General features: G+C 34.8%; 68 protein-coding genes (1 of these 68 only partly in view). 55 read left to right on the top strand and 13 right to left on the bottom strand.

The features are described from left to right. Positions 1-240: 240 nt before the first annotated feature. The gene (locus LB465_RS12205) at positions 241-1,077 is read left to right on the top strand and encodes a CvfB family protein (protein ID WP_224470147.1); all 837 of its coding nucleotides are present in this window, start codon (positions 241-243) and stop codon (positions 1,075-1,077) included. On the opposite strand, the gene LB465_RS12200 is transcribed toward LB465_RS12205, so the two are convergent. Beyond that, positions 1,074-1,565: a hypothetical protein gene (locus LB465_RS12200; RefSeq protein ID WP_224470146.1), complete on the bottom strand. Its 492-nt coding sequence runs from the start codon at positions 1,563-1,565 to the stop codon at positions 1,074-1,076. The two genes, LB465_RS12205 and LB465_RS12200, sit on opposite strands and share 4 nt — an antisense overlap. A 106-nt stretch (positions 1,566-1,671) precedes the next feature. Between LB465_RS12200 and LB465_RS12195 the strand changes: the two genes are divergently transcribed. From LB465_RS12195 to LB465_RS12185, 3 genes are read left to right on the top strand one after another with little or no spacing between them, the layout of a single operon-like run. Further along, on the top strand, positions 1,672-2,511 hold the full coding sequence (locus tag LB465_RS12195; RefSeq protein ID WP_224470145.1) for a 1,4-dihydroxy-2-naphthoyl-CoA synthase: 840 nt from the start codon (positions 1,672-1,674) through the stop codon (positions 2,509-2,511). After that, positions 2,499-3,026, top strand: a complete 528-nt coding sequence (locus LB465_RS12190; RefSeq protein ID WP_224470144.1) for a PH domain-containing protein — start codon at positions 2,499-2,501, stop codon at positions 3,024-3,026. The genes LB465_RS12195 and LB465_RS12190 overlap by 13 nt, the downstream gene beginning before the upstream one ends. Beyond that, on the top strand, positions 3,013-4,539 hold the full coding sequence (locus LB465_RS12185) for a PH domain-containing protein (RefSeq protein ID WP_224470143.1): 1,527 nt from the start codon (positions 3,013-3,015) through the stop codon (positions 4,537-4,539). Before LB465_RS12190 ends, LB465_RS12185 begins: the two co-directional genes overlap by 14 nt. 70 nt (positions 4,540-4,609) lie before the next feature. On the opposite strand, the gene LB465_RS12180 is transcribed toward LB465_RS12185, so the two are convergent. The 4 genes from LB465_RS12180 to uvrA all read right to left on the bottom strand — a co-directional run bounded on the left by LB465_RS12180 (position 4,610) and on the right by uvrA (position 13,640). After that, positions 4,610-7,012: an alpha-ketoacid dehydrogenase subunit alpha/beta gene (locus tag LB465_RS12180; RefSeq protein ID WP_224470142.1), complete on the bottom strand. Its 2,403-nt coding sequence runs from the start codon at positions 7,010-7,012 to the stop codon at positions 4,610-4,612. Between the two features lie 203 nt (positions 7,013-7,215). Then, positions 7,216-9,996: a gluzincin family metallopeptidase gene (locus LB465_RS12175; protein ID WP_224470141.1), complete on the bottom strand. Its 2,781-nt coding sequence runs from the start codon at positions 9,994-9,996 to the stop codon at positions 7,216-7,218. A 106-nt stretch (positions 9,997-10,102) separates the two neighbouring features. Beyond that, positions 10,103-10,792: an LOG family protein gene (locus LB465_RS12170; protein WP_224470140.1), complete on the bottom strand. Its 690-nt coding sequence runs from the start codon at positions 10,790-10,792 to the stop codon at positions 10,103-10,105. A 16-nt stretch (positions 10,793-10,808) separates the two neighbouring features. Continuing rightward, positions 10,809-13,640, bottom strand: a complete 2,832-nt coding sequence (gene uvrA, locus LB465_RS12165) for an excinuclease ABC subunit UvrA (protein WP_224470139.1) — start codon at positions 13,638-13,640, stop codon at positions 10,809-10,811. Between the two features lie 1,056 nt (positions 13,641-14,696). On the opposite strand from uvrA, the gene LB465_RS12160 reads away from it, so the two are divergent. From LB465_RS12160 to LB465_RS12130, 7 genes are all read left to right on the top strand, one after another. Next, a complete protein-coding gene (locus LB465_RS12160) occupies positions 14,697-15,713 on the top strand; it encodes a LuxR C-terminal-related transcriptional regulator (RefSeq protein ID WP_224470138.1) in 1,017 nt (338 codons plus the stop codon). Between the two features lie 234 nt (positions 15,714-15,947). Further along, positions 15,948-17,297: a hypothetical protein gene (locus LB465_RS12155; RefSeq protein WP_224470137.1), complete on the top strand. Its 1,350-nt coding sequence runs from the start codon at positions 15,948-15,950 to the stop codon at positions 17,295-17,297. Between the two features lie 61 nt (positions 17,298-17,358). Beyond that, positions 17,359-19,032, top strand: coding sequence for a thrombospondin type 3 repeat-containing protein (locus LB465_RS12150; RefSeq protein WP_224470136.1), 1,674 nt, complete (start codon positions 17,359-17,361; stop codon positions 19,030-19,032). Between the two features lie 83 nt (positions 19,033-19,115). Next, entirely contained in the window at positions 19,116-20,687 is a 1,572-nt protein-coding gene (locus LB465_RS12145) for a thrombospondin type 3 repeat-containing protein (RefSeq protein WP_224470135.1), read from the top strand. 426 nt (positions 20,688-21,113) lie between these two features. Further along, positions 21,114-22,136, top strand: a complete 1,023-nt coding sequence (locus tag LB465_RS12140) for a M12 family metallopeptidase (protein ID WP_224470134.1) — start codon at positions 21,114-21,116, stop codon at positions 22,134-22,136. Between the two features lie 574 nt (positions 22,137-22,710). Further along, positions 22,711-24,165, top strand: coding sequence for a hypothetical protein (locus tag LB465_RS12135; protein ID WP_224470133.1), 1,455 nt, complete (start codon positions 22,711-22,713; stop codon positions 24,163-24,165). Between the two features lie 112 nt (positions 24,166-24,277). Further along, positions 24,278-25,930, top strand: a complete 1,653-nt coding sequence (locus tag LB465_RS12130) for a hypothetical protein (RefSeq protein ID WP_224470132.1) — start codon at positions 24,278-24,280, stop codon at positions 25,928-25,930. Positions 25,931-25,980: 50 nt separating this feature from the next. Here the strand turns inward: LB465_RS12130 and LB465_RS12125 are convergent, their stop codons facing one another. Then, positions 25,981-26,562 (bottom strand): acyl carrier protein phosphodiesterase, encoded by a 582-nt coding sequence (locus tag LB465_RS12125; protein ID WP_224470131.1) that lies wholly within the window; start codon positions 26,560-26,562, stop codon positions 25,981-25,983. 186 nt (positions 26,563-26,748) lie between these two features. Here LB465_RS12125 and glmM point away from each other — a divergent pair, with 186 nt between their 5' ends. Then, positions 26,749-28,134: a phosphoglucosamine mutase gene (gene glmM, locus LB465_RS12120; protein WP_224470130.1), complete on the top strand. Its 1,386-nt coding sequence runs from the start codon at positions 26,749-26,751 to the stop codon at positions 28,132-28,134. Here the strand turns inward: glmM and LB465_RS12115 are convergent. Further along, complete coding sequence (locus LB465_RS12115) at positions 28,131-29,033, bottom strand: lysophospholipid acyltransferase family protein (protein ID WP_224470129.1); 903 nt, start codon at positions 29,031-29,033, stop codon at positions 28,131-28,133. The two genes, glmM and LB465_RS12115, sit on opposite strands and share 4 nt — an antisense overlap. A gap of 52 nt (positions 29,034-29,085) precedes the next feature. Here LB465_RS12115 and LB465_RS12110 point away from each other — a divergent pair, with 52 nt between their 5' ends. Both LB465_RS12110 and LB465_RS12105 read left to right on the top strand, forming a co-directional pair. Then, positions 29,086-29,733, top strand: a complete 648-nt coding sequence (locus LB465_RS12110; RefSeq protein ID WP_224470128.1) for a rhomboid family intramembrane serine protease — start codon at positions 29,086-29,088, stop codon at positions 29,731-29,733. Between the two features lie 47 nt (positions 29,734-29,780). Next, positions 29,781-30,473 carry an SIMPL domain-containing protein gene (locus LB465_RS12105; RefSeq protein ID WP_224470127.1) on the top strand — a complete coding sequence of 231 codons (693 nt, stop codon included), beginning with the start codon at positions 29,781-29,783 and terminating at the stop codon, positions 30,471-30,473. Between the two features lie 73 nt (positions 30,474-30,546). Here LB465_RS12105 and LB465_RS12100 read toward each other — a convergent pair whose 3' ends face one another. Beyond that, the gene (locus LB465_RS12100) at positions 30,547-31,668 is read right to left on the bottom strand and encodes a TlpA disulfide reductase family protein (protein WP_224470126.1); all 1,122 of its coding nucleotides are present in this window, start codon (positions 31,666-31,668) and stop codon (positions 30,547-30,549) included. A 138-nt stretch (positions 31,669-31,806) separates the two neighbouring features. Between LB465_RS12100 and LB465_RS12095 the strand changes: the two genes are divergently transcribed. Continuing rightward, a complete protein-coding gene (locus LB465_RS12095) occupies positions 31,807-34,176 on the top strand; it encodes a GAF domain-containing protein (RefSeq protein WP_224470125.1) in 2,370 nt (789 codons plus the stop codon). On the opposite strand, the gene LB465_RS12090 is transcribed toward LB465_RS12095, so the two are convergent. Beyond that, on the bottom strand, positions 34,168-35,352 hold the full coding sequence (locus LB465_RS12090) for a Pycsar system effector family protein (RefSeq protein WP_224470124.1): 1,185 nt from the start codon (positions 35,350-35,352) through the stop codon (positions 34,168-34,170). The two genes, LB465_RS12095 and LB465_RS12090, sit on opposite strands and share 9 nt — an antisense overlap. A 53-nt stretch (positions 35,353-35,405) precedes the next feature. Here LB465_RS12090 and LB465_RS12085 point away from each other — a divergent pair, with 53 nt between their 5' ends. Beyond that, entirely contained in the window at positions 35,406-39,125 is a 3,720-nt protein-coding gene (locus LB465_RS12085) for a metallophosphoesterase (RefSeq protein ID WP_224470123.1), read from the top strand. Positions 39,126-39,616: 491 nt separating this feature from the next. On the opposite strand, the gene LB465_RS12080 is transcribed toward LB465_RS12085, so the two are convergent. The 4 genes from LB465_RS12080 to LB465_RS12065 form a co-directional block, all read right to left on the bottom strand. After that, the gene (locus LB465_RS12080; RefSeq protein WP_394370934.1) at positions 39,617-40,435 is read right to left on the bottom strand and encodes a mechanosensitive ion channel family protein; all 819 of its coding nucleotides are present in this window, start codon (positions 40,433-40,435) and stop codon (positions 39,617-39,619) included. A 69-nt stretch (positions 40,436-40,504) separates the two neighbouring features. Continuing rightward, positions 40,505-40,999, bottom strand: coding sequence for a Dps family protein (locus LB465_RS12075; protein WP_224470121.1), 495 nt, complete (start codon positions 40,997-40,999; stop codon positions 40,505-40,507). Positions 41,000-41,097: 98 nt separating this feature from the next. Beyond that, on the bottom strand, positions 41,098-41,418 hold the full coding sequence (locus LB465_RS12070) for a phosphoribosylpyrophosphate synthetase (RefSeq protein WP_224470120.1): 321 nt from the start codon (positions 41,416-41,418) through the stop codon (positions 41,098-41,100). A gap of 158 nt (positions 41,419-41,576) precedes the next feature. Beyond that, on the bottom strand, positions 41,577-41,726 hold the full coding sequence (locus tag LB465_RS12065) for a hypothetical protein (protein WP_224470119.1): 150 nt from the start codon (positions 41,724-41,726) through the stop codon (positions 41,577-41,579). A 195-nt stretch (positions 41,727-41,921) separates the two neighbouring features. On the opposite strand from LB465_RS12065, the gene LB465_RS12060 reads away from it, so the two are divergent. The 39 genes from LB465_RS12060 to LB465_RS11870 all read left to right on the top strand — a co-directional run. After that, positions 41,922-42,929, top strand: coding sequence for a LacI family DNA-binding transcriptional regulator (locus tag LB465_RS12060; RefSeq protein WP_224470118.1), 1,008 nt, complete (start codon positions 41,922-41,924; stop codon positions 42,927-42,929). 85 nt (positions 42,930-43,014) lie between these two features. Then, positions 43,015-44,073, top strand: coding sequence for a dTDP-glucose 4,6-dehydratase (rfbB, locus tag LB465_RS12055; protein WP_224470117.1), 1,059 nt, complete (start codon positions 43,015-43,017; stop codon positions 44,071-44,073). A gap of 1 nt (position 44,074) precedes the next feature. Next, complete coding sequence (locus LB465_RS12050; protein ID WP_224470116.1) at positions 44,075-44,809, top strand: hypothetical protein; 735 nt, start codon at positions 44,075-44,077, stop codon at positions 44,807-44,809. Beyond that, positions 44,806-45,678, top strand: coding sequence for a glucose-1-phosphate thymidylyltransferase RfbA (gene rfbA / locus LB465_RS12045; protein WP_224470115.1), 873 nt, complete (start codon positions 44,806-44,808; stop codon positions 45,676-45,678). The genes LB465_RS12050 and rfbA overlap by 4 nt, the downstream gene beginning before the upstream one ends. Positions 45,679-45,998: 320 nt before the next feature. Further along, a complete protein-coding gene (locus tag LB465_RS12040; protein WP_224470114.1) occupies positions 45,999-47,450 on the top strand; it encodes an MBOAT family O-acyltransferase in 1,452 nt (483 codons plus the stop codon). A 3-nt stretch (positions 47,451-47,453) separates the two neighbouring features. Beyond that, positions 47,454-48,374, top strand: coding sequence for a DUF1574 domain-containing protein (locus tag LB465_RS12035; protein ID WP_224470113.1), 921 nt, complete (start codon positions 47,454-47,456; stop codon positions 48,372-48,374). A gap of 239 nt (positions 48,375-48,613) precedes the next feature. Continuing rightward, positions 48,614-49,438, top strand: coding sequence for a 3'(2'),5'-bisphosphate nucleotidase CysQ (cysQ, locus tag LB465_RS12030; RefSeq protein WP_224470112.1), 825 nt, complete (start codon positions 48,614-48,616; stop codon positions 49,436-49,438). An 83-nt stretch (positions 49,439-49,521) separates the two neighbouring features. Beyond that, entirely contained in the window at positions 49,522-49,617 is a 96-nt protein-coding gene (locus LB465_RS18500) for a DUF2061 domain-containing protein (protein ID WP_224470111.1), read from the top strand. Positions 49,618-49,662: 45 nt separating this feature from the next. Next, on the top strand, positions 49,663-50,256 hold the full coding sequence (cysC, locus tag LB465_RS12020) for an adenylyl-sulfate kinase (RefSeq protein ID WP_224470110.1): 594 nt from the start codon (positions 49,663-49,665) through the stop codon (positions 50,254-50,256). 1 nt (position 50,257) lies between these two features. Beyond that, complete coding sequence (gene cysD, locus LB465_RS12015; protein ID WP_224470109.1) at positions 50,258-51,163, top strand: sulfate adenylyltransferase subunit CysD; 906 nt, start codon at positions 50,258-50,260, stop codon at positions 51,161-51,163. 59 nt (positions 51,164-51,222) lie between these two features. Beyond that, positions 51,223-52,479, top strand: coding sequence for a sulfate adenylyltransferase subunit 1 (locus tag LB465_RS12010; RefSeq protein ID WP_224470108.1), 1,257 nt, complete (start codon positions 51,223-51,225; stop codon positions 52,477-52,479). A 402-nt stretch (positions 52,480-52,881) separates the two neighbouring features. Continuing rightward, positions 52,882-53,874: an SDR family oxidoreductase gene (locus tag LB465_RS12005; RefSeq protein ID WP_224470107.1), complete on the top strand. Its 993-nt coding sequence runs from the start codon at positions 52,882-52,884 to the stop codon at positions 53,872-53,874. 25 nt (positions 53,875-53,899) lie between these two features. Continuing rightward, the gene (locus LB465_RS12000; protein WP_224470106.1) at positions 53,900-54,607 is read left to right on the top strand and encodes a GNAT family N-acetyltransferase; all 708 of its coding nucleotides are present in this window, start codon (positions 53,900-53,902) and stop codon (positions 54,605-54,607) included. A gap of 6 nt (positions 54,608-54,613) precedes the next feature. Further along, positions 54,614-55,759, top strand: a complete 1,146-nt coding sequence (gene rffA, locus LB465_RS11995; protein WP_224470105.1) for a dTDP-4-amino-4,6-dideoxygalactose transaminase — start codon at positions 54,614-54,616, stop codon at positions 55,757-55,759. A gap of 51 nt (positions 55,760-55,810) precedes the next feature. Continuing rightward, positions 55,811-57,097 carry a nucleotide sugar dehydrogenase gene (locus tag LB465_RS11990; protein ID WP_224470104.1) on the top strand — a complete coding sequence of 429 codons (1,287 nt, stop codon included), beginning with the start codon at positions 55,811-55,813 and terminating at the stop codon, positions 57,095-57,097. Positions 57,098-57,204: 107 nt separating this feature from the next. Then, complete coding sequence (locus LB465_RS11985) at positions 57,205-57,369, top strand: four helix bundle protein (RefSeq protein ID WP_224470103.1); 165 nt, start codon at positions 57,205-57,207, stop codon at positions 57,367-57,369. Between the two features lie 13 nt (positions 57,370-57,382). Then, the gene (locus LB465_RS11980) at positions 57,383-57,649 is read left to right on the top strand and encodes a GIY-YIG nuclease family protein (protein WP_224470102.1); all 267 of its coding nucleotides are present in this window, start codon (positions 57,383-57,385) and stop codon (positions 57,647-57,649) included. Positions 57,650-57,680: 31 nt separating this feature from the next. Next, positions 57,681-57,842 carry a four helix bundle protein gene (locus LB465_RS11975; protein WP_224470149.1) on the top strand — a complete coding sequence of 54 codons (162 nt, stop codon included), beginning with the start codon at positions 57,681-57,683 and terminating at the stop codon, positions 57,840-57,842. Between the two features lie 145 nt (positions 57,843-57,987). Beyond that, positions 57,988-59,385 carry a UDP-glucose 6-dehydrogenase gene (locus LB465_RS11970; protein ID WP_224470101.1) on the top strand — a complete coding sequence of 466 codons (1,398 nt, stop codon included), beginning with the start codon at positions 57,988-57,990 and terminating at the stop codon, positions 59,383-59,385. A 182-nt stretch (positions 59,386-59,567) separates the two neighbouring features. Further along, on the top strand, positions 59,568-61,319 hold the full coding sequence (locus LB465_RS11965) for an ABC transporter ATP-binding protein (protein WP_224470148.1): 1,752 nt from the start codon (positions 59,568-59,570) through the stop codon (positions 61,317-61,319). A gap of 167 nt (positions 61,320-61,486) precedes the next feature. Then, on the top strand, positions 61,487-62,593 hold the full coding sequence (locus tag LB465_RS11960) for a glycosyltransferase family 4 protein (protein ID WP_224470100.1): 1,107 nt from the start codon (positions 61,487-61,489) through the stop codon (positions 62,591-62,593). 22 nt (positions 62,594-62,615) lie between these two features. Then, the gene (gene pseB / locus LB465_RS11955) at positions 62,616-63,629 is read left to right on the top strand and encodes a UDP-N-acetylglucosamine 4,6-dehydratase (inverting) (protein WP_224470099.1); all 1,014 of its coding nucleotides are present in this window, start codon (positions 62,616-62,618) and stop codon (positions 63,627-63,629) included. Positions 63,630-63,632: 3 nt separating this feature from the next. Then, positions 63,633-64,844 (top strand): UDP-4-amino-4,6-dideoxy-N-acetyl-beta-L-altrosamine transaminase, encoded by a 1,212-nt coding sequence (gene pseC / locus LB465_RS11950; protein ID WP_224470098.1) that lies wholly within the window; start codon positions 63,633-63,635, stop codon positions 64,842-64,844. After that, the gene (gene pseF / locus LB465_RS11945) at positions 64,837-65,529 is read left to right on the top strand and encodes a pseudaminic acid cytidylyltransferase (protein ID WP_224470097.1); all 693 of its coding nucleotides are present in this window, start codon (positions 64,837-64,839) and stop codon (positions 65,527-65,529) included. Before pseC ends, pseF begins: the two co-directional genes overlap by 8 nt. After that, positions 65,507-66,496 carry a GNAT family N-acetyltransferase gene (locus LB465_RS11940; RefSeq protein ID WP_224470096.1) on the top strand — a complete coding sequence of 330 codons (990 nt, stop codon included), beginning with the start codon at positions 65,507-65,509 and terminating at the stop codon, positions 66,494-66,496. Before pseF ends, LB465_RS11940 begins: the two co-directional genes overlap by 23 nt. After that, on the top strand, positions 66,489-67,178 hold the full coding sequence (locus LB465_RS11935) for a formyltransferase family protein (RefSeq protein ID WP_224470095.1): 690 nt from the start codon (positions 66,489-66,491) through the stop codon (positions 67,176-67,178). Before LB465_RS11940 ends, LB465_RS11935 begins: the two co-directional genes overlap by 8 nt. Next, positions 67,156-67,866, top strand: coding sequence for a PIG-L deacetylase family protein (locus tag LB465_RS11930; RefSeq protein WP_224470094.1), 711 nt, complete (start codon positions 67,156-67,158; stop codon positions 67,864-67,866). The genes LB465_RS11935 and LB465_RS11930 overlap by 23 nt, the downstream gene beginning before the upstream one ends. A gap of 55 nt (positions 67,867-67,921) precedes the next feature. Beyond that, positions 67,922-68,980: a pseudaminic acid synthase gene (pseI, locus tag LB465_RS11925; RefSeq protein ID WP_224470093.1), complete on the top strand. Its 1,059-nt coding sequence runs from the start codon at positions 67,922-67,924 to the stop codon at positions 68,978-68,980. Positions 68,981-69,039: 59 nt separating this feature from the next. Beyond that, positions 69,040-70,263, top strand: coding sequence for a hypothetical protein (locus LB465_RS11920; RefSeq protein WP_224470092.1), 1,224 nt, complete (start codon positions 69,040-69,042; stop codon positions 70,261-70,263). A 455-nt stretch (positions 70,264-70,718) separates the two neighbouring features. Further along, positions 70,719-71,906 carry a polysialyltransferase family glycosyltransferase gene (locus LB465_RS11915; RefSeq protein WP_224470091.1) on the top strand — a complete coding sequence of 396 codons (1,188 nt, stop codon included), beginning with the start codon at positions 70,719-70,721 and terminating at the stop codon, positions 71,904-71,906. Positions 71,907-72,247: 341 nt separating this feature from the next. Further along, entirely contained in the window at positions 72,248-73,399 is a 1,152-nt protein-coding gene (locus tag LB465_RS11910) for a glycosyltransferase family 4 protein (protein WP_224470090.1), read from the top strand. Positions 73,400-73,460: 61 nt separating this feature from the next. Next, positions 73,461-75,008, top strand: coding sequence for a glucosamine inositolphosphorylceramide transferase family protein (locus tag LB465_RS11905; RefSeq protein WP_224470089.1), 1,548 nt, complete (start codon positions 73,461-73,463; stop codon positions 75,006-75,008). Next, positions 75,009-76,085: a glycosyltransferase gene (locus tag LB465_RS11900; protein WP_224470088.1), complete on the top strand. Its 1,077-nt coding sequence runs from the start codon at positions 75,009-75,011 to the stop codon at positions 76,083-76,085. A 257-nt stretch (positions 76,086-76,342) separates the two neighbouring features. Beyond that, positions 76,343-76,849 (top strand): hypothetical protein, encoded by a 507-nt coding sequence (locus LB465_RS11895; RefSeq protein WP_224470087.1) that lies wholly within the window; start codon positions 76,343-76,345, stop codon positions 76,847-76,849. Positions 76,850-76,866: 17 nt separating this feature from the next. Further along, entirely contained in the window at positions 76,867-77,976 is a 1,110-nt protein-coding gene (locus LB465_RS11890) for a glycosyltransferase (RefSeq protein WP_224470086.1), read from the top strand. Between the two features lie 187 nt (positions 77,977-78,163). Further along, positions 78,164-79,003, top strand: a complete 840-nt coding sequence (locus LB465_RS11885; protein WP_224470085.1) for a glycosyltransferase family 2 protein — start codon at positions 78,164-78,166, stop codon at positions 79,001-79,003. A 209-nt stretch (positions 79,004-79,212) separates the two neighbouring features. Beyond that, a complete protein-coding gene (locus LB465_RS11880; RefSeq protein WP_224470084.1) occupies positions 79,213-80,148 on the top strand; it encodes a GNAT family N-acetyltransferase in 936 nt (311 codons plus the stop codon). A 99-nt stretch (positions 80,149-80,247) separates the two neighbouring features. Next, positions 80,248-81,366 carry a hypothetical protein gene (locus LB465_RS11875; protein WP_224470083.1) on the top strand — a complete coding sequence of 373 codons (1,119 nt, stop codon included), beginning with the start codon at positions 80,248-80,250 and terminating at the stop codon, positions 81,364-81,366. A 349-nt stretch (positions 81,367-81,715) separates the two neighbouring features. After that, positions 81,716-82,091, top strand: partial view of a polysaccharide deacetylase family protein gene (locus LB465_RS11870; protein ID WP_224470082.1) — the beginning only. Its footprint extends 593 nt past the window's final position; only the first 376 of its 969 coding nucleotides appear in the window; the start codon lies at positions 81,716-81,718; its stop codon lies beyond the right edge, outside the window.

Raw genomic sequence — 82,091 nt, 5'->3', positions numbered from 1 at the left:
CCAGATAAACAATTAACCCTATTTTGAAGCACACCCCCCTTGCTATAGGGTTTAAAAGAAAAATAACGTTTGTATTGGGGCCAATGGCTACTTTTATTAAAAATCGTGTTTTAACCGGACACTAATGTAATTAAAAATAGAAATATTATAAAAATTCGTTTTTCTAGCAGAGAAGCGGATTTTTTTGTTTTGTGGAAAAGCCGCAAAATATAAAGTATCTTTGCACTCAAAATAAAGATTATGCTTAGAATTGGCGAAAATCATACGCTTAATATTGTAAGGGAAACCGAACCCGGACTTTTCTTGACAGATACTGAAGGAAATGAAGTTTTACTTCCGAATAAATATATACCCGAAACTTTTGAAATAGGGGAAGAGATTGAGGTTTTTGTTTACCTGGATCACGAAGAAAGACCGGTTGCGACTACTTTAGAGCCGCTGGTAAAACTCGATGAATTCGCCTTTTTAAAATGTGCAGAGGTAACTGAATTTGGTGCTTTTTTAGACTGGGGATTGGAGAAACATCTATTTGTTCCGTTTAAGGAACAGGCTTATCCAATGAAAAAAGGCGGACGATATCTTATTTTTTGCTATTTAGACGAAGAAACCGATCGTTTGGTGGCTTCCAGCAAGGTTCACGCTTTTCTAGATAATTCTGAACTTACCATAGAGCCTTTTGAAGAGGTGGATCTTATAATTAGCAATAAAAGTGATTTGGGTTACAATGTGATTATAAATCAATTGCATTTGGGCTTGATCTATCACGACGATGTTTTTCAGGAAATAAATGTAGGCGATGAAATGCGTGGGTTTATCACTAAAACGCGTCCCGATGGGAAAATTGATGTGAGTTTACAAAGGCCCGGTTACAGAAGTATTGAACCAAATGCCGAACTAATTCTTGATAAATTAAAGAAAAACGAAGGTTACTTGAACCTTACCGATAATTCTTCTCCTGAAGCAATTCACAGTCAGTTAGGAATTAGCAAAAAGAGTTTTAAGCGTGCTGCCGGAAATCTTTATAAGCAAAGAAAAATTGATATTAAAGACGACGGAATTTACCTTAAAGAAGATTAGTAAAAGTAACGACCTCTAGGTGAGTAATATTGAGAGCCGTAATACATTCTTCGCTGGGTTTGCCTGTGAAGGGCGTTTTGATAAATTCTTTGATTCTGATAGTAAGGATTGGAATTTAGGGCATCGTTATACACCTCGTCATTATCCCTAAGTCTGTAATTATTAGAAATTTCAAAAGCTTTTTTCTTTTGCGTAGTTGTTGGTAAAGGAGTGCCAATATCTACCGTACGTTTTTTCATATTACGCTGCTGTTCCAAAATTCCCACCATATCAACACTGGAGCGTTTATTTTCATCTACATTTATAAATGCACCATTGGGAAGGTCGAAACTCCCTTTAAAGAATTGTTGTCCAAAACTAAGGTCGCTCCATTCTGGTTCTATACTGTAATTACTGATCTCAAAATCGGCGATATCCCAATATTCCTGGGCAGAAACAGAAGTTATACTTAATAAAAACAGGCTTAGAAAGAGGAAGCGAAATTTCATTTTTCGGGCTTTTGTCTTTAATATAGCAAAAACAATGCAAATCTAATTGCGCTGCAAAGATATTAAGATAAATTGAAAAGCTTATTTTTGAATAAAATAAAGACCTATGAGTGAAATCAACTGGAAAACTGTAAAAGAATACGAAGATATAACTTATAAAAAATCGGGCGGCGTTGCGCGAATTGCCTTTAACCGACCTGATGTTCGCAATGCTTTCAGGCCTAAAACGACTTCAGAACTTTTAGAAGCCTTTCAGGATGCACACGAAGATACTTCCATTGGTTGTGTTTTACTTTCTGCAGAAGGACCATCTTCCAAAGATGGGAAATGGGCATTTTGCAGCGGAGGCGATCAAAAAGCACGTGGCCACCAGGGCTACGTGGGCGAAGATGGCTATCATAGATTAAATATACTGGAAGTTCAGCGTTTAATTCGGTTTATGCCTAAGGCTGTGATTTGTGTGGTTCCAGGTTGGGCTGTAGGCGGCGGGCATAGTTTGCACGTGGTTTGCGACCTAACGCTTGCCAGCAAGGAAAACGCGATTTTTAAACAAACCGATGCCGATGTGACGAGTTTTGATGCCGGTTATGGCTCAGCTTATTTAGCTAAAATGGTAGGGCAGAAGAGAGCCAGGGAAATCTTTTTCCTCGGAAGAAATTATTCTGCTCAGGAAGCTTATGAAATGGGAATGGTGAATGCGGTAATTCCACACGATGAACTGGAAAATACTGCTTATGAATGGGCGCAGGAAATTATGGAAAAATCGCCAACTTCCATAAAAATGCTGAAATTCGCAATGAACATGACCGACGACGGAATGGTGGGGCAGCAGGTTTTTGCGGGAGAAGTTACCCGTCTTGCTTATATGACCGATGAAGCCAAAGAAGGCCGTGATGCATTTCTAGAAAAAAGAAAACCAAATTTTGATAAAAAATGGATCCCATAGCCAAAGGTTTTAGCAATGAACAAATAGATTTAGCTTCCCTGCCCAAATATGAGTCGGTAGCTTTTTCTTCAGTTTCGCCTAATTATCTTATAAAAATGAATATTCAGACGGGTATCTTTATGCTCGTCTTGTTAATTGGGCTCGGTGTATTTTGGTTTTTTCAACTAAATCATCTGCAGTCAGGGATTATTTTTGCGGTTTTGTTGATTGCTTTTGTATTCAGGTTCTGGAATAATTATAAACTGCTTCAAATTCTGGGTTATGCCATAAGGGAGAGAGATGTTATTTATAAAAGAGGTTATATTTTTAGTAAAGCTACGGTAATCCCATATAACAGGGTGCAGCATGCGTCTATTTCAAGAGGGGTTTGGGATAAGGTTTTAGGTATTTCCAGCCTTAATATTTTTACTGCCGGTGGAAGTGGTAGTGATATCACGATTCCAGGATTAGAACCGGAAATGGCAGTAAGGTTAAAGGAAGCCATCGCAGTTAAGATTTCTAATGATGAATCCTAAGGCATACAATGCACCTCAGCGTCAATCAATAGCCGGGGTGCTTCTCATCTTCTTCTCCAGTCTTTATAAACTATTCAGAATGTTTTGGGCCCTGGGAGCCTATTTGTTAATAAGCGGCCCCAGTAACAACACATTAATTTATACTGGCTTAGGTTTACTAATAGTAGGTATTTTAACTTTAATCTATAGCTATCTCTACTACCGTAAATTTATTTTTTATATAGATTACAATCGGGAGGAATTTGTTCTGGAAAAAGGTATTTTTTCTACAGAAAATGCGGCGATTCCTTTTGATAAAATCCAACAGGTTTATTTTAAGCGATCGATATTGCAACGAATAATAAAGGTTTACAGTCTTGTAATAGATACCGCCGGGAGTAATCAAAAAGAAGTAGAAATAAAAGCAATTTCTGAAGATGATGCCAACAATCTTTCAAAAATACTTGTAAAAGCAAAAGCTGAGAAAACTGAATCAGTAGAATTAGAAGGGGGATCATCAGAATCTGAAGGAAATAACGAGGTTTTCTGGACACATAAAGTAGGAATTCTAACACTTCTTAAAATTGGGATAAGCACCAATTATTTACGCGGACTCTCTTTGGTTTTCGCTTTTGTGATGACTATTTACAATAGGATAAACACCTATTTTAAAGACCGGATGGAAGATGTTGAAGTCTATTTTGATCAATTTTCTGGGGTTTTGCAGTCTATTGGATATTTAGCAATACTTTTTATACTGCTTTTACTTTTAAGTATAAGCATTACCATTATTGAAGTTTTTATCAAATATTATGGCTTAAAAATTCAGCAGAATAAAGATAAAATGGAAGTTGAAATGGGCTTAAAAACCAATACCAAGGTTTCCCTGCAACCCAGAAGGCTTCAGTTAATGAGAATTAAAACCAACCCGGTTCAGAAACGTTTTAACCTTTATGAAGCCCAAATATCCTTATCAAGTAGTGAGAATGAGCTTCAGAAAAATAAAATAAAGATCCAGGGCTTAGGAAAAGAGATTGTAAAAAAGATAAAATACTTTTTATATCCGGAATCTTCTAAATCTAGTTTCAGTACTACTTTTAGACCAGATAAATTATTGTTATTTCGAAAAATTTCATTGGCAATGTTACCGGTATTAATGTTTCTTTTACTCTGGTATCTTACAGATTTTATAAACCTTCAATTATGGGTTGTGTTAGCCATTGCAGGTTTATATATTATTGCAGCTTTAACTTTACAAATACTAGCATTCCAAGCTCGAAAACTAATAATTACCGAGGAATTTTTACATAAGAAAACAGGCTTCTGGAATAGGACGGAAGAAACCCTGGAATTATTCAAAATACAGTCTATAAGTGTGAAGCAACCCATCTGGTATCACAGAAAAAATCTTGTAAATGTAGTTTTCCATACCGCAGGGGGCGATCTAAGATTTTATGCGGTCAATACTGATATTTTGCAATACGTAAATTATGTATTGTATAAAGCTGAAGTTAGTTCTAAGAACTGGATGTAACCTCTAACAAAAAAATCCCCGGTCTAAAAATATTAGATCGAGGATTTGTACTTTTAACAATTAACAAGATTTATCGTATTGCCGGATATTCTTTAGGATTTACTTCGTTGAAGATCGCATAAACTTTTTCAAAAATATCTTCTGCTGAAGGTTTACTAAAATAGTCCCCGTCGGTTCCATAAGCTGGACGGTGCTCTTTAGCTGTGAGCGTTTGTGGTTTGCTGTCCAGATATCTCCAGGCATTTTGCTCGTTTAAAACCTTATCTAAAATAAACGCAGAAGCTCCTCCCGGAACATCTTCGTCTATAACCAGAAGTCGGTTGGTTTTTTCTACGCTTTTTACAATGTCGTGATCCAGATCAAATGGAAGTAGAGACTGGACATCGATTACCTCGGCGTTAATCCCGAATTCATTTAATTCCTCTGCGGTTTGAGCCACAATTCTTAAAGTAGAACCATAAGAAATTAAAGTGATATCGCTTCCTTCTCTAACTGTTTCAACTTTACCAATTGGTGTTCTAAGTTCAGAAAGGTTGCTCGGTTTTTTCTCTTTTAAACGGTAACCATTTAAGCATTCTACCAAAAGAGCAGGAGTGTCCTGTTCCAGTAGCGTGTTATAGAAACCAGCTGCTTTGGTCATATTTCTGGGTACAAGAACAAACATTCCGCGCACCAGGTTTAAGATTCCGCCCATTTGTGAACCACTATGCCAAATACCTTCTAAACGGTGACCACGGGTTCTTATAATAAGCGGGGCTTTTTGCTTTCCTTTAGTTCGATATTGTAGGGTAGCAAGATCGTCACTCATTCCCTGCAATGCATACATTACATAATCCAAGTATTGAATTTCGGCTATTGGTCTTAGGCCTCTCATTGCCATCCCAATTCCCTGGCCAAGAATGGTGGCTTCACGAATACCAACATCGGCAACGCGTAATTTTCCGTATTTATTTTGAAGTCCTTCAAGGCCCTGATTTACATCACCAATTTCTCCGGCATCTTCTCCAAAAATTAAGGTTTCAGGTTTGTTGCCGAAAATTTGATCGAAGTTATCACGCAGAATAATTCTTCCATCTACATCTGATGAATCTTCATTATATTCGGGTAAGACTTCAGTTTGAAGACCGTTTGATTCAATATATAAATGACTGTTATAATCGTCAGCCATATCTTTTTCAAAATCAGATAGCCAGTCAAGAAGCCTTGATTTTTCTTCAGAATTTTCGTTTCGAATAACTCTTAAAGTCTTTCTGGCTGCAACGGCAAGATCTTTTTTGAGGGGTTCTTTATTTCCGTTTAATTCTTTAGCCAGTTTAATCACCGCTTCTTTTTCGTCGGTGTTTTTTGCTAACTTAGAAAGTACAGAAAGCAGTTCTTTTTGTCTGGCTTTGGTAGGTTCTGCATAATTATTCCACGCAGTTCGTTTGCCTTCTCTAACTTTGGTTCTTATTTCTTTCTCAATACCCTGTAATTCTTCGTCTGTACTAATATTATTTTCAATAATCCATTCCCTAAGCTTTACGTTGCAATCGTACTCGCGCTCCCAGGATAAACGCTGTTCATTTTTGTAACGTTCGTGAGAACCAGAAGTAGAATGACCTTGCGGTTGAGTAAGTTCTACCACATGAATAAGAACCGGGCAATGCTCATTTCTGGCTATCTTTTCAGCTTTTTCATAGGCTTCAATAAGTGCTACATAATCCCAGCCATTAACTACAATAATTTCGTAGCCTTTATTATCTTCATCTCTCTGAAAACCTTTAAGGATTTCAGAAATATTTTCTTTGGTGGTTTGGTGTTTTGCGTGAACTGAAATTCCATATTCATCGTCCCATACGCTCATAATCATAGGAACCTGTAAAACACCGGCGGCATTTATGGTTTCCCAAAAATGGCCTTCACTGGTACTTGCATTTCCAATGGTTCCCCAGGCGATTTCATTTCCGTTTTCTGAAAAGTTTTCGGGAGATAGTCCTTCTACGTTTCTATATATTTTTGAAGCCTGTGCAAGGCCTAAAAGTCTCGGCATTTGGCCGGCAGTAGGGGAAATATCAGCACTGGAGTTTTTCTGCTCCATCAGGTTTTTCCAGCTCCCATCTTCATTAAGACTGTGGGTGGTAAAGTGACCTCCCATTTGTCTTCCGCCAGACATTGGCTCGTTTTCCAGGTTAGAATCGGCATACAAACCGGAAAAGAATTGTTCTATGCTAAATTGATTAATGGCCATCATAAAAGTTTGATCACGATAATAACCAGACCTAAAATCGCCATTTTTAAAAGCTTTTGCCATAGCAAGCTGTGGCACTTCTTTTCCATCGCCAAAAATTCCGAATTTAGCCTTTCCAGTAAGCACTTCGCGTCTTCCCAGAAGGCTGCATTCACGGCTGGTAACGGCAATTTTATAATCTGCCAGCACCTCGGCCTTGAAATCTTCAAATGAAATTGAATCTTTAGTTTTTGTTTCGCTTTGCATGAACGTTATTTTGAATAATAACAAATATAACGAAAACTTAGATTGTACACAATTCATTAAAATCAAAATATTTTAAGAAAAGTTTATTTTAATGGATTTTTATTGTGTTTAGTGGAATAAAATAATCGAAATCACATAAAATAATGATTTTTATGTAATTGAAATGCAGAATGCTAAGAATTACCTAAGCCTTTAAATCTTTGTTAATACCAGCGTCGGGTAAACAGCTTGATCAAAGTGTTAATATCTAAGGATACAATAAATCTTATTTTTTGATCATAATTTTCCTGGGCAATTTCCCAACCTAAATTAGAATAAACAGGAAAGAAAACTTCAAAATAATCGTCAACTAAACTTAGCCGAACTCCAGAATCGTATAAAAACTTTGCATTTTCGTGCTGGTTTTTCACCAAACCTACATCACCATATACAAAAAACCATTTATATAGGTTTGTACTGGCATTTAATGTTGTTAGCCATTGGTTGGCATATTCGGGTTGTAATTGTGATTTAAAACCACCTTCAGCAACAATAATTTGCTGGCTAAATAAACCAGAGCCCTGGCTTCTTCCGTAATAATTATAATCGAAAAGATAATCTGTAGGCCTATCTAAGGCAAAACTAAAATAATTTGATTCCATATCATCACTGTATAGAAAAGTTCCCGTAAAAAAGCGTAGATTGATTTGACGGTTATTCTTAAACAGTTTTCTATACTCCAGGCTCATAGATATTTTACTGAACTTTTCTGCCAGTTGAAAATCGAAAGAAGCTCTATAATAATCTACCAAATGAGGCTTGCTATACCTATAATTAATGTTGAAAACATTATAATTAGGTTCATCCAAAGTTTTATTAGGATCGCTATCCCTTCTCACATTTACATTCCTTATCATTAAATTTTGACGCTCATTATCCCGCAAATATTTATCTCTGAAAGAAAAATTTAAAAACGGTGTATATTTTTCATAGAAAAGATTATAACCATAGGAATAACGCGTTCCCCCAAGTCCGTATGTAATCGCGTATAGTTCTTTATTTTCAAACTGATGGGTATTACTGAAGGAAGCCGAGCCTACTATGGTTTTACTATTAAAACCGTATTTGGGAGAAATATTAAAGTTGAATGTTTTTGAAAGAACTGTTTTGTTATACAATTTAGGACCAATAGAAATACCATCGTAAAGGTTATAACTGAATTCTGGCATAAAAAATAGCTGTGAATACCTCGGGTCTTCTATATCTTGAAATAACCTAAGTTGAAGCGGTTTATTAAAAAGTTTGGTAACCGCTTTGTAATTATCCCGTTGATTAAATTCAGGGATTTTTTGCTCATAATTTAATGCAAGCCTATCTACATCCTGCCGGGCAATTTCTATTGTTTTGGTTTTATCTATATTTTCTACCCATTTTTTAAAGACTATTTTTCCATCTTTTAAACCATACAGAGAAACCGGAAAGTCGGTTTTTCTCTTGTTCTTTATGGTAACCCGCAGAGAATCTTTTGTTTTATATAAGCTTTGAATGGTGAAATCTATTTTTTTATTTGAGTTTACATAATCCTGAAAAAACCAGGAAATATCTTTAGTGGCATATCTTTTTAAAGTTTGCTCAAAATCTTCAGCAGTGGTGGGACGCATATTATGTTCCTCATAAAAATCTTTAACTGCATCTTTAACCTTTCCGTTTCCAAGGTAATCTTCAATATATTTAAGGCCAACTCCTGCTTTATAGGAATTAGCGATATTTTTATTGAATTTAACCAGGGAATCCTGAGCTGCACTTAGGGGTTGGTCTAGATTCATGCGCGCCATATTCATATAAAGAAACTGGTACTGATCGTTAAATTCTAAATCTGCAGCGTGAAACCATCTTACACCTATAATACTGCTAAGGTTACCTAAGAGTTTCATATTTGGGTAATACTCATTCACATAATCTATCATTAAAGAAACCAGAATAGCATCGTGTATCCACTGTTCTTTGCGCGGATTAATATGCACCGAGTTCTCTAACAAATAATTGGTAATGGTTTTGAATTGCTTAATATCATATTGAAAACCATCAGGAAACGGACGGATGAAACCTGGTAATTGATTTAAACCGTAAATAGGACTGTTTAAATAATCGTCCCGGGTTACAAAAATGTTTTTATGAGGATATTCGCCAAGTCGGTCGTTGTAGTATTTTATAATACGATCTAACAGAATCCTTTTAATTTCTGGCTGAAGTTCATCATCATCTACATTAGTAAGTACTTCGTGAGCATCAGTCCTAATAGATTCAAAAATAAAAGAATTGGTAAGGTATAATTTGGTGTCTAATTGATTTTCCCCTGAAAGTTTAACTGTTTTTGTACCATTTGTGGTGTGCACACTTTCAAAATCCAGAGCTGAACCCACGTAGTATTCAGGTGGTGTGGTAAGGCTGATTTCAATATCATGCATTGCATTATATTGATCACCTAAATTTTTGTGGCTATAAACTTCCCATTCACCATTTTTGTAGACTCCAGGCGTAATATACCAATACCTAAGTTTGTAGTTATTATCTGAATCTACCCCGTAGCGTGTAAATTTATCAATCGGAATTTTAACCCGATAATCGAGATTTATGGTAAAGCTTTCCCCGGGAAGTAATGGTTTGTAAAGTTTAAGATTTATAAGATCCTGTGCTCCTTCAGGACGCTCCCAAATAAGGGTGTCATTTTCAGAATTTGTTATAATTCCTATATTGGTAGCACCACGTTCATCATTTTTAGCAAACCTGAAACGCCTTGCAAATTCCTCGGCAAAACGTTTGGCGAGGGGTGTGTTCTTTGCACTAAAAGCATTTGCCCAATCATTTAAGTAAAGTTGGGTAAGAGTATCCTTGCTGGAGTTGGTATACACCAATTCCTGTTCTATAGTAAAGGTATGCGTACTATCGTTTAAGTGAGCATTTAAAGAGATGGAGTTTTGAGTAAAACCCCATCCAATTCCCACAAAAAAAAATAAAAAAAACAGATAAAATCTCAAGGGGAATATATTTAGCGTATCACAGAATTTGAGCTAAATATAATCAAAGTTTTTTTCCCTCCTCAAGAATTAATTAAAAGTTAGGACTAAGGTTGTACTCACCATAAAATTCGTTTAGAATTTCAATAACTTCATCTTCGGTATCTACTACCTGAACAAGGTCCATATCTGGTGCACTTATGTTTTGAAAGGTGTCTAAAAGTGTACTTTGTATCCAGTCTACCAGTCCGCCCCAAAAATCTCTTCCCACCAAAATAATAGGGAATTTATCGATTTTATGGGTTTGAATTAGTGTGATTGCTTCAAAGAGTTCATCTAAAGTTCCAAAACCGCCCGGCATGACTACAAAACCCTGGGAGTATTTTACGAACATTACTTTTCTAACAAAAAAGTAATCAAAATCCAGGCTTTTATCGTTGTCAATATATGGGTTGTCGTGTTGCTCGAATGGAAGGTCAATGTTTAATCCTACAGAGGTTCCACCACCAAGATGAGCACCTTTATTACCAGCTTCCATAATTCCAGGACCACCGCCGGTTATTACTCCATATCCATTTTCAACAATTTTTTTGGAAATCTTTTCGGCCAGTTTATAATATTTCTGATCGGGTTTGGTTCGTGCAGAACCGAAAATGGAAACACAGGGACCAATTTGACTTAGCTTTTCGTAGCCATTTACAAATTCGCCCATTATTTTAAAGATCGCCCAGGAATCGTTTGTTTTAATTTCGTTCCACGCTTTATTTTTAAGATTGTTGTTCATATTATAATTAGTATTGTTAGTGTAATTCTTTTTTAAGGAAACCGGCAGTATAACTTTTCTTCGATTTGGCAACTTCTTCGGGGGTACCTTTAGCGATTACTTTACCGCCATTTTTACCACCTTCAGGACCAATATCAATTATGTAATCGGCCATTTTTATTACGTCCATATTATGTTCTATAATAAGGACGGTATTTCCTTTATTGGTTAATTCGTTTAAAACGTCCATTAACACCCGAATATCTTCAAAGTGTAAACCGGTGGTAGGCTCGTCTAAGATATAAAAAGTATTTCCGGTATCCCGTTTTGAAAGTTCTGTAGCCAGTTTAATTCGCTGGGCTTCCCCACCCGAAAGCGTGGTACTTTGCTGTCCTAAAGTGATATACCCCAAACCGACATCTTTTATAGTCTTTAATTTTCTATAGATCTTCGGAATAGGCTCGAAAAAGGTAGTAGCTTCATTAATCGTCATCTCCAAAACATCAGCTATAGATTTTCCTTTATATCGAATTTCTAAAGTTTCTCTATTAAAGCGTTTCCCCTGGCAGGTTTCGCATTCAACGTAAACGTCTGGGAGAAAATTCATTTCAATAACCCTTAATCCGGCACCTCTGCAGGTTTCACATCTTCCACCTTTAACATTAAAACTGAATCTTCCGGGTTTGTATCCACGAATAAGAGCTTCGGGCGTTTTGGCAAATAAGCTTCTAATTTCTGAAAATACGCCGGTATAAGTAGCCGGGTTAGATCTTGGAGTTCTGCCAATGGGCGTTTGATTAATGTCTATAACCTTATCGGCATTATCCAGTCCCTTGATTGTTTTATAAGGTTTTGGCACTTTTACGCCATTAAAATAATAGGCGTTCATGATAGGATACAAAGTCTCGTTGATTAGGGTAGATTTCCCACTTCCAGAAACACCGGTAACCGCTATCATTTGTCCTAAAGGAATTTTTATCGAAACATTTTTAAGGTTGTTTCCCGTTGCTCCTTTTAGTTCTATATGCTTTCCGTTTCCTTTTCTTCTTTCTTTAGGAATCGCAATTTCTTTACTTCCGTTTAAATATGAAGCAGTAAGTGTGTCGTGTTTTAATAATTCTGAAGGGGGACCTTCACTTATTATTTCGCCACCGTGTTTCCCTGCTCTTGGGCCGATGTCTATAACATAATCGGCGCGTTCTATCATATCTTTATCGTGCTCTACCACAATAACCGAATTGCCAATATCACGAAGAGCAATTAAAGAATTAATGAGCTTTTCGTTATCACGCTGATGCAAACCAATGCTGGGTTCATCTAAAATATAGAGAACACCAACCAACTGTGAACCAATTTGTGTGGCCAATCTTATTCGTTGTGCTTCCCCGCCTGAAAGTGATTTTGAACCACGGTTAAGCGAAAGATAGGTGAGACCAACATCTACCAGAAAACCAATTCTTGTTCTAATTTCTTTAATCACTTCAGAAGCAATCTGGTTTTGCTTTTTGCTTAGTTTATTTTCTAATCCAGTAAACCATTTAGCCAAATCTTCAATATCCATTAAAGAAAGTTCAGCTATATTCTTATCGTTTATTCTGAAATAAAGTGATTCTTTTTTAAGTCGGCTGCCTTCGCAATCGGGACATTCAACTTTATCCATATATTCTTTGGCCCAGCGCCTTAAAGAAGTAGAATCGTTATTATTAAATGTAGTTTCAATAAAAGTAGCTACGCCTTCGAAATTGATCTTAAACTCACGGGTTATCCCAAGGCTTTTCGATTCTTTACTAAAAGTTTCTTTACCGCCGTGAAGTATAAACTTCATCGCGGCATCTGGAATTTTAGAAACGGGATCGGTTAATTTAAAGTCCCAGCGTTCAGCAATTAATTCTAATTGAGAAAATACCCAGTTTTTCTTTTGCGGACCGTGAGGAGCCAAAGCCCCATTTTTAATTGATTTAGAATTATCTGGGATAATTTTATCAATATTCACCTGGTATAAAGTACCAATGCCGTTACAACTTGGGCAGGCACCTTTTGGTGAATTAAATGAAAAGGTATTTGGTTCAGGGTTTGGATAGGAAATCCCGGTAGTGGGACACATTAAATTTCTACTGAAATAACGAACTTTTTCGGTTTCCTGATCCAGGATCATAAGAGTGTCACTACCGTGATACATTGCAGTTTTGATGCTTTCATCTAAACGTTTTTGCGCATCGGTCTTATCGTCAATTTTTAAGCGATCAATTACAATTTCTATATCGTGCATTTTGTATCGATCGAGCTTCATCCCTTTTACAAGATCCCGAACTTCACCGTCTACACGTGCTTTTAAAAATCCCTGTTTGGCTATTTGTTCAAATAATTCACGATAATGCCCTTTTCTGGATTTAATAACCGGAGCGAGCACACTCACTTTTTGCCCCTGAAAATCTTTTAAAATAAGGTCTTTTATCTGGCTATCTGTATAACTAACCATTTTCTCACCGGTCTTATAACTATAAGCATCCCCGGCGCGGGCATAAAGTAATCGTAAGAAATCGTAAATCTCGGTAATAGTCCCAACCGTACTTCTAGGATTTTTACTAGTGGTTTTTTGTTCTATAGCAATAACAGGAGAGAGCCCTTCAATTTTATCTACATCGGGACGCTCCAGGCCGCCTAAAAACTGCCGTGCATAAGCCGAAAAAGTTTCTATGTAACGACGTTGTCCTTCAGCATAAATAGTATCAAAAGCCAGGGATGATTTCCCGGAACCCGAGAGACCGGTAATCACTACCAGTTTTTCTCTTGGAATATTAACATCTATATTTTTAAGATTATGAACGCGAGCCCCTAATACTTCTATAAATTCGTCGGTTTTTGCCATATTTTTTATCAAGGGGGCAAAGGTACTTAAAGTGGTGCTAACTAAAAAGAAAGGATGTTTCTGCTAGTGTTAATTATGGTTTAAAGTTTAAATGTGAATAGTTCAGCTTATAAAAATTAGAAAATTATCAATATTTATAATCATTAGTAATAAAAAGATAGGTTTGCCAGTTAAATACGAGTTAATTTATTATCTGTGGTCATAATCTCTGTTAGTCGGCTTACATTTCATTATTATTAACCAACCAAAATATTTAATACTTGATTTACATTAGCTTTTACCTCCGAAACCTCCCGCTTTCCATATCAAACACAAAATTTTCAGAAATTTATTCATCCCTTTTTGCAGGTTTGAAGAAACAGGTTAGACTTTTAAAAAAATTAAAGTCACAATCTGAATAGCTTTTTGATTGAAGATTTTTGACTGGCCGTTTACGATGGGGCATTATACGATGGGCATTAACCGTAGGTTAAAACCCCCGAAGATATCTTAGTTTTTTTTTAAAATCTTGTTCTGTGAATTCTTAAACTCAAAACTATACAATTATTTTTCTGTCAGTATTATTTGAAATTTAAGATGACGGAATATGTGATTTGAAGGATAAAAAGATTTTACTTACTTAATCTGGTGATCGTTTATATTCACATCTGTTTAATGGGGAATTAGTGTTACAAAAATCAGAATGATAAATTTACAGGCTTTCCTACGAGCTATAAATATATATTTATCGGATTTGTAATCACTTTCATCTTTGGTTTATTTTATTGATTGTCAGTATAATATTACTTTATTTTTTTGCATAAAATAAGGTTAATCCCCTATATTTGAAATACCAAATCTTCTTATTTTTTTTCCACCCCCCGGAAAACTTTAAACCTATTATGTAGGTAAATTTTAAAGCCCTATCAATTTTGCCCCTTTATTTTTTGCACCCCAAGTGAGATTTAAAACATCCAGATCCTTACATCTAAATGTTTTGAGTCTGTCAAATTAATGTCTTGTGGACTTTCCACGGTTTTTAACTAACTGGCTAAACAGCCGCAAAATTGATGTAGTATGATAACGGATAAAAAGCAATTACTGCTTATTACCAACAAACAAAGTATGGTAGACTGTGTTCAGGAGGGGGTTAGTATGCAATTTGAAGTAGCCCACGCAAATTCTTTACATACAGGTTTTAACATTGCATTAAACTTGTTACCCGATGTAATTCTATTAGATTATTCTTCTTTTAGATCGGGAAGGAATTTTAAAAATATCGCCAATTTTAAATCCAATCATTTTCTTACCAAGGCCTGGCTCGTAGTTTATGCTGAAGAACGTTACAGGGCGGAGGCCGAGAGCCGATTTAGAAAAGTTGTAGATGAATTTGTTTATTCTCCAACTATAGAAGCGCTATGTGGAAAAATCATAAAATTGGTATACAGCAATCGTTCTCTTTCTAACTTTTGGAAAGATGCCTTTATGGGTATGTTTAATATAATTTCTCAACCGGTAGTGTTACTGGACCAGAACGAAATTGTGGCAATGAACGATGCTTTTAAACAAAGTTTTGATGTGAAAGAGAAAAATGGTTTAAAACTCACCGACTTTGTAAATTGCCAAAACGTACAAAAGGTAAAAGATAGTTTAAGGAATTTTGCCAGAGGTAAACACATAAAAGCGGCAACAAAGACTGCCTTATTATTAAGGAATGATAAGGTAAGAAATGCCCGAATAAATTTTTCTAAATTAAATAGAAATTTCGGCCATCAGTTTGTAATGTTTATAGATTTCGTAGAAGAAAACGATGTTATTAATGAAGGAATAGGGACAGCATCTGAAGAGGTAGAAAATTGTTTTAAACAGAATAGTCAACTTACCGATTTTAAATTCACCAATAGAGAAAAGGAAATTATTGAACTACTTATAAAAGGATACAAAACCAAAGATATATCTGAAGCTTTGTTTATATCTCCTAAAACGATAGAGAAACATCGCTCCAATATTATAAAGAGAACAAACTCTGATACTATCCTGGAAAGTATTATTTATGCGATTAATCATAAGCTTATAGATTATCAAAAAGTGTAAAAATTAGTCCTTTCGGCGAAATAGGGGAGAAAACCCCTATAGCATGAAAGGAAAGAATTAGACTACATTTATCATATGAATTACTAGTCACCCCACTTCACTAGTTTTTGCGATCAACCTATTTATTTACCGCCCCCTAATTAATATTGATATATCAAGATGCTCTTAACAGAGTCGTATTATATATATTGTTTTAACCATTCTAAATATTTATTAACCAAAAACTTTAGTGTTATGAAAAACCTAAAAAATTACTTTACCGGCCTCGCAATCATTGCGATGTTATTTACATCTTGTAGTAAAGATGAATCCACAAATAATGTGGGAACCGATGGAGAAATGGCAAGCATTTCCCTGGGCGCAGTTTTAAACGATCTGGATAGACAGGGTTTATTGAAACAGGCGATTCCTGAGTGTTCTGAAGATGCTCCTATGTATGTGAGAGTCGTACTTACCCATGATTTGGGAGAAGAAGATGTAGTTGTTCCTGTTAACTTTGATGGAACTACTTATTTTACTGATTATGATGATGAGCTGGAAATTCCAATTCCTGCGGGGGAAACAACTACTTCAATTAGTGTAACCGATTTCTGGGTGTATTCCGAAGAACCAGGGGACACAACCTTGCCAATTTGGGTAGCACCAAAAGAAGGAAGTGATTATGAAAACTTTGTAAACGATCCTCTTCCAATTAATTTTGATCTTAGAGCTGGCTCAAAGAAATACGTAGATGTAGAAGTATTATGTTTTGATGATAGAGATGTAAACTTATACGGATATCAATTCTTTGATCTTGTACCAATCCCGCTGATTAAATTTTGTTTATTCGGAAACTTCTGTCCTTCAGAAGATGGAAGACACTATGTAGCCGGTTATACAGTAAATGTATGGATGGGCTCAGAAGCAGTTGGAGATCCAATTTACACAGAATCTAATGTTGTAGATGAAGACGATGTTACAGGAGATTACTATTCAGATCCATTATGTTTCTGGTTACCTGATACAGCCGAAACTGATACTTACTATTTCCAGATTACTCTGAATAATACCGACGAGTATAGTTCAGATGATGCCGGAGAAGTTATTCTTGCAGGTCCAATAACTGATGATGAAATCAAAATGTTCTATAGTGAGGACGATGATTCAACAATGGATTACTACCACTTTAACTATGGATGTGGAAATGATAACCCTCCACCATTTGATGATCCTAGAACCGAAGCTAAACGTTATAAGGCTTGTTTAAAGAATTTAGGTGATTCAAATGCTGTAGGATTTGCATATCTGAAGTTACAAGGTAATCAATTAACTGCTACTACTGCAGCTACTGAACTTACTCCAGGAGATGTGCCACAACACATTCATGAAAATGCAACCTGTGCAGATTATGGTTCGCCAATTTGGGACCTTGATTACACAGGAGATGTTTGGCCAGAAGCAGACGCAGCTGGAAACTTATTCTATACCAGGACTTTTACTTTAACTCCTGCTCAGGTAGCAGCTGCTAATTTAGATCTAAGAACTGCAGTTTTGCATGAAGCAAATATGACACCACTTGCTTGTGGTGAGTTTGAAGAATATTAAAACACCCTAAAGGTGTCCCATCCTGGGACACCTTTTTTAATCATTTTAAAACCAAGAAATAATGAAGAATTTAAAATTAATTCTGGCCATTTTCGTGGCTACGGGGATGCTATTTTCTTCCTGTAGTAAAGATGAGGCTAATGAGCCCTCTGGAAATGAGGAAATGGGTAGTATCTCAATAGGTGCTATTCTAAATGATCTCGTGGATAATAATCGTCAGGCGATTTCAGATGAAATCCCGGTATGTTCTGATGATACACCAATGTATGCCTGGGTTGTACTTACCCACGAATTGGGAACTGAAGATGTAGTTGTACCTATTCTTTTTGATGGAGAGACCTATTTCACAGATTATGAGGATGATTTGGAGATCCCTATTCCTGCGAATGAGACAACAACTGCAGTAAGCCTCACCACATTTATGGTGTACGCTGAAGAACCAGGAGAAGGTGTTTCACCTATATGGGTAGCACCAACAGATGAAGGAGAATATAAGAACTTCGTGAACGATGCCTTACCTATCAATTTTGATTTAAGAGCAGGCTCTAAAAAATATTTAGATGTTGAAGTCTTATGTTTTGATGATCGGGATGTAAACCTTTATGGTTACCAGTTCTTTGATCTTATTCCTATAGAACTTTATGAGTTCTGTGTATTTGCTAATTATTGTACAGATAATGGTAGACATTATACAGCGAATTACAATCTAGATATTGATTATATAAGAGAAGGGGAAGAGGATATTAATTTATACACCAATAAGTCTCCTGAAACCGGAAATACCGAAGATGATAATTCAGGTGACTGGTATGCAGAGCCACTATGTTTAGCAATCCCTGCTCCTATGTATGACGAGTTAGACACTGACGTTTACCTACGAGTTACCGTTACTTTAGCTGATTGGGATGATAATTACGGAACCCCTGGTGCTGAGGAGCCTGAGGTTATTTACTTAAGCTGGAACGATGTTCAGTCGTACTTTGGTGATAATGACACTATAGACTATGAGCATATTTTCTTTAACTGTGGAGATGACCCAATACAAGATTGTCCAATAACCGAGGAAGATACCGACGGTGATTGTGTGCCTGATAATGAGGATGAATGTCCTGGTTATGATGATAGAGATGACATGGATGGAGATGGCGTTCCAGATGGATGTGACTCATGTCCTGAAGATTTCGGTGATCCTCTAGATGGTGGTTGTCCTATTGATGAATGTGCCGGCGATGCAGACGGAGATGGACTTAATGATTGTATAGATGAGTGTCCCTACCAGGCTGGTCCGGAATCTAATAACGGATGTCCTGAAGAAGAAGGTGATTACTGTGAAACCGCTTATATGAAAGGTGATACAGGGTTAAATACACTTGCAAATGCTAATCGTTGGGGCTGGGCAGAACACTATCAAACCAGTGAAGATGGAGATAGTAAAACATTTAGTATTTGGGCAGGAGCAGGCCAAAATGACACCTCTAAAGGAGAACTTGTAGGTACTGCTGAAATCTCAATAGATGATGATGATATCACATTGGAGATCACGCTAGAACCTGGAGTAAGTTTAAATGAGCTTCACATTAATTTAAGTGAAGAGGTACCATCGGGAAATAACGTTTTTGCACCTGGTCAATATAACCTGAATGATGAGGTTAACGCAGGTACTTTAACTTATACCTGGGAGAGAGACTATAGTGATGACTTTTATATTATTGTTCACGCTGTAGCTTGTTACTAAAATCAGAAATAAACTATCAGGAGCTTTAATCTCCTGGTAGTTTTTATTAACCATTCTAAATATTTAATCCAAAAACTTTAATTATGAAACTTTTAAAAAAATATCTGGCCCTTGTGGCCGTTCTTTCCCTCTTTGTTACCTCGTGTACTAAAGATGAGGACGGAACTTTAAATAATGACCCAGGTTCAGAGAGTTTTGCTGAATTAAGTCTGGGAGCAACCCTTAATGACTTTGTAAATCGGGCAGCGGTTAAACAAAGCATTCCAGACTGTTCCTCTGAAGCTCCGGCCTATGCGCATATCGAGCTAACACATAATTCAGGGACAGACCTTGAAGGTGTTATTAACGTAAACGTTCCTATTTTAAGCGAAAATGGAAGCTTTTACACTGATTATGATGAGGATTTAAAAATTCCTGTAGCAAATGCCGATGATAAAACAGCTACTGTATCTGTTACTACGTTTTTAGTTTATGATGGAGATCCAGATGATGTAGGTTCTACAGTAATTTGGGCGGCTCCCGCAACAACTAGTAATTATGGAGCTTTTGTAAATCAGGGGTTACCATACAATTTTACGATAAGAGCAGGATCTAAAAAATATGTTGATATAGAAGTTTTATGTTTTGATAATCGAGATGTAGATTTATATGGTTATCAGTTCTTTAATCTGGTTCCTGAAGTACTGCACGAAGTGTGTATTTTTGCAAACTACTGCAATGAAGATGGAAGACATTTCGCTGCTAATTACAGCCTGGAAATAATATATACTGGTGGAAGCGAAGATATGGTTTTACATGAAAGCATGGATCTTCCAGAAGATAGTTATGGATTTGATGAGGATACCGGTGATTATTATGCTGATCCTTTTTGCTTTGCAGTTCCTGCGCCTATGTACAATGAGACCAGTACTACAAATTATATAAGAATAATCGCAACCTTATCAAATTGGACAGGGAATTATCCAGATCCAGCTGATGAAGAAATTATTCTTGATTTGTCGTGGGGAGATATAATGAATAGTGTACAAGAAGATGGTACAATTGATTATTTCCACTTACTCTTCTGTGATCAAGATGATCCTGGAAATGGAAATGGTGAAGAATGTGACCCAGAAGATCCTGCTGCCGATTGTGATAACGACACGATACCTAATGGACAGGATAATTGTCCAGGTATTGCGAATACAGATCAGGCAGATTTAGATGAAGATGGTGTTGGTGACGTTTGCGATCCAGATATTGATGGGGATGATATCTTAAATGAAAATGAAAATCCCGGCTGTGTAAGAGATCCTTCTCCAGATTGCGGTATAACAGTAGTTCCTTGTTTAACAGCAGCTGCTAATGGATGTGTGTCCACAGAAAGTACAGATATTAATTTCAATAGTATCTCTAGTCCTGTGGTGACCAATGTTTATTATGGAGATTGGTCGGCAGTACTTGTAGAAGGTGGCCTGTTTGTTGGAATTACCCCTATTATACCTTATGAAATATCAGCTATAGAGGTGATTGTACTTGAAACGGCAAACTGTACAGAGATATCTGTGCCAAATGAAGGAGGATCTATAACCATTCCTGAGATTACAGCAGATGATTTACCTATAGATATCAGTGTTAGAGCGAATATCTGTGATGTTTCTGGTGAACCACAATAAATAAACACTCAGCTAATTTAAACCGGGGGGTGACTAAGAAGCTGAGTAGTTTTTATTTCTCTCCATTTTTGGTAGTGAGATAAAAGAGGCTGTGCGAGATTTTCGCACAGCTTTTTTTGTTAAAAAAATTAACAAACTAAAAATTAGTCTGTATGTTGGCAGCAAGTTTCTGGGTATTTTCAGTTCATTTTTTATTAAAAACTATTGAAATAGTAGCAAAGACAGTCATCAAGAAATAGATGAAGAAATATTCTTATTAAGTTTTAAGAATTCCCAAATTGTTTTAAAACTTAAAATCAATCATCCTTGTAGGAATCTGACTATTAATTTTTTAGATCTATTTGAGTGCGTTTTTTTTTGGAATGACCTTTGTAAATCCAGAATCAAATTTTTATTAATTAAATCATAAAAAGTAAAACCCTACTTATGAAAAAAAGCAAATTTTTGTTACTACCTGTTCTGGCGATTCTGGCATGTAGTAAAGATCCAATTTCCGAAAATGTGGAATCAGAAACGCAATTAAAGCCTGAGGAAATTTCTGAGCAACAGACTGAAGTTGCTTATCCTGACCAAACAGGCCCCGTCTCAGAGATTTATTATGGTGGTCAAAGGATGCCAGTAGAATCACAAGACGGTAATTATGTCTATCAGGGAGATATCCTAATCCCAGCAAATCAAACTAGTAAATCCCCACAAAATCTAATTTTGGATAAGGACGAGACTCCCCAAAAGAGTACTGGTAGAACCAGAGGTATGTGGCCCGAAAATACTGTGTATTACTCTATAAACAACAGTCTACCTGATAAAAACAGGGTTCACGATGCCATACGTCACTGGGAGAATAATACCCCTTTAAAGTTTGTAGAGAGATCAGGACAATCAAATTACATATATTTTACTACCGGGTCAGGCTGTTCCTCTTATGTTGGTATGATTGGCGGTAGACAGAATATAACGCTATCTGATTATTGCAGCACCGGGAATACCATTCACGAAATTGGTCATGCCGTAGGACTATGGCACGAACAAAGCCGTGCAGATAGAAGTAATTACATTCAAGTACACTTAAATAATGTTAGAAGCGGTGCTGAGCATAATTTTCATACCTATGCAGCCAGTGGTTTTGACGGTGATGAATATACTACAAGCCTGGATTTTGGCTCAATAATGATGTATGGCGCATATTCGTTTTCTAATAACGGGAAGCCTACAATAACTAAAACTAACGGTAGCATTTACCAAGTTCAAAGATATGAATTATCTTCCGGAGACATCCAGGGTATTGAGAGTATGTACCCCACCGGCGGTGGTACACCAAGGTATACTAATGGTGAATATTATACAATTAGTGGTGTTACGGTTCTTAGAGCTAATGATCTTTGGTATTATTGGACTAAATACGGATTCAAAAGAGTTGAATTAAAGAACAACCGTTGGTATTGGGTTTAATTCCATATTTTATTATAAAATTATCAAAACCCGGGGGATTTCCTCCGGGTTTTGTATTTTAAAATTTATAGGCTACATAAGTGTAGATTTATTTTCCACAACAGCTGAGGTTATTTTCCACAATTATTACTATAAAAACAATACATATTCCAAGCCTCGCAATTTCTAAAAAAATTATTTTTCTAATTCTATCACCTTTAATTTCTTCTTTCGGAACTCTGTAGTTTGCTTATTATTATAGTTTCTACGTTTTCTCAAAATACTATTAATTAGAGTTTATCGAATTTAATGGTCTTTCATCCTTTATTATAATAAGATTTATATAGAAACTTACTCAGAAATTAATTTTTTCACACTTCTGTAAGAATAGGACTATTAATTAATTAAACTCATTTTGGTTAATCTTACAGGATTTTCCCCATACACTAGTGCTACTCCTCCTCATAAATTAGTGTTAAGATTTTAAGGCATTTCCTACCAGCCAGAAATCTTCGCCCCCAATCATTTTACCCCTAAACTTTATACTATAATGCACCTGATTTATTTCAGGTTAGATAACTAAACTATTTAGGTCATGAAAAAAATTATACGTTTTAGCCTGGGAATAATTCTAATGTTATTTTGTGTTGTTTCCTGTACCAAGGAAGAAGTAGGTAAGGAATTAGAGGAAGCCCATGCTGTTGGGAAACTTTCTTTTGGAAGTGTACTAAGCGACCTGGCTAATCGAAACCAACTAGTTAAACAAGCTAACTCTGATGCTTATGATATTCCACAATGTTCAGATGAAAACCCACTGTTTGTTAGAGTTGCTATTAAGGTAAAAAACGAAAATGGCGATTGGATTTGGTATAAAAATTCTCACCAGGAGAAGATAGAAATTGAAGTAAATCCCAATGGAACCGATTTGGATAACGATGGTAATTTAGACGCCTGGTTTACCCAGGAATCTGCAGATCTGGAGCTTGAAGAAGGTGAATATAGAATAGAATATTTTGCGGTAGCAACTGCTGCCGGAAACGATCAAGACGACATAATTTATATGGCTCCCAGGATTCCTGATGGAGATTTAGATTATAGCCAGAGTATTCAATATCACAATTTCGTTGATAAACCATTACCAATAGAAGTTAAGATACGTCCCGGGGTAAAATATTACCAACCGGTTCAAGTCTTATGTTATGAAGAGCATTATGCTTTCGCTTTTGGTTATTTATTCTTTGATTTTAATACAACCAATTTAGTTTACCTATGCACTTACGGTAATGTGTGTGAAGAAGACCAAAGACATATGCCCGCCCAATTCAAAATGAAAGTATGGGAAGGTTCAAGTGAAGGTGATCTTTTAGTAGTTGCCCAAAATGAAAGAAAGACTTTTAATGATGATATTGGTACTCATTATTATGCAGATGCACTCTGTTTCCCACTTCCCGAGATCGATAATTATTATGCAAAAATATGGCTTGTAGAGGGCGAAACTGAAACTTTAATAAGAGAAGGAAGTTTTAATGCTGAAAATCTTGGTAACATATATCAGGAAGCTCAGGAACATTATTACTACCACTTTAGAGAAGCTTGTTGCGGTGAAGCAGATAATTTCGATTTATTATATGATTTAACCGACAATGAAGGAGAATGTGAAGAAGAACCCCAGGATCCGGAGGAGCCGGAAGACTGTGTGCCTTGTGATAATGATGAGGGCGGGAAAATAAAGCAGCTTACGGTTAAATATTTAGGTGACGATTCAATTAATTTGGTGGTAACTCATAACGGGCCAGGCTCTCCTTACGAAATATTTAATGGAGATGTAAATACAAATGAAGAAATACTACTGCCAGGGGAGGCAACAAATGGAGGACATCCTATTCCTTCAGTATGGACAGAATTGGAATTTACAATTTCAGATACATCATATAATCTACATACAAGTTGCTCAGAGCCATTTTATCCGGGACAAATTTTCGGGAACGATCTTTTTGAGGTGATTTCAGCAACAAACGTAGATAATCAATCAATATGTGCATTAGAATAAACTAAAATATAAACCCATAGGCCTGTCATTGGGTGGTTCTTTTACAGGCTTATTAATCAAACCTTTTATTAATTAATCTAAATTTTTTATTATGAAAAACTTTAAAATTTATTTGGCTTATGTCGCTCTATTAGCGATGGTAATGACTTCCTGTAGTAAGGAAGACAACCCAGACAGTCCCGATGGACCGGCTGGAGAAGAGATGGTAACGCTCTCTTTTAAAGGTGCTCTTAGTGATTTTAACAGAAAAGTAGAAACTAAGCAGGCTGTAGATGCTCCGATTGGAGGGTGCTTTGAAGATGCAGATCCTGCATATGTTATGGCCGGTGTTAAGGATGGCGGTGGAAACTGGGTTAGTGGAGGCTACATAAAAGTAGACGTAATTCCAATTACAGTAGATAGTGATTCTGATGGGAACACTAATTATTTGACTTTTGAAGCCGAAGAACTAGAACTAGAGCAAGGTATTTATTCATTAGAATATTTTGCAGTATATAATAGTAATGATGATCTAATTTTAATGGCACCAAGGAGTGATAATAATTATGGTCCTTATAGTTTTCACAATTTTGTAGATTTCCCATTGCCTCAAGAAATCGATTTAAGAGCAGGTACAAAACATTATCAAGAAGTTGAAGTATTATGTTATGATGAACAAGATGTTCAGGAATATGGTTACTTATTCTTCGACTTTGAAGAATTACCTCTTACTTACATCTGTTTTTTCGGGAATGAATGTGACGATGATGGAAGACACAGACCTTCTCATTTTAGAGTAAAAGTTTGGGAGTATCCATCTATACCTTCTGATTTGCCTGTAGCTTTTACCGACGATAATATTTTGGTAGATGATACTAATGATTATAACAACGGAGAAAATTCTGGTGAGGAAATTACTCAAGCAGATCCATTATGTATTCCATTACCAGATCGTAATGGTGAGGGTGAAACCTGGTTCTATGGTGAGATTTGGACTATCGATGCTCAAGGAAATGAAACCTTAATTAGAAGAGGTGACTTTACTGATGAAGATACTAAAGATCCTAACTTCGAAATTAATGGTAAACAAAAGTACTGGCATTTTAGAGAAGGTCCTTATTGTGGAGAAGATTCAGATCCTTGTTTATTAAGTAGTGTGGTTGAAGACTGGGTACAGGACTTTGGGACAGGTGTAGTTTCTTTAACCAACTTACAAACCGATTATATTGATGTAGATACTAATAACGATGGTGATTATACTAATGCCGATAATCCAGCGGCTACTGCTCCATTTGGGGGGTATCTTATTACCAATGATCCATCTAAATACTGGTCTGGTTTTGTAGGTCCTAATCAACCTGGTGATGATGGAAATATGATCGTATTTGATGGTTCTCCTGATAAATCAGATAGAGTTATCTATACAATGGAAACTCCGGAATTATGTGCAGGTGATACTTATTTCTTAAAAATGAGAGTTAAAGATATTAGTTCACCAGATCAAAATAATGCTAGACTAAGGGTTAGATATCGTACCGGCAATCCAGAATCTGGAGTTACAGCTGGGAACTTCTTAATTGATCCGTTAGTTACCGATGCTAGTTCTGTTTGGAAAACAGTAGGATTTACAATGACAGCTACTGAAGATGGTTCGATGATTATTAGAATTAGAGATCGTGAAGAAGATAATACAGGAAACGATTTTGCTATGGATGACATAGTTTTATCTAACGATCCAACAATATTGAATGGAGTTAATCCTGCAAATATCAATCCTTCAAACTAATTTTTTAACTTTAACCTATAAAACTAAAGAGCCCAAATCGGGCTCTTTTTTTAATTGCTCATTTCAACTTTTACAAAAGCTCTTAACTCCTCAAAAAACATCCTAAATTCATTCTCAAATTCGTCATAAAACTCACGTAATTCTTCAACGGCTAAATACATTTTAGCACGGTATTTAATTCTTCGGTTCATTTGAAAAAGAATTTTCTCAATGCCATCTATTTTTCGATAATTAAAAAGCCAGTTATCAGCAATCATATATGGAAGAAAATTTTGAACTGGTTTTGGTAAAACTTCAAAATTATCTTGAAGAAGTTTATAAAAATCTTCAGTATAAATCTTTAAAGGAATATCACTGTAATCTTTCCAGTTTGCTGCTAGAAAATGATCATATAAAATGTCTACGATAACGCGGCTATAATGTCCATACCTGTCAAATAAACGTGCTACACTTTTGCTTACAATAGGATGAGTATCAGTAAAAGTATCAATAGCACGATGCAGTACAATTCCCTTTTGAATTTCCGGTGGATATTCTAAATACTGTTTTCCTTTAATCGAATCTGCGATAAAATTCCCGATTTTTAATTCGTCATTATCGCCCGAAAGGTATATGTGTGCTAAGAAATTCATCTTTGAAAGTTACATAAATCCGGTAGTTTCCTGTTTAATTTTTGTTAAGTTTTGGCGCTACCTGACTGCTCCTTGTATATTTGTTAAAATTTTACTCGATAATCGAGGTTTATATATCTATAAATAAAATACGGAGCTAGCTCTTAGCTGGCTTACTATTAAAGAATATTTAATCTAAAATAAACTATGAGTTTAATTAAATCTATTTCAGGTATACGCGGTACTATTGGAGGTAAAACAGGTGATAATCTTACGCCAATAGATACAGTAAAATTTGCCGCTGCCTACGGAACCTGGTTAAAAAATAATTCAGAAAATGAAAAATTAAAGGTAGTTGTAGGTCGCGACGCCAGGATTTCTGGAAAAATGGTACAGGATTTAACAATGAATACCTTAACCGGTTTAGGGATAGATGTGATAGATATAGACCTATCAACCACACCGACGGTAGAAATTGCCGTGCCTTTAGAAAATGCGGATGGTGGAATTATCTTAACCGCCAGCCATAACCCAAAGCAATGGAATGCCCTCAAATTATTAAATAGTAAAGGTGAATTTTTGGATGGGGCAGAAGGGGCAAAAATTCTGGAATATGCAGAGCAGGATAATTTTGATTTTTCGGAAGTTGATGACCTCGGTATGATTACCAGGATAGATAATTATATGGATATTCACATAGAAGAGGTTTTGAAACTTAAACTTGTGGATGCTGAAAAGATAAGAAAGGCCGGTTTTAAAGTTGTGGTAGATGGAGTGAATTCTAGCGGCGGAATTGTAATTCCTGATCTTTTGAAGAAAATGGGCGTTGAGGTAGTAGAACTTTATTGCGAGCCAAACGGGCATTTTCCGCATAATCCGGAACCTTTAAAAGAACACCTTACCGATATTTGTGAATTAGTAAAAAAGGAAAAAGCCGATTTTGGGATCGTAGTAGATCCAGATGTAGATAGGCTTGCTTTTATTGATGAACACGGAGAAATGTTTGGAGAAGAATATACCCTTGTTGCATGTGCCGATTATGTGCTATCTAAAACTCCGGGAAATACTGTAAGTAATTTATCATCTTCAAGAGCGCTTAGTGATGTCACTAAAAAGCACGGCGGGGAATACAATGCCAGTGCGGTAGGTGAAGTTAATGTCGTACAGCTAATGAAAGATTCTAATGCGGTTATTGGTGGAGAGGGCAATGGCGGAATTATTTATCCCGAATCTCATTACGGACGTGATAGTCTGGTGGGAGTTGGATTGTTTTTAACCTATTTAGCCGAAAAAAACATTAGCGTTTCTGAATTAAGAAAAAAATATACAGCTTATTATATGAGCAAAAATAAAATTCAGTTGACTCCTGAAATTGATGTGGACGGAATTTTAAAAGCTATGGAGGAGAAATATAAAGATGAACAAATCTCTACAGTAGACGGGGTGAAAATAGATTTCCCTGAAAACTGGGTGCATTTGAGAAAATCGAATACCGAACCGATTATTAGAATTTATACCGAAGCAAAAAGTCAGGAAAAGGCAGATGAGCTGGCTGAAAATATGATTAAGGAAATTAAGAAAATTATAGCCTAACGTACCACAGCATTTTTGGGAATTTCTTTTCCAAGATGTTTCCAACGCTTGTGCGTCCAGAGATAAAGTTCTGGTTTTTCGCGAATCTGTTTTTCTAAATGCTGAATATAATCTAAGGTAATTTGATTGTTTTCAGTTTCAGCAGGATTATCAGAAATATTAATTAAAGAGGCTTTATAATGGCCTCTTTTTACTTTTTCTACGTGCAGGTAGAGTACTACCATATCAAATTCTTTAGCTATCCTTTCAGATCCTGTATAAAAAGGAACTTTTTTTCCCATAAAATCTGTCCAGAATTTATAACTGGCTGTTTTAGGAGATTGGTCGGCTATCATGGCATAAGCTCCACGCAGGCCGGCATTTTCATTTCGGCTAATGCGCATATTGGCTTTAGAGTTTTGGATAAGTTCGGCGCCAAATCGTCGTCTTATATCATTAATAAGTTTATCAAAACCGGGATTTCTAATTTTTTTGTAAATCCCAAAAGCGCTGTGTTTAAGTTCGTGGAGTTGTAAAGCAAAAAGCCATTCAAAACTGGCATAATGCCCACACATGAGCATAATACTTTTGTCGAGTTTTTCTATTCGTCTTATTTCTTCAATATTTGTATAAACAAAGCGTTTTTTAAGTTCTGCTTCAGAAATAGAAATACTTTTTATCATTTCTAGAAACATATCACACATATGTGAATAGAATTTCTTTCTAATCTTAATAATTTCTTCCGACGATTTTTCAGGAAAAACAAGTTTTAGATTATTTGTTACGGTTTTCTTTCTATAACCTATAAGGTGATAAACTAGAAAATAAACCACGTCTGAAACACGGTAAAAAAGAGGAAATGGAAGTACGGAAATAAGCCAAAGCAACGGATAAATCAACCAAAAAACTACAGCCTGCATAAAATAATTTTCAGCAAATATATGGTATATTTGGCACTAAATTAAAGCTACTATGGGAGAATTAAACCTGGTTACCCTTATAATAATTGGTGTAAATGTATTGGTTTCATTCAAAGGATTTAAAGACGACTCTTTTTTTCAGAAATATAAATTTAATATCGCCGATATAAACCGCGGTGCTAAATTTCAAATCCTAACTTCGGGATTTTTGCATGTAAATACTACCCACCTTTTGGTAAATATGCTAACGCTTTATTTTTTTGCCAATTCGGTGATCTTTTTTCTTGGAACCGTAGGGTTTATTTTAGTTTACCTCGCCAGTTTGGTTTTAGGAAATCTGCTATCATATTATTTTCATAAAAAAGATATGCATTATACGGCTGTGGGAGCAAGTGGTGCGGTAATGGGCGTACTGTATTCTGCAATTTTATTAAGGCCAGATATGATGCTGGGATTATTTTTTATTATTCCGGTGCCGGCTTATATTTTTGGAATAGGTTACTTGTTTTACACTATTTACGGAATGAAGCGCCAGTTAGGAAATATTGGTCATGATGCACATTTTGGTGGTGCGGTAGGCGGCTACTTGTTAACCTTGTTACTTGCCAGCTGGGTTTTTGAAGAGCATTTGCTAATGGTAATACTACTGGCACTTCCCATTGTTTTCTTATTTATTCTGCAAAAAATGGGAAAAATCTAATTTGGTATTCTTCTTGTATAAGAGATTTCAACAAATATAAATCACCTATGAAAAAAATAATCTTACTTTTTGCTGTAATTACCGGGCTGGGAATGCAGGCTCAAAATGAAAACAATAATCCGGGAATCTATGTTACCGGTGAGGGAATTGTAAAAGTATCCCCAGATAAGGTTACTATAAATTCTCAAATTGAACACGAAGGCCAAAGCGCTACCTCTGTTAAATCTCAAAACGATGAAGTGGTAGATAAAGTGATTAAATATTTAAAATCTGAAGGAATAGCTGAAAAAAACATCAATACTAATTATATCAATTTGAACAAACGATATAATTATAATGATAAAACATACACTTATGTAGCTAATCAGGCAATTTCAATTACCTTGGAAGATATCAGTAAATATGAATCTATTATGAAAGGTTTGCTGGAAAATGGCCTCAACGGAATAAACGGAATTGAATTCGAATCTTCAGATATTGAAAAGCATAAGGCTGAAGCCAGAAGAAAAGCCGTATTAAATGCAAAAGAAAAAGCTGAAGCATTAGCTGAACCTTTAGGGCAAAAAGTGGGAAACGCTTTTATGATTAGTGAAGGAAGTAGTAATAATAATCAACCCGTATACCGCGCTATGGAAATGAAAGCTTCTTCAGACCAGGCTTCAAACCAGGAAACTATTGCTCCCGGGGAAATGGAAGTGAGTATAAGTGTAAATGTAGCTTTTCAGCTACTTATGGAATAAGGAAATCGAGAAATTTATTCATAGAAAAAGCGCCAGGAAGGCGCTTTTTTATTTTATGGAAAAATGAGAATATCTAACCCTTATTAAGTAGTTCTCCAATTTTGTTATCTAAATCGTCGCCTCTAAGATTACGGGCTACAATAGTTCCTTCTTCATCTAAAACAAAAGCGGCAGGGATAGCTCTAATTCCGTAGAGTTGAGCAACGGGATCTTGCCAGAACTCAAGGTGAGAAACCTGGTGCCATGGCAAACCATCTTCTTCAATGGCCTTTATCCAACGATCCTTTTGGCCTGGACGGTCTAAAGAAACTCCAATAATACTTAGTCCATCGTCTTTGTACTTATTATAAGTTTTAACCAAATTAGGATTTTCTACACGACAAGGTTTACACCAGGCCGCCCAAAAATCGATTACCGTTACTTTTCCCATTGCGTCCTTTAAAGAAAGTTCGTCACCATCTGGAGTAGGCGCAGTAAAGTTAGGTGCTTTACTCCCAACTGCTACTTTATTATCTTTTTCAAGTTGTTGAGCAATTTGCTTTCCAATAGCGGTATTTCTTACTTCCTCTGAAAGTCCGTCAAACATTTCTTTAATTTCGTTTACGGGATACGATTTCATTCTAAGCATATCGCTAATCACCATTACAGAAACAAAAGAATCCGGGTTCTCTTTAACGATCTTTTTCTTAAAGACTTTATCGTTGTCTATAATTTCTTTTTCAGTTTCCTGAAGGGTAAGAAGTTTAGTGCTGTCTTTTTTCTGGAACGCAGAGCGCATTTCGGTACGACCTTTTGTTACCTGTTCATTTACGTTTTTTAGGTGACCTAAATATTCAGATAATAAACGATTCTCCTTTCCTCCACTTACTTCAGAAGCTCTTAAACTATCTTTATAAACTTTGAAATTTATTTCTTCATTTTCAGCAATAAAAATCACATTGCCCTGAAGTCCTTCAAATTCAAGAAAACTTAAATTTGGAGATTCTGGATCTTCCAGGTTCAATTCAAATTTTCCGTCTTCAAGTGTGGTAGAATCTATTCTTTTTGGTCTATTGGTGTTTTCGTCAATTTCAGAAACATAAACCATCTTTCCATTTTCCATTTCGGGAGCATTTCCAGAGATGAAATATCCTTTATCTTCCTGGCAGGAAGCAAATACGGCGGTAACAGCCAGCATTACTATTATTTTACGCATAAAAAATTGTTTTATTTGAGACAAAAATAAGCATCTGGCGTGGCAATACCTTCCTAATTTTATAAAAAATTGTTAATTTAAACTGTGTAAATTTGTAAGCCTTGCGGAATATGTAATTTTAACAGATATTACCTATTTATGAAAGAACAGAAAGAAAATTTACCTTTTGAGATTCAAATTAGTTTTCATAAAGTTGTTGAGCAGTATAAAAAACAGCTAGAGTGTGAAGAAAATAAAATTTCCCGAAATTATATACAAAGTATTCTTGAACACGTAGAATCTTTTCCCGCTTTAACCGATGGGATTAAAGATTTTAAAGAACTTAAAAAATACAAGGAGCCTGTAAGGGTCTTATTAGACGATCTTTTTCCTAATGTACTTACTAATAACGAAATTAAAGCTGCTTCAATACCATTTCAAAATTTCTTATTTAATAGATCTAAGCGTTTAAAAAAAATAATGGAGTCTACTCCTGATGATTTTGAACTCGAAATAAGAAATCTGGATAATAAAACGGTATATGTGCAGGAATGCATTAATATTTTAAATGATTATTACGGTTATAATATAGATTATTCCCGGCCTTTATATTTTGATATACCCGATAAACAGGGTATAGTTAGACGGTATCGAATTGCTTTAAACGGGGATTTTATTGATATCTATCCTAAGGAAAATGCTAAGAAAATTACTGATGAAGATGTAGATGAACTACTGCAAAATGTAGAGAATATAGATTTGTGGCACGAAAAATTCCCGCCAAATAGTTGGGTTTTTAAAGGTTTTACTATAGTAAACCTTACCGATGTCACTATGGATGACGCTATCTCTGAATTAAAAACAGCTTTACTTTTCGAAAAATCTTCAGAAAAAGATGAACTCCAGAAATTAGAGGAAATTTTTAGATCCATATACAAAATCCCAGATCTCAGGGTAGGTTTTACTATTTATAATCTGCAGGACGAAATGTTCGAAAAAATGGAATATAAAGAAGCCAGTAGTTATATTCTGAATGACGAATTGGTAGGTGAATGTAAAAAGGGAGTTTGTGAAGAAGGTTTTAATAATATTTTTAAAAATCATAGTTTTTTTAGTATTGCCAACGTAGATGAATACGCCAAAAAAACTGAAAATAATATCCTTTCGAGAAGATTAAAGGAAGGTGACGTTAAAAGTTGTATTCTGGCGCCGGTAGTAAAGAACAATCGTTTGTTAGGAGTTTTAGAATTGGTGGCCCGGAAAAAGAATCAGCTTAATAGTATTAATACTATTAAATTGGATGAAATCCTGCCTTATATCGCCACTGCGGTAGATAGAAATCGTAGCGATTTCGAAAATAGGGTGAAAGCTGTGATCCAGAGTGAATGCACTTCCATACACCCAAGTGTACTGTGGGTTTTTGAAAAAGAAGCCAAGAAGTATATAAGAGATTATGATGATGATGGTCTGGCTTCGTTCAAGGATATTGTTTTTAAAGACATTTATCCATTATATGGGCAAATAGATGTGGTGGCCTCTTCAGATGCTAGAAATGATGCAATTCAAAAAGATTTGCTTAATCAATTAAAGGAAATTCAGTCTATTATTGATAAGGCTTATGAGCTGGAAGAGCTTCCAATTTATGAGCAGGTTAAATTTAGAATTTCTGATTTTATTGATGAGCTGGAAAGCAGCCTGAATGCTTCCAGTGAGCAAAAGGTGTTTAACTTGCTTCAGAAGGAAGTGAATCCTATCATGAGCCATTTAAGTAAACAGTCTTCAGAATTAAAAAAGTTGGTTGAGGAATATAAAAATCAACTTAATCCCGAAACCGGAATAATCTACAATCATCGTAAAAAATACGATGAGACCGTGCAGCAAATTAACCGCACTATGTCCCGTTTCTTGGATAGAAAACAAATTGCAGCGCAAAAAATTTATCCGCATTATTTTGAACGTTACAAAACCGATGGGGTAGACCACAATATTTATATTGGCCCATCTATGGTAAAGGACCGTCCTTTTAATAAGGTGTATTTATATAATCTAAGGCTATGGCAATTGAGTACCATGTGCGAAATGGAAAACCGTTTTTACCAGTTGCAACAAACCACACCAATTAAACTTGATGCTGCTTCCTTAATCCTGGTCTATAACTCTACTATGTCTATTAGATACAGGATGGATGAAAAGAAATTTGATGTTGATGGCACCTATAATGCACGCTATGAAATTATTAAAAAACGAATAGATAAATCTTTTATTAAAGGAACAGAAGAGCGCATTACCCAAAAAGGCAAAATCGCAATTGTTTATAGCCAGCGTGGAGATGAAAAGGAATATTTGAGATACATCAAATACCTTCAAACCAAGAATTATTTGGGTGAGGATTTGGAGCTGCTGGAACTTGAGGATGTTCAGGGAGTAGTAGGGCTCAAAGCTATCCGAATAAACGTTTTATATACGCCAGATACCAATGAACCCGATAGATCTATTACCTATGAAAATTTAATGGAAGAATTACATTAGGTAAAAAGCACCTACAAAAGCAACTACCGAAACAATAATCCCTATCATAAACACCGTATAAGTAATTCTAAGAATTTTATACTTTCTATGCAAGACTTTTCCAAGCAGGTGAAGATCTAACATTAAAGATTCGTAGACATAGTCTTTATCTTTAATAATCTCTTTCATTCCCCACTTAAACTGTTCAAATGGCATTTTATGACTATTCCCAAAGAATAGAAGGTTTACTTCCCGGTTTTTCACCTGTTCTTTGGTGAATTCACCGCTGGTAACCTGCGGCCGGGTAGATAATACCGAAAGTATTATTGAGGCCACACTAAATAAAATTAGGATTAGTGTAGGTATCAACAAATGCTTATTACTGGCAGCATCTAATTTCGGAATCATATTGGCCAGCGCCAGGGAAATAATTATCGCATTTACCGAAAGTAGAATGTTGGCCTTGGTATCTGCAATATCACTTAATTTTATGTGGTTCCTAAGCGTTACCCTAAACAGCGTTTGAATACTCCGTTCAGGATTATCGTTTTTATAACGCGCTTTCATTCGCGCTTTAGCTTCTTCCTTTTTTAGTTTCTTTTCTTGCTTATTCTTATCTCCAATGAGATCCAGTAAGTTTTCTTCCTTTTTAGGTCCCCATTCCTGAATAGCATAATCGGTATAGAATTGATGTTTTTCAGTAAACATTCTTATATTCTCCTGAATCCATTCGCCGGTAGTAAAATTCTTAATATTATGGAGTTCTAATTCCTGCCTCAGAAGTTCGCTGGTTTCTTCAAAATAATCTTTTGCAAAATGAGATGAGTCGGCATCTTTTATAATTTTTTCAGGGAGACTTTCAGGTTTATAGTCAAATTTTGTTGCCTTAATATATTTTAGCACATCTTTAGTTAACTCTGGTGTCGCATTATTTCCCTTCAGAAAGTCTTCGGCAATTTTTGTGCTTTCTTCTTCGTGGCCCTTAAAAGTACGGGTGTAGCCGGTGTCGTGTAGCCACGCTGCAAGCAAGAGTGCCTCTTCTTGTTTAACATTAATTTCAGAATTGGCTATTAATTCTTTAGTACTTTTAACCACCCGTTCTGTATGCTTGTAATTATGGTATATATACGTGTTCGGTAATTTTTCCTTGAAAAGTTTCAAAACAAAATCATCTGCTTTTTCAATGAGATTATTCATATATTTTAGCTTGTTTTTGTTAGCCAAAGTACAAAAAATGTTCAATTCCCCTTATGAAAAAAACTAACATCTTTATATCACTAACTGCCCTGTTAGTGATTTTTTCGTGTGTCTCATCAGACCCTAAATACCGCGAAGGTGAACGTACTTCTAATTTTGGATATCCTACAGATAAAGAAATTGAAAAATCCTTCTACTTATTAGGTGATGGCGGTTATTCGCCCATTGGAGGAAGTTCTGAAGGTCTTATAGCTTTTAAAAGTTACCTGGATTCAGTAAAACAATCAGATAATTATACCATTTTCCTGGGTGATAATATTTATCCCGATGGAATGCCTAAAAAAGGTCATCCTGATAGAGAAGCTGCTGAGTATAGAATAGATGCCCAGTTAGATGCCATTGAAGATTACGATGGTAATGTGCTGTTTATTCCCGGTAATCACGATTGGTATAATGAACGTATTGATGGTTTAGAACGGGAAGAAGAATATTTAAAAGAAAAATTTGGAGAAGATCTAATATGGAGTCCAAAAACAGGTTGCGGCCTGGAAATTATGGATATTGGCGAAGATATTACGCTAATAGTAATAGACTCACAGTGGTATCTTGAAGACTGGGATAAAAGTCCTACGATAAACGACGATTGTGCCGAAATTAAAACCCGGGAAGCGATGTTTCTTGAAATAGAAACCGAATTTAAAAAAAGCCAGAACAAAAATATTATTGTAGCGCTTCACCATCCATTGTTTACCAATGGCATTCACGGTGGACAGTATAATTTTAACCGACACATTTATCCTTCACAAAAGAAAATTCCAGTACCAATTCTAGGCTCTTTGGCTACTTTAATTAGAACAACAGGTGGTGTTTCTATCCAGGATGCGCAAAACGAACGTTATAAATCTTTAGTAAAACGCCTGGAAACCTTAGGCCAAAAGTCGGACCGATTAATCTTTGTGAGCGGTCACGAACATTCCTTACAATACATAGAACACGGAAAAATAAAGCAAATTGTTTCGGGTTCAACTTCAAAGGCAACTTACGCTACTTTAAGTAACGATGGGGTTTTTGCTTATCCTGATCAAGGATTTGCAGTTTATGATGTGTTTAAAGACGGTTCATCCTGGGTTAGTTTTTATGGAAATAAAGAAAATAAACCAAAACTCTTATTTCAGAAAGAAATATTTGAAGCTCCTAGAAAATTTGATGTTTCTGAATTTCCACAGGAATTTGATGAGACAGTTACTACCTCGGTTTACCCGGAAGATGAAACCGATAAAGGATCGGTGCATAGAACAGTTTGGGGAGAGCGATACCGTGAACTTTACGGTACGGATATCACTTTAGAAGTGGCAGATCTGGATACTCTGTATGGAGGTTTAACGCCAATGAGGGCTGGCGGTGGTCATCAAACGATTTCTATTAGAATGAAAGATAGTTTAGATCGTGAATATAACTTTAGAAGACTTAAAAAGAAAGCAGTTCAATTTTTACAAACGGTAGCTTTTAAAAATACTCCTATTGAGACCCAATTAGAAAATACAGTAGCAGAAGATATTATTTCTGACTTTTATACTGCAGCGCATCCTTATGCATTTTTGGCTATCCCTACTATGGCTGATGCTATAGGAGTGCATCACACCAACCCCGAAATTTATTATTTACCAAAACAACCCAAATTAGGGAAATATAATGAAGAACACGGGGATGCAATTTATATGATAGAGGAGCGACCCGAAGATCACTGGTTGGGTGCAGAGAGTTTTGGTTCTCCAAACCATGACATACAAAGTACCGCTGGGATGTTTGACCGCTTACGCCGGGACGAAAAATACTCGTTAGATGAATCTGCTTATGTAAAAGCCAGGATATTTGACATGCTTATTGGCGATTGGGACAGGCATCAAGACCAATGGCGTTGGGCCGAAATTGAAGATGAAGAGGGTAATCGCGTTTTTGAACCAATTCCCCGAGATAGAGACCAGGTATTTTCTAATTTTGATGGCGCTTTTTTTGGAACGCTAAGAGCATTAACGGGCTTTGCCTCTCAATTTGCAGTTTACGGAGAAGATATTAATGATGTAGAATGGTTTAATGTTTCAGCAACCGGTTTAGATCGTTCTTTGCTTCAAAATGTAGGAAAAGAGACCTGGAGAGAGCAGGCTGAATTTATTCAGGAGAATATCACCGATGCGGTTATTGAGGAAGCATTTAAAAAACTTCCGCCTAAAACTTACGATGATACTACAAAAGAATTAATTGAAAAAGTAAAAGCAAGAAGGGATAATATTGTAGATATCGCGATGCGCTATTACGATCACTTTGCCGATCTGGCTATCGTTACGGGGACAGATAAGGATGATTTTGTAGATGTTACCCGAATGAAAGACGGAAAAACCCGAATTAAAATTAGTAGAAATAAAGGCGGTGAAAGAGCTGATGTTTTAAGTGATAAAATTTATCATAAAGAAGAGACTGATGAAATTTGGTTATATGCATTGGATGATGATGATCGAATTCAAGTAGAAGGAGAAGGTGACAATTATATTTTCTTAAGAATAATTGGTGGCCAGAATAATGATATTTATACCGTTAAGAATAATAACAGGCTTAAAATCTACGATCATAAATCTAAACCAAATACTATAGAAGAAGACGGTGGTGCTAAATTTAGACTTACCGATGATTATGAAATTAATACCTACGACAAGGATAAAAAGAACTTTACAACGGGAGCTATTTTACCCGGATTTGGATTTAACCCGGATGATGGTTTTAAAATAGGGCTTGAAGTTGTAAATACTATTAATGCATTTAAAAGAAATCCTTTTACCGCCCAACATACTTTTGGCGGAGGATATTATTTTGCAACTCAGGGTTTTGATCTTTATTACGAAGGTGAATTTGCCAACATCCTTGGAAATTATAATCTAAAAGTTGGTGCCGATTATGCCAGCCCAAATTTTGCCAGAAACTTTTTTGGCTACGGAAATCAAACTCCAAATTTTGATGATGAGTTGGATTTTGATTACAACCGTGTAAAAATAAGTCGCTTTGGAGTAAAAGCCGGATTTGAAAATGAAACGCCTTTTGGTAGTTTATTTAGATACATGGCCACTTTTGAAGGAAATAAGGTTGAAAAATCCGAAGGAAGGTTTATTACCGAAGAATTTGAAACAGAAGATCCTGATTTCTTTGACAGAAAATATTTTGTCGGGTTAGATGCCTTATATCGTTACGAAAGTTATGATAATAGGCTTAACCCAAGTAGAGGAATGAAGTTTGAACTGAATTTGGGAGGACAGCTTAATACCACAGATACCGATCAGGTTTATGGATATTTTAAACCCTACTGGGGTTTCTATAATGCTCTTACCACAAACCGAAAGCTGGTTCTTAAAACAAGAGTGCAGGCGCATTTAAATATGGGTGATGATTATGAGTTTTATCAGGCGGCACATTTAGGAGGAGAGACCGGATTGAGAGGGTATCGTTTGCAGCGTTTTGCCGGAAAAAATGCTTTTGCAACTGGAGCAGATCTTAGATATGGATTTGATCAATTTACTACCAGGTTTTTACCCTTACAAATTGGTGTTTTTGGTGGCTATGATTTAGGTAGGGTATGGGCCGATTTTGAAGACAGCAACCAATGGCACGATAGCTACGGAGTAGGATTTTGGGTAAATAGCGCTGAAGCCGTAAACGGAACCTTTAGCCTCTTTAGAAGTGACGATGGTTACCGATTCTCTTTTGGATTCGGTTTCCAGTTCTAAAATATTGTACAAAATAAGATCAAAAAAGCTGCCGTGAAATTTTTTCCAGCAGCTTTTTTTTGACTTTATTTTATTGAAATTAAAAGAATGGACCTTCAAAATTAGATAACATCATTTGAGCTTAAGAAAGATCCTTTCTGAAAGATAATTTGGGTGAGTTAAAAGATTATTTCTGAATGATGGTGATTCGGCTTAACAATACTGGTTCAGTAGGAGTTATGCCATAGAATTATAATACTTACTATTTCCAGCGCAACACCTGGAAGTTGTCAGTAAAACTAAATCAGAAATTTCGGAAGTAAAAAGTTGAAAATACAGAAACGGTCTTGACTACCATTCTCAACCTAACCATCCATTCAGACAGATTTAGCTGAGAATCCATTTCTTCGTGATATAATTTACGATTAAAACACTGAAGTAAATTCGGCTAATGGTCTGAAACAGCTCTAGAACTTTTCGGATCTTTTGAATTTAAGAATCTTTGGAGGTCTTTAATCCGGTTTTTTCATATTTAAAGTATTAGAGAAATCGATAGTTCGAATAGGGAATGGGATGTTGATACCATTCTTGTCGAAAGTTTTCTTGATTTCAATAATAGCGATGTCTTTGGCGATTAAAATATCCCGGTTCTTTTTAACATCAGTCCAGAAACGTACCACGAAATTAATAGAACTATCACCAAATTCGGTAAACATAAATTCTACCTGTTCGTTTCCACGGGAAGGGAAATGTTCAGAAATGGTTCCTATGGTTATTTCTTTGACCTTTTCAAGGTTTGAGGAGTAACCAACTCCGCAATTTAGCATCACCCGGGAGCGGTTAGTTCTGGAGAAATTTTTAAAAGGCTCTTCCACAATTTTAGAATTGGGAATTACCACGTAATTATTGTCGGCTTGTTTTACAACAATATTTCGAAGGTTAATTTCGGCCACTTCTCCGGCATAATTATTCGTTTCTATCCAATCCCCAATTTGAAGTTCAGGCAGAAAACTTAAGATAATTCCTGAAAAAGTATTGTTTAAGGTGCCTTGTAGCGCAAGACCTATAGCTAAACCAACAACACCTGCACCGGCAAGCACAGAAGTAAGTACCTTGTTGAGGTCTAGAATACCAAGGGCAATAAAAAAACCGAGAAGGATCACAATAGCCTTGATCACCTTCACGGTTATTTGTTTAACAGAATCTTGTTTAACCCGGCTTCCTAGTAGTTTATTCATTAACTGGCCAGTATATTTGGCCAGAAAAATAAATATTAAAAAGACTAAAACTGCCAAAAGGAAGTTTGGCAAATTCAATATTATTGAATCCAACCAACTTATCAGTTTATCACTAATTCCCTGAAAGGATTCCTTAAGGTTAAATTCTTCTTCCAATTCTTATTATTTACTGGATTTATGAGAATCTGTGGTTTTCATTTTCCAGGCATCTAACATCCAGCTTGTTTTTTCTAGTTCTCTAATATAAGCACCTATAAGATCTATAGTACCTTCATCACCTGCTTTATCTGCTGTTTCTACCACAGAGCGCATTTGTTTTAGCAAAGTACCGTGATCTTTTAATAGGGTTTCGATCATTTCATAATCGGTTAAATCTGCTTTAGATTCTTTAAGATTAGATTCTTTTAAATAATCTGTCAAATTACTAATTGGCGTATATCTTAGGGTAAGAATGCGTTCTGCAATCTCATCAACCTTTAATTTAGCATCATCATATAATTCTTCAAATTTTTCGTGTAGATCAAAGAAATTTTTTCCGATTACATTCCAGTGAAAATTCCTAAGTTTTTGATAGTATAAGTGATAATCTGCAAGAAGTACATTCAGTTCGCCTACAGTTTTACTTGTTTTTTCTTTATCGAGTCCTAAATAGCTCATAGTTTTAATTTATGGTTTTTAAAAATTCAATACAAAAATATAATAGTTTAAGGATTCAGCCAATAAAATTAACTGATTTAATAGAAGTTTAACGAAGCCTAATTTATTGGGCGGTTATCCTTTAAATCAAGCTTTTTCATCATTTCTTTAGAAACCTGGCCGCTAGAAATTCCATAGCCATCTACAAGAACTCCTTTGTAGTCTTTAGAAGTGGTTATAGCGTAAAGTATAGCATTATCATCTGGATTGCTCATTCCTTCAAAGCGAAGTACTTTATCCACCTCAAAATCTTCAACTCCAAAAGTTTCTTTTTTAGATTTAAGTTCTATTTCTTCATCTAAAAGATTGAAATCGTGTTCGTAACCTTCTTCCAGTTTTAATTTGTTTATCGCTTGAGAAAGCGTTCCGTAATCTTTCATTTTAAATTGTTTGACTGATTAATAGTGTTAAATTACGTTTACAGGCCCTGATATGCAAATAATGAAACCTGTTTAGGATAAGTTTAACTCCTTATGAAGCCTTATTTTTAAAGGCTTTAGCGGAATTAATTGCGTTGACTATAAAGGAAAAAATGCTTTTAATTATCATTCCCATTTTTATTATTTCCGAAGCTGAAAAGACCTAATGGAAAAACCAGTAAAAAAAAGAAGTACCATCCTGTTACCAAACCTACAATGGTGATAATAGCAGCAATTATATAAAGCCAGTAAGTTTTATGAAATTTCATAGATTGAAAGTTGAATTTTCGGTTTTAGGGATTTCGATATACATTTTTAATTTTTTTATTAAGCTTAATATCTTTGTAAAAAACTTTTGCAAAGGTGAAGTTTCTTAACTCACGAATTTATTGGATATTTGCAAATTAGCGATTTCGTTAAAATAAAATAAAGGAAAAGTATTCCATTATTAAGAATTCAGCAAAATGAAAAACAAAATTACTTTAAAGGAACTGGCGAAATTACTTAATGTTTCGGTATCTACGGTTTCTAAGGCTTTGCACGATAGCGCCGAAATTAGTCCTAAAACAGCAGAGCGGGTTAAAGAACTTGCCAAACTACACAATTACCGTCCAAACCCGGTAGCCGTTAATTTAAAGAGTAGTAAAAGCGGAACTATAGGAGTGATTATTCCCAATATTTCAAACACGTTTTTTGCTAATGTACTTTTAGGTATTGAAGCCAGGGCACAAAAATCTGGTTTACAGGTTATTACTTATATTTCGAATGAAAAATTAGACAGGGAACAACAAATTGCTGAAATGCTAACCTCTGGTTTTGTAGATGGGGTTCTTATTGCGATTTCAGAAGAAACGCAGCGTAAAAAGGAATATGAGCATCTTTTTAACCTTGTAGATTATGATATTCCGGTAGTGTTATATGATAGAATAAACTTGGATCTACCGGTAGATAAAATAGGCATAGACGATGAATACAGTCTGGAAGAAGCAACGCGTATGTTGCAAGCCCGTGGCATTAAAAAAATAGGGATTGCCACATCTATACATCATCTTGGTGTAGGTAAACTCAGGATTACTGGGTACAGAAATGCTTTAAAAAATGAAAACGATTTTTATATAGCGAATTCCTCGAAACCCGAAACCCTCAAAGAAAAAACACAAAAACTCCTGGTGGAGGATAAGGTTGAGGCAGTTCTTTGTACCGATTTTGTAAGTACAATGATGGTTTATAGATTAGCGTATGAGAATAAGATTAGTATACCAAAAGATTTAAAAGTAATTGGTTTTTTGAATGCAGATGTTGCTCACTTTCTAACACCGTCTATAAGTTATGTGGAGCAATTTCCAGAGGAAATAGGCGAAGAGGCTGTTGATTTGTTAGTGAATAGAATAGAAAATCGTATCGCTGGAAAGCAACCAATTAATAAAACGATTAATACTAAATTGATTCATTTAGAATCTACAGATTTTTAGGTTTTTATGATATAGAATCAAGTTTAGATACTATTTTAAAAGTGATCAGAAAAACTATCTTTGAAAGTCAATCTATATTTTCTAAATGAAATCTTCTAAAAGAAATATTCTTATTACCGGTGGCGCCGGATTTATTGGCTCGCATGTAGTTCGGCTTTTTGTAAATAAATATCCCGATTATCAGATATTCAATTTAGATGCATTAACCTACGCGGGCAATCTTGAAAACATAAAGGATATTGAGAACGCTGCAAATTATCATTTTTTAAAGGCCGATATTACTGATGCCGATCAAATGAAAGCCCTATTTCGGAAATATAAATTTGATAGCGTAATTCATCTTGCCGCGGAATCCCACGTAGATAGATCAATTTCCAACCCTAAAATATTTGTTGAAACCAATGTCACCGGCACCCTGAATTTAATGGAAGCCGCGTTAGGAATCTGGAAGGAAGATCTGCAGCATAAATTATTTTATCATATTAGTACCGATGAAGTTTACGGAACCTTAGGAGAAACAGGATTTTTTACCGAAACCACTTCCTATGCTCCAAATTCACCCTATTCAGCTTCCAAAGCGGCATCAGACCATTTTGTAAGAGCTTATGGAGAGACCTATAATTTGCCCTATGTGATCTCAAACTGTTCCAATAATTACGGCCCTAACCAATTTCCGGAAAAGCTTATTCCTTTATTTATCAATAATATAATAGAAAATAAAGCTTTGCCCGTTTATGGCGACGGAAAATACACACGTGATTGGTTATATGTACTGGATCATGCCAAAGCGATAGACCTGATCTTTCATAAAGGCAACAAAAAATCAACTTACAATGTAGGTGGGTTTAACGAGTGGCAGAATATTGATTTAATAAAGCTATTATGTGAGATAATGGACAAAAAATTGGATAAAAACGAAGGTGAATCTGAAACGCTTATCACTTTTATAAAAGACCGTCCGGGACACGACAAACGTTATGCAATTGATGCTGGTAAAATCAATAAGGAACTGGGCTGGGAACCCTCAGTGACTTTTGAGGAAGGTTTGGCAAAGACCATAGATTGGTATTTGGAGAATTCAGAATGGATAAAAGCTGTAGTTTCTGGAAGTTATCAGGAATATTATAAAAAGCAGTATACGTAATATGGATTGGATTGAGATTTTAGGTATACCAGGTGCTGGGAAGACTAGCTTATTAGAAAATCTAAAAAGTACTTCTATAAATAATCGTATTAAGCAAACCTGGTACCCTGAACAAACAGTTAGATGCGGAATAATTAAGAATATTAAGCAAGGTAATTTTGAATTAGCCAGCAAATTACTACAAGCTAAAATTTTTTCAAATCAAAAATTGAATAATAAAGAAAAATGGAAAGCACTAATTAGAGCGCACGAAGATGAGGTAGAAGCATTGGATCTACCAGAAGAATTCCGATATAAATTGATTTCTTTTTATTCTAATCTAATAACTAAAGTTTCACAATATTCAGATCTAGGCCTCTCCAAACCTGTATTCTTGGATGAAGGTATTATTCATAATAATTATTTCCGGAACAATGATTTACTTAGCTTTAAACGACATATGTTTTGCTTACCTAAATTGGTTTTCTATTTGGAAGCAGATGTTCTTGAGGTTGCTAAAGAATTAAAAAATTCCAATAGTTTTGAATCAAGAGGTATGGCTGGGTTTAAATTACTTTCCCTGAGCGAGACAGAAAGTTTATTACGGAAAATTGATTATCGAACTCAGGAAAAGATTATTTTTTTAGAGGAAAATAAAGTTCCGGTTATTAAATTAAACCGACAAAATTCTCAGCAAGAGAATGACTTAATTAGAATACACCAAAAAATAATCAAAGTATTAAAAAAGGGTCTATGAAAGGAATTATTCTAGCCGGGGGGACAGGATCACGCTTGTACCCACTAACAAAAAGTGTTTCAAAACAATTACTGGCGGTTTATGATAAACCAATGATTTACTATCCGTTATCAGTTTTAATGTTAGCAGGCATTAGGGAAATACTTATTATTTCTACCCCGGAAGATCTACATAATTTTCAAAAGCTACTGGGCGATGGAGAATCCTGGGGATTGGATTTATCTTATGCTGAACAACCTAAACCCAATGGCTTAGCAGAGGCATTTATAATTGGTGAAGATTTTATTAAAAATGATGATGTATGCCTGGTTTTAGGAGACAATATTTTCTACGGACAGGGCTTTAGCGGATTACTCGAGAAGGCGGTTAAAACCTGCAAAGAATTAGGGCAGGCTACTGTCTTCGGCTATTATGTAAAAGAACCTAAACGTTATGGGGTTGTAGATTTTGATGACACGGGTAATGCACTTAGTATCGAAGAAAAACCGGAGAAACCTAAAAGTCATTTTGCGGTGACCGGACTTTACTTTTACCCGAATTCAGTTATAGGAATAGCTAAACAATGCAAACCTAGTGCCCGGGGAGAACTGGAGATAACTAGTATTAACCAGGAATATTTAAGCCGAAGAGAATTAAAAGTTGAAATTATGGGTAGGGGTTATGCCTGGCTCGATACCGGTACACATGATTCAATGTTAGAAGCTTCTAATTTTGTGCAAACCATAGAAAAAAGACAGGGATTAAAAATCGCATGTCCAGAAGAGATCGCTTTTCGTAAAAAATATATCAATAAAGATCAATTACAAAAATTAGGTACTGATCTTGACAAAAGTGAATATGGAAAGTATTTACTGGATTTGGTCAAGTAGTTTGTTATTCAGGTAAACAAGTTTTAAGTTTTTTATTTCAAGTAAGTTATACAGTTCTCAGTACTCGTTTCCTTGTTTTTCGTTTAGGGTGCATTCAAAGGCACTTTAATTCCTGGAAACTGTAAAAACACGAATCCACGAATTAATTTGGTCAATAGTCAGTAGATTTTAGTCTTTAGATCTATTTGCTCAATCACTAATGACCGAATTAACGATTCACTATTAACACATTAACTAAAAAGAGCCCTATGTCTTTTCGTTTTGCAAACGAAAATCCTCTTTACTTTTGCCCTTAATTTTTAAGCCCCAACTAAAAAAAGATGCTTTTTAATTCTTTAGATTTTGCTATTTTCTTGCCGGTAGTATTTATTCTATACTGGTTTGTTTTTAATAATAACCTGAAATGGCAAAACCTCTTGGTTGCGGCAGCCAGTTATTTGTTTTATGGGTGGTGGGACTGGCGATTTTTATCGCTGATACTCTTTAGTACCTTAGTCGATTACTTTGTTGGGGTGAGTCTAGGTAGGACCGAAGCTCCCGGCCGCAGAAAAGTATTACTTTGGATAAGTATACTGGTTAATTTAGGTTTTCTTGGTTTTTTTAAATACTATAATTATTTTCTGGATAATTTTAAGTCGGCTTTTAGTATAGCGGGATATGAGCTAAACGCGAATTCACTGAACGTCATCCTCCCGGTGGGGATTAGTTTTTATACTTTCCAGACCCTGAGTTATACCATAGATGTATATAAAAACCGGCTGGAACCAGCTAAGGACTTTATTTCCTTTGCTGCATTTGTAAGCTTTTTTCCGCAGTTAGTAGCCGGACCTATAGAGCGGGCAACAAATTTACTCCCGCAATTCTATAAAAATAGAAAATTTGAATACAGCCAGGGCGTTGATGGAATGCGACAGATCCTATGGGGTTTGTTTAAAAAAGTTGTAATTGCCGATAACTGTGCGGTGTATGCTAACCATATTTTTGAAAATTCGGCGGATATGTCTGGCAGTACTCTGCTACTTGGGGCTATATTTTTTACTTTTCAGATTTATGGAGATTTTTCTGGATATTCAGATATTGCTATTGGAACAGCCAGATTGTTCGGTTTCAACTTAATGCAGAATTTTGCCTTCCCCTATTTTTCCCGGGATATTGCTGAATTTTGGAGACGATGGCATATTTCGCTTTCAACCTGGTTCAGGGATTATTTATATATTCCACTTGGAGGAAGCCGGGGAGGTACCTGGATGAAAGTAAGAAACACTTTTATAATTTTTATCGTGAGCGGTTTTTGGCACGGAGCTAACTGGACCTTTATAATTTGGGGAGCCTTAAACGCAGTTTATTTTTTACCATTATTACTTACAAAACGCAATCGCCAAAATATGGAGGTTGTGGCTCAAAACTCTTACCTGCCTTCTTTTAAGGAATTAGGGCAAATGTCCCTGACTTTTGGATTGACCGTAATAGCCTGGGTTTTTTTTAGAGCAGAGGATATAGGGCATGCTATAAGTTATTTAAATGGTATGTTTTCGAGATCTTTATTAAGTATACCTTATTATGAGGGAATTGGTTTTGCCATTAAAGTTATACCAATAATATTTATTTTTTTTATAATTGAATGGTTGGGTAGAAAAGACAGGTTTGCTTTAGAGGGGTTAAAAATATACAACTATCCAAAATTGAGTTGGGGCTTTTATATTTGCCTAGTTTGTTTGATAGGTTTATACATGTTTACTTTTGAAACTAATTTTATATACTTCCAATTTTAATAAATGAAAATTTTAATTAAATTTTTAAAAAAGATATTATTATTTATAGGGTTAATTATTCTTATCTACCCCATATCTATAATAATTTATGGAGAGCTGATTCCAAGCTATTTTCATAAAAATCTTTTTTACGAAAAATTTGCATATGGTTTTTCCTACACTAGATTTCAGGAAGTCAAGGAAACTAAAAATATAGATGTCTTATTTTTAGGTTCATCAAGATCTTATCGTCATTATGATCCAAGAATATTTAAGGAGGCAGGTTTTAATAGTTTTAATCTTGGTAGCAGTTCGCAAACTTTTCTCCAAACTGAAATACTTGTCGATAGGTATTTAGATTCCTTAAACCCAGATTATATTATATTGGATATATATCCAGGTATGTTCTCATCAAATGGTGTTGAATCTTCATTTGATTTGATTTCCAATGATTATAATAATTGGGGAACTTTAAAAATGGCTTTAGAATTAAAAAATTTGATGGTTTTAAATACCTTGATTTATGCTGTATATAAAGAGCATTTTACGAATTCTTTGAATGATAAAGAGGTTTCTGTGAAAGGTGAAAATGAATATATCCCTGGAGGTTATGTAAGAAGAGAAGTTACAACCAATAAAGAAAAAGGAAAACTTCAACAAAATTGGGAATTAAATGGAATACAATGGGAATCTTTTACAGCTATAATAGAAAAATTAAAAAAATCATCTGCAAAGATTTTGATAGTGCATTCACCTAGAAACAGTGGATTTAATTATATAAGTGGAGATAAATTGTTTAAATATTTACAAAATAACAATATACCTTATTATGATTATAAAGAATTAAAATTTATTAATGATTCTATTCATTTCTACGATACCTCACATATGAATCAAAATGGTGTTGAATTATATAATAAGTTTTTACTCGAAAAACACTTTTAAGATAAAATGTGTTTTTTTATCTAAACATTTAATTGTCGATAAAGGACCTTTCATATTTTAACCCCTGTAATCTTGTGATTTAAATACATTTTAACAGCGCTTCCCTTGTTAGGCTTCCTTAAAGCGAACTGTTTAAAAGTATAATATATTTTATATAATTTAAAACTCTATTAATTCGATAGACTAATAGTAAATATTATATTTGCGGAGTATCTATATATTGCCAAAAAGTAAAATGTATGAAAAAAGAAGTTCAGAATGAGATTCATCAGGATTTTCTTGTGGCATTAGAAGCCTCTATAAAGGCTGGTATAGAAATAATGAGGGTCTATGAAAATGGTGATTTTCAGGTAGAACTGAAAGAAGATGAATCGCCGGTAACCCTGGCAGATAAATCGGCAAATAGTATAATTAATGATTTTTTGAAGGCTACTGGAATTCCGATTATCAGTGAAGAAAACGAAGAAATTGGCTTTGCCGAAAGGGAAAAATGGAATAAATGCTGGATTGTAGATCCTTTAGACGGTACCAAGGAGTTTATTAAAAAAAGTGGTGAGTTTACGGTAAATATCGCACTTATAGAAAATAATAGACCGGTTTTCGGAGTGATTTATATTCCGGTCAGTAAAGAGCTTTATTATGGAGATGTAAATGTCGGAAGATCTTTCAAAGTAGTTGTAGAGAATGAAAGTCAATTAGAGGACTTGATAAATAATGCCGAAGAAATTTTTCCGGGTAGTGTTCAGAAGACTATAAATGTTGCCGGAAGTAGATCACATATCAATAAGGAAACCCTTGGTTTTATAGATGATATTAAAGAGAAATATGAGCAGGAGGTAAATGTTATTCCGAAGGGAAGTTCCCTTAAATTTTGCTTGATGGCAGAAGGTCTTATAGATGTTTATCCCCGTTTAGGCTCTACTATGGAATGGGATACCGCAGCCGGTCACGCAATTTGCAAAGCAGTAGGTTTAATAGTGATCGATAAAGGAACCGGAAAGGAAATGCTTTATAATAGAAAGAAATTGTTGAATAACTCGTTTGTGGTTTCCAACCTGGAGTAACCTTGATTAGGGTAAATCCAGATATAGGGAATTGTATTAAAATATTAACTATCAAACAGGCAGTTTGAAACCTTAGTGAGCAAGTGAAAACAGGTTCATTGGAAGTTGTGATAAAAATGGCTTTATATTATCTTCACGAAAGAATAGGTTCTAAATGTGATCTGATTGCAAGATCATAAGAAGATAATTAGCGTTTTTACGCTATAAAAGTTAGAGAGTATAGTATGAATAATATCACAACATTTAATTTTTCACTGGGGAGAGAGGAGCGTAACCAATTGAATGCACATAATTCATTTGTGTTATGGTTTACCGGGCTATCAGGTTCGGGAAAATCTACCCTTGCTAATATGGTAGAAAAATTACTTTTTGAACAGAAAGTCAGGACTTTTGTATTAGATGGCGATAGTTTAAGAAAGGGACTAAATAAAGATCTGAATTTTAGTGCTAAAGAAAGGGAAGAAAATCTTAGGGTAGCTGCTGAAGTTTCTAAACTTTTGGTTTCATCTGGCGCAGTTGTATTGGCTTCTTTTATTTCCCCTCAACAAGCCAATAGAGATATGGTAAAAAAAATTATTGGGAAAGATGATTTTGTTGAAATCTTTGTAAACACGAGTTTAGAAACTTGTGAAGAGCGGGATGTAAAGGGTTTGTATAAAAAAGCAAGAGCAAGAGAAATTAAGAATTTTACGGGAATTGATTCGCCATACGAACAACCGGTAAATCCTGATATTGAAATAAACACCGAAAAAGAAAATTTGGAAGAAGCAGCGAATAGAATTTTAAAAGTGCTTCAAAAGAAACTTGAATTAAAGTAAAATGAGCAAGTATTATTTAAATTATTTAGACGAATTAGAATCGGAAGCGATTTATATTTTACGGGAAGTCTGGGCACAGTTTGAGAATCCGGTAATCCTGTTTTCGGGAGGAAAAGATTCTATTTTGGTGACGCATTTAGCTAAAAAAGCTTTTTATCCAAGCAAAATCCCCTTTGCATTAATGCATGTTGATACCGGGCATAATTTCCCGGAAACCATCCAGTTCCGAAACGATTTGGTTGAAAAGCTTGGCGTAAAGTTAATTGTAGGTTCAGTACAGGACTCCATAGACAATGGTCGTGTTGCAGAGGAAAAGGGTAAAAATGCAACCCGAAATGCCCTTCAAATCACCACCTTGCTTGATGCGATTGAAACTAATAAAGTAGACTGTGCCATTGGAGGCGGAAGGCGCGATGAAGAAAAAGCACGCGCCAAAGAGCGTTTCTTTAGTCATCGTGACGATTTTGGACAGTGGGATCCTAAAAACCAGCGACCAGAACTGTGGAACCTTTTAAATGGAAAACATTTTGAGGGCGAGCATTTCAGAGCATTTCCTATTAGTAACTGGACCGAGATGGATGTTTGGAACTATATAAAAAGAGAAAACATAAGTATTCCTTCTTTATATTTTGCACACGAGCGGGAAGTGGTTTTTAGAAGTAATTCCTGGATTCCGGTTTCTGAATATTTAAAGCTTGAAGAAGGAGAGCAGGTAGAAAAGAAAAAAATTAGGTTTAGAACGCTTGGTGATATCACCATTACCGGCGGAATAGAATCTGATGCAGATACGCTGGAAAAAATCGTTCAGGAAGTAGCCGCAATGCGCAAGACCGAAAGAGGAGATCGCTCTGATGATAAGAGGAGTGAAACGGCGATGGAGGATAGAAAAAAACAAGGATACTTTTAAATAGACCGCCGCGTTTCAAGAGTAAATATGGCTGCGCTGTAAGACAAAGAGAATAAAACATGGAAATAAATAACAATCAATTACTAAGATTCACTACCGCCGGGAGTGTAGATGATGGGAAAAGTACTTTAATCGGTAGACTTTTATTCGACTCTAAATCTATTTTTGAAGATCAATTAGAGTCGGTAAGCAATACCAGTGCTAAAAAAGGGCACGATGGAGTAGACCTGGCGCTATTTACCGATGGTTTAAAAGATGAAAGGGAGCAGGGAATTACAATAGATGTAGCTTACCGCTACTTTACCACGCCTAAACGTAAATTTATTATCGCCGATACCCCGGGACATATTCAATACACCCGTAATATGGTTACAGGGGCGTCAACGGCTAATGCCGCGGTTATTCTAATTGATGCACGTCACGGGGTGATAGAGCAAACAAAGAGACACTCTTTTATCGCATCTTTGTTGAATATTCCACATCTTATAGTGTGTATTAATAAAATGGATCTGGTAGATTTTTCTGAGGAAGTTTATAATAATATTGTTACCCAGTTTGAAGAATTTTCTTCCAAACTTTTAATGAAAGATGTTCGGTTTATCCCTATTAGTGCACTATTGGGTGACAATGTAGTAAATCGGTCAAAAAATACAGAATGGTACCAGGCCGGTACGTTATTAAGCACCCTTGAAACTTTACATATTAGTAGTGATATTAATAAGATTGACGCGAGGTTTCCGGTGCAAACCGTATTGCGACCCCAAAGTGAAGAAAACAGGGATTACCGTGGGTATGCGGGAAGGGTAGCCAGCGGAATTTACCGGGTTGGTGATGAAGTGGCGGTTTTACCTTCAGGATTTCAATCTAAAATCAAATCGATTAATGCCGGAGAGCAGGAGGTTAAAGAAGCCTATGCGCCAATGAGTATTTCCATGACCCTTGAAGATGATATTGATGTAAGTCGGGGTGATATGATTGTAAGAAAAAACAATCAGCCAGAAATGGAACAGGAATTTGATGTGATGTTATGCTGGTTAGCCAATGAGGCAGCTAAGCCCCGGGCAAAGTATACCATTATACATACCTCTCATGAAGAGCGGGCAATTATTAAAGAGGTGGTTTATAAAATGGATATCAATACTTTTGAAAGAGATAAATCTGACCCCCAATTAGCTATGAACGATATTGCTAGGGTTAAAATAAGGACGACAAGAAGGATGATGTTAGATACTTACCGTGAAAACCGCAATACAGGAAGTATTATTCTTATTGATGAAAATACAAACGAAACCGTTGCTGCTGGTATGGTGGTGTAGTGGTTGGTGAATTTGTGATTCGTTAATTAGTTACCAGGCCTGTGTTCGCAGATGGTTGAAATATTTTTATTTTTAAGCAAGGCATGTTGAAGGTTGCTGGAGGCCCGCCACGAATTCACAAATAAAATCAGCCGATTAGTCTGTAGTTATTAGTCCATGGGTTTCATTTCAAGTTTTGCTTTTAAAGCCCGTCATCCTGAATTTATTTCAGGATCTAAGTTGTTGATGATCCAATTGTGGATAAAGTGAAATATTTGTAGATTCTAGTAAAAATAGAAAAATTCACCTGGTTACAATTAACATGATTCTTAACGTTTTTAAAGCTTTAAGGTTTCTTTAGCAACAGCCCAATAAAGAAATTCTATCTTTGCCAGCGATAAAAAGTTAATTTAAAACCCTCGAATGACTGAGTTTCAGCAGAAATTAGAAAGTAAAAAGATTTTAGTAACCGGCGGTGCGGGATTTATTGGCTCCAATTTATGTGAAACTTTACTTAGTTTAAATGCTAAAGTTGTTTGCCTGGATAATTTTGCTACCGGGCACAAGCATAATCTTGAAGCTTTTAGAGATCACGAGAATTTTCAACTAATCGAAGGAGATATTCGTAATATTGAAACTTGTCATAGAGCCTGTGCGAATGTGGATTATGTATTACACGAAGCGGCATTAGGTTCCGTGCCGCGTTCTCTTGCCGATCCTATTACAAGTAACGAAGTCAATATTTCCGGTTTTCTTAATATGTTGGTTGCCGCCCGCGATGCGGGAGTGAAAAGATTTGTTTATGCAGCCAGTTCTTCTACCTATGGTGATTCAGAAAAACTTCCAAAAGTTGAGGACGAGATCGGTAAACCACTTTCTCCTTACGCCATTACCAAATATGTAAATGAGCTATATGCTGATATTTTTCAGGATGCTTATAACTTGGATACTATAGGACTAAGATATTTTAATGTTTTCGGTAGAAAACAAGATCCAAATGGAGCTTATGCTGCGGTAATTCCAAAATTTGTAATGCAGTTTATGAAGCATGAAAGTCCGTTGATTAATGGTGATGGCACTTATTCCCGTGACTTTACTTATATCGATAATGTAATTCAAATGAATTTACGTGCCCTGACCACGGAAAATAAAGAAGCAGTTAATGAGGTCTATAATACCGCTGTTGGTGATAGAACCAACTTAGTGGAACTTACACAATTACTAAAAAAGCACCTTTCTGAGTTTGACCCGAAAATTGAGCATGTAGAAGTAGGGCACGGACCGAATAGAGCCGGGGATATTCCACATTCTTTAGCTTCAGTAGAAAAAGCTAAAAGTTTATTGGGATATGAACCAAGCCACCGCATTGATGATGGGTTAAAGGAGGCAGTGGCCTGGTATTGGGAGAATCTTTAGTAATGGGTTTTGGCTATCGTCTATTATGAAAGATTTTGAAATATTAGAATGGGATTCTGAATTTTTTGGATTTAAAGTAGCGAAAATAGCTTCTAATATATCTGATGAACATTATCAAAAAATATTATCGCAACTTCATAAGGAAGAGGTTGAGTTGATTTATTTTAATTCCAATTTTGATGTTTCGGAATCAGAATACTATACTGTTCTTAAAATCGATGAAATTGTAGAGCTTTCTAAGGAATTAAAATTAAAAAAGGAATTCCATCCCAAAGTGAAGTTTTTTGATCAGACAATTCCTACTACTGAGATGCGAAATTTGTTGAAGCGTATAGCTCGAAGGAGTAGATTTTATTTTGATGATAAAATCCCGAATTCCAAAGTATATGAACTTTATGATATTTGGTTGGATAAATCAGTTAAGCATATTGGAGCAGATGCTGTTTTAGTGTATCAAGATGATGATGAAGTTAAGGGTTTTGCGACAATTAGATTTAGGAATAATGGAGAGGGAATTATTCCACTTATGGGGGTTGACGCTAAAAGTGAAGGTAAAGGAATATCTTTTTTGTTAATGGAAGCTATTGAGTCTTATTTAATAGAAAGAAATTGTTCAGTTTTAAAAAGTAGTACCCAATCCAGAAATTTAAAGGCCTTAAAAGTTTACGAACGTTTTGGTATTAAGTGCGAAAGGGGTTTCAATATTAATCATTTATGGAGAAAATCTATTTAGGCTAATATGAAGATACCATTCAATTTACCTTATATTACCGGGAAAGAAATTTCTTACATGTCTGAAGCTTTATCTTCTGGCCGCCAAGCGGGAAATTACACTTTTAATAAGCGTGTTAAAGATCTTTTTAAACAAAAATATAATTTGCAGGGTGTTTTTCTTACCCCTTCCTGTACAGCAGCTCTAGAGATGGGAGCTTTACTCGCTAACATTCAACCTGGAGACGAAGTTATTATGCCTTCATTTACTTTTAGTTCTACAGCAAATGCTGTTTTAATATTTGGAGCTAAACCAGTATTTTGTGAAGTAAGGGCTTCAGACATGAATATTGATGTAAATCGCATAGAGGAATTAATAACCTCAAAAACTAAAATGATCATTCCTATTGATTATGCCGGCGTTCCTTGCGACATTGAGGAAATTATGCAGATAGCTAAAAAACATGATCTTATCGTGATGCAGGACTGTGCTCAATCTTACGGTTCAATGTATAAGGGAGAGATAAGTGGTAAGAGAGCTCATATAGCCTGTTATAGCTTTCATGATACCAAAAATTTTAGTTGTGGGGAAGGTGGTGCTATAGTGGTGAATAAAACTGAATGGCGGGAGCGAGCTAGTTACATCATGGAAAAAGGTACCGATCGCAATAAAGTTATTAAAGGTTTACAAAGCAAATATTCCTGGATAGAAAAAGGTTCCAGTTATCTTCTGTCCGATATTTTAGCTGGTATGTTACTTGCTCAGTTAGAGGAGGAAGAGGAAATTAAACAGAAAAGAAAATCTATTTATGACCTTTATCTTAATGAATTAAAAAAGTATGAGGATAATGGCTACTTCACAATTCAACATTTAGAAGAGGATAAAGTGAGTAATTATCATTGCTTTTGGTTGATTTTTAATTCTAATGAAAGAAGGGAATTATTTGTGGATAAAATGGAAATAGAAGGGATTTCAGCTTATACTAGTTATATCCCCCTGCATTCTTCTAAAATGGGATTGAAGTTGGGATATATTAAAGAGGATTTGCCCTTAACTGAAGATTTGGCTTCCCGCCTGGTGCGTTTACCTCTTTATCCAGATTTGACTTCGGCAGAAATTAAACACATTATTAAAACTATTAAAGAAACTTTGGGTAAAAACTTTAAAGTTTAAGATTAATAATAACTTGTAAATAATATTAGTTTTGTTTTTTTAAATTGAATAATGGATAATAAAAAAATTGCCATAATAGGCTTAGGATATGTAGGATTACCACTGGCAAGGTTATTTGCTACCAAATATCCCGTTGTTGGATTTGATATAAACCAGGCAAGGATTAAAGAATTAATGAGTGGTCACGACTCTACTTTAGAAGTGGAAGATGACGTCCTGCAATCAGCTTTAGTTTCGAAGGAAGCATTAAAAAATGGGAAAGGCTTGTTTTGTTCCGCCGATCTTGAAGATATAGCAGATTGTAATTATTACATTATTACAGTTCCAACTCCAGTTGATAAAAATAACCGGCCAGATCTTACTCCGCTTTATAAAAGTAGCGAAACCGTTGCTAAAGTCCTGAAAAAAGGAGATATAGTAATTTACGAATCGACTGTTTATCCCGGTGTAACTGAAGATGAATGCGTACCTGTACTGGAAAAAAATAGTGGTCTTGTATTCAACGAAGATTTCTTTGTGGGATATTCTCCCGAGCGTATCAACCCGGGAGATAAAGAACATACGGTAGATAAAATTTTAAAAGTTACCGCGGGTTCAACTCCGGAAATTGGTGAAAAGGTAAATGATCTTTATGCCGAAGTAATTACTGCCGGTACGCATCTGGCTCCTACCATAAAAGTAGCTGAAGCCGCTAAGGTTATTGAAAATTCACAAAGGGATATTAATATCGCTTTCGTAAATGAATTGGCCAAGATCTTTAATATGATGGGGATAGATACCCAGGATGTTTTAGAAGCTGCAGGAACAAAATGGAATTTCCTTCCTTTTAAACCCGGACTGGTCGGTGGGCATTGTATTGGCGTAGATCCTTATTATTTAGCTCAGAAGGCCCAGGAAATAGGTTATCATCCGGAAATTATTCTCGCAGGTAGAAGAATGAACGACTCTATGGGGCAATATGTCGCTTCAGAAGTAGTTAAATTAATGTTGCAAAATGACCAGAAGGTTAAAAATGCAAATATTCTTGTATTGGGAATTACCTTTAAAGAAAATTGTCCCGATGTTAGAAATACCAAGGTGGTAGATGTTATTAAGAATCTAAAGGAATATGGGACTAATGTGACCATTTACGACCCACTTGCTAACCCTGAAGAGGTAAAGCACGAATATGGTTTAAAAACAAGTAAAGAACTTCCAAAAGAAAAGTTTGACGCGGTTGTTCTGGCTGTAGCTCATAAAGAGTTTTTGGAAATGGATCTTGATCAATTAAAAAGCGGGAATACCGTTGTTTATGATGTAAAGGGAGTGCTTGGCGATAGGTGTGATAAAAAGTTGTGAAGCTGTGACCTTGTGATGGAGTGACGGTGTGATGAATTAAAGCTGTGTCTTTGAGAAGTAGTAATGTGTGATGGAATTTTGCCATGTAACCTTTAAATTTTAATATAATGAAATCACACAGAGATTTAACCGTTTACAAAACCAGCATTGATTTAGTTGTTGATGTTTACGAAACAAGTCGGAGTTTTCCGGATGCTGAAAAATTCGGACTGACGAGTCAAATTAGAAGAGCTGCAGTTTCAATTCCGTCAAATATAGCTTGCCCTGTGTAATAAAATTTTGATAATGTTTTTTTATACTTATGTTTTATTCAGTTTAAAAGATAAAAAAATGTATACAGGCTATACATCAGATTTAGATTTAAGAATAGCGCAACATAATAAGGGGAATGTGGTTTCAACTAAAAATAGGAGACCATTAAAATTAGTTTATTATGGAGCATGTTTAAACCAAAGTAGTGCTTTGAAAAGAGAGAAATATTTAAAGACTACCTATGGTAAACGATATTTAAAGAATCGTATTAATTTCGAAGAAATAATTACACAGGGTTAAAGGAGCTGCAAGAAATAGTAAAAAGGATTTTATTAGGTTTCTTTATATTTCCTTAGGCTCCTTAGCTGAAACGGAAACTCAACTGGAAATAGCACAGATGCTGGAATTTATTAAGGAAAATAAAAAGATCGAAGAGAAAATAATATATATCAGAAGGATGATTCTGAAATTAATACAAAGTTTGAAAAAGTAATGAAGTAACGAAGTGATGCTGTGACGAAGTAACCAAGTAAAAATTGGCTCCGTTACTCCATCACAAGGTCACTCCGTTACATATAACAAGCAGATTCACTGTTTTAATAATAAACCATTACCTGATCAAAAAATAGAATATAAACATGACAAGAATTAAAAACATCTGTTGCATCGGCGCCGGTTACGTAGGAGGGCCAACAATGGCGGTAATTGCGCAAAAATGTCCTGAGATAAACGTAACGGTTGTAGATATTAATGAAGAAAGAATCGCGGCATGGAACGATGAAGATGTAGAAAATATTCCAATTTATGAGCCCGGGCTATCGGCTGTGGTAAAAGAGGCGCGAGACAGAAACCTTTTCTTCTCTACCGATGTGGACGCTGCCATAGATAAGGCTGATATGATCTTTATTTCGGTAAATACCCCTACCAAAACTTATGGAATCGGAAAAGGGATGGCAGCCGATCTTAAGTATATTGAGCTTTGTGCCCGTCAGATAGCAAGGGTTTCAAAAACCGATAAAATTGTTGTAGAGAAATCTACGCTACCGGTACGTACGGCTGAAGCCTTAAAAAATATTCTTGATAATACCGGAAACGGGGTAAATTATCAAATTCTTTCCAATCCTGAGTTTTTGGCAGAAGGAACTGCGGTGGGCGATTTAATGGAGCCGGACCGGGTGCTAATTGGAGGTGACTTGGATACAGAAGAAGGCCAGGAAGCCGTAAATGCTTTAGTGGATATCTATGCCCATTGGATACCAAGGGAACGTTTGTTAACTACAAATGTTTGGTCTTCAGAGCTTTCAAAATTGACAGCAAATGCCTTTTTAGCACAGCGGGTTTCCAGTATAAACGCGATGAGTGAACTATGCGAAAAAACGGGGGCTGATGTAAATGAAGTGTCAAAAGCCGTAGGGATGGACTCCAGGATAGGGCCGAAATTTTTAAAATCTTCCGTGGGATTTGGAGGTTCATGTTTTCAAAAAGATATTTTAAACCTGGTATATATCTCAAAATCTTTTGGTTTGAATGATGTAGCCGATTACTGGGAGCAGGTTATTTTGATGAACGATCACCAAAAAAGAAGGTTTGCTGCGAAAATTGTACAAACCTTATTTAATACCGTTTCTGGCAAGAAGATTGCATTATTGGGTTGGGCTTTTAAGAAAGATACCAATGATACCCGGGAATCTGCCGCAATTTATGTAGCAGATTACCTCTTGAACGAACAGGCGGAAATCGTGGTTTATGATCCTAAAGTGAAGACCGAGCAAATTTATGCTGACCTGGATTATTTGAACACCCGATCTTCAGAAGAAAACCGTTCGAGGGTTAAAGTGGTGAACACTTCTTATGAAGCAGCCAAAGATGCTCATGCCGTGGCGATACTAACTGAATGGGACGAATTTAAGGAGCTAGACTGGAAGAAGATCTATGACGAGATGTTAAAACCGGCATTCCTTTTCGATGGTCGTAGGTTGCTGGAAAGAAAGACTAAAGAAGATATCGGGTTTGAGTTTTATGCGATTGGGAGTTAATTCAACTTCTTGGAAAGGTTGTGAAAAATAAGTTAAGGAGAATAATTTTTACAAATGTTCAGAGATAGAATGAAAATGATTTCATAATATCGAATGAATTTCATAAGTGGAAATTTAATACGACAGTAAAAGATTAACAAGTTTTGATAAAAAAAATAATAAAAAAATACTTTGAAAGCTTTGTGTATTTCTATTCTTATTTAAGATATAGAGTATTTATTATTATAGCTTTCAGCATTTTTATAGGTGTCCTGGATGGTTTTGGCCTAACCATGTTCCTGCCTTTGCTTCAAATGGTTAGTGATTCAGCCACTGTTGATTCAAGTTCTTTAGGTAAATTAAGATTTTTGATCGATTTTTTTAGCAGCGTGGGAATACCATTAAGTCTAATGTCCATTCTAAGCATAATGTTGTTGTTTTTCTTTGGAAAAGGAATTATTCAATATTTTGCTGGAATTTATAATGTTAATGTGCGTGAATGGTTTATTAAAAAATTACGGGTTCAAAATATTAAGGGACTAAATAATTTGGCATATAAATATTTTGTGATGTCCGATGTTGGTCGAATTCAAAATACTTTAACCGGTGAGGTAGATCGCGTTGCTTCTTCGTTTATTAATTATTTCAATGCAATTCAATATGGTATTCTAGTAGTAGTATATATGGGATTTGCCTTTACTATAGATGCTAAATTTGCAGTTTTAGTTTCTGTTGGCGGGCTGCTCACAAATTTCTTATATAAAAAATTATATGTAACTACGAAAAATATTTCTCGTGCTCTTACTGGTGAGAATAATATATTTCAAAGTTTAATTATACAAAATGTGGCTAATTATAAATATTTGAAAGCTACGGGTTCTTTGAATAAATATGGAGAAAAGTTACAGAATTCAGTTTTTAAAATTCAGAAGAGCAATAAAAAAATAGGTAAGTTAGATGCTTTGCTTACTGCAGCAAGAGAACCAATTTTGATATCTGTTGTGGTATTAGTAATTTTTATACAGACATCCTTTTTAGGCTCAGATTTAGGCCCTATTTTGATAAGTTTAATTTTCTTTTATAGAGCATTAAATTATTTAATGCAGATGCAAGTTAGATGGAATAAGTTTCTTTCTGTCTCAGGATCTCTGGAAAACATGACAGTCTTCGGGAAAGAACTGAGAGTAAATAAAGAAATTAAAGGAAAAAATGATTTTGTTCAATCGATTGAAACTCTGGAACTTTCTGATATTTCATTTAATTATAATCAAACCCCAATTTTAAAGGATATTTCTTTAAAAATTCATAAAAATCAAACAATTGCATTTGTTGGAGAAAGCGGAAGCGGAAAAACTACATTGGTAAATATTATCGCAGGCTTACTGCCAATAGATCAAGGGGATTATAGATTAAACGATTCGAGTAGCCAGGACATCAATATTGATAATTTACAAAATAAAATCGGCTATATTACCCAGGATGCGGTAATCTTTAATGATACCTTATATAATAATATTTCGTTTTGGGCAGATCAAAATGAATCTAACTCGCGAAAATTCTGGAAGGCCGTTAAACAAGCGGCAATTTTTGATTTTATAAATGAGCTACCCGAAAAGGAGAATACTATTCTTGGTAATAATGGGGTGAATTTAAGCGGAGGACAAAGACAGCGTATTTCTATCGCACGGGAATTGTTCAAAGATGTGGAAATTTTGATTTTGGATGAAGCAACTTCCGCGCTTGATTCTGAAACTGAAAAAGCCATTCAGCAAAATATTGATGATTTAAAAGGTAATTATACCATATTAATTGTTGCTCATCGTATTGCTACCATAAAAAATGCTGACAGGATTGTGGTAATGAAAAATGGAAAAATATCAAATATTGGTGGATTTTACGAATTAATTGAAGAATCTCGGTATTTTAAAAAATTAGTGGAATTACAAGAAATTTAGTAATAGAAAATTTAACACTAAACTGTTATTGATATTTGTACAAAATAAAATTTTTTTATAATGAATATATTAAATTTAATAGGGAGATATAAAGGTTTATTTGAGGAAGATATCCGCTTGTATCATCAAGAAATTTGTGGGTTTATAAGTAATTTAGATGTAATATTTTGAAAAAGACACGACCTAATATTTTGATTACTCTTGTTGATTTGCATTTCGGCGGTATTTCTAATTTAGTTTTACAAACTGCTCCAGCTCTTAACGAAAGAATGAATGTCTTCGTTGTTTATTTCGGACCGAATGAAGATATGCTTGAGCGTTTTTTAAATGCAGGAATCAGAATTGAACGAATAAATTATGAAGGAAAAAAAGATGTATTATCAGCTGTCTTAAAACTAAGAAAATTTATCATTAAGCATAAAATAGATTTAGTTTCTGCCAATTTCACACCTGATAAAATAATAGTAAGTCTAACTCGTATACTGACTAAATTTCGTGTCTTGGGAACTATTCACAATGCCCAGGATAGAACCGGTGAACAAATGGTTGTAACTTGGGGAAGTAGATTTGAGGAATTTTTCAATAATTATATAGCCGATAAAATTATTGGAGTATCCAGTGCTGCAATTAGAGTGGCCAAAACGTTTAAAAATTTAAAAAATAAAAATACAGTTGTTGTTCATTCTGGTATCGAAGGTTTTTCGGACGTTTCAATTAAACAAAAGATAAAGGGTGAAACAACCATTTTTATAACGGCATGCAGGTTTACTCCAGTGAAAGGATTAAATAGAATATTACAAATATTTGAAAAGTTGAAGTATTTAAATAAAAATTGGGAATTTTGGTTAATAGGTGATGGTGAACTTATGCAAGAGCTTAAAAATGAAGTTGATAGATTAGGATTAACTAATAATGTGAAATTTATGGGGTTTCAACATCAATTACGTTTTTATTATGAAGCAGCAGATTTCTATATTAACAGTTCATATCATGAAGCATTAGGAGTTTCGTTATTAGAGGCTATGTCATTAGGTTTACCCGTAATAGGATCGGATGTTGGAGGAATACCTGAGATTATAAGGAATAGGGAGAATGGTTTTCTCGTGAATTTTAACAACATTAACTCTACCCTTAATATCTTAACGTATGCTATTGAGATGTCAGGTGTAGAATATGAACAATTTTCTGCAAATTCTATTGATACTTTTCACTCTAAATTTTCAATTGAACATTATGTAGAGAAAATGAATTACGAAGTGAAATCGTTAATTTAATTATGAAAAATAATAAAATATTATGACATTAAAAGATAAATCTATTTTAATTACCGGGGGTACTGGTTCTTTGGGAAAAGCTCTAACTAGTCACATTCTAAGATTACACCCAAATATAAAAAAAGTCGTAATTTTTTCCAGGGATGAACAAAAACAGTTCGAAATGGCCCAGGATTATCCTACAAATAAATTTCCTCAAATAAGATTTTTTATAGGAGATGTTAGGGATGAAGCTAGAGTTAAAAGGGCATTAAAGGGGATAGATTATGTAATTCACGCCGCAGCTATGAAACATGTTCCCATTGCGGAATATAATCCTATGGAATGTGTGAAAACAAATATCATGGGTGCCGAGAATATAATTAATGCCTGTTTGGAAACTGAAGTAGAACGAGTGGTAGCCCTTTCTACCGACAAAGCTGCTGCTCCTATTAATTTATATGGAGCAACTAAATTGGCTTCAGATAAATTATTTGTGGCCGCTAACAATATTACCGGGTGGAATCCAATTAAATTTTCGGTGGTGCGTTATGGCAACGTAATGGGTTCAAATGGTTCTGTCATTCCTTTTTTCCTGAAAAAGAAGAAAGAAGGGGTATTGCCCATAACAGATTCTACTATGACCAGGTTTAATATTTCCCTTCAGGGAGGGGTGGATATGGTTATGCATGCTTTAGAACATGCCTGGGGCGGAGAAATCTTTGTACCTAAAATTCCTTCTTATAAAATTTTAGATGTCGCTGAAGCCATAGGTCCGGAATGTGAAAAACCGGTAGTTGGGATTAGGCCCGGGGAGAAAATCCACGAAGAGATGATCACCGATTCAGATTCATACTATACTTATGATCTAGGAAAATATTACACTATTCTGCCGTCTACACATAAATGGAAATTGGAAGAATTTATAGAAAAATTTAAAGCGAAAAAAGTAAAACCCGGATTTCAATATAACTCAGCAGAAAATGAGGAGTGGGAATCAATAGAAGATTTGAGGAATTTAATTAAAGAACACGTTGATCCAACATTTGAAGTTTAATTTATGAACAAGCCAATACCATACGGTCGCCAAAATATTACGGAAGAAGATATAGAGGCCGTTGTAAGTACCCTAAAATCTGATTATCTCACGCAGGGACCCCGAATCGCTGAGTTTGAAGAAGCCTTTGGTACTTATGTAAATAGTAAATACGCAGTGGCGGTTTCAAACGGTACTGCGGCGCTTCATCTTTGTGCCATGGCCATGAATGTGCAGCCCGGGGATAAGGTGATAACCACGCCTATTACCTTTGCGGCTTCAGCTAATTGTGTTCGATATTGTGGGGGAGAAGTGGTTTTTGCCGATATAGATCCTGAAACTTATTTACTGGATATTAATAAAGTTAGGGAATTACTTGAAAATTCTCCTAAAGGAATCTATAAAGGAATTATTCCTGTAGATTTTGCCGGTAGCGCGGTAAATCTGGAAGAATTCAGGGAATTGGCTGATGAATACGACCTATGGATCATTGAAGATGCCTGCCATGCACCCGGGGGATTTTTTACAGACTCAAAAGAGGAAAAACAATACTGCGGAAATGGAAACTTTGCCGACTTGGCAATATTTTCATTTCATCCCGTTAAACATATAGCCAGTGGCGAAGGTGGAATGATTACCACAAATGATGAGAAACTATATGAAAGGCTTCTCCGATTAAGAACCCACGGAATAGTAAAGGATGAAGATAAATATAAAAATACACCAGAATTTGCTATAGGTACTGACGAATCCCGAATCCCGAATCCCGAATCCCGATATCCCGGTTGGTACATGGAAATGCAGGAATTAGGTTATAATTACCGGCTAACCGATTTCCAGGCGGCATTGGGAAGCAGTCAGTTAAAGAGAGCTGATGAAGGATTGAAGCAAAGAAGAAATATCACCAAACGTTATTTTGAAGCCTTTAAAAGCAAGGATTTTATTAAAGGTCAATCAGGAGTTATCGAAGGCCATGCCTATCATTTGTATGTACTTGAGGTTGAAGACAGGTTGGGTTTGTATAATTATTTAAGAGAAAATAAAATTTTTGCGCAAATACATTATATCCCTTGTCATTTAATGCCTTATTATCGTGAAATGGGATGGCAGGAAGGAGATTTGCCAATAGCTGAAAACTATTACAAGCATTGCATAAGTTTACCAATGTTTCCTACTTTGCAGGAAGAAGAACAGGACTTTGTAATTCAAAAAATTAGAGAATTCTTTGATGAGTAAAAATTTATGCATAATACCGGCCCGTGGTGGGAGCAAACGTATTCCCAGGAAGAATATTAAGGATTTTATGGGAAAACCTATAATAGCTTATGCAATCGAAGCCGCCTTAGAAAGTAAGCTTTTTGATGAGGTTATGATTTCAACCGACGATGAGGAAATTGCTGAAATAGGAAGGAAATACGGGGCTGCTGTTCCTTTTATGAGAAGTAAGGAAGCTGCCGATGATTTTGCTACCACTGTTGATGTTCTTCTGGAAGTTATGGAAGATTACAAAAAACTGGGAAAGGATTTTGAAAATATGTGCTGTATTTATCCCACCGCAGCTTTTGTAACCAAAGTCAAATTATTAGAAGCTTTTGAAAAATTAATCGAGGAAAATTTAGATGCTGTATTTCCTGTACTTCCATTTAGTTATCCTATTCAAAGATCTTTAAAAATAGAAAACAATAAGCTTCATTTTTTCTATCCCGAATTCGAAAACTCGCGTTCCCAGGATCTTGAAAAAGCATATCATGATGCCGGACAGTTTTACTTTATTCAAACCGAACATTTTAAAAGGGATAAAAGCATTTTTACTGAAAGTACCGGAGCCATAATCATTGATGAATTGGAAGCGCAGGATATAGATAACGAGACAGATTGGAAAATCGCAGAAATAAAATATGAACTCTTACAAAATTCTTAATAAGCAAGTTTTTTCAGTTGGGGACTATTCAATAGTACCTATCCGGAAGGAAGATCGTTATGCTATTATGAAATGGCGTAACGAGCAGATGTATCATTTGAGGCAAAATGAAGTATTAACTAAGGAAAAACAGGATAGTTATTTTGATACTGTAATAGCCCAACTATTTCATCAGGATAAACCCGAACAAATTTTATTTTCCTATTTGGAAGGTGAAAATTGCATTGGTTATGGTGGCTTGGTACATATAAATTGGATAGATAAAAATGCTGAAATTTCATTCGTTTTAAATACTGAATTTGATACAGAACTTTTTAAGGATCATTGGACAAGTTATTTGACACTTATCGAAGAAGTAGCATTAAAAGAATTGAAACTACATAAAATTTACACTTATGCATTTGATTTGAGACCGGAGCTATACACGGCATTGGAGAGTTGTGGATATTATTTAGAAGCTACTTTAAAAAACCATTGTCATTTTGATGATAATTTTATTGATGTCGTTATTCATTCAAAAATATTAAGCGATTTTTATTGTAGAAAAGCAGCTTTCAGTGATGCTAAATTACTATATAATTGGGTGAATGATCCAACAGTAAGAAGAAACTCATTATCCACAGATATAATTATCTGGGAGGATCATTTAAACTGGTTTTATAACCAACTTTTTAATACCCAAACATTGTTGAATATTTGGGTATATAAAGATGTACCTATAGGTCAATCAAGATTAGATTATATCAATGGAGATTGGTTGATTGATTACTCTATAAGTAAGCCATACAGGGGGAAAGGATTTGGAGAGAAAATTATTAGGGAAATAATGAATTATAAAAAATCACCACTGAAGGCCCAGGTTAGATCTGATAATATAGGTTCAATTAAAATATTCCAAAAATTAGGGTTTATATCAAAAAATATTAGCGAGGAAAATTCAGAAATAATTGAGTTTAGGCATGAATAATCAAAAAACCTATCTTATAGTAACAGAGAAGAAGTGGCATAAAGAATTATTTCATTCTCTTATTGAGTATTTTGATACCGAAAATTGGTTATTAATTGACAAAAGGAAAGATTTTACCAAAGTTATGTTGGATAAAATTAATCCTCACAAAATATTTATACCCCACTGGTCTTATATTATCCCTTCAACAATTTTTAAAAATTTTGAATGTATAGTTTTCCATATGACAGATCTGCCTTATGGACGAGGTGGAAGTCCCCTTCAGAATTTAATTGTAAATGGTCATACAGATACCAAAATTTCAGCACTTAAAGTTGAAGCTGGTTTGGATACTGGTCCAATATACTTAAAAAGGCCTCTGAGTTTATATGGGACGGCTCAGGAAATCTTTTTGAGAAGTAAAGATATAGTCGAGGAAATGATAATAGAGATCGTGGAAAAAGGTTTAAGTCCGGTCTCTCAGGAAGGTAAGGTTGTGGAATTTAAACGAAGAAAACCTAACGAAGGTAATGTAGACTCTTTAAAGGATATTTCACAAATATTTGATCATATAAGAATGCTCGATTGTGAGGGTTATCCACCGGCATTTATTGAAACGGAGGAGTTTCGATTTGAATTTACAAGGGCTTCATTAAAATCAGAAAAGGAAATTATAGCAGATGTTAGAATCATTAAGAAATAAAAGGATCTTAGTTATTGTAGCCCATCCTGATGATGAATTACTCGGAGTTGGGGCTACTATGCATAAATTGATACAAGAATATGGATGTATTGTTAGAGCAGTAATATTAGGAGAAGGAATTACCTCAAGATCGGATGATAGGGATCCTGAGAAATGGGAAAAAGAACTTCAAATTCATAGGGATAACATAGAGAGTGCACGCTTGGCAATAGGCTATGAATCAGTAGGAATATATGATTTTCCAGATAATCGTTTTGATACTGTCGCTTTGCTGGATATTATAAAAATAGTTGAAAAAGAAAAGAACACTTTTCAGCCTGAGGTTATATTTACTCATCATTTGGGGGATGTCAATATAGATCATCAAAGAACATTTGAGGCAGTTCTAACTGCTTCACGTCCTTTGCAAGAAGAGAAAGCACATACTTTAATTTCATTTGAAACTCCTTCGGGTACAGAATGGAGAGCAGCTACAGACCCAAAACATTTTATACCCAATATGTTTATTGATGTTTCTGAAGAAAATTTGAAGGCAAAAATAAAGGGTATGGAAAGTTATGAGTTTGAAAAACGGGAATACCCTCATCCCAGGTCGCCCGAAGCTTTAAAAATCCAGGCGCAGCGATGGGGCATAGTTGCAGGTAAGAGCTTCGCAGAAGCTTTCTCAATTGTGAGGGTAATCAATTAAACTTCTTATTTAACGGCACTATAATGTCACAATAAATAAAAAAAGGAAATAAACTATGAAAATTAAAGATTTCAATATAGATAAAAATAGCCCGGTATTTATTATTGCAGAATTATCTGCAAACCATAACGGCAGTTTAGATACAGCAATAGAAACAATAAAGGCCGCAAAAAGAACTGGCGCAGATGCCATCAAGTTGCAGACTTATACTGCAGATACTATGACCATTAATGTAAAATCTCCTGATTTTATGTTGAGTCAGGGTACGATCTGGGATGGGAAATACCTACATGATCTTTATAAAGAGGCCTATACTCCCTGGGAGTGGCACGAACAGCTGTTTAACATTGCAGAAAAAGAAGGATTAGTTTGTTTTTCCTCTCCTTTTGATAAAACAGCGGTTGATTTTTTAGAAGGTTTAAATACTCCTGCGTATAAGATCGCTTCTTTTGAGATCACCGATATTCCCTTAATCGAATATACCGCTTTAAAGGGAAAGCCTATTATCATTTCTACCGGAATAGCCGGGCAGGAAGACATTGAACTTGCTTTGGATGCCTGCAGACGAATGGGGAATAACGATATAGCCTTATTAAAATGTACTTCCTCTTATCCGGCACCTATCGACGAAGCCAATATGGTTATGGTAAAAGATCTGGCGGAACGCTATGGAGTAATCTCCGGATTGTCTGACCACACAATGGGAAATACGGTTCCTGTGGTAGCCACTTGTTTTGGTGCTAAAATCATCGAAAAACATTTTATTCTGGATAAATCTATTGGCGGTCCGGACGCCTCTTTTTCCATGGATGAGCTGGAGTTTACCGAAATGGTAAAGGCTGTTAGAGAAGCGGAAAAAGCGATTGGAAAAGTAGATTATACCTTAACTGAAAAGCAAAAAAAAGGAAGGGATTTTTCCAGGTCTTTGTACATAGTTGAAGATATAAAAGCGGGGGAAGTTATTACGAAAAAAAACGTGAGGTCTATAAGACCTGGGTTTGGTCTACATCCGAAGTATTTAAATAAAATTTTGGACAAAAGGGTTATAAAGGATATCGAACGGGGTGAGCGATTAACTTTGGATATAATTACAAGTTCAAAAACTGAAAAATAATTTTTTTCTTAAACTAATCTTTAGGAATTTTAAAATATTCCTTTAATATCAAAATTTTAATGAATATTATAGGTACAGGATTAAAATATTTAATTTCTTTTTTTAGTAAGGTTGGACTTTTAAGATTATCAGCTTTCATATTATTTATTTACGTATTTATTAAAAATGGAAGGAGAAAAGGTATTACAGTACTTTGTCTAACACGAAGAAGTAACGTGTTTGATGTCCGTGCCTTGAAAAAATATGAAAAGAGGTTTAATTTTATTGAGTTGCCATTCAATATCTTAAAATTCGCACAACCCTGGCTTCCAAATTTAGATCAAACTTTCTATCAAGATGGATTGCTAGAATATCCTGATGCGGTTTATAAATCTAAATTATTTGCTGCTTCTTTTTTAAAATATTTAAAATATTTTGGGTCATATGATCTAAAATTTATTTTGAGCGCAAATTTTGACTATTACGAAGATTTTGCATTTAAAAGTCATTCTAGTATTATGTACATTGGATTGTCCAGAGAACATTATTTAATGCCTCTTTCTTTTCAACGCGGTTTATCTCGTTATTATAACAATTATAATTTTAAGGGAAACCGAATATTTGTATATGGAGAACAAACTCGAAAATTGTTATTACAGTCTAAAATTGGTAAAAAAGATGAAATTATAGTAACAGGATGCCCTAGAATGGATATGATTTCAGATTTAAATTATAAAAACACCTCTAGAAATTATATAACTTTATTTTCATTTATAGATGGGCTATACGATGGTAATCAAACCTTTTTTGAGATTCTTAATATATTTCTGAACCTCGCTGATAAATATCCTGATCAACAGTTTTTAATAAAATGTAAAAGTGATTACGATTATAAAATTTTAAATGATTATTGTAAAAACAAACCCAATATTCATTTATCTTATTTAATGGAATTTACAAAACCATTTGAAGTTAGCAAGCTAATTATTTCCTTCAATTCAAATTCTATCTTAGAAAGTTTATTATCACGGGCGGCAATTTTGATTCCCTATTGGGGTGATACCGTAAAACCTCAACAAGAATTACTTGTAGATCCTAATGAGGATGAATTTCTTGTTTTTAATTTTGCACACAATCAAAAAGATTTTACCGAGTTTGTTGAAAATATCATCACTTCTAAAGGAATATATAAAATTAATGAAACTGAAAGGATGGCAACTTTTGGCAAATATTACTTTCTATCTGATCAAAGATTTAGTAATGTAGTAGGTGATGAAATTCAAAAATTACTAGATATTTCCTGATAAAAATATATAAAATAACTTACTTTTTTTAGAGAAATGATCTAAATTATAAAATCGCATTTCGTTTGACTCGTGACCAGGTCAATTCTGCATCTACCTTTTTGGAAAATGTTTTGAAAAAAATTGGTAAAGAACTTATGCTTTTCAGCTAGGTTTATGTCAGTTAACCAATTACATTTGGATGAAAATAGCATAATGGCAAATATTAAAGATTGCTGTGAGTTATTTAATGCGATGTGCTTATAACAAGGAGTTAAAAAAAACATAAGAAAGGTAAAGACCACAATCACTTTATATATGCGGGTATAGATAAAAGAGCAGAGGAGGTTATTGCCGATATAAATATGATATTCTAATTTCTTGTATAATGTTAATCTCTAAATCTTTTTAAGAATTTATTGGTAAGAAAATAAAAACAACTTTAATTGAGAATCTAGTTTAATATTTGAAATAAAATGATGAGAAATCTTTTTAAATTTTCTGATACCGAGATTAATAATATTCTTTATTCTGGGATAAGAAATTCAATTCATCACAAAATTAGGCGCAAAGGGTTTATTAGGAAGATTCTTAAAACCATCTATATTCTATTATTAAAACATTCTAAAAGACACCCACATAATGATATACAAGGGACTATTTTAAATGATGCTCCTCAAAAAGATTGGGTGCCTGATAATTCGCGATGGAAAGTTCTAATATTTAATGAAAATAATGAGGAGGTTAGACCATTATTATTTATTGAGATGTTGTTGCTTTTTGCCTTTTTGTTTAATGTTAAAGTTATCCAGAGGATATTATTTAATGCTGCTGAAACTAAAACTTTGAAATTTATCAGGAATCAAAAAATTGATCACCTTATATGTGGTCATCCAACAATTCTGATGACCTTTATTGGCTTTTATCTAGCTAAATTAAATAAAAATGTTATTACCATTCAGCATGGTATTTATAATTTAAATGATACTAAAGTTCTTTGGTTTGAAAAAAATATTGCCACTCATTTTATTGTGTATGGTGATTATTTTAAAGAATTATATCAATCTCAAGGTGTTAATGAAAAAAATATAATTATTGGAAACCCTTATTTTAAAAGTGAAATTGGTGAAAAAGATAGAATAATCTTACCTTTTAAAATTATAAATAAAAAAGCAGTCTTTATAGGACAACAATTTTACAAAGTATGGCCCAATATTTTTCAGCCATATAATAGGGCAGTGTCAGACCTAGCTGATTTTCTACTTAAAAAAAATATAGACCTATATTATAAACCTCATCCCAGAGAAGACATTCGAAAAAGTTTAAGCAAAGAGAACATTTCCAAAGTTGATTTTTTTCCAGATAAAAATGATTCGGATTATTTTCTTAATGAATTTGATTTTTATTATTCTGTAAATTCTACATTACTTTTAGAAACTTATCTTAAGAAGAAAGCATGTTTTCAACTCAACATATCCTATAATGTTGATCTTGATAAATTTAATAAATACTCAGGCATACCTTTTGTGGATTCAAAAAATTTAGATAAACATCTAGATCATAAAAAATTTGAGTTTTTCTACGATCCGAAATACTTGAATATTAGCCAAAATCCCCGGAATTCAGCATTAAAAATAATTTCGAAAATACTTATTCCGGAATAAAAAACTTTATTATAAATAGTCTTAGAAAATGGGTTAAAGTTTAATTATAGAAAAATTATCAGAAATAGGATACTGACTCTTTGTGTTTTTAAAATTGATTAGATTATTTTTTATTCGATCACTTTTTTCGTTTTTGGAAAGGATAGGGAATTACAAAAGAAATATTATCATAAATTTGGTGTGGTTAAATTATTATTTGGCATCTCAAAAACAGCAAAGTATTATTATAACAAAATCCCTAGAGACTTTAGATCGTTTAAAATTAAGGTTGTTAAATCCTTATATGAATTCTTGCCTTTAAAGATTACTTTTTATAGGCATCAAAGATTTTCTTTCTAATTATGAAAAAAGTACTTTATTTATTTGATACCTTACAAAGAGGTGGAGCAGAAACCAGTACCCTAGAAATAGGTGCTAGGCTCAAGAACTGGGAACCAATTGTTGTGAGTTTATATAAGGGGACAGAATTAAAGAAGGACTTCGAAAATAAAGGCATTAAAGTTTATGCTTTGGATAAAAACACCCGATTTTCCATCATTACCTTAAAAAATGAAATCCAAAATATTATTAATGAGGAGGAACCAGATTTGATACATTCCAATCTTTTTATGGCCGATCAGTTTGCTAGATACCTGGGTAAAAAGAATAATATCCCGGTTATCAATTCTTTTGTTAATGATAGTTATTCGCCGGAGAGAATAGAATTACTGCCTTTTAAACAAAAAACTAGTCTTTCGGTGTATCATTTTATAGACAGATTAATGGCTCCCAGGGTTACAAGATTTATGTCTTTGACTCATGCAATAATTGCCAATAATTCTAAAGCCCTGAATATAGATCCTACAAAAGTTAAAGTGATTCACAGGGGGAGAAATTTTCAGGAATTATGGAATAAGATTGATGAGGAGAAAGTAAGCTATATAAGATCCAAATATGGCCAGGGTCCTATTTTGCTTACAGTTGCCAGATTGCTAATAAGAAAAGGTTATCTGGAATCGATTAAAGCCTTTAAAAATGTATCCGAAAAGTACCCAGATGCAACTTATCTAATAGCAGGACGAGGTCATGACCAAATGGTTATTGAATCTTTAATTAAAGAATTAGATTTGGAAGACAAGGTGTTTTTATTAGGAAATCGTAATGATGTTCCTTCTCTGCTAAAAGCTGCAGATATATTTCTTTTTCCCTCCCATTATGAAGGGCAGGGGGGCGCGCTTGTAGAAGCGATGCTTATGGGAAAACAAATTATTGCAACCCGAATCCCTGTACTGGAAGAATCAGTAAAAAATAAGTTTTCCGCCAGGCTTTTTGCCTACCGCGATCCCGAAGATATGGCCGAAAAGATAATTTGGGCCTTAAAGAATCCCGAGTTGATGAATGAATATGCTGTAAATGCCAGAAAAGAGGCAGAGGCCCGCTTTGATATCGCCAAGATAGCTATGGAGCATGAAAAATTTTATACTGATGTAGTATCAAACTATAAGGCTAATTAGAATGATTAAAATAGGATTTTTACTTGATAGTTTGACTATAAAAAAATGGCACTATGAAATTTTGAACTTTGTAAATGATCATCCACAATTAAAAATAGAAACTCTAATACTTAGAAGAGAGGTTTCAGCCTTTTCCTCCAATAGTTCTTTTATTTACCGTGCTTCCCAGGCATTAGATCGTAAGTTTTTTTCAGTTAAAAATGATATTTTCACTAGTGTAGATATAAGTAATCTGGAAGAAGAAATATCGGTAATAGAAGTATCAGGAATCGAGAAAATATACAGTTATCGTTTTACGGAAGAAAAGATAACAGAAGTTAAAAATCTGGACCTTGATGTATTAATTCGTTTTGGTTTCAGTATCTTAAAAGGGGATATATTAAATACCGCCAGGCATGGGGTATGGTCATTACATCATGGAGACAATGCTATTAATAGGGGAGGACCGCCTGCTTTTTGGGAAGTGGTAAATAGGGAAAACGTGACGGGAATAACGCTTCAAAAACTTTCTGAGGACCTTGATGGGGGAAGGGTGATAAAAAAATCTTTTATTAAAACAAATACTACATCATTCTACCGCAATAAAAATGAAGCATTTTGGGCTGGGGTAGAGTTGTTTAATTTAGCTCTGGATGAATTAAGCCAGGGGATATTAAAGTATGAAGAAAAAAAAATATTGCCATTCTATTCTTGTCCATTATACAAAAACCCAACTAATATTACTTCTATAAAAATACTCCTAAGCTTTTGGAGTAGAAGGATTAAGGAGGTGATAATAGAAAAAATATCTGCTCCACAGTGGTATATACTATATAAATTCAGAAAAGATTCCTCTGTAGAAAAAAGTATTTTTAGATATAAGAAACTTTATCCTCCTAAAGGATACGATTGGGCAGACCCATTTATAGTTAAAGAAAAAGACAATTTTTATCTATTTTTTGAAGAGGTAAAAATAGGTTCCGGAAACGGACATATCAGTCTTTTTAAATTTGATGAAAAAGGAAATTTAATAAACGAAAATCCTATAAAAGTAATTAACGAAGAATATCATCTATCTTATCCGTTTATTTTTAAAGAGGATTCCAACTATTATATGTTACCTGAATCTGCTGATGCCAATGGACTCTGGTTATATAAGTGTGAAGAATTTCCTGTAAAATGGAAAAAGCATCAAAAAATTTTTAGTAACAAACAAATTTATGATGCCAGCCTATATTTTCATGAAGGTTACTGGTATCTTTTCGGAACCGAGAAGTTATCTCAAGGAGGTAATCGGGATCAATATTTACATATATATTATTCCAAAGAATTGGATACAGAAATGTGGACCCCACACCCGTTAAATCCATTGAGTTTGGATATTAGAGGTGCACGCCCGGCAGGGAAAATTTTAAAAGACAATGACAAATTATTAAGGCCTACACAAATAGGAGCTCCAAAATATGGATATGGAATACAGTTAAATGAAATTAAAAAATTATCTCCTACGGAATTTATAGAAGAGAAAAGAACTGAAATTCTTCCGAAATGGGAGAAAGATCTAAAAGCAGCACATACATTTAACTTTGTTGAAGGTTTCTCTGTTTTGGACGCCCAAAAGAAACTATAAATGAAAATCCTTCACCTAATTCAAAAACCCCAACACCGGGGTGCCGAAACTTTTACTTGCCAACTGGCAAAGCATCAAAAAGATTTAGGACTGCAGGTTAAGATAGCGAGTATTTTTAAAGGAGATGCTAATTTGAATTGGGAAGATGAAATTATTAATTTAGGAGGGAACCCGAATTCCCGATTTATTGATTATAAAGCCTGGCGAAATTTAAATCAATTAATTAAAGATTTTAAACCCGATTTCATCCAGGCTAATGCCGGGGATACTTTAAAATATGCAGTTTTTTCAAAAAATATTTTTGGTTGGAAAACACCAATAGTATTTAGAAATGCCAGTGAAGTGGGGAGGTATTTGAAATCAAGTTTGCAGAAGAAGCTCAATCTATATTTATACAAAAATATAGCGGGAGTAGCCTCCGTTTCCCAAGCCTCTAAAACGGATCTTTTAAGTCATTTTCCTTTCTTGAAGGATAAGACACGGGTTATTCCAATTGGGTTGGAAGAGAAAGAACTCCATAATTCATTCGAATTTAAGCCAAATTTATTTAAACACATAGTTCACGTGGGTGGATTTAGTTTTGAGAAAAACCATAAAGGGCTTCTCAACATTTTCAAAATAATAAACTCAAATAAAAAAAATGTAAAATTACATTTAATAGGAGATGGCCCCCTTCGTGAGGAAATAGAAATCCTTGTTAAGAATGAAGGTTTAACTAATGAGGTGAAATTCTATGGTTTTGTGAATAATCCCCTGGATTATATTAGCGCAGCAGATGTTTTAGTTTTACCCAGTATTATTGAAGGTTTACCAGGAGTGTTATTAGAAGCTATGTATTGCAGAACCCCCGTTGTTGCTTACGATGTTGGAGGGATTAAGGAGATAGTAGACGAGAAGACCGGAGCCTTAATAAAACAAGGAGACGAATCTGCTTTTGCTCTCGCATTAACTAAATCTATAGAGGAACCTAACTTGGAGCAAATTCAAAATGCTTATAATTACGTGACCAGAGAATTTGTAAATTTTAAAATAGCTGAAAGATTTGTAGAGTTATATACGAAGATTTTGCTTAAGTAATTTTAAGAAGAGGAACTAATTTTTATTAATGGGAATACGTAGGTTTTTCAATATTATTTTGGAAGTCATAAATATAAAAAATTTGTAATTATCGCGGCTCCCAGAACTGGATCTAACTGGTTAGTTAGCCTTTTAAACTCCCATCCGGAGATTAGCTGCGAAGGCAATATAAAAATATAGAAGGCCAAACTACATTGGGGATATGGAATCAAATCTTTTCCCGAAGAAATAAAAAAATAAAACTTGTTGGATTTAAATTGCTATATAATCAACCCCCGGATAATCAAGATAAAAGCATCTGGGAGATCATAAAGAATGATAAAAGCATTTTGATTGTCCATTTAAAAAGAGAAAATTTATTGGCATCCTATGCTTCTTTAAAAATAGGTCACAAAACAGGGATTTGGAAAGAAAATATACTGAAAGACGATGGGGATACTAATCATAGAAATAACCTTATTGATTTAAAACCAAAAGACTGTGAATCATATTTTTCCTTAATCACGGATTATTGGGAAAATATTTCTAATATTTATTCAAGCCACCCATATATTGAGATTTTTTATGAAGATTTGGTTAATGATAAACAAGAAACGCTTAATGAAGTTTTTAAAGCTATGTATCTAGAAACTTATGAGGTTTCCTCTAAAATGAAAAAACAAAATAGAGAATCCCTGGAAGATTTGATAGAGAATTATGGAGAATTGAAAACATATTTTAAGAGAACCAAATGGCATTATTTATTTAAGAATTCCCATCCCTAAAAAATTAATAATTGAAAATGAGAAAAACTAAAATTCTTCATATTATAAAATCCCTGGGTAGGGGCGGTGCCGAAATGCTTTTACCAGAAACTCTTAAGCTTCATAACAAAGAAAAATTTGAATTCCATTATATTTATTTTCTACCCTGGAAAAATCAAATGGTAGAAGCTTTGGAAGCTTCCGGCGGGAGGGTCACTTGTTTCGAGGCAAAGGATAATATAAGATTGATGCTTCAATATAAAAGAATTATTTCTTATTGTAAAGAAAAGAATATAAATCTTATTCATTGCCATCTTCCCTGGGCCGGTTTTGTAGGAAGGTTGGTTTACCAACAAACGGGTATCCCGGTTTTATATACTGAACATAATATGCAGGAAAGATACCATATAGCTACAAAAACCATTAATAAATTAAGTTTCAACTCTCAAAGCCTTGCGTTTGGTGTCTCTAAGGATGTGACAGCTTCCATACAGAAAAATATTAATCCCACTATTCCTGTAAAAACCCTTTTAAACGGAGTGAATACAGATTCCTTTATACCTGAACAAAAATCTACAATTAGAAAAGATTTGGGCATTCCTGATACTGCCATTGTTATAGGAAATGTTGCTGTGTTCCGTTTTCAAAAACGCCTGGTAGAGTGGTTACAGGTCATTAAAAAACTAAGACAAAATAATAAAAATGTTGTTGGAATAATCGTTGGAGCGGGACCTTTAGAAGAGGAAATTAAACAAGAGTGGAAAAGTTTAGAATTGGAAGGGGTAGTTTTTTTTACTGGTTTACAAACAAATGTGAAACCTTATTTTGAAGCTATGGACATCTTTATGATGTCTTCCTCCTTCGAAGGCCTTCCTATAGCACTATTGGAAGCCATGAGTATGGAATGTGCAGTAGTTTCCACAGATGCAGGGGGAATTAAGGAAGTGATAAGAAATAATGAAGACGGTTTTATTTGTCCAGTTGATAGTTGGGAAGAACTTTCTGTTTTATGTCAGCGCCTAATGGACCAACCAGAAGAAATGATTAAATATAAACTTGCCGCTAGAAAAAGAGTTGTTGAAGCCTTTAGCTTAAAAAGAATGGTAGATGCATTAGAAGCTTATTATTCTGAAGCAATGAATGCTTAACCGGTTAAATTTAGTATAGTAAATCACTTTAAAAACTAACTTTTTACTCGATATATATCTGGTGCTCTGAGGCCTGCCCGTATCATTCACACGGGCTTGCCTCGAAATTAAATAGTTGATCCACTATGATACCTTGTGGTCTTTATTTCAGGTAGTTATATAACAGGTAAGAAAGATTTTTATTCAAATGCAAGACTTAATAAGGCAAAGAAAGAGAGTGGGAGTGGTGGTCCTTACCTTTAACCGAATTTCACTTTTAAAAATTGGTCTTTGTAAAATTTTAAATCAATCAGCACTACCTGTTGAAATACTGGTGGTGGATAATGCCTCTTGGGATGGAACTTCGGACTATCTAAGCGCTAATAAAAACATTACAAATTTGCGATTAGAAGAAAATTCTGGACCTGCCGGTGGCTTCTACTACGGGATTAAATACTTCGCCGAGAAGAAAAATGTAGATTATTTATGGTTGATGGATGACGATTTTTTTCCGAAAAATGATTGTTTGGAAGAATTGTTAAAAGTTGCTACTCCCCATGCCTTGTATTTTCCGTATATAAGGGAAAAAGATTTTAAATCAAAAAAAGATCCCGGGTGGTGGGGTGTTCTTCTTCCCATAGAAATAGTAGATAAAGTTAAGTATCCTAATAAAGATTTATTTTTTTGGGGTGAAGATACTGAGTATTTGAAGCACCGTATTAATGAGGTTTATAAATTTAGCTCTCAATGGGTTGCTTCAGCCAAAGGGGTTCATTTCACAAAAAGGGATAAAAACTCCCGTCCTCCCTGGCGTTATTATTATGAAGCTAGAAACAATATTTATGTGCGGGTATTTATTAGAAAAACATCCCTGAGTATGCCGGTTAGAATATATAAAGCATTTAAAGCCTGGTCTTTTCTCTTAGGAGGAATTCTTCTTTATGAGAATAACAAATCAGAAAAAATGAAATTCTTTTTGCTCGGCACTTTTCACGGAATTTTTAAAAAACTAGGTAAAGTAATAGATCCGGGAAAAGATGTTAAATAGACACCCCGTGTTTAAATTACAGTCAGTTTATAAATAGTCTTAATATATTTTAAAACTCTTGGTAACAGTATAGAATGGATTAACTTTGACAATTGCCAAACATTTTAGTAATTAAATACGGGAAAGCCTTTTTGTAAAGATTAAGTGAAATTTGCCTGTAAATTTGAGAAGGAGTATAATACATAGAGAAATTCAAGAAATTGGTGAATATGAAAATAAGGGAAGCTAATCATACGGATATACCGGGGATTTTAGAAGTTTTAAAAGCCAGTCTGGGAGAAACTTCTTCAAAAAAAACCAGAGATATTTGGAGCTTTAAGCATATTGAAAACCCTTTTGGAGAATCATTAGTCCTTTTAGCTGAAGAAAATGATGATATAATTGGTGTTAGGGCCTTTATGCGTTGGCAGTGGCAACTGGAAGAGAATGTTTTTTCAGCCTTTAGGGCAGTAGATACAGCTACTCATCCCGCACACCAGGGGAAGGGGATTTTCAAAAGACTTACCTTAAAAGCTTTAGAGCTGGGAAAAGAAAGAGGAGATCATTTTGTATTCAATACACCCAATGAACAAAGCAAACCCGGTTATCTTAAAATGGGATGGAAGGAAGTAGACAAGTTACATACGCAAATTATACCTGTATTTCCTTTTTTTTGGAATTCAAATTCGATTCAAAAGGATCCAAAAAACAAACCCAATCTCAATATAAATTTATTAGAGTTGTGGAATAGTAAATTAAAAAATACATCAAATTTATTTACGCCTAAAACTAAAGACTATCTTAACTGGCGCTATATAAATAATCCATTACAGGCTTACAGAGTAGAATCAACTAAAAATTATTTTTTAGCCGCATATGTAAAGCAACATAAAACTTTTAAAGAATTACGAATTTCAGAACTAATTCTGGTAGATCCTGAATATATAAAGGCTTGCCAGTTAGTTATTAAGAAATGGGCGAAGCATTATGGGGTGCATTTTATTAGTTTAAATTTTCCGGTTGGTCAAAACATTTTTAAGTTAAAAGCTTCCGGTAATTTTGGTCCGGTTTTAACCTTTAAAAACTTAGAAAGTTGTAGAATAGACAATAAGTTTCATAATATAGAGAACTGGGCTTATAGTTTAGGAGATCTTGAACTTTTTTAAATGATAGGAGCATTAGTTTTAATATTATTTTTATTTGCTCTTAATCAGGGTTTATTTAACTCTTTTTCAAAAAAGCATAAATGGTTTTCAAAGAAACTGATGAATACTCTTTTTTTGTATCATCTTTTTTTCTTTGGAGTATATTATACCTATGCGGCCTTTAACCCCTCCGATTCTAAAGCCTATTACGCGAGACCTCAGTTTAATGATGACTGGTTTTCTTTCTTTGGAACGAGTACTACCTTTATTGATTTTCTATCCTGGCCATTTATTAATATCCTTGGTTTTAGCTATGAGATGATGATGGTTCTCTTTTCATGGCTGGGGTATTTGGGCTTCATTTATGCCTATATGTTCTTTCGGGAAAATATACCTGTTAAGATTAAGGTTTTTAAGAATTTTGATTTTCTGATACTAACACTCTTTCTGCCTAATATGCATTTTTGGACTGCCTCTTTAGGCAAGGGTGCACCAATTTTTTTAGGTTTAATGATGTTTGCTTATGCTATTAAGAATCCTAAGTCGAGGCTTATAACTCTAATATTAGGATCGGCAATAATTTACTTTATTAGACCTCATGTTTTTTTATTTGTTGCTGCCGGCACTGTTTTAGGCTACATGACAGGAAAAGAAAAAATTTCCTTTGGAAAAAAACTAATGATGTATGTTGGCATGATTGGTGGATTAATCCTGGTGCAGGATCAAATTTTAGGAATGGCAGGCCTTGAAGATTCCGAAAATCTTGTATCAGATTTTGAAAGTTTTTCAGACGATCGTTCACAAGGTCTTAGTGAATCGGGTTCCGGAGTTGCTATCTCAGATTATCCTTTACCATTAAAACTTTTTACTTTTTGGTTTAGGCCATTATTTTTTGATGCTCCGGGAGTATTGGGATTAATTGTTTCGGTGGAGAACCTCCTTTATTTGTTGCTATTTGCCAAGATCTTTAAAAAGGATTTTATTTCCTTTATAAAGAACTCTCCTGTTTCTGTTAAGATGAGCCTGGTAGTTTTCTTTCTTTCCTCGTTTGCATTAACTTTTGTAATGTCTAACCTGGGAATAATTATGAGACAGAAATCCATGGTTATGTATTTTCTGTTTTTTGTGATTTACTATTATCTGGCACAGAAAAAATATGATAAGATTATCAAGTTAAAAAAAAGAAGGAAAGGGATGGAAAGGAAAGGGATGGAAAGAAGAAGGTTAGTTAATTCTTGATTCGTTAATTGGTGATTTGAGCTTGGCTAATTTCAATTTTCAGTTCTCGAATGTGTGTTTGGTTGTTTAGGGTTTGTGGTCTGGTGTTTATTCGTTAAATGGATCTCGATAGCTGTCGGGGGGGTAAACTTGAAAAATTGCCACGCTCTTTCATCCAATGACGGTATTGTTAGATATCATATCGTCATTTCGATTTCCCGACGCGAGGAGGAGGGATGTATCGAGAAGTGACGTGGATTTACAACTTCTAATGGGGCTCGATACAAATTTATTTCGCTTAGGCTCAATTATCGCCACTGGCGATTGTGGATTTGTTAATTTATATTTAGTTTTAAAATATTAAGAAGAAATGGAAAATGGATCTTTAGTTATTTCCTTAGATTTTGAATTATTGTGGGGAGTTTTTGATAAGGTTGATTATAAACAAAAACAAGATTATTTTCAAAATACACGTAAGTTAATTCCCGCTATTCTTCAGCTTTTTGAAAAATATGAAGTAAACTGTACCTGGGCAACGGTAGGAATGCTTTTTAATAGCGATTGGGATGAGTGGAACGCAAATATTCCAGATTATCTACCCAATTATGAGAATGAGAACCTTTCAGCATATAAATATGGCAAGTCTATTCAGTCTAAAGAAACTGAAAAGTTATGTTTTGCACCAGAATTAATCAAGAGTATTATAAATACTAAAGGCCAGGAATTGGGTACCCATACTTATTCTC

The organism is Salegentibacter lacus (assembly GCF_020164555.1).
In the GTDB taxonomy this organism is placed as follows: domain Bacteria; phylum Bacteroidota; class Bacteroidia; order Flavobacteriales; family Flavobacteriaceae; genus Salegentibacter; species Salegentibacter lacus.
Note: the sequence above shows the minus strand (reverse complement) of the source record. Positions and strands in the feature narration are given on the sequence as shown.

What these genes read in the sequence shown, in the direction of transcription:
- LB465_RS12185 (WP_224470143.1), top strand. Translation starts at nt 3,013, where the DNA reads ATGATGAATCCTAAGGCATACAATGCACCTCAGCGTCAATCAATAGCC.
- LB465_RS11940 (WP_224470096.1), top strand. Translation starts at nt 65,507, where the DNA reads ATGAACTCTTACAAAATTCTTAATAAGCAAGTTTTTTCAGTTGGGGAC.
- LB465_RS12090 (WP_224470124.1), bottom strand. Translation starts at nt 35,352, where the DNA reads ATGAATAATCTCATTGAAAAAGCAGATGATTTTGTTTTGAAACTTTTC.
- LB465_RS11970 (WP_224470101.1), top strand. Translation starts at nt 57,988, where the DNA reads ATGACAAGAATTAAAAACATCTGTTGCATCGGCGCCGGTTACGTAGGA.
- LB465_RS11980 (WP_224470102.1), top strand. Translation starts at nt 57,383, where the DNA reads ATGTTTTTTTATACTTATGTTTTATTCAGTTTAAAAGATAAAAAAATG.
- LB465_RS12000 (WP_224470106.1), top strand. Translation starts at nt 53,900, where the DNA reads ATGAAAGATTTTGAAATATTAGAATGGGATTCTGAATTTTTTGGATTT.
- LB465_RS12200 (WP_224470146.1), bottom strand. Translation starts at nt 1,565, where the DNA reads ATGAAATTTCGCTTCCTCTTTCTAAGCCTGTTTTTATTAAGTATAACT.
- LB465_RS11935 (WP_224470095.1), top strand. Translation starts at nt 66,489, where the DNA reads ATGAATAATCAAAAAACCTATCTTATAGTAACAGAGAAGAAGTGGCAT.
- LB465_RS11915 (WP_224470091.1), top strand. Translation starts at nt 70,719, where the DNA reads ATGATGAGAAATCTTTTTAAATTTTCTGATACCGAGATTAATAATATT.
- glmM (WP_224470130.1), top strand. Translation starts at nt 26,749, where the DNA reads ATGAGTTTAATTAAATCTATTTCAGGTATACGCGGTACTATTGGAGGT.
- LB465_RS12095 (WP_224470125.1), top strand. Translation starts at nt 31,807, where the DNA reads ATGAAAGAACAGAAAGAAAATTTACCTTTTGAGATTCAAATTAGTTTT.
- LB465_RS12075 (WP_224470121.1), bottom strand. Translation starts at nt 40,999, where the DNA reads ATGAGCTATTTAGGACTCGATAAAGAAAAAACAAGTAAAACTGTAGGC.
- LB465_RS11885 (WP_224470085.1), top strand. Translation starts at nt 78,164, where the DNA reads ATGCAAGACTTAATAAGGCAAAGAAAGAGAGTGGGAGTGGTGGTCCTT.
- LB465_RS12010 (WP_224470108.1), top strand. Translation starts at nt 51,223, where the DNA reads ATGGAAATAAATAACAATCAATTACTAAGATTCACTACCGCCGGGAGT.
- LB465_RS12100 (WP_224470126.1), bottom strand. Translation starts at nt 31,668, where the DNA reads ATGCGTAAAATAATAGTAATGCTGGCTGTTACCGCCGTATTTGCTTCC.
- LB465_RS12170 (WP_224470140.1), bottom strand. Translation starts at nt 10,792, where the DNA reads ATGAACAACAATCTTAAAAATAAAGCGTGGAACGAAATTAAAACAAAC.
- LB465_RS11890 (WP_224470086.1), top strand. Translation starts at nt 76,867, where the DNA reads ATGAGAAAAACTAAAATTCTTCATATTATAAAATCCCTGGGTAGGGGC.
- uvrA (WP_224470139.1), bottom strand. Translation starts at nt 13,640, where the DNA reads ATGGCAAAAACCGACGAATTTATAGAAGTATTAGGGGCTCGCGTTCAT.
- LB465_RS12060 (WP_224470118.1), top strand. Translation starts at nt 41,922, where the DNA reads ATGAAAAACAAAATTACTTTAAAGGAACTGGCGAAATTACTTAATGTT.
- LB465_RS12195 (WP_224470145.1), top strand. Translation starts at nt 1,672, where the DNA reads ATGAGTGAAATCAACTGGAAAACTGTAAAAGAATACGAAGATATAACT.
- cysC (WP_224470110.1), top strand. Translation starts at nt 49,663, where the DNA reads ATGAATAATATCACAACATTTAATTTTTCACTGGGGAGAGAGGAGCGT.
- LB465_RS11880 (WP_224470084.1), top strand. Translation starts at nt 79,213, where the DNA reads ATGAAAATAAGGGAAGCTAATCATACGGATATACCGGGGATTTTAGAA.
- LB465_RS11910 (WP_224470090.1), top strand. Translation starts at nt 72,248, where the DNA reads ATGAAAAAAGTACTTTATTTATTTGATACCTTACAAAGAGGTGGAGCA.
- LB465_RS12140 (WP_224470134.1), top strand. Translation starts at nt 21,114, where the DNA reads ATGAAAAAAAGCAAATTTTTGTTACTACCTGTTCTGGCGATTCTGGCA.
- rffA (WP_224470105.1), top strand. Translation starts at nt 54,614, where the DNA reads ATGAAGATACCATTCAATTTACCTTATATTACCGGGAAAGAAATTTCT.
- pseC (WP_224470098.1), top strand. Translation starts at nt 63,633, where the DNA reads ATGAACAAGCCAATACCATACGGTCGCCAAAATATTACGGAAGAAGAT.
- LB465_RS12125 (WP_224470131.1), bottom strand. Translation starts at nt 26,562, where the DNA reads ATGAATTTCTTAGCACACATATACCTTTCGGGCGATAATGACGAATTA.
- LB465_RS12050 (WP_224470116.1), top strand. Translation starts at nt 44,075, where the DNA reads ATGGATTGGATTGAGATTTTAGGTATACCAGGTGCTGGGAAGACTAGC.
- LB465_RS12070 (WP_224470120.1), bottom strand. Translation starts at nt 41,418, where the DNA reads ATGAAAGATTACGGAACGCTTTCTCAAGCGATAAACAAATTAAAACTG.
- LB465_RS12005 (WP_224470107.1), top strand. Translation starts at nt 52,882, where the DNA reads ATGACTGAGTTTCAGCAGAAATTAGAAAGTAAAAAGATTTTAGTAACC.
- LB465_RS11990 (WP_224470104.1), top strand. Translation starts at nt 55,811, where the DNA reads ATGGATAATAAAAAAATTGCCATAATAGGCTTAGGATATGTAGGATTA.
- LB465_RS12145 (WP_224470135.1), top strand. Translation starts at nt 19,116, where the DNA reads ATGAAACTTTTAAAAAAATATCTGGCCCTTGTGGCCGTTCTTTCCCTC.
- LB465_RS12150 (WP_224470136.1), top strand. Translation starts at nt 17,359, where the DNA reads ATGAAGAATTTAAAATTAATTCTGGCCATTTTCGTGGCTACGGGGATG.
- rfbA (WP_224470115.1), top strand. Translation starts at nt 44,806, where the DNA reads ATGAAAGGAATTATTCTAGCCGGGGGGACAGGATCACGCTTGTACCCA.
- LB465_RS12085 (WP_224470123.1), top strand. Translation starts at nt 35,406, where the DNA reads ATGAAAAAAACTAACATCTTTATATCACTAACTGCCCTGTTAGTGATT.
- pseI (WP_224470093.1), top strand. Translation starts at nt 67,922, where the DNA reads ATGAAAATTAAAGATTTCAATATAGATAAAAATAGCCCGGTATTTATT.
- LB465_RS12105 (WP_224470127.1), top strand. Translation starts at nt 29,781, where the DNA reads ATGAAAAAAATAATCTTACTTTTTGCTGTAATTACCGGGCTGGGAATG.
- LB465_RS12135 (WP_224470133.1), top strand. Translation starts at nt 22,711, where the DNA reads ATGAAAAAAATTATACGTTTTAGCCTGGGAATAATTCTAATGTTATTT.
- LB465_RS12115 (WP_224470129.1), bottom strand. Translation starts at nt 29,033, where the DNA reads ATGCAGGCTGTAGTTTTTTGGTTGATTTATCCGTTGCTTTGGCTTATT.
- LB465_RS12110 (WP_224470128.1), top strand. Translation starts at nt 29,086, where the DNA reads ATGGGAGAATTAAACCTGGTTACCCTTATAATAATTGGTGTAAATGTA.
- LB465_RS12180 (WP_224470142.1), bottom strand. Translation starts at nt 7,012, where the DNA reads ATGCAAAGCGAAACAAAAACTAAAGATTCAATTTCATTTGAAGATTTC.
- cysD (WP_224470109.1), top strand. Translation starts at nt 50,258, where the DNA reads ATGAGCAAGTATTATTTAAATTATTTAGACGAATTAGAATCGGAAGCG.
- pseF (WP_224470097.1), top strand. Translation starts at nt 64,837, where the DNA reads ATGAGTAAAAATTTATGCATAATACCGGCCCGTGGTGGGAGCAAACGT.
- pseB (WP_224470099.1), top strand. Translation starts at nt 62,616, where the DNA reads ATGACATTAAAAGATAAATCTATTTTAATTACCGGGGGTACTGGTTCT.
- LB465_RS12040 (WP_224470114.1), top strand. Translation starts at nt 45,999, where the DNA reads ATGCTTTTTAATTCTTTAGATTTTGCTATTTTCTTGCCGGTAGTATTT.
- rfbB (WP_224470117.1), top strand. Translation starts at nt 43,015, where the DNA reads ATGAAATCTTCTAAAAGAAATATTCTTATTACCGGTGGCGCCGGATTT.
- cysQ (WP_224470112.1), top strand. Translation starts at nt 48,614, where the DNA reads ATGAAAAAAGAAGTTCAGAATGAGATTCATCAGGATTTTCTTGTGGCA.
- LB465_RS12035 (WP_224470113.1), top strand. Translation starts at nt 47,454, where the DNA reads ATGAAAATTTTAATTAAATTTTTAAAAAAGATATTATTATTTATAGGG.
- LB465_RS11930 (WP_224470094.1), top strand. Translation starts at nt 67,156, where the DNA reads ATGTTAGAATCATTAAGAAATAAAAGGATCTTAGTTATTGTAGCCCAT.
- LB465_RS11875 (WP_224470083.1), top strand. Translation starts at nt 80,248, where the DNA reads ATGAATACTCTTTTTTTGTATCATCTTTTTTTCTTTGGAGTATATTAT.
- LB465_RS12065 (WP_224470119.1), bottom strand. Translation starts at nt 41,726, where the DNA reads ATGAAATTTCATAAAACTTACTGGCTTTATATAATTGCTGCTATTATC.
- LB465_RS12155 (WP_224470137.1), top strand. Translation starts at nt 15,948, where the DNA reads ATGAAAAACCTAAAAAATTACTTTACCGGCCTCGCAATCATTGCGATG.
- LB465_RS11900 (WP_224470088.1), top strand. Translation starts at nt 75,009, where the DNA reads ATGAAAATCCTTCACCTAATTCAAAAACCCCAACACCGGGGTGCCGAA.
- LB465_RS12190 (WP_224470144.1), top strand. Translation starts at nt 2,499, where the DNA reads ATGGATCCCATAGCCAAAGGTTTTAGCAATGAACAAATAGATTTAGCT.
- LB465_RS11920 (WP_224470092.1), top strand. Translation starts at nt 69,040, where the DNA reads ATGAATATTATAGGTACAGGATTAAAATATTTAATTTCTTTTTTTAGT.
- LB465_RS12205 (WP_224470147.1), top strand. Translation starts at nt 241, where the DNA reads ATGCTTAGAATTGGCGAAAATCATACGCTTAATATTGTAAGGGAAACC.
- LB465_RS12160 (WP_224470138.1), top strand. Translation starts at nt 14,697, where the DNA reads ATGATAACGGATAAAAAGCAATTACTGCTTATTACCAACAAACAAAGT.
- LB465_RS11985 (WP_224470103.1), top strand. Translation starts at nt 57,205, where the DNA reads ATGAAATCACACAGAGATTTAACCGTTTACAAAACCAGCATTGATTTA.